Consider the following 112,981-nt stretch of genomic DNA (forward strand, 5'->3'; position numbering starts at 1 on the left):
TTGTCTGGTGATTCAGGGGGCCAGTCTAGTTTTGATGCGTGAAGTGGCTTATGAACAAGGTTACCCTGACCGGGGCCGCTCGCCGCTTCCTGGTGTACACGCCTATTATGACATTTTGGCTGAAGCGGGCTGTGAGGTGGATATCTGGCGCACAACGTATTATCACGTTATGGATTCACATCAGTCGATTATCGACTGGGTAAGTTCAACGGGCCTGCGGCCTTGGTTACAGGACTTGAGCGAAAATGAGCAACATCTTTACCTGGCACGTTATCATGAACTGCTTCAGGAACAATACCCTCTGCAGGAAAACGGTAAAATTTTGCTGGCCTTTCCGCGGTTATTTATCGTAGCCAGACGCAATGATTAAGCGTTTATTATAAGTGCATCACAGGAGATAACTATCTGCCATGCGCGCCCTCGCCTTTTTATCATGAGGAACTAGTGGCAAAGCCCGTCATCTGCTAGTGTCTGGCAACGTGTTTCTGACGGGAGTTGTCATGTCTAAAGTCTACATTGGTGGCTGTCTGTGTGGTTCGATTCGTTTCGTGGCCAGCAGTCCAAATAATTCCCATACCTGCTCCTGCGATATATGTCGGAAACATACGGGTGCACCGACCGTCGTCTGGATTGAGTTTAATGCGGAAAATGTAACGTGGACGGGTCAAGGCGGAAAACCGACAACCTGGCGCTCTTCTGAGGCGTCAAGTCGGGCATTTTGCCCTCAGTGTGGCAGTTCCGTAGGCGCCATTGATGACGCCCCGGTTATTGCGCTGTTAGCTGGCGCTTTTGACGATCCTGACGATGAAGACCTGGCGCCGGAATTTCATTCTTTTTCAGATATGCAGCCTACATGGTGGCAAAAGAATGTAACTAAGTGAGTTGGTAATGCTTATCTGGAATGTGTTTTGCTGGCACGTTTGTTTCATCGTTCATCTGCAGCAAGTCGATTTCAATCGCATTGCAAATCGCATCCAGCGGCAGATCATTGTTTTCTGTGCCAAACGGGTCTTCCAGCTCTTCTGCCAGCGTATCGAGCGAAATAAAAGTATAGGAAATCAGCACTGAGATAAACGGCGTCATATAGTGCAGATCTACTACCAACGCGAAGGGTAACATAATGCAAAACAAGTATACCGTTCGATGAAGTATCAGAGTGTAAGCAAATGGCACTGGGGTATTCGCGATCCGCTCGCACCCTGCAAGTACCGCCGACATATCATTTAACCTATTGTTTAAACTATGGAATAATATATCTGACAGTTGACCATTGCGCCGACGTACAGCCAACCATTCCCCCATCAGCAACAGAATGCGGTTTGCAGGCGACTGTGAGGCGAACACGGTCTGTAAATCTGCCTCACTCAGATATTTCGCTAACGGCTCAGCCTGGGGCTGACGGCGTAACGTCATGCGTAAACAGTGGGCAAAGGCGATTTGCAGACGAACAAACTGACCCAGTTCGACGTCGTCCGGCAAGGTGGTTTTTACTTCACGTAGCAGCGATCGGGAAGCAATCATCAACTGCCCCCACAAGTGTCGAGCCTCAACATAACGTGAATAACAGGCGTTATTGCGAAAGCCTAAAAAGATTGCAATCGCCACGCCGAGAATGCTGAACGGCGCCAGGGTAAATTTGATGCCCAGCATCGTATACCACGGCAGCATGATAATAACGGCGATGGAGAGCAGGAAGTTCAGCAGCAGGCGTGAAAAAATTTTAGATAATACCGACCCATGCCAGACGAATATCAGGCGTAGCCAGTGTTGTTGGGGGCGAACGATCATGGTTATCTTCGGAAAAATGTGAAACTCGTCACATTAAACGCGAACGTGATCAATGTTGCAAGCTCATCGTAACACTATTTAAACATCTTTCCCTCCTGCTGAACGGACGATGCGTTGAAGCGACAGACTGTTACCCTAAAAGTAAAAATTCATAGTATGTTGTAACTAAACCATGCCTGTAAAAAACCCGGCCTGAGCCGGGTCAGCGTATTAGCACAGAGGTTTAACAGCTTCTCGCATGCCGTTTAGCAGAATGCTATCCAGATCGGCAGTCACCTGTTCCACCAATCCAGAAACTTCCGTCAGATCCTGTTCCCAGTGTTCTGTAACGGCCAGCACAGCTTTAACCAAATCTTCAGTGCTTATCTGACTGTCATGATGCTGGGACCAAAGCTGTTGAAAACGCGTCATCCAGTGCGCATCATCCTGAACCGGGTAAGACTCACCGTTACGCTCTCCACGGTAGAACGCAATCAACGCGGCAAGTGCAAATGTCAGGCGCGCAGGCAGTTTACCGCTGGCCTGTTGCCCCGCCAGCAGTTGCGGCAAGATGCGAGTGCGGAATTTCGTCATGCCGTTGAGGGCAATCGACAACAGCTGATGCTTGATGTACGGGTTGCAGAATCGACCTGTCACCGCGCTGGCAAAAGACGCCAGCTCATCGCGTGGTAAATCCAGCACTGGAATAATTTCTTCATAGATCGCTTTTTCCACGAAGGCGCGAATCTCCGCGTCATTCATGGCCTCCCCCACGGTATCCAACCCAGCCTGCCAGGCAACGGGAACCAATGCGGTATGTGCGCCGTTGAGAATCGCCACTTTCCGTTCTTTATACGGTTTGATGTCATCAACAATCAGAACATTCAGCGGATATTTATCCAGACGCAGCTCAGAGGCTAATGACTTCGGACCCTGAATAACAAACAGATAGAAGTGTTCAGCGGTGTCCAGAAACGCATCGTGATAACCCAATTCCGCTTCAAGCTTCGCGACTTCGTCACGTGGATAGCCGGTAACAATACGATCCACCAGCGTGGAGCAAAAGGTATTGGCCTGATCCAGCCATTGGATAAATGCTTCCGGTAACGCCCACTCCTGAGCATAGCGCAGGACCAGTTCACGCAGCGCATCACCGTTATAATCAATCAGTTCGCAAGGAATGATTATCCAGCCTTTATCCGATGCGCCATTAAAATGGCTGAAGCGCTCAAACAGCAGTCGGGTAAGTTTGGCCGGATAACTCACCGCAGGCGTATCCTCAAACCTATCTCCAGCGTGGTAGCTGATGCCGGCTTCGGTGGTATTGGAGAAAACAAAACGCATATCAGGGTTATGCGCCAGCTTCAGGAACTCATCGTACTCACTATAGACGCTGATCTCGCGATTAACCGAACGAATTAAACGGGCATCGATCACGGCTTCGCCCTTCTCATTCAAACCACGAATGATGGTGGTATAAAGGCCGTCCTGTGTACTCAATGATGGAGGAAAAGTACTTTCGATAGGCCGGACAATGACCACACCAGAGTTAAGATCGGTATGCTCATTCAGCAGATCAACTTGCCAGTCAACGAAGGCGCGCAGGAAGTTTCCTTCACCAAACTGAATAATGCGTTCAGGATACTGAGCACCGGGGAAATCGCGACGATTTAAAGTTTGCACAATGGGTTCCCTTTTTGATTAGTCATACAACCTGATTGAATTGGTCCAATAGGTTAGCAAACTTTAATACATTGAAACCCTGTTTTGATCAATCCCCAGCCACAAATTAGAGAGTTTTATAAAAAAGTGTGGTCCCGGTCAGCGTCCCGTCTGGCATTTTGGCATAGTCAGGTATCACTCCTGCTTTTTGCCACCCGCACTTGTGGTAGAACAACTCAGCACCACTGCCCGTCGCCGTATCAAGCACAAGCAACGTTTTGCCCTGTTGACGCGCACAACTTTCCAGCTCGTTCATCAGTTCCCGGGCAATCCCGCTCCGCCGTGCAGAGGTATGAACCAGCAGCTTAGCGACATCGGCGCGATGAGGTTGGTTTTCAGGTTGATCGATAATGAGCTGGACGGTACCGACGAGCGTTCCCTGGGCATTCTGGGCGCCAAGAACGAGTCTTTCCCCAAGGGCAACGCTTTGCGCGACGTCCATCCAGAAAGACCGTGATTTCTCACGATTAAAAGGCAGCACAAAGCTGACGGAGGCGCCGTCATTGACGCACTGTTCAAGGACATCGCTGAGCTCGTCGATTCTCGACAGAATCTGTGCCGCACTCAGCATGAAGCAGGGTTTGCAGGAAGCCATTTTTTCTCCTTAGATTGACCCCCTTAGCATGATTTTAGCAATTACATAACACAAGGAGTTGTATCATAGGATAATGTTATCTATGGCTTGTTCATTTGAATCACTAACCAGTGATATATAACCGTGACAACGTAACGTTGCTGTTGTTCGTTAAGCGCCACACCCTGAGGAATATCGTGCCATTTTGCCAGACACCCCCGACAACAGGTCGCCGTCGCGTGTTGTGCGATGAATACCGGGTGACCACGCATCGGCGTCTGCTTCCCATCATTAGCGGGAAAAGCGGGAGCCAGCCGTTTGGCAATAAAATCGCCTGCATGTTGTTCAATAACCGGCGCGCCTTTATCCAGACAATACTGCCTTTCTTTCTGGCCGAGGCGAAACCGCGAGCGAAACGTCGATTTCGCCAGCCGGGCAAAAAGAGGGTCGAGCGTATTCATCAGTAAACCGAGCGCCCCATTTGTTGCGTTAGTTGCTCCAGCGCGGCGATACCCGCCAGCGAATTTCCCGCTGGATCCAGTTCCGGGCTCCAGACAGCAATCGCCATCTCGTGTGGAACGATGGCCACGATACCGCCACCCACCCCAGATTTTGCCGGCAGCCCAACCCGCCAGGCAAATTCACCCGCGTTCTGATACATACCACTGGTCGCCATCAGCGCATTGATTTGTCGGGCCTGCATCGGCGTAACCACGGGCTCCTCAAGATGGAAGGCATGGCCCTGATTCGCCAGAAATACGAAGGTTCGCGCCAGTTCCACACAGCTCATTTTCAATGCGCAGTAGTGAAAATAGTTTTGCAAAACAGTGGTCACGTCATGGTTAAAATTGCCGAACGATTTCATCAACCAGGCGATAGCGGCGTTACGTGCGGAATGTTCAAACTCAGATCGCGCCACCCTCGCATCGTAGGCGATATCCGGGACGCCGCTTAATGCCCGGACCACTTCCAGCATCCGTTGACGTGGGGCGCTCAGACGCCCTTGCAGCATGTCGCAAACCACCAGTGCCCCGGCGTTAATAAAGGGATTACGCGGGATACCCTGCTCCATTTCCAACTGCACCAGGGAATTAAAAGGATGACCGGATGGATCTTTGCCGACGCGTTGCCAAATCTCCTCTTCCTGATAGTGACGCATCGCCACGACCAGGCTTAAAACCTTCGAAATCGACTGAATAGAAAAGCGTTCTTGCGCATCCCCCGCCTGATAGTGCTGTCCATCGACGGTACAGATGGCGATACCCAGTTTGGAACCGTCGACAGAGGCTAATGCAGGTATATAGTCAGCGACTTTACCCTGACCGATCAGCGGACGAACCTGCTGCACAATGGTCTCTAAAATTGAATTGTCCATGGCCCTGGCCACAACATGCTCCTTGCTCGCAGGTATGAAAGGCCTGCGAGTATAACAGAGCTGAATACGCTGCGTCAGACCATTAGGTGTCAGCGGACAAAGAGTCAATGACAGAAAATATGCCGAAACATGACAGGTGCCCCGACGGAGGCACCCTCACCTTCAGAGGCGGTTTTTCCAGACGGTCTGCACATTACAAAACTCATGCAGACCAAAATGCGAAAGCTCGCGACCAAAACCACTTTTCTTCACGCCGCCAAATGCTACACGGGCATCGCTGGCGCTGTAACCATTGATGAATACGCCCCCACACTCCAGACGAGAGGCCATCTTCTGGGCCAGCGCGTCATCCGCAGTGAACACCGTGGCGGATAAACCAAAATCACTGTCATTCGCCAGTGCCAGAGCATGTTCCGCATTCCTGGCAACGGTGATCGCCGCAACCGGACCAAACAGCTCCTGACGGAAAGCCGTCATTTCTGGCGTTACGCCGCCCAGTACCGTCACGGCATAGTAATTGCCCTGACCTGCTATTTTTTCACCGCCGAGGAGTAACTTCGCCCCTTCGGCCAGGGACGCTTCAACCTGCTGATGAAGTTCATCACGCAGATCAAATCGCGCCATCGGTCCGAGGTCGTTTTCTTCGTTTAACGGATCGCCCATTTTGAGCGCGCTCGCGGCCGCCACAAAACGCGCAGTAAATTCTTCTGCAATTCCTTCTTCGATAATAAAGCGCTTCGCTGCCGCACAAACCTGCCCGGTATTCTGATAACGTCCGGTGACTGCCGCTTTAACTGCCAGATCGAGATCGGCATCATTGAGGACAATAAACGGATCGGAACCACCCAGTTCAAGTACGCATTTTTTCAGCGCCGCACCCGCCTGTGCACCAATCGCCGCACCGGCACGTACGCTACCCGTTACCGTTACCGCTGCGATACGCGGGTCGTTGATCATCTGACTGACTCCGGCGTTATCGGCATTTACCCAACCATAAACACCGGCAGGAACGCCTGCATCAGCAAAAACCTGCGCGATAATCGCAGCACAGCCGGTTACGTTAGGAGCATGCTTTAACAAATAGCCATTACCAGCCAGCAAAATCGGAATGGCGCCACGCAGTACCTGCCACAGCGGGAAATTCCACGGCATGATCGCCAGAATAGTTCCAACAGGACGATACTCAATCACCGCCTGGTTATTTTCTACCAGCGTCGGTTCCGGGTTAAGCATCGCAGGTCCATGTTCAGCGTACCAGTCACACAACGCGGCTGACTTGGCGACTTCACCACGAGCCTGTTTAATGGGTTTGCCCATTTCACGTGAAATACACTGCGCCATCTCTTCCGCGCGATTACGCAGGGCCTGGCCGATATGACGCAGCGTATGCGCACGGTGCGCGACGGTAGTCTGTTTCCATTCACTGTAGGCACTCGCGGCAAGACTCAGTGCCTGCGCAATCTCTTCGGTGCTGGCCCACGGCATCGCCGTCAGTCTTTCACCGCTGGTAGGATCAACCGAAATAGCATGTGTTGCTGCTGTGATAGTCATGGGTGCCTCTCTTTTATCGCAGGGTATGGTCATATCATGAGCATATTTACTCTTTCTGAAAAATGAATAATATTAACCACACCATTCACGATTAGAGAATATTATGGATCTGACGCAACTGGAAATGTTCAATGCCGTCGCGGAGACCGGCAGCATTACACAGGCCGCAGCGAAGGTGCATCGCGTGCCGTCCAATCTCACTACCCGTATTCGCCAACTTGAGGCCGATCTTGGCGTCGATCTGTTTATTCGTGAAAACCAGCGTCTGCGGCTTTCGCCCTCCGGGCACAACTTTTTGCGCTACAGCCAACGGATCCTGGCGCTGGTAGAGGAAGCGAGAATGGTCGTCGCCGGGGATGAACCACAGGGCTTGTTTTCGCTCGGATCGCTGGAAAGCACCGCCGCGGTACGGATCCCTGCTACGTTGGCTGAATATAACCAACGTTATCCAAAAATTCAGTTTGCCCTGGCGACCGGCCCCTCAGGCACCATGCTGGACGGCGTGCTGGACGGCACGTTGAACGCCGCTTTTGTCGATGGTCCCGTTGCCCACCCCGGACTTGAGGGTATTCCGGTCTATCGTGAAGAGATGATGATTGTCACCCCGCACGGTCACCCTCCCATCCAGCGGGCCAGCGACGTCAACGGCTGCAGTATTTACGCGTTTCGCGCTAACTGTTCCTACCGCCGACATTTTGAAAGCTGGTTTCATGCCGATCGCGCAATGCCGGGTACCATTCATGAAATGGAGTCATACCACGGGATGCTGGCCTGCGTTATTGCAGGTGCGGGTATCGCGCTGATTCCACGTTCGATGCTGGAAAGTATGCCCGGACACCATCAGGTCAACGCCTGGCCGTTGAGCGAAAACTGGCGCTGGCTGAATACGTGGCTGGTCTGGCGAAGAGGTGCGATGACGAGGCAACTGGAAGCATTTATTGAGGTATTGAACCCGCAGCTGTAAAAATGAGATCCGCATCACGAAATGATTGTATTTTCACCAACAAACGTTTTAAGATCGCACTCTTACCTTTTCGCAGCTAATCCACTTATTCACTATGACAACAGACACTGTTTCCCGCAAGGTGGCGTGGCTACGTGTAGTTACGCTTGCCATTGCCGGTTTTATTTTCAATACCACAGAGTTTGTCCCTGTCGGTTTGCTGTCCGACATCGCGCAAAGTTTTAATATGCAGACCGCGCAGGTCGGGATCATGCTGACAATCTACGCCTGGGTTGTTGCCTTAATGTCGCTTCCCTTCATGCTGCTTACCAGCCAGATGGAACGACGCAAGCTCCTGATCTGTCTGTTTGTGGTGTTTATTGCCAGCCATGTGCTCTCTTTCCTGGCATGGAATTTCACCGTGCTGGTGATTAGCCGTATTGGTATCGCCTTTGCACACGCTATTTTCTGGTCCATTACCGCATCGCTGGCAATTCGCCTGGCCCCGGCAGGAAAACGTGCGCAGGCGCTTAGCCTGATTGCTACCGGCACCGCACTGGCAATGGTGCTGGGTCTGCCTATCGGGCGTATCGTCGGTCAGTATTTTGGCTGGCGCACCACATTCTTTGCTATCGGCATGGGGGCGTTAGTCACCCTGCTTTGCCTGATTAAGTTACTGCCTAAATTGCCCAGCGAACACTCCGGTTCACTTAAAAGTTTGCCGGTGTTATTCCACCGTCCGGCGTTGATGAGCCTGTATGTGCTGACGGTGATTGTGGTCACCGCCCACTACACGGCTTATAGCTACATTGAACCGTTTGTACAGACCGTCGCCGGACTGAGCGCCAACTTTGCTACCGTGCTGCTACTGATTCTGGGCGGCGCGGGTATTATTGGTAGTGTGATATTTGGCAAACTGGGTAATCTACATGCTTCCATACTCATCAGTAGCGCCATTGCCCTGCTGACGGTATGCCTGGTGCTCCTATTGCCAGCCGCTGACAGCGAAATGCACCTCGCTATCCTCAGTATTTTCTGGGGCATTGCTATTATGTTGATCGGTCTTGGCATGCAGGTAAAAGTGCTGGCGCTGGCCCCGGATGCCACCGATGTCGCAATGGCACTGTTCTCCGGTATCTTTAATATCGGCATTGGCGCTGGCGCGCTGGTGGGTAATCAGGTGAGTTTACACTGGTCGATGTCAACGATTGGTTATACAGGCGCAGTACCTGCCGTTGTTGCGTTGGTATGGTCGGTGATAATCTTTCGCAAATGGCCGATATCGCTCGAAGAGCAGCCACAGCATTCATAAAAAACGGGCCTGGTATAAGACAATACCGGGCCCGTTTTTTTAAGCGTAAGTTTTAATAATTTCCAGCACACCGTTAATAATAAACTGCACGCCCATACACACCAGCAGGAAGCCCATCAGGCGCGAAATAGCTTCTATACCGCCTTTGCCTACCAAACGCATAATCCCACCGGAACTGCGTAAACAACCCCACAGGATAACGCCGACAACCGCAAAAATTATCGGCGGCGCAACCATAATTACCCAATCAGGAAATTCGGAACCATGACGTACGGTTGATGCCGAGCTGATAATCATGGCTATCGTACCCGGACCGGCGGTGCTTGGCATTGCCAGCGGTACAAATGCAATATTGGCAGTCGGTTCGTCTTCCAGCTCCTCTGATTTGCTTTTCGCCTCTGGAGACTCATGCGCCTTCTGCTGTGGAAACAACATCCGAAAACCGATAAACGCAACGATTAACCCACCTGCAATACGTAATCCGGGGATCGAAATCCCGAAGGTATTCATCACCAGCTGCCCGGCATAGTACGCCACCATCATGATGGCAAACACATACACAGACGCCATCAGGGACTGACGGTTACGCTCTGCGCTGTTCATATTACCGGCAAGGCCAAGAAACAACGCCACGGTGGTTAACGGGTTTGCCAACGGTAACAGGACTACCAGCCCCAGCCCTATTGCTTTAAACAAGTCCATCATAATGTCATCTTTCCTGTGCGTTAATCGTCAACGGCAAGTATAAGGTGAAAGCCGAGTGATAAGCCATTTTCACGGTGTAAGGATTCATTTTTCGCCCGCGCCTATAACCCATAATTATCAGACCGTTAAAATTATATACGTCAGTTGATGAGCCTGCTGATTTAGCAAAACGTGGCATTTGCCGACCCATTCATTTGACTTATATTTGCCTAAGCAATAATATCAGCCGTGACTAACTACTTGCCAGGGCAACCATTGTGAAAAGCACCAGTGATCTGTTTAACGAAATCATCCCACTGGGTCGTTTGATCTATATGGTTAATCAGAAAAAAGATCGTTTGCTAAACGACTACCTGTCACCGCTGGATATCACAGCATCACAGTTCAAAGTGCTCTGCTCCATCCGTTGTGCGGTGTGCATTACCCCTGTCGAATTGAAAAAAGTGCTGTCTGTCGATCTTGGCGCCCTGACGCGGATGCTGGACAGACTGGCCTGTAAAGGCTGGATAGAAAGGCTTCCGAATCCACATGATAAGCGTGGCGTGCTGGTGAAACTCACCGAGCATGGCGCAGCAATTTGCGAGCAGTGTCACCAATTAGTCGGGCAAGACCTGCACCAGGAACTAACAAAAAACTTAACGGCGGATGAAGTAGCCACGCTTGAGCATTTGCTTAAGAGAATCCTGCCGTAAACAGAAAAGAGGTATGACGATGTCCAGACGCAATACTGACACAATCACTATTCATAGCATTTTGGACTGGATCGAAAATAACCTTGAATCACCGCTCTCGCTGGAAAAAGTGTCTGAGCGTTCAGGTTACTCCAAATGGCACCTGCAACGGATGTTTAAAAAAGAAACCGGTCATTCACTGGGTCAATACATCCGCAGCCGTAAAATGACTGAAATAGCGCAAAAATTAAAAGAAAGTAACGAACCGATTCTTTATCTGGCGGAGCGTTACGGCTTTGAATCTCAGCAAACGCTGACCAGAACGTTCAAAAACTATTTTGATGTTCCGCCGCATAAATACCGTATGACCAATATGCACGGCGAATCACGCTATTTGCTTCCGCTCAATCAGTGTAATTGCTAATCGCCAGTTAACGACGTAACCGAGGAAATGATGAAAATTCTGTCTTATGCGATGCTGGCCCTGCTGTTGGTTGTTTCGGGCCAGAGCATGGCGGAACAGACTGCGCAACCCGCCACCCAGAACAGTCGTGACGCAATGATTATGCCCCCTGCGCACGATCAGTCCCCGTTCGATTTTAATCATATGGGTGCCGGCAGCGATAAGTCCGACGAATTGGGGGTGCCTTATTACAATACGCGCAACCTGTAATTCGTTTTTGCCCCGCCACGGCGGGGCTTTTTATTACCCTCTCACCTGCGCTATCTTGCGCAAACGAAAGCCAAATACATTAATATACAGCCCAGCCATAATCAGCAGCGCACCCAGCAGTTGCAAACCCGTGAGCGTTTCATCCAGCAACACAGCTGCACTTGCCAGACCGACAACGGGCACTAACAGCGACAGCGGCGCTACCCGCCAGGTTTCATAACGCCCAAGTAATGAACCCCAGATTCCGTAACCCACAATGGTCGCCACAAACGCCAGATAAACCAGTGACAAAATGGTGATCATATCTATCGCCACCAGGCTCTGCACAATTTGTGTCGGACCATCAAGCAGTGCGGATGCCAAAAAGAACGGGATAATGGGAATTAAAGCGCTCCACACGACCAGGGACATCACAGCCGGACGCGACGTGTGCTGCATTATTTTTTTGTTAAAGATATTGCCGCAGGCCCAGCTTAGCGCCGCCGCCAGCGTCAGCATAAAACCGAGCATGCCGACATGCTGCCCGTTCAGACTAGCTTCAATCAATACCAGTACGCCAAAGACGGCCAGCGCAATCCCTACCAGCTGTTTCCCCTGCAAACGCTCGCCAAAAGCGAATGCCCCCAGAATGATGGTGAAAAACGCCTGAGCTTGTAATACCAGCGAAGCTAACCCGGCAGGCATACCGAATTTGATGGCGCTAAAGAGAAACGCGAACTGCCCAAAACTGATGGTCAGGCCATAACCGAGTAACAGCGAAAGCGGGATTTTCGGGCGGGCAATAAAGAATATCGCCGGAAATGCCACCAGTAAAAATCGCAATCCTGCCAGCATCAATGGCGGCATATTGTGCAGGCCAACTTTAATGACGACAAAGTTCAGGCCCCAAACGACAACGACCAGCAACGCTAACAACCCGTCTTTACGTGACATACCACCGCCCTTGCAAATATTAAATTTTTGTAAACAAGTTAAGGTAACGGAAATCATTGTACCGGAACAGATCATTAATTCAGGTAGGCTATTGAGGGCATTTTCCGACAACTTATTGAGTGTACATCACACTTTTACCATGCTATTTGTTTCTGATATCTAAAAAAAACATAACAACATGCATTGTCGGGCAGGAAAATGAATATCTCTCTGAGACGGTCCACTCTCGCGTTACTTGCATCATCCTTGTTATTAACCATTGGGCGCGGCGCTACGCTGCCATTCATGACGATTTACCTCAGTCGGCAGTATAACCTGAGCGTCGATCTGATCGGTTATGCGATGACGGTCGCCCTGACTATTGGCGTCGTTTTCAGCCTTGGCTTTGGTATTCTGGCCGACAAGTTCGATAAAAAACGCTACATGCTGCTGGCTATCTGCGGCTTTGCCTCTGGTTTTATTGCGATCCCACTGGTGCATAACGTCGTGGTGGTGGTGCTGCTCTTCGCCCTGATCAACTGCGCCTACTCCGTCTTCGCAACGGTGCTGAAGGCCTGGTTTGCCGATAATCTCTCTGCCACCAACAAAACGAAAATTTTCTCGCTTAATTATACCGTGCTGAACATCGGCTGGACCGTTGGCCCACCGCTGGGCACCCTGCTGGTGATGCAAAGTATTAACTTACCGTTCTGGCTGGCGGCCGCCTGCTCGGCTTTACCACTGGTGTTTATCCAGACGTGGGTAAAACGTTCAACGGTAGTATCAGAAGGTTCAAACGCCGCGGTTTGGTCACCCTCGGTGCTCCTGCGCGACAGAGCACTATGTTGGTTTACGTTGTCGGCATTTCTGGCGTCATTTGTTGGAGGCGCATTTGCCTCCTGTATTTCACAATACGTGATGGTGGTGGCCAACGGTGATTTTGCCGAAAAAGTTGTAGCGGTCGTTCTGCCCGTCAATGCCGCAATTGTGGTATCGCTGCAATATGCCCTTGGACGCAGGATCACTGCCGCTAACATTCGACCGCTGATGACAGTAGGCACAATCTTCTTTGTGCTCGGCCTGGTTGGTTTCATGTTTTCCGGCAATAGCTTATGGTTCTGGGGTATTTCTGCGGCCCTTTTCACGATCGGCGAAGTCATTTACGCACCGGGCGAATACATGCTGATCGATAACATCGCCCCGGCCGGCATGAAAGCCAGCTATTTTTCCGCCCAGTCGCTGGGCTGGCTTGGTGCCGCGGTAAACCCATTGGTCAGCGGCGTCATTTTGACCACATTACCGCCATGGTCGCTGTTTGTGGCGCTGATCGTGGCGATTGTCCTTGCCTGGGCGTTAATGATAAAGGGTATGCGCGCCAAACCCTGGGATCAGACGGCGGTCTGCTGATTGTTATCGCGACAGATCCATAGTGGTTCTGTCGCTTATCTCAAATGGCCACCAGCCCTCGTACTCCCTCGGATTCCATATTCTCGCCGGAACCGCTTTGAATAATACTTCCGCGCGACATAAGCAGGTATTTGTCAGCCAGCTGCTGCGCAAAATCATAGAACTGTTCCACCAGCAAAATGGCCATATCACCCCGATGCGCCAGGTGAGAAATAACCTGACCAATCTCTTTAATTACTGACGGCTGGATCCCCTCGGTGGGCTCATCAAGGATCAACAACTGCGGCCGACTGGCCAGCGCCCGTCCAATAGCCAGTTGTTGTTGTTGTCCACCGGACAAATCTCCGCCCCGTCGATACTTCATCTCCTGTAGCACTGGAAATAGCGCGTAAATATCATCTGGCACGCGCCGGGCGTCCTGTGCTGAAAAGCGGGAAAGGCCCAGCAGCAAGTTCTCTTCCACTGTCAGACGCGGAAAAATATCGCGTCCCTGCGGCACGTACGCTACACCGGCTCTGACCCGTTGATGTGGTTTCCAGTACGTGACATTTTTCTCCTGCCAGAGCACGCTTCCACTGCGGGCAGGAATAAGTCCCATCAGGCATTTTAAGAGCGTTGTTTTTCCCACGCCGTTACGCCCCAGCAAACACGTCACCTCGCCGATACGCGCCTCAAAGCTCACGCCGCGCAGAATATGGCTACCGCCATAGTATTGATTCAGTTCATTTACCTGCAGCATCAGCCCTCCTTACCGTCCAAGATAAACTTCAATAACTTGCTCATTGGCCTGCACATCGCGCAGGCTGCCTTCAGCCAGCACTCGCCCTTGATGCAATACCGTAACGTGGTCAGCAATTGTCTCGACAAACCCCATATCATGCTCAACCACCATCAGCGAGTGCTTCCCGGCAAGCTGGCGAAACAGTTCCGCGGTGTATTCCGTCTCCGCATCCGTCATCCCCGCCGCCGGCTCATCCAGCAGCAGCAAATGCGGCTCCTGGACCAGCAACATGCCGATCTCAAGAAACTGCTTTTGCCCGTGCGAAAGCAGCCCGGCACGGAGTTCTCGATCGTTTCCCAGGCGCAACAGCACCAGCATTTCATCGATGCGGTCCCGCTGTTCACCCGAAAGGCGCGCCCGTAAAGACCCCCAAACGGATTTATCGTTTTTCAGTGCCAGCTCCAGATTCTCCACCACTGTTAATGCTTCAAATACCGTGGGCTTCTGAAATTTTCGTCCAATCCCCTGACGCGCAATGGCGATAGAATCAAACGCCATTAAATCAATCGACTGATCGTAAATCGCGCGGCCGCTTTGCGGTCTGGTTTTGCCGGTAATGACATCCATCAACGTCGTTTTTCCGGCACCATTAGGACCAATAATGCAGCGCAGTTCCCCTACGCCAATATCAAGTGTGAGATCCGTTAGCGCCTGAAACCCATCGAAGTTCACGTTGATTTTTTCCAGCTGCAATACCGGGTCGGTTTGATTGCGAAATCTGTCCCCTGGCAACTGGCGGGTAAAAAGACCTTCATCTGGCTGCATTATTTGTCTCCTTTGCGAAACAGACCAATCACGCCACGGGGTAAAAACAGCGTAACGCCAATAAAAATCAGGCCAAGAAACAGTTGCCAGTATTCAGGCATGATTACCGTAAACAGACTTTTAGCGCCGTTCACCAACACAGCGCCAAAAACCGGGCCAATCAGGGTTCCGCGACCACCGAGGGCGACCCAAATCGCCGCTTCAATCGAGTTGGTCGGTGACATTTCGCTGGGGTTAATGATGCCCACCTGCGGAACATACAGCGCACCAGCCAGCCCGCACAGCACAGCGGAAAGCGTCCATACCAGCAGCTTGAAGCCTTTCGGATCATAGCCACAGAACATCAGCCGATTCTCGGCATCGCGCACGGCAGTCAGGATACGACCAAACTTACTGCGCGCCAGCGCCAGTCCCAGCCATAACGCCAGCACCAGTAGCATCACCGTCGCCAGAAACAGCGCGATACGGGTTGAGGTCGCGGTCACGGGGAATCCCAGAATAGTGGTAAATCCGGTGAAACCGTTATTTCCACCAAACCCGGTTTCGTTACGGAAAAACAGCAACATGCCAGCGAAAGTCAGGGCCTGAGTCATGATGGAGAAATAGACGCCCTTGATTTTTGAGCGAAAGGCAAACCAGCCAAACACCAGCGCCAGCAGGCCGGGTACCAGCACAACCAGCAGCATTGCCCAGATAAAGTGTTGCGTTCCCCACCAAAACCAGGGCAGTTCGGTCCACGACAGAAACGACATAAAAGCCGGTAGTCCTTCGCCGGAGGCCTGACGCATCAGGTACATCCCCATCGCATATCCCCCCAGCGCAAAGAAAATGCCATGGCCCAGTGAGAGCATTCCGGCATAGCCCCACACCAGATCCAGTGCGACCGCCACAATGGCATAGCACAGGATTTTCCCAGCCAGCGTTAGTGTCCAGACGGAGATTGCCAGCGGATGATCCACCGGTAGCAGCGCCAGAAATGGCAGAATAATGAGCGCCAGCAGCAAAAACAGCCCCAGGATGCGCGTCACGCGCGGCGCTTTTCGTGCCAGTGTTAATGTCATTGGCATAGTCATTAGTCAATAACCCTCCCTTTCAATGCGAAAAGTCCCTGAGGTCGTTTCTGGATAAACAGAATGATCAGCACCAGGATCATAATTTTGCCGAGCACAGCCCCCACCTGAGGCTCAAGAATTTTATTGAAGATCCCGAGACCAAACGCCGCCACCACACTCCCGGCGAGTTGTCCAACGCCGCCAAGCACCACCACCAGAAACGAATCAATAATGTAACTTTGCCCCAGTTCTGGCCCCACGTTACCCAACTGCGACAGCGCCACGCCACCCAGCCCGGCAATCCCTGAACCCAGCCCAAAGGCCAGCATATCGACTCGCCCGGTGGGCACGCCGCAGCAGGCCGCCATATTGCGGTTTTGCGTCACCGCGCGCACGCACAGCCCAAGACGGGTCTTATTCAGCAATAACCAGGTGAAGAACAGCACCAACATGGCAAAGCCAAGCACCACAATTCGGTTCCACGGCAAAATCAGATTGGCATAGACCTGAATCCCCCCGGAAAGCCATGTCGGATTGGCGACCTCGAGATTTTGTGCACCAAAGGTCATTCGCACCAACTGGATCAGCATCAGGCTGATCCCCCATGTAGCCAGTAGTGTTTCAAGCGGACGGCCATATAAATGGCGGATCACACCGCGCTCCAGCAGCATTCCTACTGCCGCGGTAAGTAAAAAGGCGACCGGAAGCGCAATGACCGGGTACCAGGCTAACCATTGCGGAAGAAACTGCCCCATCAGCTGTTGCACCATCCAGGTACAGTAAGCGCCGAGCATCAACATCTCGCCATGCGCCATATTGATGACACCCAGCAGCCCGTAAGTAATCGCCAGCCCTAACGCCGCCAACAGCAAAATAGAGCCCAGAGACAACCCCATAAAGGCTTGACCAAGAAGATCGCCAATCTTCATGCGATGCGCGATAGAATTCAAACTTTCGTTGGCGGCAGCGCGAACGCGGGCATCAGGCTCATGTTCTGCGCGGGTGAAGGGTTGTAATTTCGCCTGGGTTTCAGGGTCGTTTGACGCCCCCAACTGTTCAATTGCCTGCCGCCTGACCTCGGGCGAGGTGCTGGTCAGCCGCAGGTTAGCCAGAGCAATAACCAGGGCGGATCTCACATTAGCATCCGGTTCCTGCGCCAGTCGTTGCTGCAAAAATGACAGCATGCCAGGCTGAGCCTCACGCTGTAATATGCTGGCTGCGGCGCTCCTTTCAGTGACACTGTCACTTAAAAGTTGATGAACGGCCAACGTTCCGGCAACCAGATTGCGCAGCCGGTTAGTCAGCCGGACTTTTTTTAGCTCACCGTCAGGACCTGTTGCCCTCCCCAACGGTTGTGCTTGCGCCCCATCCATGACAAACGCATTTTTCGCGCTATCGGTCAGCAGATTTTCATCTCGCAGCGCCTTAAGCACGGGTAAACGCTTAAGGTCAGGATTTGTCGCCCACTGTTCAAGTAAGACAGCCTGCTGCGTCCGGTTGGCAGCGGTAAAAGTATCGGCATCTGATGCCTGCGCTATCCACGGCAAAAACCACGTCAGCAACATCACACCACGAATAAAGCGCATGGCTTTCATGAGCATTCTCCCAAGCGTTGCCCTCCCGCAGGAGGGCATAAGATCAGTTGCTGGCGGTTTTCACGGGTTGTTCAGATTTTTTATCATTGCCGGCGATATACGGGCTCCACGGCTGGGCACGGACCGGCTCATCGGTTTGCCACACCACATTAAACTGACCGTTGCCTTCAATCTCGCCAATCATGACGGGTTTATGCAGGTGATGGTTGGTGGCATCCATCGTGAGGGTAAAGCCAGATGGCGCGGCGAATGATTGCCCAGCCATTGCAGCACGGACTTTATCCACATCGGTAGTTCCGGCTTTTTCTACTGCCTGTGCCCACATATGTAGACCAACCCAGGTGGCTTCCATTGGGTCGTTTGTCACAACCGAATCCGCATTCGGTAATTTGTGCGCTTTGGCATACGCCCGGTAATCCGCGACAAACTTCTTGTTAGCCGCATTATCGACAGACTCAAAGTAGTTCCAGGCGGCAAGGTTGCCTACCAACGGTTTCGTATCAATACCGCGTAATTCTTCCTCACCTACGGAGAAGGCCACTACCGGAACATCGGTGGCTTTCAGACCCTGGTTCGCTAACTCTTTATAGAATGGAACGTTAGAATCACCGTTGATGGTTGAGACCACCGCCGTTCTTCCCCCTGCGGCGAATTTTTTGATACTGGCGACAACGGTCTGATAATCACTGTGTCCGAACGGGGTGTACACCTCTTCGATGTCTTTATCGGCAACGCCTTTCGAATGCAAAAAGGCACGGAGAATTTTGTTAGTCGTGCGCGGATAAACATAATCAGTCCCCAGCAGGAAGAAGCGTTTCGCACCACCGCCATCCTCACTCATCAGATACTCAACCGCCGGGATCGCCTGCTGATTAGGCGCCGCGCCGGTATAGAAGACGTTAGGCGACATTTCCTCGCCTTCATACTGCACCGGATAAAACAGCAAACCATTTAACTCCTCGAATACCGGTAACACCGATTTACGCGAAACCGATGTCCAGCACCCGAACACCGCCGCCACTTTGTCCTGACTCAGCAACTGTCGGGCTTTTTCAGCAAATAACGGCCAGTTCGAGGCCGGATCAACCACAACCGGCTCCAGCTTTTTGCCCAACACGCCGCCCTGCGCATTGATTTCGTCAATAGTCATCAACGCCACATCTTTCAACGGCGTTTCGGAAATCGCCATCGTTCCGGATAACGAATGCATGATGCCCACTTTAATAGTGTCAGCCGCCTGGACGCTAAAACTCATGCCCATTGCCATAACGGAGGCCGATAACGCAAAAGCTTTTAAAAATGTACGACGCTGCATAGTTTCACTCCTGAAATTAGATTCGCTTAATGCTCCGGTGCAGCCGGGCAGACAAAACGGTGCAAATTAAGGGGATTCAGAAGCAATAAGGCAAAAACGATGCCAGATATTAAAATATCATATAAAATCAAGGCATTAGAATCGTATAACTCAGTAACTGGATGAAAACATTTCATCAAGAAGGGGGATCGCCAGGAAAATTGAACCACCATGAGACAGCGTTGCATTATAAACGTGCAACAATTTGCGTCGGGTTCGCATAGCAATGACTGTGGAACTCAGCATAAAATCGTGGTTAATTTGCGCAAGGATAAGCGCGCCTTGTCACTATTATTTATTTCCCCCGACGAAATCGCGTCATTTTTTTACATTTCAGACGAAATAATCACACAGTTCAGCCTTTGTTTAAGTTGCAATTGCTACTATAGTCATAAGCGAGGTGAACTTAAGGTAAGAGAGGAAACTCACAGATAAAGGAGCATTTACTATGCTGGGTAATATGAATATTTTTATGGCTGTTCTGGGAATTATTTTATTTTCCGGTTTCCTGGCCGCGTATTTTAGCCACAGATGGGATGATTGATGAACGGCGATAGTCCTGAACCGAACCGGCCCCTTGTCGCGTCACTGCACAAGGGGCCATTTTTTTACCTGCATCGCCTTTCCGGCACCTTTTCCCTGGCCACAGATAAAAAAAACCGCCGGATAAACCAGCGGTAAATGCTTGCATGGATAGATTTGTGTTTTGCTTTATACGCTATCTGGCAATTCCCTGCGAAGATAACGGATAGTCTGCTAACCTAGCATCGGCAACCCCAATGAAAGCTAAACGAAACGCAACTAACACAAAACGGCTTAGGTAAATCTCACGCGCTAAGGTGGAACGAAGGCCCATCACTGGCGTTAACCAGCGTGATCTGCTCGCGTTCATCCATAAACATACAGCGATTCCTGCCGCTCTGTTTTCCCTGGTACATCGCTCTGTCTGCCCGTCCAAGAGCGGTATCTAATTTTTCATCCCGCTGAGCTCTGGTGATACCGGCCGTTACGGTGATGGCGATCTCTCCATCTGCGTAGGGGATTTTTTGCTGGCCTACAAGCTGACACAATCGCAACCCTGCCTGGCGGGCCTGCTCGTCAGTTTTGGTTCGGATGATGATAATAAATTCTTCGCCACCGTAGCGGTACGCAACTTCATCATATCGCGTCCATGCCAGAAAATTTGCAGCCAGAGCGCGTAATACCACGTCCCCCACAAGATGACCATACGTATCATTAACGTGTTTAAAACGGTCGATATCCAGTAGCAATATATAAAGATTAAGCGGCCCGGCATCGATTAATTGTTGGTCAAAAGACTCATCGAGCATTCTTCTGCCTGGTAAGCCTGTTAATATGTCGATATTACTGCGGATACTCAGCAAATATATTTTATAGTCCATCACAGCAGACGTAAATGCCAGTAACGCATCCTCAAATTTGGTGAAATGCCATGGATAACTACGTGTCTCCAGTATTGCCGATAGCAAATCCTTCCCTGATAAGTGCATTTTTTCGTGAACATTATTTATCTTATTCACATAGCTACAATCATCTTCATTGCGCAGCGATTGATTATTAAGCCACTGTCCAAATTGACAAACGAAATGCGCGTTGTCACCCATGATATCCGGTTGCGTAGCATTCGAGGTTACTGCGCAACGGAACATATTCACCAGCCATTTATAGTGGGCATCAATGGACTTGTTTAACTCGATCAAAATTGCATCTATTTCCGTAGTATTTCTCATCATCACGATCTTCCTCCCTGTTCGAACGTTTCTGATGCAATCATCTTAACGACAAAAAAGAAAACTTATGTAAATTTTTTATTTTGAGAATAAACCTTATCAGTTTCAGTAATGAACATAAGATAAGACCGGGCATCACGCCCGGCTCTGCGCAAGATCTAAAAATGCTTACGCGCTCAAACCACGATGTGCCAGCATCGGCTCCATGCGGGGATCGCGCCCGCTCCACTGGCGATAAAGCTCAGCTAAATCAGTGCTATTCCCGCGGGACAAAATCGCTTCGCGGAATTTCTGTCCGTTTTCGCGGGTTAATCCGCCCTGCTCTACAAACCACTGATAACCGTCATCGGCCAGCATTTGCGTCCATAAATAGGCGTAATAACCCGCGGCATAGCCACCGCCAAAAATATGGGCAAAATAACTGCTGCGATAACGAGGCGGCACGGCCTGAAGATCCAGATCTTCTGCCGCCAGCGCCTGCTGCTCGAATTGATCAACCGAAGAAGATGACGCGCTCATCTCCAAACTGTGCCAACGCATGTCCAACAATGCGGCACTGAGCAGTTCGCTCATATCGTAGCCTTTATTGAACAGGCTGGCCCGCTGCATTTTATCCCGCAACGCCTGCGGCATTGGCTCTCCGGTTTCGACATGACGGGCAAATCGGGCAAAAACCTGCGGATGGCTCGCCCAGTGTTCGTTAATCTGCGAAGGAAACTCGACAAAATCACGCGGTGTGTTAGTCCCTGAAAGCGTGGCATAACGCTGAGTGGCAAACAGACCGTGTAACGTGTGGCCAAATTCATGGAACAACGTAATGACATCATCCCACAGCAGTAACGCGGGCTTACCCGTTGCGGGTTTTTGATAATTACAGACGTTGTAAATAACCGGTCGGGTTTCGTTCAGCTCCGATTGCTCAACAAAATTGCCCATCCATGCCCCGCCGCTTTTTGATTCGCGGGCGAAGAAATCACCGTAAAACAACGCCAGTCCTGCGCCATCGTGGTCGAAAATTTCCCATACCCGCACGTCCGGGTGATAAACCGGAATGTCGAATCGCTCAACGAATTTGATACCAAAGAGCTGATTGGCCGTCCAGAAAACGCCCTCGTTCAACACCGTATCCAGAGCAAAGTAAGGTTTAAGCTGTGCCTCATCAAGGGCGTATTTCTCACGGCGGACCTGCTCAGCATAAAATGCCCAGTCCCAGGCCCTGACACTAAACCCTCCCTGCTCTTGATCGATGACTTTCTGGATTTCTGCCTGTTCATCCAACGCACGCTGTCGCGCGGCCGGAACGATCGCCCGCATAAACGAAAGTGCCGCTTCAGGCGTTTTAGCCATCTGGTCGGCGGTTTTCCAGGCCGCATAATTGGCAAAACCGAGTAATTTCGCCTGTTGCATGCGGATGTCGACCAGACGCTGAATAATAGCCCGAGTATCGTTATCGTCATCGTGTTCAGCCCGCGTCCACGCCTGGGTAAACAGTTCTTCACGGATCTGGCGATCGCGTAACACGGCAAGCGCCGGTTGTTGAGTGGTATTCACTAACGGAATAACCCAACGTGATTCGAGCCCCTTTTCTTTTGCAGCCTCAGCGGCAACGGCAAGTTCTTCTGCGCTAAGCCCGTCAAGCCGCCGAACATCATCCACCACCAAAGCACCGGACTTGTTCGCCGCCAGCAGACGCTGATTAAACTGACTGGTCAGCGTGGCTGACTCGGTATTAAGTGCTTTGAGGCGTGCTTTGTCGGCCTCATTCAGACGGGCGCCTGCCAGTACAAAACGCTGGTAAATGACCTCCACCAGGCGCAATGATTCGCTATCCAAACCTAATGTATGACGTCGTTGCCAGACAGCCTCGACGCGGGCGAAAAGTGCACCATCAAGGTAGATATCATTGGCAAGCCCCGCCAGTTCTGCTGAGAACGCTTCGTCAAGGCGCTGTAGTTCATCGTTGGTGTGCGCCGACGTCATCGCGAAGAAAACGCTGGTTACGCGCGTGAGCAATGCGCCACTTTGTTCAAGCGCCAGGAGAGTATTGGCGAAATCAGGATCCTGAGGATTGTGTACAATCGCCTCGATCTCTGCGCGTTTTTGCCGTACGCCCTCATCAAACGCCGGACGATAATGCTGCACGTCAATCTGATCAAACTGCGGCGCCTGATACGGCAATGTGCTGTGGTGTAAAAAAGGATTCGTTAACGACATCTTTCACTCCTGAAAACGATTTGTTTACCAGAGTAGACTTCCCGGGAATCGACCGCAATCCTGTTAACCAGGAATAGCTCTGAACAGAAATGACGTGCTATGGTAGTACTACATAAAAAGCGTTGAGGAACAGTGAGATGATCGTTTTAGTAACCGGAGCAACCGCAGGTTTTGGTGAGTGCATTACGCGTCGTTTTATTGAGAATGGCCATAAAGTTATTGCTACCGGACGCCGCCAGGAGCGCCTGCAGGAACTCAAAGATGAACTGGGTGACCGCCTCTTTATCGCGCAACTGGACGTACGTAATCGCGCATCGATTGAAGAGATGCTGGCGTCCTTACCTGCTGAATGGTGCGATATTGATGTTCTGGTCAACAACGCGGGTCTGGCGCTGGGCCTCGAGCCTGCCCACAAGGCCAGCATTGAAGACTGGGAAAACATGATCGATACCAACAACAAAGGTCTGGTTTATATGACCCGTGCCGTGTTGCCTGGTATGGTTGAGCGCAATCGCGGACATATTATCAATATCGGTTCTACCGCCGGTAGCTGGCCATACGCCGGCGGTAACGTTTATGGCGCGACCAAAGCGTTTGTCCGTCAGTTTAGTCTCAACTTGCGTACTGACTTACACGGGACAGCGATTCGTGTTACCGACATTGAACCAGGTCTGGTTGGCGGTACGGAATTCTCTAACGTGCGTTTCAAAGGCGATGATGCCAAGGCTGAAAAAGCTTACGAAAATACCACTGCGTTGACCCCGCAAGATGTTACAGAAGCGGTATGGTGGGTGGCTTCGTTACCTGCTCATGTCAACATTAACACCCTTGAAATGATGCCGGTCACGCAGTCTTTTGCCGGGTTGAGTGTCCATCGGAGCTAATTTCCCTGCCCGGCCTTGCGCCGGGTATAGATAGCCTGAAATAAGTGATAAAATATCCGGGTTAACTCTCTAAAAAGTAAGAATGAATGACCGTAGAAACGCAGCTCAACCCTACACAGCCTGTAAATCAGCAGATTTACCGTATTCTTCGTCGTGATATCGTGCATTGTCTGATTGCGCCTGGTACGCCGCTGTCGGAGAAAGAGGTTTCCGTACGCTTCAATGTTTCACGCCAGCCGGTACGAGAGGCATTCATCAAACTGGCAGAGAACGGTCTGATTCAGATCCGTCCGCAGCGTGGCAGCTACGTGAACAAAATTTCGTTGTCGCAGGTGCAAAACGGTTGTTTTGTTCGCCAGGCAATTGAATGTGCCGTGGTCCGCCGCGCCGCCGCCCTGATCACCGATAAACAGTGCTATCAGCTCGAACAGAATCTGCATCAGCAGCGCATCGCGATTGACCGAAAACAAATTGATGATTTCTTCCAGCTTGACGATGAGTTTCATCAGAAACTGGCTTCAATCGCCGAGTGCCAGCTCGCCTGGGACACCGTCGAGAATATTAAAGCCACCATTGACCGCGTTCGCTATATGAGCCTGGATCATATTTCCCCTCCTGAAATGCTGCTTCGCCAGCATCACGATATCTTTGCCGCACTTGAAAAACATGATGGTGACGGCGTCGAGTGCGCAATGATGCTGCACCTTCAGGAGATCGGTGAGTCTGTGCAGCTTATTCGCCAGGAAAATAGCGACTGGTTCAGCGAAGATTAATATTACGCTCACCTCTCTGCGGGGTGAGTTGTTCTGCATTTACCCTCTCCTGCACATCTCTCTAAAAAAAGCTGTGATTTTGATCGAAAACAAAAAAAATCCTTAGCGAGAAGCGTATTTATATTGCGCCCGTTACGTGGGACCAGAGGCCCACGGGCTTTGACGGTGAGTTGGAAAGGAGAAAACACCATGAAAACATACGATCGTAACCGCAACGCAATCACCACTGGCAGCCGCGTCATGATTAGTGGCACCGGACTCACAGGCCGCATTACAGCGATAGACACCGATGGCCTGACCGCTGAGCAAATTCGCCGTGGCAAAACAGTGGCAATCGAAGGGTGTGAAGGTAAATATACCCCTATCGAGTTGATTCGTTTGGGCATGAACTAATTGGTGTGAATGCCAGAAAACTCTGCACCATCTGGCTCGCTGAAAGCCAGATGGTGTCATAAATGATGCCCTTCGTTACTTCAGTTTTGCTGCATACTTCGCAACCGTTGCCTTCGCCCCTTCAGCCAGTAAAGCAAGATAGGCTTCTGTGACCTGGTTTTTGAATAGTTCTACCTGCGGTAATTCGCGACCAAAAATGGCATCAATCGCCAGTAACGCCTGAACGCGTGCTTCCCCCTCGTGACTACTGCGAACCGCAGTCTGGATCACCGGCAACAGCGGATCGCTGATTTCAATCGCCTGACCGTGTTCATCCACACCGCCGACATAGCGCATCCAGGCGGCTACGCCCAGTGCCAGCAGCGCAAAATGGCTGCCATGCGCAATGTGCCAACGAATTGAATCGAGCATACGCTGCGGTAGTTTTTGGCTACCATCCATCGCAATCTGCCAGGTACGGTGACGCAGTGCCGGGTTGCTGTAGCGCTCAATGAGCAGATCGGCATAGTGCTGCAGATCCACACCTTTCACTTTCAGCGTCGGCGCCTGTTCCTGCAACATCAACGCTCGCGCGGCAAGACGATAATTTTCATCCTCCATGCAGTCGTTGATATGCTGATAACCCGCCAGATAACCAAGATAGGCAAGGAAAGAGTGACTGCCGTTGAGCATACGCAGTTTCATCTCTTCAAACGGAATCACATCCGATACCAGCTCCGCCCCGGCCTTTTCCCATGCCGGACGACCGGCGACAAAGTTATCTTCAATTACCCACTGACGGAACGGTTCACAGGCTACGCCTGCCGGGTCGCGTACCCCGGTGATGTGTTCAATTTTGTCCAGCGTCTCCGGGGTAACCGCAGGAACAATGCGGTCAACCATTGTAGACGGGAACGTCACATGCTGTTCGATCCACGTGGCCAGTTCAGCATCTACCGCCCGGGCATACGCAGTGACGACATTGCGCATCACGTGGCCGTTTTCAGGCATGTTGTCGCAGGACATCACGGTAAATGCGGCTAACCCCGCAGCTTTGCGGCGCGCCAGAGCTTCAACTACCACGCCTGGCGCAGTTTTTGGTTGTTTTGGATTTTGCAAATCGGCGGCAATCATTGGGTTGTCTAACATCAGTTGCCCCGTCGCCGGAGAGTGGCAATATCCTTTTTCGGTGATGGTGAGAGAAACGATCGCCACCTGCGGTTCGCACATCGCAGCCAGTACGCTTTCCAGACCATCTACCTGCGCATGCAGCGCGTTTTTCACCACACCAACGACTCTGGCAGTCCACGCATCCGCAGACATTTCCGCAACGGTATACAGATAATCTTGCTGTTTCAGATCGGCAATCTGCTGCTCACCGCCAATCAGATTTACTTCGCAATAACCCCAGTCACTGCCGTGTTCTGCAGCCAGGATGTCAGCATAAACACCCTGATGTGCGCGATGAAACGCGCCAAATCCCAGATGAACAATACGTGGGACCAGTGTGGTACGATCGTAGTCAGGAAGCGCAGCCTTTGCCGCTAAGAGCTTGTTTTGCATGGTATTGCCTACTTATCTATGAAATCAGGACTGTCTCAGAGTAACGCCTGTAGGGTTATATGTTTTGATTTGCATTAAGCTTTTCATAATTGGTATGACATCATTTATTGAGTTATATACCAAGTGCGGTGAATGTGGCGGCATACTGCCGCCAAAAGATATTAATGTTTCTGCCACTGCTGGTATTCACGGTTAAGTCTTTGCGGAGCCGTTTCCGGCATCATCAACAAACCAATTATTGAGATAACTCCAAGTACAATCACATAAGTGGCAAGTCCATAGTAATGCCCACCTGTTACTTGCAGAATTTTTACTGCTACTAAACCAAGAATCCCACTACCTATTAGCGACCCAAGTTGCCAAATTAATGCTATCCCGCTACAGCGAATATGAGTTGGGAAAAGCTCCGGGAAATAAGAAGCCTGAGGTGCATAACACATACTATGCCCAATACTCAGCACCAGGATCATTACTATTTGTGTAAGCCAAAAACTATCCTGATTAATCGCAAGGAAGAAAGGAATAATCATAACGACCTGCAGCAATGCGCCGATAATATAGACTGGTTTACGTCCAATCTTATCGCATAGCGATCCCATCAAAGGTATTGCAATGATTTCTATTATCACCGCAACGATCATTGTCTCCATCAAAATATTTGCATCAAGATTGTTCGCCTTACCGTAAGCCAAAACAATCACAGTGAACATTGCAAATGTGCAAGCTTCAATCAGTTTTGCACACACCCCCTTGACAACAATACCAGGAAAATCACGGATAACTTCAACTAATGGACGTGATTCTTCTGCTTTTGTCTCCCTTATCTGAGCAAAGACCGGTGACTCATCAATTTTTAAGCGGATAAACAGCCCAACAATAACCAGTAACAGACTCAATAGGAATGGAATACGCCACCCATAATCCATCATGGCCTCTGGAGAAAGTGTGGCATTTAACAATGCAAACAGTGCTAACGGCAGAAGGAAACCAACCGGGGCACCGATTTGAACCCAACTGGAAAAAAATCCACGATGTTTGGGTTCAGAATATTCAGCAGTCATCAGTACTGCACCGGCTTGTTCTCCTCCAACTCCAAAGCCCTGCAACACACGAATAAAAATAAGTAAAGCTGGAGCCCATACCCCTATTTTTTCATATGTAGGTAATAACCCGATACAGAAAGTCCCTAAACCAACGATTAATATGGTAATAACCAGTGCTTTTTTACGTCCCACCTTATCACCAATATGACCAAATACAATTCCTCCTAATGGTCTTGCCAGGAAACCAACAGCATAGGTTGCAAAAGCAGCGAGAGTACTTATTAACGGATCATCACTAGGGAAAAATAGATGACCAAAAAAGAGTACAGCTGCTGTCCCGTATGCAAAAAAATCATAATACTCAGCAGCAGTACCAATTGCGGATGCTGAAGCCACTCGGCGAATAATGGGCTTATTATCTACGTTGTTTTTAATATCGACTGAACTAACCATAAGTTTAACCTTCTGTAGGGTATTGGGTTAATCAACATCTTTCGTACGTAAAATTTATATTTACCAGTTCCACAGCGTGCCATCTTCCAGGCGAGCGACAGGCAGATATGCCGGGTCATACGGATATTTCGCAGCCAGTTTTTCATCAAACTCAATACCAAGGCCTGGCTTATCGCCCGGGTGCATGTAGCCGTTATCAAAAGTCCAGTTATGCGGGAACACTTCCAGCATTTGCTCGGAATACCCCATATATTCCTGAACGCCGAAGTTCGGCACCCACAGATCAAAATGCAGTGCTGCGGCCATGCATACGGGTGACAGATCGGAAGGTCCATGCGACCCCGTGCGTACCTGATACAGCGAGGCGAAATCGGCAATACGGCGCATACCGGTAATGCCGCCCGCATGGGTAATGGTGGTGCGGATATAGTCGATCAGCTGTTCTTCGATCAGCTGTTTGCAATCCCAGATGCTATTGAAAACTTCCCCTACTGCAATCGGCGTGACCGTATGCTGGCGGATCAGGCGGAAACACTCCTGGTTTTCGGCTGGTGTGGGATCTTCCATCCAGAACAGACGATATTGTTCAATGCTTTTGCCAAACCGGGCAGCTTCAATCGGCGTCAGGCGATGGTGCATGTCATGTAGCAGATGTTCGTTAAAACCAAATTTATCGCGAACGGCGGCAAACAGTTTCGGCGTGAAATCGAGGTATTTCTCTGTAGACCACAGCTGTTCTTCCGGCCACTGCCCTTTAGTCGCGGGTTCGTAGGCCAAACCTTTGCCTTTAGACATACCGTAAGTAGTTTTCATACCCGGTACGCCGCACTGTACGCGAATCGCTTTAAAGCCCATCTCTTTATGTCGCGCGTAATCCTCCAGCACATCATCTACGGTATGGCCTGTGGTGTGGCAGTAAACCATTACCCCTTCACGCGATGCGCCGCCGAGCAACTGATACAACGGCATGTTCGCCGCTTTCGCTTTGATATCCCACAATGCCATATCCACTGCGGAAATCGCCGACATGGTGACCGGACCGCGACGCCAGTACGCGCCTTTGTAGAAAAACTGCCAGATGTCTTCGATTCGATGCGCGTCGCGACCAATAAGTTGCGGACAGACATGATCTTTCAGATAGGACGCCACCGATAACTCGCGGCCATTTAAGGTGGCATCGCCCAGCCCGGTGATCCCATCATCTGTCGTTATTTTTAACGTGACAAAATTACGCCCCGGGCAGGTGACAAAAACTTCAGCCCCGACAATCTTCATTTTTTCTTCCTTACATCTGTTCTTGAGATGCAGGAAATTTACTCAACTGAACTACTACCATACAAGTATAAAGATCGAAAAAGCGCTCGTTGATCACAAAAAAGGCGCTATGCGCGCCCCCATCCAGCCACGATAATCAGCATCCCGCACAAAGCCACCAGCGCGCCAGACCAGTCATACAGGCTGAGTTTTACGCCATCGACAAAGCGCAGCCATAGCAGCGCAGTGACAACATAAACGCCGCCATAGGCCGCGTAAACTCGCCCACTCGCGGCGGGATGCAGCGTCAGTAACCAGACAAATAAGGCCAACGATACACCGGCGGGTACCAACAACCACGCCGTAGCGCCTCGTTTAAGCCACAGCCAGGGTAAAAAGCAGCCGATGATTTCGCATAAGGCGGTGACGAAAAAAAGAAAGGTGGTCTTAAGCATTGACGTTATTCAGTTACCTTCGGTTTAACCATGATACGACAGAATATCGCCAACGTATCCATATCCGCTCAGTGGGTATGCCCTGAAGCAGGAATAGTGTAGAATTTAGCCCTGTTTTATCGTTTTTCCCTTTCTCATAAAAGGAATTCGCCATGAATATTACACTGACCAAACGTCTGTGTCTGACGGCTATGCTGACGCTTGCGGCGGCTGTGTACACCTCTTCTGCATTTGCTGAAACCAGTAAACTGGTCATTGAATCCGGGGACAGTGCGCAAAGCCGTCAACAGGCCGCAATGGAAAAGGAACAATGGAACGATACCCGCCAGTTACGTCAGAAAGTGAACAAGCGTACTGAGAAAGAGTGGGACAAAGCCGACGCGGCCTTTGATAGCCGTGATAAGTGCGAGCAGAGCGCCAATATTAACGCCTACTGGGAACCTAACACCCTGCGCTGCCTCGACCGTCGTACTGGCCGTACCGTTGCACCATAATGACTGTGCCCCTAAAGGATATTGCAAGGATACAATATGACTAGCGCCCTCAGTGTTAAGCTGCGCCCGCTGGAGCGTGAAGATTTACGTTTTGTCCACCAGCTTGATAACAACGCCAGCGTTATGCGTTACTGGTTCGAAGAACCTTACGAAGCGTTTGTTGAGCTGTCTGATCTGTACGATAAGCATATTCACGACCAAAGCGAACGTCGCTTTGTGGTGGAATGCGAAGGTGAAAAAGCCGGGCTGGTGGAGCTGGTAGAAATTAACCACGTCCACCGCCGGGCTGAATTCCAGATTATTATTTCGCCCGAATATCAGGGTAAAGGTCTGGCTTCGCGGGCGGCAAAGCTGGCGATGGATTATGGTTTTACCGTCCTCAACTTATATAAGCTGTATCTGATCGTCGATAAAGAGAACGAAAAAGCCATCCATATCTACCGTAAACTCGGCTTTATGGTGGAAGGTGAACTGATTCATGAATTCTTTATCAACGGTCAGTACCGCAACACCATCCGTATGTGTATTTTCCAGCAGCAGTATCTGGCAGAACACAAAACGTCTGGTCCTAACCTGCTACAACCTACCGCTCAGTAAAGGCGATTAGTAGTAATCGATGGTGTTTTCAATCGAATAATGATGTTCAACTGCTGGCTTCACGCTTTCGTCAACGATAACCAGCTGGCAGTTGACCGGGTTGGCGTAGTTATCGTACTTACAGGTTTGCCTGACATTACCTAATGGATGATTGTTCAGCATACTCACCGCCGTGTAATCCAGCTTCTTCAGCGGATCAACCGACGGTTTGGCATCAACCTGTAAGGTATTGTCTTTACTGACGGAAGTTTTACCCAGCGGGTAGCCTTCCGCGTCATAGCGGTACTGGACTTTCATCTCTTTTCCCGTGGCGGAAACGACAAAGCCGTTATCGTCGGTATCCCACACCACACCGGCAGCAGGCAGTTCCGCTAGCTGGCATTTACCTTGTAAGCGGATCTTTTTTTCCAGCGTTTCGGCATCGCGATAATAGTTGGCATCCAGAACCAGCGCCATTCCGGTATTATTTTCGATATCGTGCAGTTCAAGCGTATCGAAACATCCTTCCTGCGAGAGCGTACCGACAACGCGCTTGGAAACTTCACCTTTATCATTAAGAAGCGTCTGACTGAAATCTTTCACTGGCCCACGCAGCGGATCGAAATCAAATTCATTGGAAAAACTGGCCATTTCCGGCGTAAAAGAAACCAGCCCTTTGGCGTTATCACACCCGACCAGTACGGCGCACAGGAAAACTAACAGGGTCTGTTTCTTCACATTTTTCACCCGGATAAGAAGATAATTCTCAATCATATTAGCAAATACAATTATTTACACCAGAAATGCTACTCTTAGTTCATGTCGTTCACAAAAGGAGCTGATGATGAAATATATAACAGGAATTGCCGCAATCTTACTGGTAGCTGCCTCCCCACAAGTTCTGGCGGCACCAGCGTCCTGCGAACGCGTTAAGAGCGATATCGAACAGCGCATCATAAATAATGGCGTAGCGGAATCCAGCTTTACGCTGAATATCGTCCCCAACGATCAGGCCGATCAACCTGATTCCCTGGTAGTGGGACATTGTGCAAACGATACGCATAAAATTCTCTATACCCGGACCAACAGTGGCAACGCCCCCGCCAATAGCACGCCAGCTCAGGACGGCCATGCTGCCGAACCGCAATAAGTAGTGCCCTCCGCTCGCGGAGGGTCGCTTCCCTTTGACATGCATTAATAAGATTTACCTACAAATAGGTAGACTCACTTCATGGTTAGCAAGCTATTGATTTCGTTGTAAAACAAAGTACATAGCGATAATGACAATGGAGTGGGTTATGTCTGGAGTTAAACAAGATGGGGGTATTAGTCGCAGGACGTTAGTCAAATCCTCGGCTATCGGTTCGCTGGCGCTTGCCGCAGGCGGGCTATCGTTACCTTTTGGCATACGAGCAGCAGCGGTACAGGACTCAATACAATCAGTTGAAGATAAGGCGGTGTGGAGTTCTTGTACCGTAAACTGTGGCAGCCGCTGTCTTTTGCGTTTGCACGTAAGAGATGATGCCGTCTACTGGGTCGAGTCTGATACGACTGGTGATGATACCTATGGTAACCACCAGGTCCGCGCCTGCTTGCGCGGTCGTTCGATTCGTCGCCGCATGAATCATCCTGACCGCCTTAAATATCCTATGAAACGCGTTGGCAAACGCGGCGAAGGGAAATTTGAGCGGATCAGTTGGGATGAGGCACTGGATACGATTAGCGGTAATTTAAAACGAATTCTGCATGATTACGGTAACGAAGCGGTTCATGTGCTGTACGGTACAGGCGTTGATGGTGGGAATATCACTAACTCAAACGTCCCCTACCGTTTGATGAACTCCTGCGGCGGCTATCTGAGCCGTTACGGTAGTTACAGTACCGCGCAAATCAGCGCCGCGATGGGCTACATGTTTGGGGCTAACGATGGTAACAGCCCGGACGACATCGCTAATACAAAACTGGTCGTCATGTTTGGCAATAACCCTGCCGAAACCCGCATGAGCGGTGGCGGCGTAACATGGTATGTTGAGCAAGCCCGTGAACGTTCTAACGCTCGGATGATCGTTATCGATCCGCGCTATAACGATACTGCCGCTGGCCGTGAAGATGAATGGCTTCCTATCCGCCCGGGTACTGACGCCGCATTAGCGGCGGCAATTGCCTGGGTGTTGATCACAGAAGATTTGATTGATAAACCGTTTCTGGATAAATACTGCGTCGGCTACGACGAAACCACCCTTCCCGCCAGCGCCCCACGGAATGCGCACTATAAGGCCTATATTTTAGGCGAAGGCCCGGACCGGATTGCCAAAACGCCTGAATGGGCCTCACACATTACCAGCATTCCAGCTGAAAAGATTATCCAGTTGGCACGTGAGATTGGATCGGCGAAACCCGCGTATATCTGCCAGGGTTGGGGGCCGCAACGTCACTCTAACGGTGAACAAACCGCCCGCGCGATTACCATGCTCTCAGTTTTAACGGGCAACGTGGGGATTAACGGCGGCAACTCAGGCATGCGCGAGGGAACCTGGGATCTGGGCGTGGAATGGTTCTCCATGTTAGAGAATCCGGTTAAGACGCAGATCTCTGTCTTTACCTGGACAGATGCTATCGACCATGGCGCGGAAATGACGGCGACCAAAGACGGCGTTCGCGGTAAAGATAAGCTGGATGTGCCGATCAAGTTTATCTGGTGTTATGCCAGTAATACTCTTATCAACCAGCATGGCAATATCGCGCATACCCACGAAGTCTTACAGGATGACAGCAAGTGCGAGATGATCGTCGGTATTGAACACTTTATGACAGCCTCCGCAAAATACTGCGACATCCTACTGCCTGATCTGATGCCTACCGAGCAGGAAGATCTCATCTCGCATGAGTCCGCCGGGAATATGGGTTATGTCATCCTTGGACAGCCTGCTACTTCGCCGAAATTTGAACGTAAGCCCATTTACTGGACGCTAAGCGAAGTTGCCAAACGTCTTGGCCCCGATGTGTATCAAACGTTCACCGAAGGTCGTACACAGCATGAATGGGTGAAATACCTGCATGCGAAAACCAAAGAGCGTAACCCGGAAATGCCGGATTACGATGAGATGAAAACGACAGGTATTTTCAAGAAAAAATGCCCTGAAGAACACTATGTCGCTTTCCGTTCTTTCCGCGAAGATCCCGTCGCAAACCCTTTGAAAACACCATCAGGTAAAATTGAGATTTACTCCGAACGCCTGGCCACCATCGCGGAAACCTGGGACCTTAAAGACGACGAAATTGTTCATCCGCTTCCTGCTTATGCGCCTGGCTTTGACAGTTGGGACGATCCTAAACGCAAAACGTATCCACTGCAGCTCACCGGATTCCACTATAAAGCGAGAACCCACTCCAGCTACGGAAATATTGACGTATTACAACAGGCATGCCCGCAGGAAATCTGGATAAACCCCATCGATGCCAATACTCGCGGCATCCGTAATGGCGACACGGTTAGGGTGTTTAACAATAATGGTCAGATGCTGATCGCGGCGAAAGTGACACCACGCATTTTGCCAGGCGTCACAGCCATCGGACAAGGGGCATGGCTCAATGCCGATATGTTCGGCGATCAGATCGATCGCGGCGGTTCAATTAACATTCTCACGTCGCATCGACCATCTCCGCTCGCGAAGGGGAACCCGTCCCACAGTAATCTCGTTCAGGTTGAAAAGGCTTAAGGTGTAACCCATGACAACTCAGTATGGATTTTTTATTGATTCCAGTCGTTGCACCGGCTGCAAAACCTGCGAACTGGCCTGCAAAGACTACAAAGATCTCACTCCCGACGTGAGCTTTCGACGGATATATGAATACGCAGGCGGTGACTGGCAGGAGGATAACGGCGTCTGGCATCAGAACGTTTTTGCCTACTATCTCTCCATCTCCTGTAACCACTGCGAGGATCCAGCCTGCACCAAGGTTTGCCCAAGTGGTGCAATGCATAAGCGCGAAGATGGTTTTGTCGTGGTGGATGAAGACGTATGCATCGGCTGTCGCTACTGCCACATGGCCTGCCCATACGGCGCGCCGCAGTACAATGCAGCTAAAGGTCATATGACCAAGTGCGACGGCTGTCATGATCGCGTCGCCGACGGCAAAAAGCCTGTCTGCGTTGAGTCATGTCCGCTACGCGCGCTGGACTTTGGTCCTATTGATGAGTTGCGCAAAAAACATGGTGAACTGGCGGCGGTTGCCCCGTTACCGGGCGCACACTTCACCAAACCGAGTATTGTGATCAAACCCAATGCCAATTGCCGCCCGACCGGGGATACCACGGGTTTTCTGGCTAATCCGAAGGAGGTGTAAAATGGGAAATGGATGGCATGAATGGCCGCTGGTCCTGTTTACGGTGCTGGGCCAATGTGTGGCCGGGGCGCTGATCGTGAGTGGGTATGGCTGGTTAACCACCAAAGACGATGTGGCAAAACAACGTATCGTGCGCAGTATGTTTTTCCTGTGGCTGGTGATGGGCATCGCCTTTCTCGCCTCAGTAATGCATTTAGGTTCACCGCTACGCGCGTTTAACTCGCTGAACAGAATCGGCGCATCGGCGCTCAGTAACGAAATCGCCAGCGGTTCGCTGTTTTTCGCTGTTGGTGGCCTGTGGTGGCTGGTGGCGTTTCTCGGTAAAATGCCGGCGACGTCAGGTAAAATCTGGCTGCTGCTCAGCATGTTGCTTGGTCTGGTTTTTGTTCTGGCGATGACTAACGTCTACCAGATAGATACCGTTCCGACCTGGTATAATGGCTATACTACGCTGGCGTTTTTCATGACGATGTTGCTGAGTGGCCCGATATTTGCCGCCCTGCTGCTACGCGCTGCGAGCGTGTCGTTTAACGCCGCCAGATTCGCCGGAATCAGCATACTTGCCCTGCTGGTGACCGTGGCCGTTATCGTTTTGCAGGGCGTATCGCTCAGCGAAATTCACAGTTCGGTACAACATGCCAGCGCTCTGGTTCCCGACTACGCAAGCTTACAGGTCTGGCGCATCGTGATGCTGGTTGCGGGGCTGGGTTGCTGGATATGCCCGCTAATTCGTCGCAAAGAACCGGCTGTCGGCGGATTGGCGCTGGGTTTAATTTTCGTGCTTGCCGGTGAAGTTATTGGCCGCGGTTTGTTTTATGGCTTACATATGACAGTCGGAATGGCTGTTGCAGGTTAACACTCGGGTGCGGGGCAACCCGCATGACCCATTTTTCACAACGTGACAACTTCTCTACCGCGGCGCGCGTATTGGGTGCGCTGCTCTACTATGCGCCAGACAGTGCGGAAGCTTCTGCGCTGGTCAGTGCGCTTAAAACCGATGGCTGGCAGGCGCAGTGGCCGCTTGCACCCACGTCCCTTTCTGCGCTGGCTGAACAACTGCAAGCCGAGGCTACTGAGCCGCTCCCGCAAGCCTGGCAGCGACTGTTTGTCGGCCCTTACGCGCTACCTTCTCCGCCCTGGGGTTCTGTCTGGCTGGATCGTGAAAATGTCTTGTTTGGCGATTCCACACTGGCATTACGTCAGTGGATGCGGGACAACGGGATCCAGTTTGCCATGCAGCAAAATGAACCGGAAGATCACTTTGGCGCGCTGCTGTTACTGACGGCCTGGCTTGCTGAAAACGGACGCCACACCGAATGCGAACAGTTATTAGCCTGGCATCTGCTACCGTGGTCAACTCGCTTCCTTGACGTGTTTATCGAACATGCGAACCACCCGTTCTACCAGGCTTTGGGTGAACTGGCGCGACTGACGCTGGCACAGTGGCGATCGCAATTACTGATCCCAGTAGCCGATAAACCTATATTTCGTTAATTTCGCCGCAGGCAAGACGTTTCTTGCCTGCGTTCCATCCCGTTGCGCACGCTGAGCTTTTGCTTCTGCTGCCAAATAGCCGCAAAATAAAGCGTCTGAATTTCCCTGTCTGGCCACTCATGCATCATTTACATGCTTACCCTGACCTGCGTGCGATGTTTCGCCGCCTGCTGATCGCCGCGCTGATTGGTATCCTTGCCGCGTTAGCCGTCGCGGGTTTTCGCCATGCCATGTTCCTTCTTGAATGGTTGTTCCTGGGCAACGACACGGGCAGTCTGGTCAATGCGGCGACAAACCTTTCTCCTATAAGACGCATGCTGACGCCCGCGCTGGGCGGCCTGACAGCTGGCTTACTGCTCTGGGGTTGGCAAAAATTCAACCGTTTACGACCACAGGCTCCTACAGATTACATGGAAGCCCTGCAAACGGATGGACAATTCGACGTCAGCGCCAGCCTGGTAAAGTCACTGGCATCGTTACTGGTTGTCGCCAGCGGCAGTGCTATCGGGCGTGAAGGCGCCATGATTTTGCTGGCGGCGCTGGCCGCGTCCAGCTTTGCCCAACGCTTTACACCCCGCACTGAATGGAAATTATGGATTGCTTGTGGCGCGGCTGCAGGTATGGCCGGCGCGTATCATGCCCCACTGGCGGGCAGTTTATTTATTGCTGAAGTCCTGTTTGGCACGATGATCCTCGCCTCGCTGGGGCCAGTGGTGGTATCCGCCGTCGTCGCTTTGCTCACCACTAATGTGCTGAGCGACAGCAATGCGTTGCTCTATGCCGTGCACTTCACACGGGAACTGCATGTGCTGGAATACGTCATGATCGTCAGTACTGGTCTGGTTGCCGGCGTCTGCGGTCCGCTGTTCATGTGGTTGATGACCGCCAGCCATAATGGCTTTTTACGCTTAAAACTCTCGCCACCGTGGCAACTGGCGCTTGGCGGGCTGATCGTTGGCCTGTTGTCGCTGCTCACTCCTGCCGTTTGGGGAAATGGCTACAGCGTGGTGCAGTCATACCTACTCTCGCCACCGTTATTGACCGTGGTGAGTGGGATCTTTATCTGCAAGTTACTGGCTGTGCTTGCCAGCAGTGGCTCCGGTGCGCCGGGTGGGGTGTTTACGCCAACGCTGTTTGTCGGTATGTCTGTCGGCATGCTGCTGGGACGGGCGTGGGGATTATGGCTTCCGGGTCCGGATGAAATTGCCATTCTGCTGGGATTAACGGGGATGGCCACGCTACTGGCAGCAACCACGCATGCGCCAATTATGTCTACATTGATGGTTTGTGAAATGACCGGGGAGTATCGCTTGCTCCCCGGATTACTGATCGCCTGCGTGGTGGCGTCAGTGCTGTCGAGAACGTTACGCCACGACTCTATCTACCGACAGCACGCTGCCAAGCATTGACAGACGGATATACTGTGACAGCTCGCGCTGCTCTGCGCGAGGCAGATACGGCAGTTCGCCGATTAGCGGCGCAGGTAATTTTTTGCTCAGCACGTCAATGATTTCTGCATAATGCGCCAGCCCTGGGTTGATTCGGTTTGCGACCCAGCCAAGCAGCGGCAATCCGTCGCTGGCAATCGCCTGTGCGGTAAGGATGGCATGATTAATACAACCTTCCTGAATACCGACCACCATCAGCACTGGCATTTGTTCCTGTACCACCCATTCAGATAGCGGACGCAGATCATTCATCAGACTCCGCCAGCCGCCGGTGCCTTCCACGACAACGTGATCAACTTTTTCACTCAGGCTTGCGAGACCGTTGGAAAGCAAGGTGTAATTGACCGGACCACTATGCGCTACGCTACTTTCGTCCTCGCTCAGCGCAATCGGGTTGACCGCCTCATAAGGCAGTTCGATGGATGACACACTTTGCAGCACCAGCGCATCTTTGTTGCGCAAGCCTTCGGGTGTCTCTTTGCTTCCTTTGGCTACCGGTTTGTAGCCCGCGACACTTTTACCCCCTGACGCCAACGCTTGTAGTAATGCGCGGGAAACCACGGTCTTCCCAACAGAAGTGTCTGTACCTGTAATAAAGAAACGCTTCAGCATCACTAACTCCACCGTTATGCTTTGAAAATATAAGTCAGGAAAATAAAACAGTGGAGAAAGTCTAAGGTATGACGACCGGAATCAGCTTGAGATAGCGCAATTTTTCGTACAACAGTTAAAAAATGTTAACCCTGTAATAGACGTATCAACAAAGAACCGTTATACATCGCGTCCTTAACGAGCGCGGCCCCTGCCATCGTCCCCTGATTAGTAAACTGCGTACTTTCGACGACAATATGCCGACTGTAGGCCGGGAGCGCCTGCTGACGAATGCTGTCAGCAATGGTGGGAAACAAAATATCCGCCGCTTTACTGAGCGGAGAACCAATCAATATCTTTTGCGGGTTGAACAAATTCACCATAATAGCAAGGATGCGTCCGACGTGGGTCCCGACACCGCTAATGATATCCTTCGCCAATAAATCACCCTGCATGGCTGCCAAACACAGCGCATCCACTGTTAACGGTTGTCCATGCAGTGAAGAGCTCATTGACTGCTTCAGCCGCACCTGCGCCAGTTCCAGTACGCTGTCGACGCTGGCGATGGTTTCCAGACAGCCATGATTACCGCAATAGCAACGTTTACCGTAGGGATCGACCTGCGTATGACCAATTTCCACCAGGCTACTGCTACCGGCGTGCAGTAAATGACCGTCGGTTATCACCCCTGCACCAACGTTATGATCAATGACGACCTGAATGACATCGCGTGCGCCACGCGACGCGCCAAAAAGCGCCTCCGCCATGGTCCAGGCGCTGATATCATGCTGAATATAGACCGGCACACCGGTATGGTTTTCGAGCGCTTCGCCCAGCGGCATCTCTTTGACGTCATCGTAAAACGGCATGCTATGAACGATGCCGTTTTCGGTATCGATTATGCCAGGTAGCGTGATGGCGATGGAGGTCAGGCGTTCCAGCTTTTGCTGGTGGCGGATGAAAAACTGATCGACCTGGGTAATGACACGTTGCAGCAGAGGTGTTTCACTGACCAGCGCCATTTCCAGGCAATCCTCAACCACCAACTTGCTGCTCAGATCGCGCAGCGCCAGAAAAATCTCGCCGCGACTGATGCGAATGGATAGATAATGCCAGGCTTCGGTTTCGACAACCAGCCCCACGGCCGGACGCCCACGACTCCCTGCTTCCTTGATTTCCAGCTCTTGTACCAGGTGGGCTTCAAGCATTTCGCGGACAATTTTGGTAATACTGGCAGGCGCCAATTGTGCCAGGCGAGAGAGATCAATACGCGATACCGGTCCCAGCTGATCAATCAGGCGATAGACCGCGCCCGCATTGGTCTGCTTAATTTGATCGATATGCCCAGGCTGACTATCAGCAACCACCACTTACTCCCTTTATTTTCGCGCTCCGAAATAATCTGCGGGCTATGGTGAAGCACTTCAATGGCTTCCGTCAACTTTTTACTTAGCCTTGTGATTTACTGCACATTTTCACCCATATTTAAACTAAATTAATTGCCTGGACCGCCGCCAGCAGTTGTTCACGAAAACGTTGCGCGGCATGACTTTGCTCATGATGCTTAGGCCAGACTAACCACATTTCGGAGACGGCATCTTCTTCCGCTATCGGGATCCAGCACATTTCATACAGTTGCACCCGTTTAAAGGAAGCGGGCAGGATCGAAACGCCCAATCCCGCGGCCACTAATCCAATGATGGTCATCGCCTCGCCAACCTCCTGAGTTATCGTCGGTTTGAGGTTATAGCGACGCATCAGGCCCAAAATGTCGTCATACAACCCTGTTCCCACATGAGGGTCAAAAAAGACAAATGGCTCATTAGCCAGCTCAGCCAGCGTCACTACGGGCTTTTGCGCCAACGGATGCGCTCGTGGGATCATCGCCATCAGCGGTTCATGCAGAATAACCTCTCGCGCCAGCGTTTCCGGGAGTTGCGTGTTACGCATAAGCCCCAGATCAAGAGTGCCTTCGTTAAGTGGAGCAATTTGCTCGCGCGTATTCATCTCGCGGGTTTGCATATGCACCACAGGATAGCGCTGGCGAAACAGGGAGAGCGTGTCTGATACCGCTTTGATAAACGGCGCTGATGACGTAAAGCCGAGACGCAACTCCCCCGCTTCTCCGAGATGCAAACGCTCTGCCCGGGCGGCGGCTTCATTAACCAGGCCAAGGATCTGCCGACTGTCCGCCAGAAACTGTTTTCCGGCGGCTGTGAGGGCAACGCTGCGGTTAGTTCGCGCCAATAACCGGGCGCCAATCTGCTGTTCCAGGATTTGGATCTGCTGGCTTAACGGTGGTTGCGAAATATTCAGCCGCGCTGCCGCCCGACCAAAATGCAACTCTTCCGCAACCGCCACGAAGTAGCGTAAATGACGAAGTTCGATATTCATATTTTTAAAATATTATTTGAGATTATTAATATATTAGACAGAATATTGGGATTTTCATACTCTTAAGGCTGGTCCTGTAGTAGCAAAATATTAAGCAAGGATTCCAAGTGAGTCGTACAACAACGGTCGATACCGCGCCGGCAAGCGATATTGACGAGAGCGTTACCCTGCCGGATGGTTTTATCAAACGCGGTACATCCCCTTTTATGCGCGTTACGCTGGCGCTGTTTTCTGCCGGGCTGGCGACATTTGCCCTGCTCTATTGCGTGCAGCCCATACTGCCGGTGCTCTCGCACGAGTTTGGGGTTTCCCCTGCCAGCAGCAGTATTTCGCTTTCCATCTCTACGGCAATGCTGGCCATCGGTTTACTGTTTACTGGCCCACTTTCCGATGCGATAGGTCGTAAGCCGGTAATGGTTACGGCACTGCTACTCGCCTCCTGCTGTACACTGCTCTCAACAATGATGACCAGCTGGCACGGGATTTTAATCATGCGCGCGCTGATCGGTCTGTCGCTGAGCGGCGTGGCGGCGGTGGGGATGACCTATCTGAGTGAGGAAATTCATCCCAGCTTTGTGGCTTTCTCAATGGGTTTGTATATCAGTGGCAACTCAATTGGCGGTATGAGTGGTCGCTTGATCAGCGGCGTATTCACCGACTTTTTCAACTGGCGTATCGCGCTGGCGGCGATCGGCTGTTTTGCCCTCGCCTCCGCGCTGATGTTCTGGAAAATTTTGCCAGAGTCCCGTCATTTCAGGCCCACGTCGCTGCGACCTAAATCATTGTTCATCAATTTCCGTTTGCACTGGCGCGACAGAGGGTTACCGCTACTGTTTGCGGAAGGTTTTTTGCTGATGGGGTCGTTTGTCACACTGTTTAATTACATCGGCTATCGCCTGATGCTCTCTCCGTGGGAACTCAGTCAGGCTGTTGTCGGCCTGTTATCCGTGGCATATCTGACCGGGACCTGGAGTTCACCGAAAGCAGGCTCCATGACTACCCGCTATGGTCGCGGCCCGGTGATGATCGTTTCAACCGGCGTGATGCTTTTTGGGCTATTGATGACCCTGTTTACCTCACTATGGCTGATCTTCGCCGGGATGCTGCTCTTTTCTGCGGGGTTCTTTGCCGCACACTCAGTGGCAAGCAGTTGGATTGGACCACGAGCAAAACGCGCTAAAGGCCAGGCCTCCTCCCTGTATCTGTTCAGCTATTATCTGGGATCCAGTATTGCCGGTACGCTGGGCGGCGTATTCTGGCATAGCTACGGCTGGAACGGCGTGGGTGGATTTATCGCCCTGATGCTGGTGCTGGCGTTGCTGGTAGGCGCGCGTTTGCACCATCGTCTGCACGTTTAATCAACGATGCCCGGGCTTCGGGCATCATCACTTATGAAGAAGACGCCATTTGCAGGACAATAACCGTCCCGTTCATCACGATATGCAGCGAAATCGGCATCAACAGGCCGTTGCTTTTCACTCTGGCAAGGATCAATACCTGCGATACAAGAAACAGCATCAGCAGCGTGCGCAGATCCACATACTGGGTGTGCATTAAGGCAAAAATAATTGATACCACGACTGACGACAGCCAGGTTTTATTATTGAACCAATACTGGAATGCGTTGAATAAACAGCCCCTAAAAACAATTTCTTCATAAACTGGCGCAATAAATATCAGGGTCAAAGTGGATACCCACAGCGCGTAGCTGTTTAAGGATATCTGGCTGGTTACCCACGCTTCGGTTTGTCTGAGACCTACTAACCACGGCAAGATAAGTTGAATAAAAAGCAGGGCCGCAAATAAAATGCCAAACCACCGGGCATTGAAGATCCCTTTGCCCAGCCCTTCTCTTTTTCTGAAGAAGAAATAATACAGCGGAACCAATACGACAAATTCCAACACAAACAATAGCGGGAAGAGAAATCCTTTGGCGAGCAGGTCCTGGCTCGCGGGAAAAAACAACGGGGTAAACGTGAGACCAAACATCAGCAAAAACATAGAAAAACAGCCAGTAACGGCTTTGGTCCGGGCGATATATTGGTTGTCGACATCCTGTGACATACAATCTCCTTGCGCTTGTCGAGTATAAGATGATGAATTATCGATATATGATAAAAATTCTCATTATCACTGACAACCTACCAACATTTACCCTATGGAGAATCCGTCAGCGGCAACCAAAAACGGAAGCACGCGCCTGCCGTTGAATTAACCAGATTGATATCGCCTCCATGCAGTTCAAGCATTCTTCGCACAATCAACAATCCCAGACCGCCACGCTGCTCACGGGGAGTTAACGCGGTTGGGCGCTGAAATAACACTTCGCGTACCCCCATTTCCACGCCTGGGCCGCTGTCCTGCACTTCTGCTACCAGTCGGTCTTCATCACGCCAGATTTTTAGCCATACATCCCCCCCGTCAGGCGTATGGCGGATAGCATTATCCAGTAAATTTGTCACCACCCTTTCCATCATCGATAAATCGGCATTTACCAGCGGTAACGGCCCCATCACGTCAAGGTGTAACTGCAAATGGCGTGTGGCAACAGGGAGATCAAACTTCTGCGCCACATCCTGGATCAACTCGCCAATAGCAAAACGTTCGCGCTGAGGTTTTATGCCGCCGTGCTCCAACCTCGCCAGCTCAAACAGTTGTTGTGACAGATGGCGAACCTTATGCCCCTGGCGCAACGCGATACTAAGATAATGCCTGTTTTCCTCTGGCGTTATCGTGTCGGCTTTCAGCGACAACATTTCCAGATAGCCCAGCAGCGAGGTGAGCGGCGTGCGTAAATCGTGAGATATATTGGCAATAAACTCTCTGCGCTGGCGATCGCTGTCAGCTAACAAATCCCACTGCTGCGCAATTTGCTGTGCCAGTTCAATAAACGCATTGTTCAACAACGCAATTTCATTCCCCGGTGACGGTTCGGGCTTTTTCTGCGCCAACTGCTTAATGACGCTAATACTGTCCTGCTCCATTTTGACCACCTGCGCGGTCAACCTTTTTACCGGATGCGTCACCCATCGCCACACCAACAAGCCCGCAATTCCGCCGGCTAATAAAACCAGAATTAATGTTCCTGTCACGGTGTTCAAGAGCGTTTTCTGCCAGGCGGTATTTGCCAGCATATGCAGATTTTCGCCCTGGAGAATGATGTACAGATAACCATGTAGTTGGCCGTTAAGCATCACTGGCGCCGCACTAAAGACCTTCTGCTGATTGCTGCGCGGATCATCGCCATACACTGGCAAAGCATCCGAATTTAGAAAACCCTGGATCGGCTGCACGGTAATTTTCTGGCGCTGAATATGCCCGGGCGGTGCGGCATCGGCGAGTATGTCACCTGCAGGTGAAACCAGATACAGTTCAACGCTTGGATTGAGCGTCATCAGGTGATTAAACAGTCCTTTTAACGTCTGTCGATTGATCTGCCCGCGGGTATCAATCAGAGCCTCACTTTTGACAATCTTGCTCGCAAGTTCCAGCGATAGCCTTTGCACCATGGCATCGCCATATTTTTGACTATTACGCAGCTGGACAACGCTGACGGCTACCGCGCAAATCAACATAATCGCGGTAAATACCAGGGTCAGACGCTGGCTTAAAGACAGTCGATAAATCATGACTGATGCTCCGCGTTATTCGCTGTAAGCTTATAGCCTCGTCCCCAAACGGTAAGAATAATTTCCGGCTCAGCAGCATCTTTTTCAATCTTGGTCCGCAGACGATTAATATGACTGTTCACCGTATGCTCATACCCTTCGTGCTGGTAGCCCCACACATGGTCTAACAGCGCCTGACGCGAAAAAACCTCGCCAGGATGACGAGCGAAAAAATAGAGCAGATCGAACTCACGGGGCGTCAAATCGATAGATTTGCCATGCTGGCGGACTTCACGGGCTAAGGGATCAATCTCCAAACCATGGATGTTAATGAGCCCCGCTTCCACACGCAGATTCTGGCTCATCGCCTCCTGACGGCGAAACAACGCCTTCACGCGGGCCATCAGTTCCAGTATGGAGAAAGGTTTGGCTAAATAATCATCGGCTCCCATCTCCAGCCCCAGAACGCGGTGAGTTTCACTGGTACGGGCGCTAATAATGATGACGGGTAAATAGAAACTCATTTGACGAATGCGACGACATATTTCCAGACCATCGACACCCGGCAGCATTAAATCGAGAATAACCGCATCCCAGACATGTTTTTCCAGTTGTTCAAGCGCGCGCGTTCCATCCGTCTCATGGATAATTTCGTATCCCTCATCCTTCAGGCTAAGCTGCAAAAGTGAGGCAATATCGCTGTCATCTTCCACCAAAAATATCTTTTTTGCGCCGGCCATCAGTGTCCTCTCCCTCTCATCGTTGTGAAAGCTTACCTCAGGCAAGGGGCGGAAGTTATCACAAAATTTTTAACTTTTCGTGAGGATCCTGGGATACGCCTGGATACAGGATGTCGTTATAGAAAGTCAGGCATCAACAGGGAAACGTCGCTTTGTTTTCCTTAACATGAAAATAAAAAGGAACAGTTATGCAGAAAAAACGTCCACTTCGGGAAGCTGATGTTACCGCCGAATCAGTTTTTTTTATGCAAAGACGACAGGTCCTCAAAGCGCTTGGAATAGGCGCTGCAGTCGCTTCTCTCTCCTCCCCGACACAGGCGAATCTACTGAATTGGTTTAAGGGCAACGATCGAGCGCCTGCACCGGCGGGGAAACCGCTCGAGTTCATAAAACCGGATGCCTGGCAAAGCTCACTACCCCTGACGCCGGAAGACAAGGTAACGGGCTATAACAATTTCTATGAATTTGGTCTGGATAAGGCCGATCCTGCCGCCAATGCCGGTAGCCTGAAAACCGATCCCTGGACATTAACCATCAGCGGTGAGGTGAACAAACCCTTAACGTTGGATCATGATGCGCTGACCACACGTTTTCCGTTAGAAGAACGTATTTACCGGATGCGTTGCGTTGAAGCGTGGTCGATGGTTGTGCCGTGGATTGGCTTTCCCTTACATAAATTATTGGCGCAGGTTGAACCCACCAGCGACGCCAGGTATGTCGCGTTTGAAACACGTTACGCCCCCGATGAAATGCCCGGTCAGAAAGATCGCTTCATTGGCGGCGGCTTGAAATACCCCTATGTTGAAGGTTTGCGTTTGGATGAGGCCATGCACCCTCTTACCCTTCTGACCGTGGGCGTGTATGGCAAAGCGTTGCCGCCGCAAAACGGGGCGCCGATACGCCTGACGGTCCCCTGGAAATATGGCTTCAAGGGTATTAAATCGATTGTCAGTATCAAGCTGACACGTGAGCGCCCGCCGACGACCTGGAATATGTCAGCGCCGAACGAATACGGTTTTTATGCCAATGTTAATCCGCATGTCGATCATCCTCGGTGGTCTCAGGCGACAGAACGTTTTATCGGTTCCGGTGGGATTCTCGATGTACAACGCCAGCCGACGTTGCTTTTTAACGGTTACGCCAGGGAGGTGGCTTCTTTATATCGGGGTATGGATCTACGGGAGAACTTTTAAGTGAGATTAACGGTAAAGCAGATAACCGGCCTGAAAGTGCTACTGCATCTCGCCGGTTTTTTACCCCTGCTATGGCTCTTCTGGGCAGTGCAACAGGGTGCGTTGGGCGCCGATCCCGGGAAAGACATTCAGCATTTTACCGGCATTACTGCGCTAAAATTCTTGCTTGCTACCCTGCTGGTATCGCCGCTCGCACGCTATGCAAAGCAGCCTTTGCTGTTTCGTACCCGACGGTTGTTAGGATTATGGTGTTTTGCCTGGGCCACACTGCATCTGACCAGCTATGCGCTATTGGAGCTGGGTATACAAAATTTGGGATTGTTGGGGCGAGAGCTGGTTTCACGACCATGGCTCACGCTGGGCATGACGGGTTGGGTTATCTTACTCCTGCTGACGCTGACCTCCACGCAGGCCGCACAGCGTAAAATGGGCAAACGCTGGCAAACGTTGCACAACTACGTCTACCTGACTGCCATTTTACTCCCGGTTCATTACCTATGGTCGGTCAAAGTGTTGTCACCGTCCCCTATTATCTACGCCTCCTGTTTTATTGTGCTGCTGGTATTTCGCTATAAAAAGTTGTTACGGACACTTTCAGAATTCGTCATGTTTTGAGTATGGTACTCTGCGTCTGACCAGATGAACCCAGAGAAGGATTTCATGATGAAAAGGCTCAGTTTTGGCCGCATTCTTAAGTGGTGCGGTATCGTATTTTTATTGTTCTTCGTTTTTTTGACGCAAATGTTCTACAGCAACGGCTTATATAAAAGCGCTATCTGGTTGGATGGACTTTATCGCAAGCATACACAAAGCGCCCCCGCATCTGTCACCTCCTTGATGACGCCGAATATCATCGAAAAGAACAAAGCGCTTATTAAGCAAAGCATCGCGAACGACGCCATTTTTATTGAGGGTGGCGAATTTACTATGGGGCCGGATAATTGTGATAACTATGCGCCAACGCTTTCACAGTGCGCTAATGTTCCTGTCTATCGGGTCAAACTAAGTAATTATTCTCTGTTAAAGTTTAAAATAACCAACCGTGACTTTGATACTTTTCAGGCCGATAACGGTCAATTAACCAATCCGTATCATGACCGTTTTGATCACCAAAGCTGGGAGAAAATCCATCAGCATGGCAATCTTCCTGCCATACTGAACTGGACAATGGCTAATGATTACTGTCAGTGGTTAGGAAAGTTAACGGATTTACCGATTGCGTTGCCCACAGAAGCACAATGGGAATATGCCGCAAGGAATCGTAGTCAGTACGTTGGGTTTATGACCAACAATAACAAAATTGAACCCGGTGTTAACGTTTCCTCATTCGAAATGAGGATGGCAATCAAAGATGTTTATTTCACTCCTGTTGGGCAATTTCCTCCTTCGCCACTGGGATTATACGATCTTTCTGGCAATGGCCTTGAATGGGTTAACGACTGGTATTCAAGAGATAAACCAGTTGGCGAAGGTCCTTTTATTAACCCCAAAGGGCCGGCAAAAGGGTATTTAGGCGATGAAGGCCCTGCAAAAGTCTTGCGTCCCTATCAACCCCATGCTGATTCATCAGGATTTGGCGTGACTGTTCACGATCGTTATTATGCTGCCGTTTCTGCTTCTGTTAACTCCGCCAGTTCTTACACGGCCCGCTGCGCCATAAACCGTTCGCAAAGGATAGCGACTCATGAGTAAAAAATATTTATGGATTTCATTTCTTACCGCAGCGTTATTGCCATGGCTGCTGTTTTCTGATGCTTTGCACGATAACATCAGTCGTTTGTTCGTACGTGTTGGCACAATATTCTCCGCCAACGATACCCATGACCTGGTCAGGCAAACTCAGGTCGATATGGTCGAAATTAAGGGCGGCTCATTCTACTTTGGTAGGTTTGACACGGAGTATGGCGAACAACGTTATGCCGAACAGCAGTTCAATTATCCCTTAGAATCGAGGGAAGTTTCCATTGATGATTATGCAATGACAAAATATCAGGTTACTTACGCGGATTATGCTATTTACACGAGGGCCAACAGCAAAGATCCTGTAGAGGTTACCGATCCAAAACAAAAAGAACTGAAAGAGGATCGCGTCCCGGTCCTACTGACCTGGCAAGAAGCGCGGGATTATTGTCAGTGGTTGGGGAAAGCAAGCGGGAAGACAATGGATCTACCTACCGAAAAACAGTGGGAATATGCTGCCCGTAACCGGGGCCAGTTCATTCTCTACCCGACGGACACTGGCATCGTAGAACCCGGGAAAAATGTCCCGCTGGAAACCGACAAAGAGCGCGCAGACTATTCGGTGCTAGAAGATAAACTGATGTCCGTCGGAAAGTTTCCCCCAAACCCATTGGGACTCTATGATCTAGCGAGCAACGGTACCGAGTGGACACGTGATATTTATCAGGAGACAGGTTACTGGGCTGATAACGATAAATATAAGGACGACAGAGTGGTCCGCTCACAGTCCATGAGCGCACGCGGAGGCGCACCAACTGTTTCACGAAATTATGAAGACAAGAAACACAGGAGCACGGCTCGGTGTGTCATGGAACCGTAAACGCAACGTGCCTTAAGACGAAGAGAGCAACAAGCGCCACCGGGAAACGTATCGACAAGGTGGCGCCGATGAGGAAAGCGCTCAGAAAGTGGATGAGTTTTTGTCGTGCGAAATAAACCTAAGCCAGATAATAAGAAAATAAGATGGGTGCATAAATCGTCGATGAATCACGGTAAACTTCTTACCCACACCTAAACAGAACGAGAACAAAAAATGAGTAACAATGATAATTACCATCAACTCACCCGCACGTTCCAGCGCCTCTCTCGCTTCTCTCACCTTTCGGCTATCGCCAGTTGGGACATGTTCACCATGATGCCGCCGAGCGGCAGTAAAGCTCGCGGCGAAGCGTTGGCTGAACTAAGCGTGCTTGAACATCAGCTGTTAACCGACCCGAAGGTAGCCACGTGGATCGCCGCAGCAAAACAGGAAGATCTTAACGATGTTGAGCAAGCGAATTTGCGCGAAATGTCGCGACTGCATCACCAGGCATCCCTGCTGCCTGAATCACTGGTAGAAGTAAAGTCGCTGGCGGGCAGTCGCTGTGAGCATGCCTGGCGCAGCCAGAGACCCGCGAACGATTGGGAAGGATTCTCCGAGAACCTGAAAGAAGTCGTGAAGTACAGCCGCGAAGAAGCCCGACTGCGTGCAGACGCTAAAGGCTGTTCACCTTATGACGCGCTACTGGACATCTTTGAACCAGGAATGACCAGCGCCCAACTGGATGTCCTGTTTGCGGACGTGAAAAACTGGCTGCCCGATCTACTCACCAGGGCAGTGGCAAAACAGTCTCAGCAAACGCTTATCGCCCCGGTTGGCCCCTTCCCGAAGGCTGTCCAGCGAGAGTTGGGTCTGGAAACGATGGCGCAGTTAGGATTCGACTTTACGGCTGGCCGACTGGATATCAGCGCACACCCCTTCTGTGGCGGCGTACCGGAAGATGTGCGCATTACTACCCGCTATGACGAAAATGAACTCCTCAGCGCGCTGTTTGGCGTGATTCATGAAACCGGTCATGCCCGCTATGAGCAAAACCTGCCGCGTAACTGGTCAGGACAACCTATCGCTCTGGCACGCTCAACAGCCATTCATGAGTCGCAAAGTCTGTTCTTTGAGATGCAATTGGGGCGCAGTAAAGCATTCCTGACGCGACTCATTCCGGCGGTGACGCGTCATTTTGGCGATCAGGCTGCGTTTGAAGAGAGCAATTTTATCGCCTGGAACCAGCAGGTAAAACCCGGTTTTATCCGCGTTGACGCCGACGAGGTGAGCTATCCGGCTCACGTGATCCTGCGTTATGAAATCGAGCGAGCATTAATTAACGGCGACATTGAAGTGGATGACATTCCGGCATTGTGGAATGAGAAGATGCAGGCCTGGCTTGGACTGTCAACGGTGGGGGATTATCGCAATGGCTGTATGCAGGATATTCACTGGACCGACGGCGGCTTTGGCTACTTCCCGTCTTACACTTTAGGCGCTATGTATGCGGCGCAATTGTTCAGCGCAGCTCACCGCGCATTGCCCGATCTGAACCAGCACATTGCGCAAGGAGAGTTTAGCGCCCTCTTTGACTGGCTACGCCAGAATATCTGGCAGCATGGCAGTCGTTTTACCACGGAACAACTCATTACCCAGGCCACCGGAGAGCCGCTCAGCAGCCGCTATTTCCGCGCTCACCTGGAAGCCCGTTATTTGTAATCTCCTACCGTGAGTCATTGTACATATCGTTACACGCCGATACCAATGACTCACGGAAGCCCAGTAATTACAGCGATATAGTTATTTCAACGGCCCCGCAGTGGGGTTGAATGAAAAACCAAATCGAGGGTATGAGAATGAAAAAAGTATTAGCTCTGGTTGTTGCCGCTGCTATGGGTCTGTCTTCTGCTGCATTTGCTGCTGAAACAACTGCTACCACCGCGCCAACTGCTGCAACGACGAAAGCGGCCCCGGCGAAAACCACGCATCATAAAAAACAGCACAAAACTGCGACGCAGAAAGCGCCAGAACAGAAAGCTCAGGCTGCTAAAAAACACACCAAAAAAGCAGCAACTAAACCGGCTGTAGAACAAAAAGCGCCAGAACAGAAAGCTCAGGCGGCGAAAAAGCACACCAAAAAAGCAGCAACCAAACCTGCTGCAGAACAAAAAGCTCAGGCCGCTAAAAAACACACCAAAAAAACCGTAAAACACGACTCCGCGAAACCAGCCGCTCAGCCTGCTGCATAACACACCTGTAGACACTATGGCGCCCCCCACGCCGTAGCATACGGCGCTAAATCATCCAGATTTGGCGCCGCCTTTCGGAGGGTAAAATGGTGTCACATTACCGCTTTGAGTTCATTCTTACGGCCCTGATTATTTGTGCCCTCATCGCCATGCATTTTTATCTTTCCTGAGTGTAGTTATCTGATTTTACTCCCACTTTCCCGCCGTCCCGTCTATAGTATTAACTGAGGGTTTGCTGTTAAAAATCATAATTCCCCACCAGAGTGTGATATGCATAAAACCATTGCTATGTTACTGGGTTCAATTTTTTTAACTCCTGTCGTTGCGCATGCGGAACAGCCAGCAACGTCCAGCGCTGAAGCAGAAAACATAAAAACGCTGTTTTTTGGACATGACGATCGCATTAAGGTGACTGACCCAACGCAATCACCATGGGACGCTATCGGACAACTGGAAACCGCCAGCGGTAATCTGTGTACCGCTACGCTCATTTCCCCCCATCTGGCTCTGACTGCCGGACACTGCTTACTTACGCCGCCAAAAGGAAAACCTGATAAGGCCGTAGCGTTACGCTTCGTGTCGAAAAAGGGTATCTGGCGTTATGAAATCCACGGAATTGAAGGCCGGGTTGATCCTTCGCTCGGCAAACGTTTAAAAGCCGATGGTGATGGCTGGATTGTGCCCCCCTCCGCCGCCCCATGGGATTTTGGTCTGGTGGTGTTGCGTTATCCACCTTCCGGTATCACGCCACTGCCATTATTTGAAGGTGATAAAGCGGCGTTAACCGCGGCGCTGAAAACCGCGGATCGTAAAGTCACGCAGTCAGGCTATCCGGAAGATCATCTTGACGATTTGTACACGCATCAGGATTGCGTGGTAACCGGCTGGGCGCAAAATACCGTTTTGTCACATCAGTGCGATACGCTCCCGGGCGACAGTGGGTCGCCATTGATGCTGAAGACGGATTCCGGCTGGCAATTGATTGGCGTACAAAGCTCCGCTCCGGCGGCGAAAGATCGCTGGCGGGCAGATAACCGCGCGATTTCCGTGACCGGATTTCGCGACAAACTGGAAGCGCTCGCCAAGGGATAACACATGCTGCCCGCATTAACGGGCAGCAATTTTATCAGGCTAGTTTTATCATGATCATTCCGGCCAACAGCAATGCCACGCCGATCCAGCCTTTATTGTTCAGACGCTGACCAAACAGCACCCAGCCTGCGGCTAACGTCGCGGCAATCCCGAATCCGCCCCATAAGGCATAGGCGACGGAGAGATCAATGCCTTTTACCGCCTGCGACAGCGCACTAAAAGCCGCTAAAACTGCAGCCAGCGAGAGCACGCCATAAGCCTTGCGGCGAAAACCATCAGAAAACTTCAAAAAGACGTTAGCCACGATTTCCAGAACGATGGCCATGCCAAGCCACGCGCCGTGTACCCATTCAAACTGCTGCATGGGTCACCTCTCTGCCCGCTTTTGCAGGTTTTCGTGTACCGGATTTAATCAGCACAATACCTACCACCAGCGAGACCAGACCAGCCACCTTCATCGTGGACAAGGTTTCGTCAAATAGCAGCACGCTAAACAGCGTAATAAATAAAATACCGATACCTTCCCATAAGGCATAAGCTACGCCGAGGGCAATTTTTTTAACGGCAAAACTGAGAAAAATATACGATAAGGCGATCATTACCAGCATTAAAATAAAGCCCACATTACCATGTCCCACGCTCGCCCATTTCATTGACAGCGTACCGGTAATTTCAGCCGCGATGGCCAGACCTAATAATATCCAGTAAAACATGATGCTTCTCCTGCTTGAGAATATAGTCCTTTGGGCCTACTGCATGCAGTAAACCAAAAAATAAAATCAGTTAGCTCAGCGCACAGCGCCAGCTCAGGCAGAAGAAAGGACTAAAGCGCGTTGCGCCAGTGTTGCTCACCCGCAAGCAGGAAAGTGGAAGAGGTACGAAGAAGTGTAGGTAAAAGCAAAAACATCCTGAACATATTGTCCATAATATTACAATTATCCGCAGTGTTGCTTCTCATCATCGCGGATGATAATTGTCCTCGGTAGTTAAACACAGATGATTTGTATCATAGGTTCATTACGAACTCAAAGCCTTTTCACTTCTTTACCAGCCCCGTTTGATTTTTGTTATAACGGCTCGACGCAAATCACATTATTATTCAGATTCAAAAATTAAAAACGCAGGAATACACATGGCGAAACCGATCATCACGCTTAACGGGTTAAAAATAGTCATTATGCTGGGCATGCTGGTTATCATACTGAGCGGCATCCGCTTTGCCGCAGATATCATCGTGCCCTTTATTCTGGCATTATTTATCGCCGTTGTGCTGAACCCAGTGGTGCAACGGATGGTGAAACTGCGTATACCGCGCGTATTCGCAGTGTCATTGCTGATCGTCATTATTGTGATGCTAATGGTGCTACTATTAGCCTACTTAGGTACATCCTTAAATGAGCTTGCGCGGACGCTACCGCAATACCGTTCTTCACTGGTTATCCCGCTGAAAAATCTCGAGCCGTGGCTACAGCGCGCAGGGATCGGCGTTTCGGTAGATGAGCTCGTCAAATACATTGATCCGAACGCGGCTATGACGCTGGTCACTAATTTACTGACGCAGCTGTCTAATGCCATGTCATCGATATTTTTACTGCTGCTGACGGTGGTTTTTATGCTGTTGGAAGTCCCGCAACTGCCCAATAAACTAAAACAAATGATGAGTCGGCCCATTGAGGGAATGGCGGCAATTCAACGCGCCATCGACAGCGTATCCCACTATCTGGTACTAAAAACGGCAATCAGCATTGTGACCGGTCTGGTCGCCTGGGGCATGCTCGCCGCCCTCGACGTGCGCTTTGCCTTTGTCTGGGGATTGCTGGCCTTTGCCCTTAACTATATTCCTAATATCGGTTCCGTACTGGCAGCCATCCCCCCTATTGCTCAGGTGCTGGCATTTAGCGGTCTTTACGACGCCCTGGTGGTGCTGGCAGGTTATCTGGTCATTAACCTGGTGTTCGGGAATATCCTCGAACCGCGGATTATGGGACGTGGGCTTGGGCTGTCCACGCTGGTGGTGTTTCTGTCGTTGATCTTCTGGGGCTGGTTGCTGGGTCCTGTGGGGATGCTGCTTTCTGTCCCGCTGACCATCATCGTCAAAATTGCGCTTGAGCAAACCAACGGCGGGCAAAGCATTGCCGTTCTGCTTAGCGATCTCAACAAAGCGTAAATTGTCGCCCCGCCTGCGCGGGGCTTTCGTTTATCGTTTAGCACGTAGCGCCAGGGTGGCACTCAACAACGTAAATAACGCAATTATCCACGCCATGGTCCATGGCGTGCCGTCACTGAAAGCGGCCAGCAGTAATGATGAGATGATCCCGCTACCGTACTGTAATGCGCCAATCAGCGCGGAGGCTGAACCAGCGATGTTCGGTACCGCATCCAGCGCTGCGGCCGTTGAGGTGGCCGCAATAATGCCGTTCATTGAGAACAACAGGAATATGGTAATGATAATGGCCACAATTCCCCCGGACTCCAGCTTAACCAACAGGGCAAGCGCAACCGCAGCCAGCGCCGCCAGCATCGTCGCATATTTCAACAGTTGCTCCAGGGGATGCCGTTGCACCAGCCTACGGTTTAACACGCTCATCGCCATGACGCCGACAATATTTAGCGCAAACAGCCAGCCATAATGCTGAGGATCAACATGGTAATAGCTAATATAAACAAATGGCGATCCGGTAATAAACGCATACGCGCCGACGTAATAAAACGTCAGGCTCAGGGTGTAGCGCATAAAACGCCCATTAGATAACAGGGAACGGTAATTACGAAATGCGCCCGTCAGAGAAGCTTTCACCCGTTTTGCTTCAGGTAGTGTTTCTGGTAGCCAACATAAAGAGACACACATTAGCGCGCCAATCAGCACCAGCAGCCAAAAAACTGCGTGCCAGGTGCTCAGGCGAATAATTTGCCCGCCAATCAATGGCCCAGCTATCGGCGCAATCGCCATTATCAGCACCAGCGTCGAGAGCATTTGCGCCGCACGGGTACGCGCAAAGAGATCGCGGATCATTGCCCGGGCCAACATAGGCCCAGTACAGGCGCCAAGGGCCTGAAATACCCGCCAGAAAACAATCTGCGTGATGCTTGTAGACAACGCACATCCTGCAGACCCGATGATAAAAAGCACCATGCCAATAAACAGCGGTTTACGCCTGCCCAGATGATCGCTGATCGGTCCCCAAATCAGCTGTGCGATAGTAAAACCTACCAAAAATCCGGTGATCGTAAGTTCTACATTGCCATGTAAATCCGTGGCCATTGTCGGCATTGCCGGAAGATAAATATCAGTAGAAAGTGAGGTAAAGGCCATCAGGCCACTGAGGATCAGAATAAAACTAAGGCCGGTGTGGCTTGCTGTAGCCACCGGCGATGCCTGTTCATTTTTACGCATAGCGCTCTGTCATGTTGAAGAAACAGACCGCAGTATATATGCGACGTATTGCGGTGATTAGAGGGCTAAAACGGCATAAGTTTATGAACCATAATCATGAATAATGGCAACGTTAGCGGCAGATATTGTGATTCAACGCCAGTATTTGCTATCCAGAAATGAATTTAACTCATAGGTCCATGCTGGATTCACAGACTAATAGTACCAACAGAAAATTGCTAATCTGCGGTCAATACAAAGATGAATGCTCAGGAGAATCCCATGAATACAAAAGTACTAAATAACGGTGTTGAGATGCCCTTGCTTGGTTTTGGCGTTTATCAAATGACCGATGCCGCCGAATGCGAGCAAGCCGTACGGGATGCCATTGATTCAGGTTATCGCCTGATTGATACCGCTGCCTCATATCTGAATGAAGCTCAAGTAGGGAACGCACTCAAGCAAAGCAGTGTGCCACGTAATGAGCTTTTCGTGACCACCAAGTTGTGGTTACAAGATGCAAGCTATTCCGGCGCAAAGGCGCAATTTACTCGGTCCCTGCACCGCCTTCAGCTTGATTATATTGATCTTTATTTAATCCATCAGCCCTATGGAGATGTACATGGTGCCTGGCGCGCTATGGAGGAATTATATGAGGAAGGAAAAATCCGTGCGATTGGCGTGAGTAATTTTCATCCGGATCGACTGGCTGATTTAATGGCCTTCAATCGCGTGATTCCTGCCGTAAACCAGATTGAGGTAAACCCATTCCATCAACAGCCACATGCGGTTGCCTGGATGCAGAGCAGAAACATTCAACCACAAGCCTGGGCACCGTTCGCCGAGGGGCGTAATGACCTGTTTCAGAACCCGGTTTTAGCGGCTATTGGGGAAAAATACGGCAAAAGCATTGGTCAGATCGTGCTGCGCTGGATTTATCAGCGCGGAATTATTTCACTGGCGAAAACCGTGCGTAAAACGCGTATGACCGAAAATATTCAGGTGCTGGATTTTAGCTTAACCCCGGAAGAAATGACGCAAATTGCCGCCATGGACAGCGGAAGCAGCGCGTTTTTCTCGCATCGAGATCCGGCTCGAGTGGAATGGATCACCCAGCGGAAGCTGGACGTTTAAAAAAACGGCCTCCGCAGAGGCCGTCTTACTTTTAACTAGCGATTACAGCGCCTTCAGAATCGCATCCACGCTGGCCTTGGCATCGCCAAACAGCATATGGGTGTTTTCTTTAAAGAACAGCGGGTTTTGTACGCCAGCATAGCCGGTGTTCATTGAACGTTTAAACACGATAACGTTCTGCGCTTTCCACACTTCCAGCACTGGCATACCGGCGATCGGGCTGCGTGGGTCATCCTGCGCCGCCGGGTTTACCGTATCGTTGGCGCCAATAACCAGTACGGTGTCGGTGTCGGCGAAATCATCATTGATTTCATCCATTTCCAGCACGATGTCATATGGCACTTTGGCTTCCGCCAGCAGCACGTTCATATGACCCGGCAAACGCCCTGCTACCGGGTGGATCCCGAAACGCACTTTGATGCCGCGGGCACGCAGCTTCTCAGTGATTTCCGCCACCGGATATTGCGCCTGAGCCACCGCCATACCGTAGCCCGGAGTGATGATCACGGAGTGCGAGTTCTTCAGCATTTCTGCTGTGTCTTCTGCATTAATCTCCCGGTGTTCACCCACTTCTTCATCAGAACCCGTAGATGAGCCATCAGAACCGAAGCCGCCCGCAATAACGCTGATGAACGAACGGTTCATTGCCTTACACATAATGTAAGACAGGATCGCACCGCTCGAACCTACCAGCGCACCGGTAACGATCAGCAGATCGTTGCTGAGCATAAAGCCTGCCGCTGCCGCCGCCCAACCTGAATAGGAGTTGAGCATTGAAACGACTACCGGCATGTCTGCCCCACCGATGGACGCCACCAGATGCCAGCCAAAGGCCAGCGCGATGATGGTCATCACCAGCAGCGCCAGAACCTGCAGGCCAACGCTTTCAGTACGAACAAACACCACCAACAGCAAGAAGGAAACGACCAGCGCCGCGAGATTCATCTTGTGACGATTTGGCAGCATTAGCGGTTTAGAGGAGATCTTGCCGCGCAGTTTGCCAAAGGCCACCACGGAACCGGTAAAGGTCACCGCACCGATGAAGATACCGAGGAACACTTCCGTCAGGTGAATGTTCACCAGAATCGGTTCCAGGCCCGTATCGTGATACAGGTAGCTGTTAAAGCCCACCAGTACCGCCGCCAGACCAACGAAGCTGTGTAGAATCGCCACCAACTCCGGCATCTCGGTCATCTCGACTTTTTTCGCCAGGCGGATACCAATCGCGCCGCCGATGATCATCGCCACCAGGATCCAGGCAACATTGCCGGTATCCGGGCCAAAAATCGTCGCAATCAGCGCAATCGCCATCCCGGCGATACCGTAGTTGTTACCCTGCTGCGAGGTTTCGTGTTTGGAAAGTCCCGCCAGGCTGAAAATAAACAGGATCGCGGCAACAATGTATGCAGCTGTAACTAATCCTCCAGACATATGTTACCCCTTAGTTTTTCCGGAACATTTTCAGCATGCGCTGAGTCACGGTGAAGCCACCGAAAATATTAATGCTGGCAATAAGCACCGCGATAAAGCTCAGGAAACTCACCCAGCCACCCTGGCCAATTTGTAACAACGCACCGACAACAATGATCCCGGAGATGGCGTTGGTCACGGACATCAGCGGAGTATGCAACGCGTGCGACACATTCCAGACCACGTAGTAACCCACCACGCAGGAAAGCGCGAACACCGTAAAGTGACCGAGGAACTCTTTCGGGGCGACGTCGGCAAGCCAGCCAAACAAAATGACTACCAGCGCCATCAGCGCATATTTACGCCATGGTGAAACAGGTTTTTTCTCTTCTTTCGGCGCAGGAGCCACTTTTGGCGCAGCCTGCGGCTGAGCTGAAACCTGAATCGGTGGCGCAGGCCAGGTGATTTCACCCTCGCGAACCACTGTCACGCCACGCACCACCACGTCGTCAAAATCAACGGTAATGTTGCCGTCTTTCTCTTTGCACAACAGTTTGAGCAGGTTGACGAGGTTGGTACCGTACAACTGGGAAGACTGCGTCGGCAGACGACCAGGCAAATCGGTATAACCGATAACCTTCACACCGTTCGCAGTGGTAGTCACCTGGTTTGGCACGGTATATTCGCAGTTACCGCCATTTTGCGCGGCGAGATCGACAATTACACTCCCCGCTTTCATCGAATCAACCATTTCGCGGGTGATCAGTTTCGGCGCTGGTTTGCCCGGAATCAATGCCGTTGTAACGATAATGTCGACATCTTTCGCCTGAGCGGCGAAAAGCGCCATCTCGGCTTTGATGAATGCTTCGGACATCACCTTAGCGTAGCCGTCGCCGCTGCCCGCCTCTTCTTTAAAGTCCAGTTCGAGAAATTCAGCGCCCATACTCTGAACTTGTTCTTTCACTTCCGGACGGGTATCAAACGCGCGGACGATAGCGCCCAGGCTGTTTGCCGCCCCGATCGCTGCCAGCCCCGCCACACCAGCACCAATCACCATGACCTTGGCAGGTGGAACCTTGCCCGCGGCGGTGATCTGTCCGGTAAAGAAACGGCCAAATTCATGTGCGGCTTCAACAATGGCGCGATAGCCGGCAATATTCGCCATCGAGCTTAAGGCATCAAGTGACTGCGCACGCGAAATACGCGGCACGGAGTCCATCGCCATCACCGTAACATTGCGCTCTGCAAGCTTTTGCAGCAGCTCCGGGTTTTGCGCGGGCCAAAGAAAACTCACCAGCGTCGTGCCCGGATTCAGCAACGGAATTTCCGCCTCTTCCGGCGCATTGACCTTCAGAATAATCTCTGACTGCCAGACAGCATTCCCGTCCACAATTTCTGCGCCTGCCTGCACAAACGCGTTATCGTCAAAACTCGCCAGTTGACCTGCGCCGCTTTCAACCGCGACGCTAAAACCCAGCTTCAGCAGCTGCTCAACCGTTTTCGGCGTAGCTGCGACACGGGTTTCATTGGTTAACCGTTCTTTTGGTATGCCAATTCGCATAATGTTCCCTTCCATCTGTATTTATGATGATGGTTTATCAATGTTCGCACGAGGCATGCGCGCACTCTCGAAAGAGGTCAGTGTTACCTCAATAAAATAAAACAGTAACAAACTCTATAACCTACTGAAAATGGAGCCTGTGATCTAGCGCCAAAAAACAGTATTTATTATGAAATTCGCAAAACAGGGATGAATTCGCCCGCAGACAGGGATAATGCCCTTTAAATAGCCCGCAATGGCTGATAATTCGCTCAAGCGAAGCGGCAAAACATGATTAAGCGCCACCAGAGAACATTTGATTAACATTAAATTAACTTATGAAATTCAACTGTTTTATCAGTTTTAGCCTCCAAACGCCGAATTTTTGGACATATCACAAAATGTTATCGACACTGTTACACCCTGTGGCACGATGAGTGAAAAATGACGCAGACACTGACACAATTTAAATGCAATAATCAGCGACGTTTCTAGTCAATAACAATACCAGTACCTGGTTTGCGCAAGGCGAAGGATTATTTTTATGAAGCTTAAGAACACTCTCCTGGCGTCCGCACTTATTTCTGCGACTGCTTTTTCTGTAAATGCAGCGACAGAATTGACGCCGGAGCAAGCTGCTGCCCTGAAACCCTATGACCGCATTGTGGTTACCGGTCGTTTTAATGCGATCGGCGACGCGGTGAATGCCGTATCACGTCGTGCAGATAAAGACGGTGCAGCCTCTTTTTATGTTGTTGATACCTCAGATTTTGGCAGTGGCGGTAACTGGCGCGTTGTAGCCGACATCTATAAAGCCGACGCTGAAAAAGCGGAAGCATCCAAAAACCGTATCATTAACGGTGTGATGGAGTTACCTAAAGATCAGGCCGTTCTGATAGAACCTTACGATACCGTTACGGTACAGGGCTTCTACCGCAGCCAGCCTGAAGTGAATGATGCCATTACCAAAGCGGCAAAAGAGAAAGGGGCTTACTCCTTCTATATCGTTCGCCAGGTCGATGCCAACCAGGGTGGTAACCAGCGTATTACCGCATTCATCTATAAAGCGGATGCGAAAAAACGCGTAGTACAAAGCCCTGATGCAATTCCGGCTGATTCTGATGCCGGTCGCGCCGCGTTAGCTGCAGGCGGTGAAGCTGCGAAGAAAGTTGAGATCCCGGGCGTTGCGACTACCGCATCTCCGAGTGCTGAAGTTGGTCGCTTCTTCGAAACGCAATCCACCAAAGGTGGACGTTACACCGTCACGCTTCCGGATGGAACGAAAGTTGAAGAGCTGAACAAAGCGACTGCTGCAATGATGGTTCCGTTCGACAGCATCAAGTTCACCGGTAACTACGGTAATATGACCGAAGTCTCTTATCAGGTTGCCAAGCGCGCAGCGAAGAAAGGCGCGAAGTATTATCACATTACTCGCCAGTGGTCAGAACGTGGTAACAACATGACCATTAGCGCTGACCTGTATAAGTAATGTCCTATGCTCTATCAGGTCTACAGCTCTTGTAGACCTGATAATTTTTCCTCGTTAAATCCTCAGTCCGAACAAAAACACGAATATTAAGACAACTTTTCACACTATTAGTCACAAATCTCTCTATCCCCATTGCATGCGTTCTCTTCTCTCCGTAAAATCCCGCGCCTTAGTGGCTTTCACCATTTTTATGCGGTTTGCCAAAATAATTATTCTCTCACTCTCGTTTTAGTAACTGGATACAAATGGAAAAAAAATTGGGTCTGAGCGCACTGACCGCGCTGGTTCTAAGCTCAATGCTCGGCGCTGGTGTTTTCAGCCTGCCACAAAATATGGCGGCGGTTGCCAGCCCGGCTGCATTACTGATTGGTTGGGCGATTACCGGTGCGGGTATTCTGCTGCTCGCCTTTGCCATGCTGATCCTGACGCGTATCCGACCTGATCTGGACGGTGGAATTTTTACCTACGCGCGCGAAGGTTTCGGGGAACTGATTGGCTTCTGCTCTGCATGGGGATACTGGCTGTGCGCCGTTATCGCTAACGTTTCGTATCTGGTTATCGTCTTCTCTGCGCTCAGCTTCTTTACCGACACGCCGGAATTACGCCTTTTTGGCGATGGTAATACCTGGCAGGCTATTGTTGGCGCATCAACGCTGCTGTGGATCGTCCATTTTCTGGTGCTGCGTGGGGTGCAAACCGCAGCCAGCATTAACCTGGTTGCGACCCTGGCCAAATTGCTGCCGCTTGGCCTGTTTATCGTGCTGGCGTTCATGCTGTTTAAACTCGATACTTTCAGTCTGGATTTTACCGGCGTCGCGTTAGGCGTCCCCGTCTGGGAGCAGGTCAAAAACACTATGCTCATTACCCTGTGGGTATTCATCGGTGTGGAAGGCGCAGTGGTGGTTTCCGCCCGCGCACGAAACAAACGCGATGTCGGACGCGCCACGCTGCTGGCGGTGCTTGCCGCGCTGGGCGTTTATCTGTTGGTCACCCTGCTGTCACTGGGTGTTGTTGCGCGTCCCGAACTGGCAGAAATCCGCAACCCATCAATGGCTGGTCTGATGGTTAAAATGATGGGACCATGGGGCGAAATTATTATCGCCGCGGGCCTGATTGTCTCCGTTTGCGGAGCCTATTTAAGCTGGACGATTATGGCGGCGGAAGTACCGTTCCTCGCCTCTACCCACAAAGCGTTCCCACGGATTTTCGCGCGTCAGAATGCGCAGGGTGCGCCATCTGCGTCGCTGTGGCTGACCAATATCTGCGTCCAAATCTGTCTGGTGCTGATCTGGCTCACAGGTTCCGACTACAATACGTTACTGACTATTGCCTCAGAGATGATTCTGGTGCCCTATTTGCTGGTCGGCGCATTTTTGCTGAAAATAGCGACCCGTCCGTTGCATAAAGCAGTTGGTGTCGGTGCGAGCATTTATGGCATATGGTTATTGTATGCGTCAGGTCCGATGCACCTGCTGCTGTCTGTGGTGCTGTATGCGCCAGGACTACTGGTTTTCCTTTATGCCCGTAAAACACACGCGCATGAAAATGTATTAAAACGTCAGGAGATGGCGCTGATCGGCCTGCTGCTTATTGCTGCAGTTCCGGCAACCTGGATGTTGGTGGGGTAACGCTATCCCCATCGTTTGCGAAACCTGGAGATTACGATGGGTAAAAAGCCCCCTTTGCCGATTCTTATCACTGGAGGAGGCCGTCGCATCGGCCTCGCCGTCGCATGGCATTTTCTCAATCAAAAACAGCCAGTTATTGTCAGTTACCGGACTCATTACCCGGCCATTGATGGCTTGTGCGAAGCTGGCGCGTTGTGTATCCAGGCTGACTTTTCTACCGATAAAGGCGTGTTAGCTTTTGCCGATGAGGTTAAAAGACAGACGAACGGTTTGCGCGCCATTGTACATAATGCCAGTGCCTGGGTGGCAGAAAAGCCGGGCACGCCGCTAACCGAAGTGCTGTCGGCCATGATGCAAATTCATGTCAATACGCCCTACTTACTCAACCACGCCCTGGAAGAGTTGTTACGCGGTCACGGACATGCAGCCAGCGATATTATCCATTTTACGGATTATGTTGTAGAGCGTGGCAGCGACAAGCACATTGCTTATGCTGCCAGTAAAGCGGCGCTGGACAATATGACTCGCTCATTCGCCCGCAAACTGGCACCAGAAGTCAAAGTGAATGCAATTGCCCCCTCGCTGATCCTGTTCAACGAGAGTGACGATGCTGAATATCGCCAGCAGGCTCTGAATAAATCATTGATGAAAACGGCGCCCGGTGAAAAAGAAGTCATTGATTTAATCGACTATCTCTTGACCAGTTGCTTTGTCACAGGACGTAGTTTTGCCCTTGATGGCGGGCGTCATCTGCGTTAATGCAGTTTTATCCAACAAAAAATCAGCAACCACGCGCTCAGGCTCCAGCACACCACTGACCCGCCGAGCGCGACGGGTAAGCGCATAAATCCAGTGAAATACCACAGCGAAACGAGGTAGACAAAATAGGGAATAATTGACCACATGCTGAATACAATGGTGGTACGCAACGCCTCGATCCCACGTTCACTGGCCACGATATAATGGGCAATCAACGCGAATGTCGGGAACAGCGGGATTAATCCAGCAATATAGTAATTCTTTGTTTTAGCGAGCAAACCAATCAATACGACCACCAGCGCACCCAGCGCCGCTTTGATAACGAGTCCCATCACCCTGCCTTAACACATCAATAACATCAGCCCCTAGCATAACGGAAGCGTTCTTGTTTAGAAAAGATTAATGGAAGGAAAAACGAGGGCGGTGTATGTTGGCGTTTTATATTCAAAATGAATGATATGAACACCATCGTATTTGTTGAAGATGATCCCGAAGTTGGCTCGCTGATTGCCGCCTATCTGGCCCGGCATGACATTGAGGTTATCCTTGAACCTCGTGGTGATTTGGCTGAGGAGAAAATCCTGCAAGTTCGACCCGATCTGGTGTTACTAGATATCATGCTGCCGGGCAAAGACGGGATGACAATCTGCCGCGATTTACGTGGACGCTGGCAGGGTCCGATTGTCCTGCTGACCTCTCTGGACAGCGACATGAACCATATCCTGGCGCTGGAAATGGGTGCCTGCGACTACATCCTTAAAACAACACCTCCGGCCGTGCTGCTTGCACGGCTACGCCTGCATTTGCGTCAGAGCGAACATTCAGCCCAGTCTAAAGGTATTCAGGCAACGACCATCACACCGCATACCACGCTACGCTTTGGTACACTCACTATCGACCCAACCAACCGCTCCGTGCTACTCGGCGGTAAGCAAGTCTCTCTTTCCACCGCCGATTTTGAATTATTGTGGGAGCTGGCAACCCATGCCGGGCAGATTATGGACCGCGATGCGTTGCTGAAGAACCTGCGCGGTGTAAGCTATGACGGTATGGATCGCAGCGTCGATGTGGCGATTTCCCGGTTACGTAAAAAACTGCTCGATAACGCCATAGAGCCCTATCGAATCAAAACGGTACGTAACAAAGGTTACCTGTTCGCACCGCACGCCTGGGACGATGAATCTGACAAGTAAACCCATCGGGCCGTATCCCGCTTATACGGCCCCACAAACGTGACAATGTCACAGAAAACTATTAATCGGCTTTCGCTTGTATCTCAACTGAACGTCAGTCCGTCGTATTTTTTCCAACGATAATTCACTGCGGAAATAATCCAGCAGCCGATGAAGACGCCAATAATCACGAAGCCGACATTCCCCATGTGGTCGCTCAAATTACTGACTGTGTCCCACAATCCCCCCTGGAGTGAAAAGGCATCAGACAGCAGTCCCAGCGCCTCCAGTCCACCGATGAATAGCGCAACAATCACCGAGGTTCCGGTGATTGTCATATTGTAATAAAGCTTGCGCTGCGGCTTATTAAACGCCCATCCGTAGGCCTCAACCATCAGGATGCTGTCGAGGCAATCAATCAGCGCCATACCGCAGGTAAACAGCGCCGGGAAAACTAATATTGACCAGACCGACATGCCACTGGACGCGCTTGAAGCGGAAATACCCAGAAGAGAAATTTCAGTGGCAGTATCAAAACCCAGGCCAAACAAAAAACCGACAAAATACATATGCCAGTCTTTACCTACCAGGCGGAAAGCTGAGCGAAAAATCCAGTTCAATGGACCTGTAACAGCAATCTCTTCCGTGTTGCCAGCGTAAGTACCGGTGCGTTTAAGATGGCGAAAAGCCTTCCAGACATGGCAGAAAATAATGAGATTAATGGCAGCCAGAATCAGCAGAAATGCGGCAGAGACCATGGTACCGATAAGACCGCCGACATTCTGAAACCATGCCATATGCTGCTTAAATACGCTGGTGGTCAACGCAATGCCAATGCTTGCCAGCACCACAATGGTAGAGTGACCAAGTGAAAACCAGGCTCCCGTCGTCAGGGCGCGTTTTTTCTGTTGCATGAGTTTACGCGTCGCACTGTCTATCGCGGCGATATGGTCGGCATCCACGGCATGGCGCAAACCATAGCACCACGCGATTAGACTCAGCGCCAGTAACGACGTGTTGTTGCTAAACGCGGTGAAAGCCCACAGCCACGCCACAATGTTTGCCCCGATGAGTAAAACCATCAACGAAATAATATTTGGGCGTTTTTTTAATATTGAAAACAATGCGTTCATTGTTTCCAGCCAGTCAAATTTGCGCTAAACAACACACCACACCGCCGTTCACTGATTAATTAACAAAACGTTTATCAGGCTAATGATAACTCTTAAGAATTACCAACCCAGTGTCTTAGATCAAAGTTGATTACCACCTGATGCGAGTTCCTCCATCGCTAACTCCGCGATGCGCGGGGGTATAGCCGCGCAGTCCCCCTCTTGCAGAAACCGACTTTAATTTCGAAATCAAGAATCAGCATTGATGCAATCAGGGGAAGATTATAGACCAGAGCACTAACGGGCACATTCTTATGTCTCTGTGTGCCATGCTGATTGTGGTTGTTAAATGAGGAAGACGCGATGATCGTTTTATGCAAAGCCTGCGGGACATCCTATGAGAAAACGAATTCTCATCCACAACATTGCGCTATTTGTAATGATGAACGCCAGTATGTCCCCGCGACAGGGCAGAAATGGATCGATTTTGCCGCCCTTTGCGCTTCACACACAAATAAGTGGCAACAACACAACAGCGATCTTCTCAGCATCCACACCGTTCCTGATTTTGCGATTAATCAGCGCGCGTTTATCCTGCTCACTCCCGAGGGCAATATTTTGTGGGACTGTATTGCCACACTCGATGACGCCACGAAAATGCTAATAACGTCTCTGGGCGGGCTTAAGGCTATTGCGATATCACACCCTCACTACTACACCACTATGCAGGACTGGGCTGCAGAATTTAATGCCCCAATTTATCTCCATGCCAGTGATAGCGAGTGGGTAATGCGCGACAGCCCGTGGATTAAATTTTGGCAAGGCGACACCCTTGAACTGGCCCGAAACGTCAGTGTTATACGACTTGGGGGACATTTTTCCGGCGGCTGTGTTCTGCACTGGGCACGAAATGAAGGCCTGGTGCTTTCCGGCGACATCGTTCAGGTCACACCAGGGGCGCACGCCGTCTCCTTTATGTGGAGTTACCCCAATATGCTGCCGCTGCCAGCCGCTACGGTCAGCGACATCACCCAGCGCCTGAGTATGGTGAAATTTAAACAACTCTACGGTGCATTTGAGGGAAAAGATATTACGGACAATGCCGATGAAATCGTACGCCGTTCAGGCGAAAAGTATATCTCCTGCCTTAGATAATCGGGCCGTTTACTCTCCCCCTCATTCAGGAAGATGAAAATGGATAGAACTGATAAACCGCCCCCATCAGCGAGAGACTGACTATCAAACTGATAATAAAATAGGTTTTGAATGGTTGCTTTTGTGTTTTATGGCGGAAAATTTGTTGACCCGCTATCGCACCAACCCACCCGCCAACAACACCAAACATCAGCAATGTAGACTCAGGCACCCTGCGCCAGGCCTGACGCGCGGCCATTTTGTCCACGCCGTATAGCGCCATCGTTAGTATATTGGCAAGTATGAGCCACATAACCCAGGGATGTGCGGTGAAAATACAGCCTGTTGCTGCGAAAATGAGTAGCAAATAACAACAACGATTGAAATTCATATTTTTATATCACAACAATTTTGAGAGTATCAGTACGCATTATATTGCGTATTCGGTGATTTTATATGAAGAAGCTGTTTGTACAGTTTTATCTCCTGCTGTTTGTCTGCTTTCTGGTGATGACCCTGTTGGTCGGCCTGGTATATAAATTCACCGCAGAACGCGCGGGCAGGCAGTCGCTCGACGATTTAATGAAAAGCTCGTTGTACCTGATGCGCAGTGAGCTGCGCGAGATCCCACCACGTGACTGGGGTAAGACGCTAAAGGAGATGGATTTGAACCTCTCTTTTGATCTGCGCGTTGAACCGCTGAATAAATACACGCTGGACGCCCCAACCATGCAGCGCCTGCGCGAAGGCGATATTGTCGCACTTGACGATCAGTACACTTTTATTCAACGAATCCCGCGCAGCCATTACGTGCTGGCCGTTGGCCCGGTTCCCTATCTCTATTTTCTGCATCAAATGCGCTTGCTGGACGTCGCGCTGATGGCGTTCATTGCCATTTCACTGGCCTTCCCGGTACTTATCTGGATGCGCCCCCACTGGCAGGAAATGCTCCGACTGGAAGCCGCAGCACAACGTTTTGGTGAAGGGCATCTGGGTGAACGCCTCCATTTTGATAACGGTTCCAGTTTTGAGCGTCTTGGTGTGGCGTTTAACCAGATGGCGGACAATATCAATGCGCTGATCGCCAGTAAAAAACAGCTTATCGATGGTATTGCCCATGAGCTTCGGACTCCACTGGTACGCTTACGTTACCGACTGGAGATGAGTGAGAATCTCACCGAGCAAGAATCTCAGGCACTGAATCGTGACATCGGCCAGTTAGAAGCGTTGATCGAAGAATTACTGACCTACGCCCGGCTGGATCGCCCCCAAAATGAATTGAAGCTCAGCGTACCCGACCTGCCCCTTTGGCTGACAACCCATCTTGAGGATGTGCAAAGCGTCAATCCTGACCATGCTGTGCGCCTTCGCCATCTTCAGATTGGCAACTACGGTGCGCTGGACATGCGCCTGATGGAGCGCGTGCTGGATAATCTACTGAATAACGCCCTGCGCTATTGCCAGTCGACAGTACAAGCCAGTCTGCGGCTGGACGGTAATCAGGCAACGCTGATCGTGGAAGACGACGGCCCTGGTATCGCACCTGCGGCGCGCGAACAAGTTTTTGAGCCATTTGTACGCCTCGATCCTAGTCGTGACCGGGCGACCGGTGGTTGCGGGCTTGGGTTAGCCATCGTCCACTCGATCGCATTGGCTATGGGCGGTACGGTCGTTTGCGATGAAAGTGAACTGGGCGGGGCCCGTTTTTCTTTCAGTTGGCCCGTCTGGCATAACATTCCTGAATTTCCCACTGCCTGACCCATACCGCTCGGTGGTCAGGCGGCAGATGTTGTGCTATAAAAAAGTATGTTGTAACTAAAATGGTAAAACACATGGCCCGTTACGATCTCGTTGACCGTCTGAACAGCACCTTCCGCCAGATGGAACAGGAACTGGCGCTTCTGAGCGAAAATTTGTTGCAGCAGACGCTGCTGATTGCGCGCGTGTTCTCGTTACCAGAAGTCGCCAAGGAGGCAGAACATGCCCCTTTGCAGAGCATCGATGTAAAACAACATTTAGGCAAAGAAGCTGAATCACTGGCACTGCGTCACTATCGCCATCTGTTTATTCAGCAGCAATCTGAGAACCGCAGCAGCAAAGCGGCCGTCCGTCTTCCTGGCGTGTTGTGCTATCAGGTGGATAACGCGGCACAGTGTGCTCTGGAAGAACAAATACAGCGTATTAACCAGTTGAAAACGACGTTTGAGCGCATTGTCACTGTGGAATCTGGACTGGCGCCGGCGGCACGTTTCGAATGGGTGCATCGCCACCTGCCAGGACTGATTACGTTGAATGCCTATCGTACGCTCACGCTGGTGAAAGAACCCGCCACTCTGCGCTTTGGCTGGGCTAACAAGCACATCATTAAAAACCTGATGCGCGATGAAGTCCTACAGCAACTGGAAAAGAGTCTGACGTCGCCGCGCAGCGTACATCCCTGGACGCGTGAAGAGTGGCAGGCAAAGCTGGAGCGGGAATATCAGGACATTGCAGCTCTGCCACAGCAGGCAAAACTGAAGATTAAAAGACCGGTAAAAGTGCAGCCCATCGCTCGCGTGTGGTACAAAGGAGAACAAAAACAGGTGCAATACGCCTGCCCGACGCCATTGATTGCGCTAATCAACAACGACAACGGCATGACAGTACCCGATATCGGCGAGTTACTGAATTACGATGCCGACAATGTTCAGCATCGTTTTAAACCTCAGGCGCAGCCGTTGAGATTGATTATTCCCCGACTGCACCTGTACGTTGCTGATTAACTGCCTGGTCGCATGCTGCCAACCATCAGTTCTGGTCGTACCCAACTGTCGAACTCCGCTTCGGTTAAATATCCCAGCGCAAGGGCAGATGCTTTTAACGTCAGCCCTTCCTTATGCGCTTTTTTGGCTATCTCAGCGGCTTTGTCGTAACCGATATGGGTATTGAGTGCGGTAACCAGCATCAGCGACTCGTTGAGTAACTGGTCGATTCGCTCACGATTGGGTGCAATACCCGTCGCGCAATGCTCGTTAAAGCTTTCCATCCCGTCCGCCAGCAAACGCACTGATTGCAGGAAGTTGTGGATGACCATCGGTCGATAAACGTTAAGCTCAAAGTTACCTGACGCCCCGCCCATATTAATGGCAACATCATTGCCCATCACCTGGCAACAAAGCATGGTCAGCGCCTCACACTGAGTCGGATTGACTTTACCCGGCATAATGGAGCTACCCGGTTCGTTTTCAGGAATTGAAATTTCACCAATACCACAACGCGGACCGGATGCCAGCCAACGCACATCGTTGGCGATTTTCATCAGTGACGCAGCCAGCCCCTTGAGCGCTCCGTGGGCGTGAACCAACGCATCGCAGGTCGCCAGTGCTTCAAATTTATTCGGTGCAGTAACAAACGGCGCGCAGGTAATGACCTTCAACTCATCCGCGACCCGACGCGCATATTCAGGATGGGTGTTCAGTCCGGTTCCCACCGCCGTTCCCCCCAACGCCAGTTCCGCCACATGGGGTAAACTGTTTTCAATGTGTCTGAGGTTATGTTCGAGCATTGCCACCCAGCCGGAAATTTCCTGCCCAAGCGTAAGCGGGGTCGCATCTTGCAGATGCGTCCGGCCAATTTTGACGATATCGGCAAACGCGTGGGATTTATCACTGAGCGTTTTGGTCAACACCGTTAATTGCGGGATCAGTGACTTGCGCAGCGCCAGCAGCGCGGCAACATGCATCGCTGTCGGAAAGACATCATTCGAGCTTTGGCTTTTATTAACATCATCGTTGGGGTGAACTTTTCGCTCCATTCCCCGTACGCCGCCCAGCAATTCGCTGGCACGGTTTGCCAGCACCTCATTCATATTCATATTGCTTTGCGTGCCGGAGCCCGTTTGCCAAATGGCCAACGGAAACTCATCCCGATGTTTGTCCGCCAATACCTCATCTGCGGCCTGCATAATCGCGGTGGCTTTATCTTCCGCCAGCAGCCCGAGATCTAAATTAACCTTGGCAGCCGCCCGTTTCGTCAGCGCCAGCGCATGGATCAGCAAGACCGGCATTTTCTCCGTAGAGATACGAAAATGCTCCAGCGAACGTTGGGTTTGCGCCCCCCAAAGCTTATCGGCAGGAACATCAATTGCGCCCATTGAATCATTCTCGCGGCGTACCGTTACCATTACCTGCTCCTTACATTAAGAATTGATTAGGTTATGTTTCGACATTGCCCACTTGCATTGGTCTTATCAGTATTAACGAGGATTAAACTGTCGTTTGGTGGTTCGTGCGGAAAAAAAACCGCCCCGAAGGGCGGCTGACGTTACTTAACGCAGCGTGCGCACTGCGACGTCTGAATTTGCTTGAAGAAATCATTACCTTTGTCATCCACCAGGATAAACGCCGGGAAATCTTCCACTTCAATTTTCCAGATGGCTTCCATCCCCAGTTCAGGATATTCCACGCATTCCAGACTCTTGATACTGCCCTGGGCAAGCACCGCTGCGGGGCCGCCAATACTGCCTAAATAGAAGCCGCCGTGCTTATGACAGGCGTCGGTCACCTGCTGGCTACGGTTGCCTTTCGCCAGCATGATCATACTCCCACCCGCGGCCTGAAGCTGGTCAACATACGAGTCCATACGCCCGGCAGTGGTTGGGCCTAGCGAGCCTGAGGCATAACCTTCGGGCGTTTTTGCCGGGCCGGCGTAATAGATCGGGTGATCTTTAACATACTGCGGCAAACTTTCGCCGTTATCCAGACGTTCTTTCAGTTTCGCATGCGCAATATCACGACCAACAATAATGGTTCCGTTGAGCGACAGACGCGTGGACACCGGATATTGCGACAACTGAGCCAGGATCTCTTTCATTGGCCGATTGAGGTCAACGCGCACCGCTTCGCCTTCGCCTACCTGACGCAGCTCTTCTGGTATGTATTTACCCGGATTATGCTCAAGTTTTTCGATCCAGATGCCTTCACGGTTGATCTTAGCTTTGATATTTCGATCGGCTGAGCAAGAAACCCCCATACCAACCGGACACGACGCGCCGTGACGCGGCAGACGGATCACGCGGATATCATGAGCGAAGTACTTCCCGCCGAACTGGGCACCCAGCCCCAAATTCTGCGCTTCTATCAACAGCTCTTTTTCCAGCTCCGCATCGCGGAACGCCTGACCATGCTCGTTACCTTCGGTCGGCAGCTCGTCGTAGTATTTCGCCGAAGCCAACTTGACAGTTTTCAGCGTGGCTTCCGCAGACGTTCCACCAATCACAAACGCGATGTGATACGGCGGGCAAGCCGCTGTTCCCAGCGTACGCATCTTCTCGACCAGGTAATTTTTTAATTTGCCCGGCGTGAGCAGCGCTTTGGTTTCCTGGTACAGATAGGTTTTGTTTGCCGAACCACCGCCTTTGGCAATACATAAGAATTTGTATTCATCGCCATCAACGGTATACAAATCGATCTGCGCTGGCAGGTTGGTGCCGGTGTTCACTTCTTTATACATATCCAGCGCGGCGTTTTGCGAATAGCGCAGGTTGTCTTCGATGTAGGTGTTATAGACCCCTCGCGCCAGTGCCGCTTCATCACCGCCGCCGGTCCAGACACGCTGACCTTTTTTACCCACGATTATCGCTGTGCCGGTATCCTGACAGGTCGGCAAAATACCTTTCGCCGCGATGTCGGAGTTGCGCAGGAATTGCAGGGCCACATATTTGTCGTTTTCACTGGCCTCAGGGTCACGCAGGATATCGGCAACCTGTTGCTGATGCGCTGGACGCAGCATAAACGACGCATCATGAAAAGCCTGACGAGCCAGCAGGGTTAGCGCTTGCGGCGCGACTTTAATAACCTCCTGCCCTTCGAATTCGGCAACGGAGACATAGTCGCTGGTCAGCAGATAGTATTCGGTATCATCCTTTTTAAGCGGGAAAGGATGCTGATAATGAAAGGGTTTGTTTGACATTGTGCTCTCACTTACTGCTAGGTCTGGTTATTCTCTGGGCAGATGTTCCATTGCCCTGCTTCCCTGCCGTAAGTCGGGTTGGAGAAGGCAAGGCTTTCTGCAACCGGAAATACTCAGGGTATTAAAAGCGAGTCACCATATCCTACACAATTTTTTAACAAAAACTGAGACAAGTACGACTTTTTACATGTGCAGGTTACTTCCCTCAGGGTTTCTTGGTTTAATAGCCAGAGAAAATTCCACATTCAAACAGGGCTTGAGAATGCAAAAACTCATCAACTCAGTGCAGAACTACGCCTGGGGAAGTAAAACTGCGTTAACGGAACTTTATGGGATTGCCAACCCAACTCAGCAACCGATGGCTGAACTTTGGATGGGAGCGCACCCAAAAAGCAGTTCGCAGGTTCAGAGCGCTGATGGTCAGACGGTTGCTTTACGCGACGTTATTGAAAGCGATAAATCCGCGCTATTAGGCGATGCCGTTGCCGAACGCTTTGGTGAACTGCCCTTCCTGTTTAAAGTGCTCTGTGCTGCGCAACCCCTTTCGATTCAGGTTCATCCTAACAAGCACAATTCTGAAATCGGGTTTGCCAAAGAAAACGCCGCCGGGATCCCGATGGATGCCGCCGAGCGCAACTACAAAGATCCTAACCACAAACCAGAACTGGTTTTTGCTTTAACGCCTTTCCTGGCGATGAACGCATTTCGTGAGTTCTCCGATATTGTTGCGTTATTACAACCCGTTTCCGCTGCGCATCCGGCTATTGCGCATTTCCTGCAGGAACCGAGCGCAGAGCGTCTGAGCTATCTATTTGCCAGCTTGCTGAATATGCAGGATGAGGAGAAATCCCACGCGCTGGCGATCCTGAAATCGGCGCTGAACAGTCAGCAGGGTGAACCCTGGCAAACCATCCGCCTGATCGCCGACTTCTACCCTAACGACAGCGGACTCTTTTCCCCACTGCTGCTCAACGTGGTTAAACTCAATCCCGGCGAGGCCATGTTCTTGTTTGCCGAGACCCCGCACGCCTACCTGCAAGGTGTGGCGCTGGAGGTGATGGCGAATTCGGACAACGTGCTACGCGCCGGGCTAACGCCAAAATACATTGATATCCCGGAGCTGGTCGCCAACGTTAAGTTTGTCGCTAAGCCTGCAAACCAATTGCTGACCACACCGGTTAAAACAGATGATGAACTGGACTTCCCTATTCCGGTCGACGATTTCGCCTTCTCCCTACATGAGTTAACGGCCACTGGTGCAGAGATCGGCCAGCAAAGCGCCGCAATTCTGTTCTGTATTGAGGGTGAAGCCGTGTTGAGCAAAGGTGAGCAGCGTCTGCTCCTGCAGCCGGGTGAGTCGGCCTTTATTAGTGCGAATGAATCGCCGGTAAACGTCAGCGGCAAGGGCCGTTTAGCTCGGGTTTATAACAAGCTGTAGCAAGATACTGATATTTTTAACAACTCTTGCTAAGCTGTAGTGAGTTAAAGACAAGTCACTCCTCCAGGCGTCTTCAAACGCCTGGTTTTATTTTATGGATATCAAAATGAAAAAATCGCTGGTAGCTGCGGGTGTAGTGGTTGCACTGGGTATCGTCTGGACGGGCGGTGCCTGGTACACAGGTAAAAAACTCGAAACGCATCTCGCCGAGATGGTGACACAGGCAAACAATCAGTTGAAACGCTACTCCCCTGAGGCGGGCATTGAACTGAGTTATCAAAACTATCAGCGCGGCGTGTTCAATAGCCAACTGCAACTGGTGGTTAAACCCATCACCGGACAACAAGATTCCTGGCTGAAGCCAGGGCAAAGCATTGTCCTTAATGAAACGGTTGATCACGGTCCTTTCCCGCTCGCACAGCTGAAATCGCTGAATCTGGTTCCCGCTATGGCCTCGGTGAAAACAACGTTGGTGAATAACGACGTCACCAAACCACTGTTCGATATTGCCAAAGGCGAAACGCCATTCGTCATTAACTCCCGTATCGGTTACAGCGGCGATACCCGTTCCGATCTCTCCCTCAAACCGCTGAACTACGAGAATGGCGATGAAAAAGTGGCCTTCAGCGGCGGGGAATTCCAGTTTACGGCTGACAAAGACGGTAATGCAGTTTCGCTAACTGGCGATGCGCAAAGTGGTCTGGTTAATGCGGTCAATGAGTACAACCAGAAAGTACAAATTACCTTCAATAACCTGAAAACTGAGGGTTCCAGCAGTATCGCCAGCTTTGGTGAGCGTATTGGCGACCAGAAGTTGTCACTCGAAAAACTGTCGATTGCAGTCGAGGGTAAAGAGTTGGCGGTTCTGGAAGGCATGGGTATCGATGGTAAATCCGATCTGATCAACGAGGGTAAAACCGTCAACAGCCAACTGGATTACACCCTGAACAGCCTTAAACTGCAGGGCCAGGATATGGGTAGCGGCAAACTGACGCTGAAAGTGGGCCAGATTGATGGTGAAGCCCTGCACCAGTTCAGTCAGCAGTATAGCGCCCAAACCAAGGCGTTGATGTCACAAATCGATGTGGTGCAAAACCCTGAGCTATATCAGCAGAAAGTCACCGAAGCCTTCTTTAATGCCCTGCCGATTCTGATGAAAGGCGAACCGGTTATCACTATTGCGCCGTTGAGCTGGAAAAATGCGAAAGGTGAAACCGCCTTTAATTTGTCGCTACTACTGAAAGATCCGACCGCAAACACCGTAGAGCCGCAAACGCTGGCCCAGGAAGTAGATCGCTCCGTCAAATCACTGGATGCTAAGCTGACGATCCCTGTCGATATGGCGACTGAATTCATGACACAGATTGCCAAACTGGAAGGATATCAGCAGGAAGAAGCGGCGGGTCTGGCGAAGCAGCAGGTTAATGGCCTCGCGGCGATGGGTCAGATGTTCCGTATTACGACGTTGCAGGACAACGTTATCGGTTCCAGCCTGCAATATGCGAACGGTCAGGTAACACTTAACGGACAGAAAATGTCGCTGGATGAGTTTGTTGGCATGTTCGGTATGCCTGCCTTTACTGAGCCGGACGCTCCTGCTGCCCCGCAACAGTAAATATCCGTTACGACAGGCCCGATAACCTTGCTTATCGGGCTTTTTTTATTTCGCGACGACCAGTCGGGCGGCAAGCGTCAGATTGCGCGAATGGCTTTCATCGTGGCCAATGCGTTGTAGCATGCGTTCCGCAAGGGTGTATCCCATTTCACGGGCAGGCGTGCAAGCCCAAATGATGGGAATGTCATCCAGCGCGCTTTCCGCCACATCAGCAAATCCGGCCAATGATATTTGCTGTTCAAAGTAGCGATCCACGCCTGTTTCACCGCTCTGTCGCCCTGCTCTCATCAGGCCAAACCAGGCGCCTACGGCAATGGTTTCGTTGTAGCACACCACCGCACTGATTGTGGGATTCCGGCGTAACAGCGCCGTCACCTCTTCCGCGGCCTGCTTTTGGCTGGATGAACACTCCAGCACCCAGTCGCTATGAAACGGCAAACCATACTTTAACAATGTCGCGCAATAGCCGCCGACGCGCTCTGCCCGGGTTAATGAAGAGCTTTGCCCGCCCAGCCAGGCAATGCGCTGGTGCCCATGGCGTATCAGTTGTTCAACCAGGAGTTGCGCGGCCTGCATGTTATCAGGTCTGACGGTGTCAACGTCATCCATATAGCTGGCGCGTGACGCAAACACCACCGGGATCCCTTTCTCAGCGGCGAGTTGTTGTAGCGCGTCACTGCTGCCTGCGGCCCCGGCGATCACCACGCCATCAACCCCTTGATTAAGTAACAGTGTGAAGCGCTGCGTCAGCTGTTCGCCGTCTTTGCCGCCATGCAGTAAGAAGACCATGCGCCCCTGGGCTTCTAATGCTTCCGTCAGCCCCGCCGTCAGCTCGGCGTAAAACGGCGTAGAAAGATCGCGCACAATCAAACCCACGACTCCGCTCTGCCCACCACGCAGGGCTGATGCTTGCCGATTACGCACAAACCCCAGTTGCTCAATGGCAGCATTTACCCGCTCACCGGTTGCTGATGAAATACGTCCTTTGCCACTGAGTACCAATGAGACGGTACTGACCGAAACACCCGCAGCCAGCGCAACATCATGGATCGTTATTTTTTTGGCTATAGCCATAAAAACAGAAAACTCCCTGATAACGTGACCGATAAAACGTTTTATCAATCACTTATATTTATACCCTCTATTATCGTTCGATAATGTGATTTATACCGCACTAAAATTAGGTAAAACGTTTTATCTTCTCGCCATCATTAGCCAGCCTGATTTTACAAGGAGTCGTTTAATGACGACGAGAACCACACCAAAAATAACGTTATGGGAATTTTTCCAGCAGTTGGGCAAAACCTTTATGTTGCCCGTGGCTCTGCTCTCATTTTGCGGGATCATGTTAGGGATCGGCAGTTCGTTAAGCAGCCACGATGTCTTAACGTTAATCCCGGTGTTAGGAAATCCGGTGCTACAGGCCATCTTTACCTGGATGAGCAAAGTTGGCTCATTTGCGTTTAGCTTCCTACCGGTGATGTTTTGTATTGCCATTCCTCTTGGCCTGGCGCGCGAGAATAAAGGCGTGGCGGCGTTTGCCGGTTTTGTTGGTTACGCGGTAATGAACCTTGCCGTCAACTTCTGGTTAACCGCCAAAGGCATCTTACCCACCACTGATGCGGCGATCCTGAAAGCCAACAACGTGCAAAATATTCTGGGGATCCAGTCGATCGACACCGGGATCCTCGGCGCCGTCATCGCCGGGATCATCGTCTGGATGCTGCATGAACGCTTCCATAACATTCGTCTGCCGGATGCCCTGGCCTTCTTCGGCGGCACTCGCTTCGTTCCCATCATCTCCTCGGTGGTGATGGGCCTGGTCGGTCTGGTTATTCCCCTGATTTGGCCGGTTTTCGCCATGGGCATTACCGGACTCGGTCACATCATCAACAGTGCAGGTGAATTTGGTCCTATGCTGTTTGGTACCGGCGAACGTCTGTTGTTGCCTTTTGGTCTGCATCATATTCTGGTGGCATTGATCCGCTTTACCGAAGCGGGCGGCACGCAGGAAGTCTGTGGTCATAGCGTGAGCGGTGCATTGACTATTTTCCAGGCTCAATTGAGCTGTCCGACAACGCAAGGTTTCTCTGAAAGCGCAACCCGCTTCCTGTCACAGGGTAAAATGCCGGCGTTCCTCGGCGGGTTACCGGGTGCAGCGTTAGCAATGTACCACTGCGCACGTCCAGAGAATCGTCATAAAATTAAAGGGTTATTAATTTCCGGTCTGATTGCCTGTGTAATTGGTGGTACGACCGAACCTCTCGAGTTCTTGTTCCTGTTCGTGGCCCCGGTTCTGTATGTGATCCATGCTTTGCTTACCGGTCTCGGCTTCACCGTGATGGCGGTGCTTGGCGTTACCATCGGTAACACTGACGGTAACCTGATCGACTTCGTGGTATTCGGCATCCTGCATGGATTATCTACCAAGTGGTATCTGGTCCCTGTCGTCGCAGCTATCTGGTTTGCGGTGTATTACGTTATCTTCCGCTTCGCCATCACGCGCTTCAATCTGAAGACACCGGGTCGCGAAGTCGAAATGGCCAGCACTATCGAAAAGGTGATGGCTGGATCGCCAGGTAAATCGGGTTATAACGTGCCAGCTATTCTGGCGGCGTTGGGCGGCGCGGAAAACATTGTTAGCCTGGATAACTGCATTACTCGTCTGCGCTTGTCAGTGAAAGATATGTCGCTTGTTAACGTACAAGCTCTGAAGGACAATCGTGCCATTGGCGTAGTACAACTCAATCAGCATAACCTTCAGGTTGTTATTGGTCCGCAGGTCCAGTCAGTGAAAGACGAAATCGCGGTTCTGATGAACACCGTACAGGCTTAAGGACAACAATATGTTTGATTTTTCTAAGGTTGTGGACCGACACGGCACCTGGTGTACCCAGTGGGATTATGTTGCCGACCGTTTTGGCTCAGCGGATCTTCTGCCGTTCACCATCTCTGACATGGATTTTGCAACTGCCCCCTGCATTCTTGAGGCACTTACCCAGCGCCTGTCCCATGGCGTGTTGGGTTACAGCCGTTGGAAAAATGATGAATTTTTGGCGGCTATTCAGCACTGGTTTCTTACGCGTCACAATACAAAAATCGATCCTCAGTCGCTGGTATATGGTCCCTCGGTCATCTATATGGTGTCAGAGATGATTCGCCAGTGGTCTTCCGCGGGTGATGCGGTGGTTATTCACACCCCGGCTTACGACGCGTTTTACAAAGCTATTGAGGGTAATCAGCGCGTGGTGCGCGCTGTCGAACTTGAAAAACGTACTGACGGTTGGTACTGCGACATGACCGCACTGGAGAATGCCCTGTCTCGCCCAGAGAGCAAAATTCTTCTGCTCTGTAGCCCACAAAATCCGACGGGCAAAGTGTGGACGCGTGATGAGCTGGAAACCATGGCGGAACTGTGTCAGCGCCATGGTGTAAAAGTCATTTCCGATGAGATCCATATGGATATGGTATGGGGTGATCACCCGCATATCCCCTGGAGTAACGTCGCGCGTGACAGCTGGGCGCTGCTCACTTCCGGCTCAAAAAGTTTTAATATTCCGGCACTGACCGGGGCTTACGCGATTATTGAAGACACTCAAAGCCGTAACGATTATCTCAGCGCATTAAAAGGTCGCGATGGTCTTTCCTCACCTGCGGTGCTGGCGCTGACAGCTCATATTGCCGCCTATCAACAGGGCGCAAGCTGGCTTGATGCGCTGCGGGATTATCTTGCCAGCAATCTGCATTACGTCGCCCGCGAGCTTAATGCCGCATTCCCCGAACTGAGCTGGCAGGTTCCACAGTCTACCTATCTGGCGTGGATTGACCTGCGTCCGCTTAACATTGATGATCACACATTACAGGAAGCGCTTATCCACCAGCAGAAAGTTGCCATCATGCCAGGATACACCTACGGCGAAGAAGGACGCGGTTTTGTGCGCCTGAATGCCGGATGTCCGCGCTCAAAACTTGAAAAAGGCGTTCAGGGGTTAATTAACGCCATCCGTACAATACGTTAAACAGGTTTGCGCAATGAAAACCTCATTGCGCGCCTTCTCTACCTGACGCTTTACCACCCTGTTCATCCAGCATCGTCGAAAAGCCCGCGTTATCCCTTGCACCGGGGAATGAAGTTGAGCGTAGACAAAAATGAATATCATGACATTTAATAATGCTATTTTATGTCTGAGCGGAACGCTTCGGTTTTATAATTTATTTATAATTTAAGAAAATTTACAAGAATAACCCTGATTGAGCACTCATATTTTTATTCCCTCTAACTCTCAGACGGTTACGATTATTTATTAATCAAACATCATTCATAATAAGCGAAGCGGTATTTTCCGCAATCCATTGAAAATTATCAATACGGACTGATTCGCCTATCAGCATTAAATTTGACTTAATACAAATAGCCGCTAACTTTAAGCCTTGAACAACGACGGATACGAAATTATTTTTTTGTATCTGACTGACATAACCGATATATGAGGTGATATATGGCAGAGCATCGTGGTGGTTCCGGTAACTTCGCAGAAGACCGAGAAAAAGCATCAGAAGCGGGCCGTAAAGGCGGTCAACATAGCGGTGGTAACTTCAAAAACGATCCACAACGCGCATCTGAAGCAGGTAAAAAAGGTGGGCAAAGCAGCCACGGCGGTGGCCGTAAGTCTGACAACTCCTGATAGTTAGCGTTATTTTCATCTTTTAATTAAAAGAGTGTCCTGCGGGTCTGTATGGGGCTCGCAGTTATTTTTAACCTCTAAAGGATATTAATATGCATATGAAAAGCATTGAAGACGTATTTATTCACCTACTTTCAGATACCTATAGCGCTGAAAAACAGTTAACGCGCGGACTGGCTAAACTCGCCAGAGCCGCCTCAAGCGAAAAACTCAGCAAAGCGTTTAATGCCCACCTGGAAGAAACCCAGGGGCAAATTGAACGTATTGACCAAATCGTTGAGCAAGAACCGGGAATTAAGATTAAACGCATGAAATGTGTGGCGATGGAAGGCTTAATTGAAGAGGCTAATGAGGTTATAGAAAGCACCGAGAAAAATGAAGTACGCGATGCAGCATTAATCGCAGCCGCACAGAAAGTGGAACATTATGAAATTGCCAGCTACGGCACACTGGCAACCCTGGCAGAACAACTGGGGTATAAAAAAGCCGTAAAACTCCTCGCAGAAACGCTTGAAGAAGAGAAACAAACCGATCTGAAATTAACCGATCTGGCGGTTGGTAACATTAATAAAGACGCTGAAAAACGATAACCATACTGACTCGAGGAAATTACGATGAATCACTTAGAACATTACCATGACTGGCTACGCGATGCGCACGCGATGGAAAAGCAAGCGGAGTCAATGCTGGAATCGATGGCGAGTCGTATCGATAATTATCCTGATTTGCGTGCCAGAATTGAGCAACATATTAATGAAACAAAAAGGCAAATTACCCTGCTGGAAGAGATCCTCGATCGAAACGATATTTCGCATTCTGTATTAAAAGACTCCATGAGTAAAATGGCCGCTTTTGGCCAGTCGATTGGCGGCATGTTTCCTTCTGACGAAATTGTAAAAGGCGCAATCAGCGGCTATGTATTCGAGCAATTTGAAATAGCCTGCTACACATCGCTTTTGGCCGCTGCCAAAAAGGTCGGTGATACCGCCTCTATCCCCGCTATCGAAACGATTCTCGCAGAAGAACGTGAGATGGCCGACTGGCTGATTAAACATATTCCGCAAACGACAGAACAATTTCTCTTACGCTCTGACGCTGACGGTGTTGTAGCCAAAAAATAATCTCATTACGCTCTGCTTCAGGCAGAGCTTCCTCGGATGGGGTCTGTACCGTGCCTGAATTTGACGCTTTTTATTTAGCCCGTTTTCAGTTCGCCTTCACTGTCTCTTTCCATATTCTTTTTCCCGCGATTACGATTGGACTGGCCAGCTATCTGGTGGTGCTGGAGGGGATGTGGCTGCGCACGCGAAACAATCTCTGGCGCTCGCTCTATAATTTCTGGCTGCAAATCTTCGCCGTCAATTTTGGGATGGGTGTCGTATCCGGCCTGGTGATGGCTTATCAGTTTGGTACCAACTGGAGCGGCTTTTCGCAATTTGCCGGCAGTATTACCGGACCACTGCTGCTTTATGAAGTCCTGACCGCCTTTTTCCTCGAAGCGGGCTTCCTTGGCGTAATGCTTTTCGGCTGGAACAAAGTATCTCCAGCGCTGCATTTCTTCACCACCTGTATGGTGGCGCTGGGCACGTTGCTATCTACCTTCTGGATCCTGGCTTCCAATAGTTGGATGCAAACACCTCAAGGTTTTAGCCTCGAAAATGGGCATGTCATTCCCCAGGATTGGCTGGCTATCGTATTTAATCCTTCCTTTCCGTATCGCTTATTGCATATGTCGATTGCTGCTTTTCTGAGTAGCGCGATGTTCGTTGGCGCATCTGCCGCCTGGCATTTACTGCGGGGTAACGATACTCCTGCCATTCGTAAAATGTTTTCGATGGCGCTGTGGATGGCTCTGATTGTCGCCCCTATTCAGGCGGTTGTTGGAGATATGCATGGCCTCAATACCCTTGAGCATCAGCCTGCAAAAATAGCGGCCATTGAGGGGCACTGGGAGAACCCCCCCGGAGAGGCAACGCCATTGACGCTGTTTGGCATGCCTGACATGGAGGAAGAGCGCACCAAATACGCTCTGGCGATCCCTGCGCTGGGCAGTCTGATTCTGACCCATAGTCTGGACAAGCAGGTTCCTGCACTGAAGGATTTTCCCAAGGAAGATCGCCCCAACTCCGCGATTGTATTTTGGTCGTTTCGCATCATGGTTGGCATGGGCGTGTTGATGATCGCCCTGGGTATCTGCAGTGTCTGGTTACGTTGGCGCAAGCGCCTGTACCATTCCCGTCCATTCCAATGGTTTGCACTTTTGATGGGGCCGGCCGGACTATTGGCCTTATTGGCCGGTTGGGTGACCACGGAGGTTGGCCGCCAGCCCTGGGTCGTATACGGCTTTTTGCGCACCCGTGATGCCGTTTCGTTGCACAGTACAACGCAAATGGTCATCAGTTTGCTGGTATTTATCGTCGTTTACAGCACCGTCTTTGGCGTGGGTTACCACTACATATTCAGACTGATTAAAAAAGGTCCTCAGCCGGTCAGTGAACTGACCTCACAAACCGATGGCACCCCTGCGCGTCCGCTTTCCGCCGCAGAACCGGTAACGGATGAAGAGGAGAAAATCTGATGGACATCGATATCACCGTAATCTGGTTTATTATCATTGTCTTTGCCACGCTGATGTACATCGTAATGGATGGTTTCGATTTGGGCATTGGTATGTTGTTTAGCATTGTACATGCCCCCGGCGAACGAGATGTGATGGTGAACAGTGTGGCCCCCGTCTGGGACGGGAATGAAACCTGGCTGGTGCTCGGTGGGGCCGGTGTCTTTGGCGCCTTCCCTCTGGCTTATGCTGTGATTGCTGACGCACTGGCAATTCCACTCACGATGATGCTAATTGGGTTGATTTTTCGCGGTGTGGCGTTTGAGTTTCGCTTTAAAGCCACGCCGTCGCATCGGCTATTTTGGGATTACGCATTTGCCGGTGGATCGTTGCTGGCGACCGTGAGTCAGGGGATCGTTGTTGGCGCCGTGATTAACGGTTTCGATATAGCAGACCGTCGCTTTGCCGGGTCGGCATTGGATTGGTTGACCCCATTTAATGTATTTTGCGGCCTCGGACTGGTTGCCGCTTATCTGTTACTCGGCAGCACCTGGCTGATAATGAAAAGCGATGGCGCGCTTCAGGAACGGATGCGTAAATTAACGCGCCATGTTCTGCTCGCTCTGCTGGCGGTTATTGCCGTGGTCAGCATCTGGACACCCCTTAACTGGCAATACATTGCAGAACGCTGGTTCACGCTACCTAATTTCTACTGGTTTGTGCCGGTCCCCATTCTGGTGACGATACTCAGCCTGTGGATTTGGCGTCTGTGCAGCGACAACACCAGCCATGCACGACCTTTTATCCTGACGCTGGGATTGATCTTTCTGGGATTTAGCGGCTTAGGTATCAGCCTGTGGCCCTATATTATTCCGCCGCATGTTACCTTGTGGGATGCAGCGGCTCCCCCTGCAAGCCAGATGTTTATGCTGGTTGGCACGCTTATTATTATTCCGGTCATTCTGATGTATACAGCATGGAGCTACTATGTCTTTCGCGGCAAAGTATCTGACGGAGAAGGCTACCATTGACCAGGATAGCGCGCCGATCGCCTGACTCATTGAAAACCTGAAATATATGTCCACAATGTTCCACTTTTACAAAGTGTTGGCGCACTTTATTCAAAGTTTTTAGAGAATTATGATTCTGTTGTATAATGCCCTGCACTTTACCTAAAAATACGAGTGCGACCATGATTGATACTTCTCTCCCCTTAACCGACGTCCATCGCCACCTTGATGGTAACATCCGTGCCCAAACGATCCTCGATCTGGGTCGCCAGTTTAATTTAACCCTCCCGGCACAGACGCTGGAAACGTTGATTCCTCATGTGCAAGTGACGTCAACCGAGCCTGATTTGGTCAGCTTTTTATCCAAACTGGACTGGGGCGTAAAGGTTCTGGCCTCGCTGGACGCCTGCCGCCGCGTCGCGTTTGAAAATATTGAAGATGCCGCACGCAACGGCCTGCACTATGTTGAACTACGTTTTTCCCCAGGCTATATGGCAATGGCCCACCAACTCCCTGTAGCAGGCGTGGTTGAAGCCGTAATTGCAGGCGTGCGCGAAGGCTGCAAAGCCTTTGGCGTTGAAGCGCGTTTAATTGGCATTATGAGTCGTACCTTCGGCGAAGCCGCCTGCCTGCAGGAACTTGATGCGCTGTTAGCACACCGTGATCATATTACTGCGCTGGATTTGGCCGGTGACGAACTGGGCTTCCCGGGTAGTTTGTTCCTGTCACACTTCAACCAGGCACGCGATGCAGGCTGGCATATCACCGTCCATGCCGGCGAAGCCGCGGGACCAGAAAGTATCTGGCAGGCCATTAAAGAATTGGGCGCTGAACGCATTGGTCATGGTGTTAAAGCGGTCGAAGATCGTGCGTTGATGGATTACCTCGCCGAGCATCGTATCGGCATTGAATCTTGCCTGACATCGAACATTCAGACCAGCACCGTCGCTGCGCTGGCGACCCATCCGCTGAAAACATTCCTTGAACATGGCGTTGTGGCCAGTCTGAATACGGACGACCCGGCAGTTCAGGGTGTCGATATTATTCACGAGTACACTATTGCCGCGCCTGCCGCAGGTTTAACTCGCGAACAGATCCGCCAGGCACAAATCAATGGTCTGGAAATGGCATTCCTGAGTAACGAAGAGAAACGTACGCTGCGCGAGAAAGTCGCCGCAGCGTAACGCTTATCCGGCCTACGTGGCGTTGCATTGTGGGCCGGATAAGATGCCAGGGCATCGCCATCCGGCATGTGTCTTATCAGGCAAGGCATAGCGTAGAGCGGTGTTTCGCGGACTCAATACCAAGCTCAATCAGCTCCATAATCTGGATAGCTTGTCTCGCCGGGACCGGGTTTTCACCGTTACCGTTCAGCGCATCACGGATGCCTGCATAGTACGCCGGGTAATTGCCCGGCACGGTCAGCCAGGTCTCTTCAACCCGCTCATCGCCTTCAACTCGCGTCAATACACCATCGCGCATGTCGTAACCCCAGTCTTCCTGAGGCAGACGCTCACCATTTTTCAGACGTTCTTCCTGTGGATCAAGACCATACTTGACGTAGCTCCCACGTGAGCCGTGCACGATATAGCGGGCCGATTCTGCGGCCGCCAGCATGGTTCCATGTAAAATCACACGACGCTGCGGATACGTCAGAATGGCATGGAAGTAATCTGTCGATTGCGCCCCCGGACGCAGTTGCGCCAGATCCACAGTCATACTGACCGGCAAACCAAACAGATTAATCGCCTGATCCAAAAGATGTGGCGCTAAATCATACCAAATACCGCTTCCCGGACCGCCTTGTTCACGCCAACGGTCACGAACCTGTGGGCGGAAACGATCGAAGTGGGATTCAAAATAGGCAACTTCGCCCAAAACACCATCCGCCAATAACGCTTTCAAGGTCAGAAAATCACTGTCCCAGCGCCGGTTATGGAAAACAGAGAGTACGCGTCCCAGACTACGCGCAAGTGCATCCAGCTCACGAGCTTGTGACAGTGTCACGGTGAAAGGTTTATCAACAACCACATGTTTACCCGCTTCCAGTGCAGCCTTCGCTAACGGGAAGTGCGTGTCATTTGGCGTAGGGATCACAATCAGGTCAATATTAGGATCGTTAAAAAGGTGCTTCGGTTCAGCAACAACCGTCACTGTAGGCCAGTCGGCCTTCACTTTTGCTTCATCACTACTGGACACCACAGCCAGTTCCAGGCCCGGTGTGCCCACAATCAGGGGGGCATGGAAGGTTTTACTGGCGTAACCATAGCCGATTAGCCCAACGCGGATGTTGTCACTCATGTTATTGCCTCTCAATTCAGACTGACCTATTTCACACCATACATTGCAACGTCTCAATAGTTTAATAACCTTTGCGCTACAAAGGTTGTTTATTAACTTAAGTCAAACATATGCTTTTTAAGCTGAATTTGCCGCGAAAAAGTGGCTGAAATCGTTCCCAATCTTCTTGCTGTATTATGGAGAGATTAGTAACATTTGCAGCCTGTGTTTATGGATAAATCAAAGCAAATGTCATCAGTAATGAATCGTCTTATTGAGTTAGCAGGTTGGATTGTTCTTGCGGTCTCCGTGATCCTGCTGGGTATTGCCAATCATATTGACAATTACCAGCCACCGGAACCAATTGCAGCAGTGCAGAAAAAATAAGCGTCATCGGCCTTTTTCGCCCAGCAATTCACCTTCACGCATTGCTGGGTCCGGCTGTAAAAGATCCAATTCTGTCAAAAAAAGCGAATTATGCCGCATCCCGCTCCCGCGCGTATTGCCTGCGATCGCGAAGCGCGCTAACCTTGCCGCAGGCGTACATAGCGCCTGCTTTTTCACAGGTATGCATACTCTTCTTACATTTGCGCGCAAACCCGCTTTTACCTGTGCACATTGTTTATTTCTTAATATTTACTACTCCGTTGGTATTATTTTATATATGGATCGCTCTTTATGACTGTTCAGGATTACTTATTAAAATTCCGTAAAATTAGTTCACTCGAAAGTCTGGAAAAACTATTCGATCATCTTAACTACACGCTCACCGATGATAACGACATTATCAATATGTACCGTGCAGCAGACCACCGTCGTGCGGAGCTCATCTCCGGCGGTCGTCTGTTTGACGTCGGTCAGGTACCTAAATCAGTCTGGCATTACGTGCAATAAAGAAGAAAGTAGCGCTCAACGTTAAAAGCTTTATAATAATTGCCCCAAAATGAATGGCATGTTTGATCGCGCGCGTAAACCTGGAGAAGAGATGACTACCACACCGGCACAACGTATCGGAGGCTGGCTACTTGGGCCATTGGCCTGGCTGTTAGTTGCGTTGTTGAGTGCTTCGCTGGCGTTGTTACTTTACGTCACTGCGCTAGCCACACCGCAAACCTTCCAAACGCTTGGTGAGCAAAGTACGACCAATTTGTTGTTATGGGGCGTCTCTTTTATTACGGCTATCGCCATGTGGTATTACACGTTATGGCTGACGATTGCGTTTTTCAAACGCAGATCCTGCGTGCCGAAGCACTATATTTTATGGCTGCTGATCTCCGTGTTGCTGGCGATTAAAGCGTTTGCTTTTTCACCCGTCCCGGACGCCTTTGCCGTGCGCCAACTGCTGTTCCCTTTGTTAGCAGCAGCACTGCTGGTGCCCTATTTCAAGCGCTCACAGCGCGTTAAGTCGACGTTTGTGAAACCGTAATAACCCTACAGTTAACCTGTTGTCGCCTGTTGTAGATTGTCAGATAATAGGCGGCTTTTTTATTTCAGGCCGAAAAATGACTGATTACCTGCTGCTGTTTGTCGGAACTGTACTGGTCAACAACTTTGTACTGGTTAAGTTTCTGGGGCTCTGCCCGTTTATGGGCGTTTCCAAAAAACTGGAAACCGCAATGGGTATGGGCCTTGCCACGACGTTTGTCATGACGCTGGCCTCCATTTGCGCATGGTTGATTGATACCTGGATCCTCATTCCGCTCAATCTCATCTATCTGCGCACGCTAGCTTTTATTCTGGTCATCGCCGTCGTCGTGCAATTTACCGAGATGGTGGTCCGTAAAACCAGCCCTGCGCTATACCGCCTGTTGGGGATCTTCTTACCGCTGATCACCACAAACTGTGCGGTGTTGGGGGTAGCGTTGCTGAATATTAACCTCGGCCATAACTTCTTACAGTCGGCGCTATACGGCTTTTCCGCCGCCGTCGGCTTCTCACTGGTAATGGTACTGTTTGCCGCTATTCGCGAACGTCTCGCTGTGGCAGACGTCCCTGCTCCGTTTCGCGGTAATGCGATTGCGCTGATTACCGCCGGTTTAATGTCATTGGCCTTTATGGGCTTTAGTGGTTTGGTGAAGTTGTAATGAATGCTATCTGGATTGCCGTTGCCGCAGTGAGTCTGCTGGGTCTGGCGTTCGGCGCTATTTTGGGTTACGCCTCGCGACGTTTTGCCGTTGAGGATGATCCGGTCGTGGAGAAAATTGATGAAATTCTCCCGCAAAGCCAGTGTGGGCAGTGCGGCTATCCGGGCTGTCATCCCTATGCTGAAGCGATCGGCTCGCAGGGTGAAAAAATCAATCGTTGCGCGCCCGGTGGTGAAGCGGTGATGTTAAAAATCGCTGCCCTGTTGAACGTCGACCCGCAGCCGATTGATGGTGATGAACAAGATGTTACGCCCGTGCGAATGCTGGCAGTCATTGATGAAAATAATTGTATTGGTTGCACAAAATGCATTCAGGCCTGTCCGGTCGATGCCATTGTGGGTGCGACCCGCGCCATGCACACAGTGATGAGCGATCTCTGCACCGGCTGCAACCTGTGCGTTGACCCATGTCCAACGCAATGTATCGAATTACGCCCGGTGGCTGAGACGCCCGATAGCTGGAAATGGGATTTAAACACTATCCCTGTGCGCATCATTCCTGTGGAACAACATGTTTAAGTTATTCTCTGCATTCAGAAAAAACAAAATCTGGGATTTTGATGGCGGCATTCATCCACCAGAAATGAAGACCCAGTCAAACGGTACGCCGCTGCGGCAGGTTCCGCTGGCGCCGCGCTTCGTTATTCCCCTGAAACAACATATTGGCGCGGAAGGTGAACTGTGTGTCAACGTGGGCGACACCGTCCTGCGTGGCCAGGCGTTAACCATCGGGCGTGGCAAAATGCTGCCGGTACATGCGCCAACGTCAGGCACTATTGTTGCTATTGCGCCGCACTCCACCGCACACCCTTCGGCATTAGCCGAGCTAAGCGTCATCATTGATGCCGATGGCGAAGACCGCTGGATTGAGCGTGATGGCTGGGCCGATTACCGTTCCCGTAGTCGGGAAGAGCTTATTGCACGTATTCATCAGTACGGCGTCGCCGGTCTGGGCGGCGCAGGTTTCCCAACCGGGGTTAAGCTACAGGGCGGCGGCGATAAAATTGAAACGCTGATCATCAACGCCGCAGAATGCGAGCCGTACATTACGGCGGATGACCGTCTGATGCAGGACTGCGCGGCTCAGGTCGTCGAAGGTATCCGCATCCTCGCGCACATTCTTCAGCCGCGTGAGATCCTGCTGGGAATAGAAGATAACAAACCGCAGGCAATTTCCATGCTGCGTGCGGTGCTGGCCGATTCGCACGATATCAGCTTACGCGTGATCCCGACAAAGTACCCGTCAGGCGGCGCCAAACAGTTAACACAAATTCTGACCGGCAAACAGGTCCCCCATGGCGGACGCTCCTCAGATATTGGCGTGCTGATGCAAAACGTCGGGACCGCCTACGCAATCAAACGCGCGGTCATTGACGGCGAACCCATTACCGAGCGTGTTGTGACGCTTACAGGCGAAGCCGTCAGCCGTCCGGGCAACGTCTGGGCGCGATTAGGGACGCCGGTTCGTCATCTGCTCAGCGACGCGGGTTTCTGCCCTTCCGCCGACCAGATGGTGATTATGGGCGGGCCGCTGATGGGGTTTACGCTGCCGTGGCTGGATGTACCGGTGGTGAAGATAACCAACTGCCTTCTGGCCCCCTCTGCCAGTGAAATGGGTGAAACGCCGGAGGAGAAAGGTTGCATTCGCTGTAGCGCCTGCGCCGATGCCTGCCCGGCCGATCTTCTGCCGCAGCAACTCTACTGGTTCAGTAAAGGGCAGCAGCACGATAAAGCCACAACTCACAATATTGCAGACTGTATCGAATGCGGCGCTTGCGCATGGGTATGCCCGAGCAACATTCCGCTGGTGCAGTATTTCCGCCAGGAAAAGGCCGAGATTTATGCTATTAGCCAGGAAGAAAAACGCGCCGCAGAAGCCAAAGCACGTTTTGAAGCCCGACAGGCGCGACTTGAGCGTGAAAAAGCCGCACGTCTTGAACGCCACAAAAGCGCTGCCGTACAGCCTGCGGCTAAAGATCATGATGCCATCGCCGCCGCGCTGGCTCGCGTAAAAGAGAAACAGGCTCAGGCAATGCAACCGGTTGTTATTCAGGCTGGCGAAAAACCTGACAATAGCGCAGTGATTGCCGCTCGCGAGGCGCGTAAAGCACAGGCTCGTGCGGCCCGAGCGGAAAATTCAAACAAAATTGAAGACAGCAGCGCGGGTACCGACCCGCGTAAAGCCGCCGTTGAAGCGGCTATCGCCCGCGCCAAGGCCCGTAAACTTGAGCAACAGCCGGTTACTGAAACCGCTGAACCGGTTGACCCACGTAAAGCGGCAGTCGAAGCGGCTATCGCCCGCGCCAAAGCCCGTAAGCTTGAGCAGCAGTCGGTAACGGAAACAGCAGAACCGGTGGATCCGCGCAAAGCGGCCGTCGAAGCGGCAATCGCCCGCGCCAAAGCCCGTAAGCTTGAGCAGCAGGCGGTGACTGAAACCGCTGAACCGGTGGATCCGCGCAAAGCCGCCGTCGAAGCGGCAATCGCCCGCGCCAAAGCCCGTAAGCTTGAGCAGCAACCGGTGACTGAAAGCGCTGAACCGGTGGATCCGCGTAAAGCCGCCGTCGCGGCCGCTATCGCACGCGCCCAGGCTAAAAAAGCCGCACAGCAGCAGGTTGTAAACGAGGAATAAATGGTATTCAGAATAGCAAGCTCCCCTTATACCCATAACCAACGTCAGACATCACGCATCATGATGTTGGTGTTACTTGCTGCATTGCCGGGAATCGTCGCGCAGCTGTGGTTCTTTGGCTGGGGGACGTTGTTACAGATCGTTCTGGCCGCCATTAGCGCTATCGGCGCCGAAGCGGTCGTACTTAAACTGCGGAAACAACCCATTGCGCCGATTTTAAAAGATAACTCCGCGCTCCTTACGGGGTTGCTGCTGGCCGTGAGTATTCCTCCGCTGGCCCCCTGGTGGATGGTGGTATTAGGCACGGTATTTGCCGTTATCATTGCAAAACAGCTGTATGGCGGCCTCGGACAAAACCCTTTCAATCCCGCCATGATTGGCTACGTCGTACTGCTTATCTCATTCCCGGTGCAGATGACAAGCTGGCTGCCGCCGCAGGAAATTGCAGCCACGGTACCCGGATTCTTTGACGCTCTGAACGTAATCTTTACCGGACATACCGCTGGCGGCAACGATATGAACGCGCTCCGTATGGGAATCGACGGCATCAGCCAGGCTACCCCCCTTGATACCTTCAAGACTTCTCTGCATGCGGGACGAACGGTTGAACAGGTAATGCAGTACCCGATTTACAGCGGCATGCTCGCGGGCGCCGGATGGCAGTGGGTTAACCTTGCCTGGTTGGCTGGCGGCATTGTGCTGTTATGGCAAAAAGCGATTCGCTGGCATATCCCGGTTAGTTTCCTGCTGTCGCTCGCTATTTGCGCTACTTTAGGCTGGATTTTCTCGCCAGAGTCGCTGGCATCGCCTCAGTTACATCTACTTTCTGGCGCGACGATGCTCGGCGCTTTCTTTATTCTTACCGATCCCGTTACGGCATCGACCACCAACCGTGGTCGCCTGATTTTTGGCGCACTTGCCGGTTTGTTAGTGTGGTTAATCCGCAGTTTTGGTGGCTATCCCGATGGCGTGGCCTTTGCCGTGTTGCTGGCAAATATTACGGTTCCCCTGATTGATTATTACACCCGCCCTCGCGTGTACGGACATCGCTAAGGACAACATATGCTGAAAACGATTCGTAAACACGGTATTACTCTGGCGCTGTTTGCCGCCGGATCTACGGGGTTAACCGCGGCAATCAATCAATTAACCAAATCCACTATCGATGAACAAGCGGCGTTGCAGCAAAAAGTATTGTTTGATCAGGTTCTGCCTGGCGATCGCTACAATAACGCGTTGTCTGAGAGTTGCTATCTGGTGAATGCGCAGGCGTTAGGTAAAGGGACTCACCGTGTATATATCGCGCGCCAGGACGATCGACCTGTCGCGGCAATTCTCGAAGCCACTGCCCCAGATGGTTATTCCGGCGCTATTCAGCTATTGGTTGGTGTGGATTTCACAGGTACCGTATTGGGCACACGCGTGACTGAACATCATGAAACACCGGGGCTGGGCGATAAAATCGAACTGCGTCTGTCTGACTGGATCACCCACTTTAGCGGCAAAACGATCGGCGCGGGTAACGATGCCCACTGGGCAGTGAAGAAAGATGGCGGCGACTTCGACCAGTTTACTGGCGCAACCATTACGCCCCGTGCGGTTGTTAATGCGGTGAAACGTGCGGGGCTGTATGCCCAGTCACTGCCTGCACAACTCCCTCAACTTAGCGCCTGTGGAGAATAAACCATGAGCGAAATCAAAGATGTCATTGTCCAGGGGTTATGGAAAAATAACTCCGCGCTTGTGCAGTTACTTGGCATGTGCCCGCTGCTGGCGGTAACTTCTACCGCCACCAATGCGTTAGGCCTGGGACTGGCGACTACGCTCGTCCTGACGCTGACCAACCTGACCATTTCAGCCCTGCGTCGCTGGACGCCCTCTGAAATTCGTATTCCGATTTATGTCATGATCATCGCTTCCGTTGTGAGTGCGGTACAGATGCTGATTAATGCTTACGCTTTTGGTCTGTATCAGTCTCTTGGCATCTTTATCCCACTGATTGTGACTAACTGTATTGTTGTTGGTCGTGCTGAAGCCTTCGCGGCTAAAAAAGGCCCGGCATTATCCGCCCTTGATGGTTTCTCTATCGGTATGGGCGCAACTGGCGCCATGTTTGTTCTGGGTTCGCTACGTGAAATAATTGGTAACGGTACGCTATTTGATGGCGCAGACGGTTTACTTGGCAGTTGGGCTAAGGTACTACGTGTAGAGATCTTCCATACCGACACGCCGTTTCTGCTGGCTATGCTGCCACCGGGCGCGTTCATTGGCCTGGGCCTGATGCTGGCGGTGAAATATCTGATTGATGAGAAAATGAAGAAACGTCGTGCCGAAGCGGCTGTCGCAGACAGTCCGGTTGGTGAAACAGGGAATGTGTAATGAACAAAGCAAAACGGCTGGAAATACTGACACGCCTGCGTGATAACAATCCGCATCCGACAACTGAACTGAATTTTACATCGCCGTTCGAACTGCTGATTTCGGTCTTGCTCTCCGCGCAGGCCACCGATGTCAGCGTCAATAAAGCCACGGCTAAGCTGTACCCTGTCGCCAATACCCCTGCCGCTATGCTGGAGCTCGGCGTAGACGGGGTTAAGTCCTACATCAAGACAATCGGGTTGTTCAACAGTAAAGCGGAGAACGTGATCAAAACCTGCCGCATTCTGCTGGAAAAACATAATGGTGAAGTGCCAGAAGACCGGGCCGCATTAGAAGCCCTGCCCGGTGTTGGGCGAAAAACAGCCAATGTGGTGTTAAATACCGCCTTTGGCTGGCCTACCATTGCGGTAGATACCCATATTTTTCGCGTCTGTAATCGCACGCAATTTGCGCCAGGCAAAAACGTCGAGCAGGTAGAGGAAAAATTACTGAAAGTCGTACCGAGTGAATTTAAAGTCGATTGCCATCACTGGTTAATCCTTCATGGCCGCTACACCTGTATTGCGAGAAAACCGCGCTGCGGTTCTTGCATCATCGAAGATCTCTGCGAATTCAAAGAGAAAGTTGATATCTGATACTGATGGGGCGTTCTCTTTGCCCCTTTGACACATAACGATTAGTTATGCACTCCCTAAACAATTTTTTCCCGTCGATGATGCCATTCAACTGCGCATATCTAACGCATTATTCTTGCGTATAAACACCTGAGCAGGTTAATCGTTTTTTTAGTAATAGAAATTTCTATCTATACGTGATGCAGATCACTCAGACAACACAATGTTAAATAATTTTTATTTTTTAGTTAAAGTGACAATCAGATGACCTTACTGAACAGTTTATAAACAAAACATTACACTGGCTATTTTTCAGATAATGGCCTATATCACTGGATTCAACCGTAAATAGCAGAACATATCGCCGCATTGCGGTTTTTGGGTTGCTTAAACAGTGTAAAAATCTGCGATTTTTCAAATGAAGAAATTTAACGCTAGATAACATTTCTCTGTACCGATGATTTCACCACCCAGGATATATGTAACAGATTATTACAAACCACTTGTCTGAATGGTCAAGATAGTGAACATTACTTGCCGTTTCCCCTCCCACTATAACAATCGGACGGATGAACTTGATTCATCACGTACCTGAACACCCCCGTTGATATGGGATGTAAAAAAAGAGGTAAAAGTGTCTACTGCAAACAATAAACCAACAGAAAGCGTTAGTTTAAACGCCTTCAAACAACCGAAAGCGTTCTATCTCATTTTCTCGATAGAGCTGTGGGAACGTTTTGGTTATTACGGCCTGCAAGGGATTATGGCCGTCTACCTGGTTAAGCAACTGGGTATGTCAGAAGCGGATTCCATCACCCTTTTCTCGTCCTTTAGCGCACTGGTGTATGGTCTGGTTGCCATCGGCGGCTGGTTAGGCGATAAAGTTCTGGGAACAAAACGTGTCATTATGCTGGGCGCCATTGTTCTGGCCATCGGTTATGCGCTGGTTGCATGGTCCGGTCACGATGCTGGTATTGTTTATATGGGCATGGCGGCCATCGCGGTCGGTAACGGCCTGTTTAAAGCCAACCCATCCTCCCTGCTCTCTACCTGCTATGCAAAAGATGACCCGCGTCTTGATGGTGCATTTACCATGTACTACATGTCCGTCAACATCGGTTCATTCTTCTCTATGCTGGCAACGCCATGGTTAGCTGCGCGTTACGGCTGGAGCACCGCGTTCGCACTGAGCGTCGTAGGTATGCTGATCACCGTGGTTAACTTCGCATTCTGTCAGCGCTGGGTTAAACAGTACGGTTCTAAACCTGACTTTGAGCCGATCAACTTCCGTAACCTGTTGCTGACCATCGCTGGCGTTGTGGTTCTGATTGCGATTGCGACCTGGCTGCTGCACAACCAGGAAATCGCCCGTATGGTTCTGGGTGTGATTGCCATTGGTATCGTATTTATCTTCGGTAAAGAAGCCTTCACCATGCATGGTGCTGCGCGTCGTAAAATGATCGTCGCCTTCATTCTGATGCTGGAAGCGATTATCTTCTTCGTGCTGTACAGCCAGATGCCGACCTCACTGAACTTCTTCGCGATTCGTAACGTTGAACACTCTATTCTGGGTATTGCTTTTGAACCTGAGCAGTACCAGGCGCTGAACCCGTTCTGGATCATCATTGGTAGCCCAATCCTCGCCGCTATCTATAACAAGATGGGTGATACGCTGCCGATGCCGACCAAGTTCGCGATTGGTATGGTGCTGTGCTCCGGTGCGTTCCTGATCCTGCCGCTGGGTGCGAAATTCGCCACCGATGCGGGCATCGTTTCCGTTAACTGGCTGATCATTTGCTACGGTCTGCAAAGTATCGGTGAGCTGATGATTTCCGGTCTGGGTCTGGCCATGGTGGCGCAGCTGGTTCCGCAACGTCTGATGGGCTTCATCATGGGTAGCTGGTTCCTGACCACTGCCGGTGCAAACATCATCGGCGGTTACGTCGCCAACATGATGGCAGTTCCAGAAAACGTGACTGACCCGCTGATGTCTCTGGAAGTCTACGGTCGTGTGTTCCTGCAGATTGGTGTTGCAACGGCGGTTATCGCTGTTCTGATGCTGCTGACGGCGCCGAAACTGAATCGTATGACTCAGGACGATGACGCTAATGAGAAAGCCTCTAAGGCCGCGACAGCGTAATTCTCAGGGAAACTCATTTTCAGGCCGCTAACTGTTGTTAGCGGCTTTTTTTTTGCCAGAGGTAGCACTACCATACGATAAACCTCAGCCAAAAGGAGTTACCGATGAAACTGTTCTACAAACCGGGCGCTTGTTCTCTCGCTTCCCACATCACACTTCGTGAGAGCGGTAAAGATTTCACGCTGGATGGTGTCGATTTGATGAAGAAACGTCTGGAAAACGGCGATGATTTTTTCGCGGTAAACCCAAAAGGACAAGTTCCCGCGCTGCTGCTGGACGATGGTACATTACTAACCGAAGGCGTCGCTATCATGCAATACCTGGCGGACACAGTGCCAGACCGCCACCTCCTCGCCCCTACCAGCAGCCTATCCCGTTACAAAACCATCGAATGGCTTAATTACATTGCGACAGAACTGCATAAAGGTTTTACCCCGCTGTTCCGTCCTGATACACCGGAAGACTTCAAGCCAACCGTTCGCGCGCAGCTGGAGAAAAAAATGCAGTACGTGAATGAATCGCTGAAAGATGAGCAATGGATCTGCGGCCCACGCTTTAGCATTGCAGACGCTTATCTGTTCACCGTGCTGCGTTGGGCTTATGCGGTTAAGCTGAATATGGCAGGATTAAGCCATATCGAGGCGTATATGGCGCGTATGGCTGAACGCCCGGCGGTTGCCGCAGCGTTGAAGGCTGAAGGGTTGAATTAATTGGTGTTGCCGGGTAGCGCTTGCGTTTACCCGGCCTGTATACCCGATAAGCGTGAGCGCCATCGGGCATTGATTACAACTGCGTCGCGCTAAAGTAGTGTTCAGGCTTCGCGATACGATCCTGAGCGGCCACCACCTGCAACTCATACTCATGCATTTCTTTGGTGGCGATCATCACTTCATATACTGCCGCAGTCACATGCTCAAGCGCCTGCTGTAAAGACGCGCCCTGGAGCAGTTTCACCAGCAGCAAGCCGCTGGTAACGTCACCCACGCCAACCGGCTGACGCGCGCCAAAATCGACTAATGGGCGGCTGATATGCCACGCCTGTTGCGCAGTGACCAACAGCATCTCGAAACGATCGGTGCTAATACCTGCGCGGGCCAGATGCTTCACCAGCACAATTTCTGGCCCCTGGGCGATCAGCTCACGGGCAGCCATCACCGCTTCAGTCACATTGTGAACCGCATGTTCGCACAGAATTTCGAGCTCAACCAGGTTCGGGGCAATAATGTCGCTGGCCGGAAGCGCATGACGCACATGAAATTCCGCCACGCCCGGCGCGACGATACACCCTTTCTCCGGATGCCCCATCACGGGGTCACAAAAGTATTTTGCCCGCGGATTGGCCGCTTTCACTTGGCGCACAATACCCAGAATATGCTCACCCTGCTCGGCCGAGCCAAGATAGCCGCTCAGTACTGCATCACAGGTCTGGAGTTTATCGATATCGGCAATACCCTGCACGATTTCAGTCAGATGAGTCGGCGGCATAACGCAACCGGTCCATTTGCCGTACTGCGTGTGGTTAGAAAACTGCACGGTATTCAGCGGCCAGACATTTGCGCCAAGACGACGCATCGGAAATTCTGCCGCGCTGTTGCCCGCATGACCAAAAACAACGTGGGACTGGATGGCGAGGATATTTTTCATTTTACTTATCACAACCCTGAAAAAATAAAGGGGCGTAGTTTCCCACGCCCCTGCTAACTAAATCTTACTTCCAGCAAATCAGACAATAGTTCTTCTTGCCACGACGCAGTAACGTGTAGCGCCCGAAGAGGATATCGCTCTCCTGGAAGAAATATTCTGGATCGGATTGCTTCTCACCGTTGATGGTCACCGCGTTAGACGCAATGGTCTTACGCGCCTGGCCGCGAGACGGTTGCAGTTCGGAATCCACCAGCGCCTGCATCAGATCCGCACCTTTCTCCATCTCAATCATCGGCACGCCATCCTGCGCCAGTTGTTCGAAATCCGCTTCGCTCAAATCGCTCAGGTTGCCGTTGAACAAGCTTTCGGTAATGCGTTTTGCCGCAACCAGACCTTCTTCACCGTGAACCAGACGCGTGACCTGCTCAGCCAGTACATACTGGGCGCGCGGGGCTTTACCACTGTTCTTATCTTCTTCTTCCAGCGCATTGATCTCTTCAATGTCCATGAACGTGAAGAATTTCAGGAAGCGATAAACGTCCGCATCAGCGGTGTTGATCCAGAACTGGTAGAATTTGTACGGACTGGTTTTCTTCGGATCCAGCCACACTGCGCCGCCTTCGGTCTTACCGAATTTAGTGCCATCCGCTTTGGTGATCAGCGGAACGGTCAAACCAAATACCTGATTCTGGTGCAGACGACGGGTCAAATCGATACCGGAGGTAATGTTACCCCACTGGTCAGAACCACCAATCTGCAGCGTCACGCCGTGCAGTTTATTCAGGCAGGCAAAGTCATAGCCCTGCAGCAGATTGTAAGAAAACTCGGTAAAGGAGATCCCCTGATCGTCACGGTTCAGACGTTGCTTTACCGCTTCTTTGTTGATCATCTGGTTAACAGAGAAGTGTTTGCCGATATCACGCAGGAAAGTCAGCACATTCATACCGCCAAACCAGTCGTAGTTGTTCGCAGCAATCGCCGAGTTGTCGCCACAGTCGAAATCGAGGAACGGTGCAACCTGCTTGCGGATTTTATCCACCCACTCCTGCACGGTGTCTTCGGTATTCAGTTTACGCTCGGCAGCTTTAAAGCTCGGGTCACCAATCAGACCGGTCGCGCCACCTACCAGTGCAACGGGCTTATGGCCTGCCTGCTGGAAGCGTTTCAGGCATAACAATGGAACCAGATGCCCCAAATGCAAGCTGTCAGCGGTAGGATCGAAGCCGCAATAGAGCGCGATCGGGCCTTGCGCCAGTCGCTCTGCTAACGCTTCCTCGTCCGTCACCTGGGCCACCAGCCCCCGCTCTTGCAATTGTTTAATCAAGTTACTGCTTGCCATCAAAATCTCCATGTATAAAACGACTGCACCTTTGCCGGTACACGACTTTTCGCCTGATGCGAAAGAAACATAGAATAAAGCGCCGGATTGATCAGCACCAGCGCTTAAAACAAGAATTTTGCATCTTTAGGGGGCCAGACGATCAATTTTCCACGCGTTATCTTCACGTTGGTATAAAAAACGATCGTGCAGACGATTTTCGCCGCCCTGCCAAAACTCCATTTGTTCAATACTCACGCGAAAGCCGCCCCAGAAACTGGGTAACGGAACTTCCCCTTGCTGAAACTTCTGCTTCAGCTCAAGGAATTTGCTTTCAAGAATGCCGCGAGCGGAGATCCGGCTGGACTGTTTAGATACCCAAGCGCCAATCTGGCTGTCGCGTGGGCGACTGTGGAAGTATTTCACGACTTCGAGCGTGGATAAACGCTCAGCCTTGCCGATCACCATCACCTGCCGTTCCAGGGTATGCCATGGGAACAACAGGCTGATACGGGGATTTTTCTCGATTTGGTGCGCCTTGCGGCTACCGAGGTTGGTATAGAAAACCAGCCCTTTGTCATCATAATGTTTGAGCAACACGATGCGCTGATACGGCTGACCATTTTCATCGACGGTCGCAACAACCATAGCAGTAGGGTCTGCCAGTTTGGCATCGCAAGCTTGCCCCAGCCAACGCTCAAACAGCGCAAGGGGTTCGGCGGGAAGATCATGGCGGCGAAGACCGCCTTTCGTGTATTCACGGCGCAGATGCGCGATTTGCTGCAATTCGTCGTTGTCAGACATGATGTTAGGCTACGGATTGTCAGTGGGTGACGCTATTGTGCGCCGCCCAGGTGAAAATCTCAACGCTTCGGGTTCTGTAACTGACAGTTATTTAGCACAATTCTGTCTCGTTTATAGACCGTTGCCTCGTCGCCTTTAGACCAGAAGACGTAGATACCATCCGTATAGCGCGCCCCCGATGCCGAGATGCCCTGTTTGAGGTTCAATAGCTGATTATCATAAACAAAGTTCACTTCCTGGCGCGTATTGTTCAGCTTCACGGTAAGCGGTTTTTCGTCACAACGGTATTCGAGCGTGTCGGTTTGCATACGTTCAACAAATTGGTTGTACACGCTGCACCCGCTAAGCAGTACCGGCAGACATACTAACAACAGTTTTTTCATAGCCCTATCCTGAAGACTTTCCTGGTCCTGGAGGGTAATGGCACCCTCCCTAATATCCCTAGTTTACCGGCATACCGCGCTGAATAATTTCAGTTAACTCTGAGTTCGTGGATTGGCAGGATAAATCGCCCCTAACACGCTCGGCTCTGACGCGCCGGTCACAGAAGGTAAATTTCCCGGTAATCCGGCCAGCGTTCGCCACGCCAGCCAGGCAAAGGCTAACGCTTCCATATCGTCGCCGCTAATCCCGGCGTCATCGGTAGAGGTGACTTCGGTACCTGGTAATAATGCTGCCAGACGCATCATCAGCAGCGGATTACGACTTCCACCGCCACATACCATGAGTCGATCACAGCCGCCGCTTAACAAGACCTGCTCTGAAATGGTGACTGCCGTCAGTTCGGCAAGCGTCGCCTGTACATCTCGTGGGCTAATTCCCGGGAACTGCGCCAGATGACGCTCTATCCAGCCGTAATTGAAATACTCACGGCCTGTGCTTTTGGGCGCTGGCGCGGAAAAATAAGGGTCGTTAAGCATGTTTTGCAGTAACGGCAGGACCACCGTTCCTGAAATGGCCCACTGTGCATCTTTGTCGTAGGGTTGGCCGCATTGTCGCCAGATCCAAGCATCCATCAGCATATTGCCCGGCCCGGTGTCGTATCCGCGAACGGGTTGTTGCGGAATAAGCAGAGATAAATTGGCAATTCCGCCGATGTTCAGCACCATCCGCCGTTCCGTAGGATGGGCCAACAGTGCCTGATGAAACGCAGGAACTAACGGCGCGCCCTGCCCACCGAGCGCGATATCACGCCGACGAAAATCGCCGACGACGGTTATCCCGGTACGCGCGACAATCTGATTGTTATCCCCAATTTGTAGCGTGTGCGGCGCAGCGCCGTTCGGTTCATGCCACACGGTTTGTCCGTGGCAACCAATCGCTACGATATCCTGCGGTTTCAATTTTTCCTTCGCCAGCAGCGCATTTACCGCCTCGGCAAAAAGATAACCCAGTTGCGCGTCCAGTTGTCCAAACTGAGAAAGCGTAAGCTGCTGCCCCTGGCAGATATCAAGAATCGCCTGTTTTACATGAATGGGGATAGGCCAGGTCAGACTCGCCTGCTGTGCAACCATCGTTTCATCTATTGTCGCCAGCACAACATCGACGCCATCAAGGCTGGTTCCAGACATAACACCGATAAAACGGCCCGATTTCATACGTCATCCTTTTAAGCAAATTAGCCTTGACACTCAACCATAAAGTGCAGACTAATGCCATGCTTCCTGAATGATTTTTGAGAGGAAATCATGTCAATGGTCGCTTAATTACATCAATTATATGAATGATTCGTTTATACTCGGTTGATCCGATTTCGGTTAAGATTTTCATATTGTGCCAGTGGCACATGTGACCTCAGGCTCACAAATGCCATATAATTTAACCATGATGGGGCTTTATTAGCGTTTCGTGGTGACAAAGGAGATTTGTAAATGATTAAACGTGTGCTGATTGTTTCATTAATGGGCGTATCTTTAGCGGGCTGCGTGAACAATGATAGCCTTTCCGGCGACGTATATACCGCATCCGAAGCGAAACAAGTTCAGAACGTTACCTACGGTACGATTGTTCATGTTCGTCCGGTGCAAATCCAGGGTGGCGATGACGCTAACGTAATTGGCGCTATCGGTGGTGCGGTGCTCGGCGGGTTCCTGGGTAACACCGTCGGCGGCGGTACGGGTCGTTCATTAGCGACGGCTGCTGGCGCAGTTGCCGGTGGCGTCGCGGGTCAGGGCGTACAAGGCGCGATGAATAAAACCCAGGGTGTCGAACTGGAAATCCGTAAGGATGATGGTAATACCATTATGGTGGTTCAGAAGCAGGGCGCGACCAAATTCTCTGCTGGTCAGCGCGTTGTTATGGCGAACAACGGCAGCCAGGTTACCGTGTCTCCACGTTAATCGAATTTACGTGTGGTCAGGCACTGGCCACACGTCATCTCTCGTCTCAGCCCTGCGACTGCAGTTCAATAATATTGTGTTCCAGTCTGGCGACCAGTTTAATCAGCAGATCAATTTCCTCAGCTGAAATCCCTTCCAGAATCTCTCCACGTGTCTTGTTGATAACCGCTTCCATATCTGCGATCAGTGGTTCGGCTTTCTCAGTCAGTTTAATTCTCTTTGCCCGACGATCGCTGGCGCAAGTCTGTCGTGAAATGAGTCCCTTTTCTTCCAACTGGTCGAGCGTACGTACCAGCGAAGGCTGTTCGATGCCAATCGCTTTAGCCAGCTGGATCTGCGATTGATCCGGCGGCAACTGATGAATGTTGTGCAGCGTAACCCAATGCGTCTGCGTCAACTCCAGAGGTTTCAGGCGATGGTCAATCAGAGCACGCCAAATGCGCACCAACCGTGCCAGATCAGAACCTAATGGCGATTCCAATTTCATCTCCTTATAATTAGCTTGCTAAGTTATTGTGCTGATTTTAGAATAGTGTGCAGCATTTGTATTCTCAAAACAAATGTATTGCCAAATTTGCTTACCGGTTGACATTTTTTCAGACATTATGTGTTACAGAGACTCATCGTCTCTTTTTTGCTAAACCTATAGCAATGCTCTCTTCCGTCAAGGATTTTGCCCGTGAAGTTTATGTTTAATGCAACAGGATTGCCCCTACAAGATTTAATGATCGGTGCATCTGTCTACTTCCCTCCCATTTTCAAGGCGTTTGTCGCAGGGTTTATTCTCTGGTTGGTTGTTCATCGCCTGCTGCGCGACTGGATTTATTCCGGTGAGATCTGGCATCCCCTGTTGATGGATCTGTCTCTCTTTACGCTTAGCGTAGGTCTGGCCTTTGTTATGCTGATTGTGTGGTGATTATGTCGCTCAAAACCATTAAATACTTCTCAACCATTATAGTCGCTGCAATCGCAGTTTTTGCCGGATGGTGGATGTGGAATTACTATATGCAGTCGCCCTGGACACGTGATGGCAAAGTGCGTGCAGAGCAGGTCAGCATCACACCGCAGGTTTCGGGCAGCATTAATGAACTCAATATAAAAGATAACCAATTCGTGAATAAAGGGGATGTCCTGTTTACTATCGACAAGACGCCGTTTCACATTGCTGAACTGAATGCGCAAGCACAGCTGGCGAAAGCGCAATCCGATCTGGCAAAAGCGAATAATGAAGCCAATCGTCGTCGTCATTTATCGCAAAATTATATCTCAGCCGAAGATCTGGATACCGCCAACCTCAACGTAAAAGCGATGCAGGCAAGCGTTGAAGCAGCCGAGGCCAGTTTGCGCCAGGCGCAATGGCAATTGTCGCAAACGGTCGTCAAAGCGCCCGTAGCGGGCTGGGTCACTAACCTTTCAACCCGCACCGGCGACTACGCCTCAACCGGTAAGCCGCTGTTTGCTCTTGTCGACAGCCACTCTTTTTATGTGATGGGGTATTTTGAAGAAACTAAGTTGCGTCACATACGCGAAGGCGCACCGGCGTTAATTACGCTCTACAGCGGCAACGTTAAGTTACAGGGTCACGTCTCCAGCATTGGTCGCGCGATTTATGACCAGAGTGTAGAAAGCGATTCCGGTCTGATTCCCGACATCAAGCCAAACGTGCCGTGGGTACGTCTGGCGCAGCGTGTCCCTGTGCGCATTGAATTTGACGCTTTGCCGCAGGATGTCACACTGGTCTCTGGTACCACCTGTAGCGTCTCTATCGGCCAGCGTAAATGAAAATGCCCCACCTGACGCCAGGCAATTGGCCATGGTTTAAAGCCACGCCGGCACAGTGGCGTTATGCGCTGCGTAACACCATTGCGATGTGTCTGGCGTTAACCTTCGCCTATTATCTGAATCTGGACGAACCCTATTGGGCGATGACCTCGGCGGCAGTGGTGAGTTTCCCTACCGTCGGCGGGGTCATCAGCAAAAGCCTGGGTCGTGTTGCCGGTAGTTTACTTGGCGCGACAGCCGCGCTGATTATTGCCGGCCATACCCTCAATGAACCGTGGCTTTTTCTGCTGAGCATGTCAGTCTGGATCGGCTTTTGTACCTGGGCCTGCGCGCATTTTACTAATAACGTCGCCTACGCCTTTCAACTGGCGGGTTACACGGCGGCGATCATTGCGTTTCCGATGGTCAATACCGTCGAGATCACGCAGTTATGGGATATCGCGCAGGCCCGCGTATGCGAGGTCATTGTGGGTATCTTGTGCGGGGGTATGATGATGATGATCCTACCCAGCACCTCCGATGGCACCACGTTGCTTACAGCACTGAAAAACATGCATACGCGTTTGCTCGAGCATGCCAGTTTGCTCTGGCAACCGGAGACGACGGATGCCATCCGCACGGCACATGAAGGTGTTATCGGCCAGATTCTGACCATGAACCTGTTGCGTATACAGGCGTTCTGGAGTCACTACCGCTTTCGCCGCCAAAATGCCTTACTCAATTCGCTGTTGCATCAGCAGCTACGTATGACCAGCGTGATTTCCAGCCTGCGCAGAATGCTGCTGAACTGGCCTAATCCTCCCGCTAATACCCGCGATATTATTGAGCAATTACTTGGCGCGCTGGTCAAATCCAATACCGACAGCTATACCGTCGCGCGTATTATCGCCCCACTGCGTCCCGTCGATGCCCGCGATTATCGACACGTCGCCTTCTGGCAACGACTGCGCTATTTTTGCCGCCTCTACTTACGTAGCAGCCATTACCTGCATTTGCTGGAAAATGGCGTTACCGCCGAACGTATCAATGTTGCTCGTACGCCAGGGCTTGCCCGCCATACCGATAATGCGGAAGCTATCTGGAGCGGGTTACGCACGTTCTGCACTTTGATGCTTATCGGCGCATGGAGCATTGGCGCACAATGGGAATCAGGATCTGGCGCACTCACGCTCGCGGCCATCAGCAGCGTGTTGTATTCCGCCGTTGCCACGCCCTTCAAATCACTTTCCTTGTTAATGCGCACGTTGGTTCTGCTGTCGCTGTTTAGCTTTGTGGTCAAGTTTGGTTTGATGGTACAAATTACCGATCTCTGGCAGTTCATCCTGTTTCTCTTCCCGCTCCTCGCCACCATGCAGCTGTTAAAGCTACAAATGCCTGCGCTGGCGGGGCTTTGGGGACAGCTTATCGTGTTTATGGGATCGTTCATCGCGGTAACGAATCCTCCGGTATACGACTTTGCTGATTTTCTGAATGACAATTTGGCGAAAATCACCGGCGTGGCATTGTCATGGCTGGCATTCGCTATTCTACGCCCCGGATCGGATGCGCGGAAAAGCCGCCGTCATATACGCGCCCTGCGTCGGGATTTTGTCGATCAGCTCAGCCGACATCCTGCACTCAGTGAGAATGAATTTGAGTCGTTGACCTATCATCACGTCAGCCAGCTGAGTAACAGTCAGGATGCGCTGGCGAGGCGTTGGTTATTACGTTGGGGGGTTGTCTTGCTGAACTGCTCGCATGTGGTGTGGCAACTGCGTACCTGGGAGGCGCGCTCAGATCCGCTGGCTCGCGTCAGGGATGTGTGTATCTCGTTGCTACGCGACGTGATGAGTGAGCGCGGCGTCCAACAACGACCGTTGAATGCCACGCTAAGCGAGCTACAGCGTATCTGTGATACGCTCGCCCACCATCATCAACCTGCAGCGCAAGAGCTGTCGGCCCTCGTCTGGCGGCTGCACTGCTCGCTGTCACAGCTTGAACAGGCGCCACCACCGGGTACGCTAAGCAGCTGACTATTTGATAACGCCGCAGGCGTAGCGCGCTCCGCCACCGCCAAGCGGTTTCGGTTGATCGGACATATTATCGCCGCCCACGTGAATCATCAGCGCCTTACCTTTTATCTCATCCAGGGATTTAAGCCGCGGCGCAACGACCGGTGTTGTGGCGTTACCGTCGTTATTCACCACCAGCAGCGGCAGGTCACCCATGTGACCTGCACCTTCCGGGCCTTCGTGTTTACCCGTTTGGTGAGGATCGTAATGCCCTCCCGCTGATTCCGCCGCTGAAGCCTTCCCGTCTTTAATCGCCGGTTGGCAACTGCCGTTGGCATGCACATGGAAACCATGTTCACCCGGCGGCAACGCTTTCAAATCGGGGGTAAATTCCAGCCCTTTCCCGGTTTCAGTAATTGAGACAGTACCAATCGCCTGGCCGACTCCTTGCGACGTCACCAGATTCATCGTTACTTTTTCTTCTTCACTGGCAGCCTGCGCACCTGCACAGGCCAGTAAGGTAATAATGGCTAAACTCAAACGCTTCATAAGACCTCCGTCTAAAAGGTGTCTGATTGATAAGTGTAAACCAGTGACACAAATTTGAACGGTGAAGCGCCAAAAACGCGATTAAGGTACGTCGTAACCCAGCGCGGCTTTACGGATGCGGAACCATTGTTGGCGAGACATGCTCAGCGCTTCGGACTCAATGGCGGCACGAACACGCTCGATTTTACCCGAACCAATAATCGGCAGCGGTTGCGAAGGCAGACGTAAGATCCAGGCGTACACCACCTGCTCGATGGACTGCGCGTTCAATTCTTCTGCGATCGCGGCCAGTTCATTGCGCAGCGGCTGGAAGGCATCGTCATTAAACAGACGACCGCCCCCCAGACAGGACCAGGCCATCGGACGGATACGCAGCTGTTGCAGTTGATCTAATGTGCCATCCAGCAGGAGTGGCTGATGTACCGGTGAAATTTCAACCTGGTTGGTCGCCAGAGTGAACGGCAGACGCGATTGCAACAGCGAAAACTGCGCGGGGGTGAAGTTAGAGACGCCAAAGTGACGCACTTTGCCGCTATGGTGCAATTTTTTAAATGCGTCGGCCACATCGTCTGCATCCATCAGAGGATCGGGACGATGGATCAGCAGCAAATCAATATGATCGGTCGCCAACAGCTTTAGCGATTGTTCCGCGCTGGCAATAATATGGGCGCTGTCGGTAATGTAGTGCCCGAGCGCATTTTCCGTGCGCGCCGTCGTGGCGATCCCGCATTTGGTGACAATCTGCATTTTCTCACGCAAATGCGGAGCCAGTTTCATCGCCTCGCCAAACGCTGCTTCACACTGGTATCCGCCGTAAATATCGGCGTGATCGACGGTGGTAACGCCAAGGTCAAGATGCTCTTCAATAAAGCTGACTAACTGACGCGTGGACATATTCCAGTCCATCAGGCGCCAGTAACCCATCACAAAGCGAGAAAATTCCGGGCCTTGCGGCGCAATAGTAATACGCTGAACCATAGCAGCTTCCTTATAAATGAATGTGCATCGAGTATACGCAATTACGCTTTTAAAAGAGTGAAGGTTGTTGCGGTTCTTCTGGTGGGTTGGGTTTATTTGCACGTAATTTACGCATCAGGCGCTGGCGACAAAGGCGCAGCACGTCCTGCTTTTCGGCATCGCTCATTTTTTGCCAGTTAAAACGCTCATCCCGGCTACGAAAACAGCCACGGCAAAAGCCGCGCTCGTCAGACTGACAGATACCACGGCATGGGCTCTGGACGGGGAAAAATTCCAGCTGTTCTGCCACATCCCCTCCTTTAGTAAGATTGATATATCTATTGAAGACGTTAACTGAATTTCTCGCAAGCGCTATTGCATTAGACCGACTGGTCTATTATGCTTCTTTCATGAACAAAGTCACTGAACACGATACACGCGAACATCTTCTGGCGACTGGCGAGCTGCTGTGCATGCAGCGCGGCTTCACCGGTATGGGCTTGAGTGAGCTACTAAAAACCGCTGAAGTGCCTAAGGGTTCGTTTTATCACTATTTTCGCTCAAAAGAAGCGTTCGGCGTCGCGATGCTGGAACGCCACTATGCGGCTTATCATCAGCGATTGGCTACGCATTTTGATACGGGGGCGGGAAACTACCGCGACAGGATTCTGGCCTATTATCAGGAAACCCTGAATCAGTTTAGCCAGCACGGCATTATTAGCGGCTGTTTAACCGTTAAACTGTCTGCCGAAGTGTGCGATCTGTCAGAAGATATGCGTACAGCGATGGATAAAGGCGCACGGCACATCATTGCGCTGTTAGCGCAGGCACTGGAGAAAGGTCGGGCAAATCATTGCCTGTCTTTCGTTGGTGAGCCATTACAGCAGGCACAGGTTCTGTATGCTCTGTGGCTGGGCGCCAATCTGCAGGCCAAGATTTCTCGTAGCGCCACACCGCTGGAAAATGCGCTGGCGCACGTTAAAACCATCATTACGACGCCTGCCGTTTAACAGGCGTTTTTATTTCTTTTATTACTAGACGACCGGTCTATTCAGGAGTACCACATGTCATCTGAAAAACTGTTTTCCCCACTGAAAGTGGGTGCCATTACGGCGGCAAACCGCGTTTTTATGGCGCCATTGACGCGTCTGCGCAGCATTGAGCCTGGCGACATCCCTACTCCGCTGATGGCCGAGTATTATCGTCAACGCGCCAGCGCGGGACTCATCATCAGTGAAGCGACGCAGATTTCCGCCCAGGCGAAAGGTTATGCCGGAGCGCCGGGGCTACACAGCGAAGCACAGATTGCCGCATGGAAGAAAATCACTGCAGCCGTACATGCTGAGCAAGGTCATATTGCTGTCCAGCTGTGGCACACCGGGCGCATCTCCCACGCCAGTCTGCAGCCAAACGGCCAGGCCCCTGTAGCACCTTCCGCGATTAGCGCCGGTACCCGCACATCACTGCGCGATGAAAACGGTCTGGCGACGCGTGCCGATACTTCTATGCCGCGTGCACTCGAAACGGAAGAAATTCCGGGTATTGTTAATGATTTCCGTCAGGCAATTGCTAACGCGCGTGAAGCGGGTTTCGACATGGTAGAACTGCACTCCGCCCATGGCTACCTGCTGCACCAATTCCTGTCGCCAACCTCTAACCAGCGTACCGATCAATACGGCGGTAGCGTCGAGAATCGTGCGCGTCTGGTACTGGAAGTTGTCGATGCCGGTATTAAAGAATGGGGTGCCGATCGCATTGGTATTCGCGTCTCTCCGATTGGCTCTTTCCAGAACGTCGACAACGGTCCGAATGAAGAAGCCGACGCGCTGTATCTGATCGAGCAATTGGGCAAGCGTGGCATCGCTTATCTGCATATGTCTGAGCCAGACTGGGCCGGTGGTGAGCCGTATTCCGACGCGTTCCGCGAGAAAGTGCGTGCACGTTTCCACGGTCCGATCATTGGCGCGGGCGCTTACACGCCTGAAAAAGCCGAAACGCTGATCGAGAAAGGTCTGATCGATGCAGTTGCTTTTGGTCGCGCTTATATCGCTAACCCGGATCTGGTGGCGCGTCTGCAACATAAAGCGGAACTGAACCCACAGCGCGCCGAAAGTTTCTACGGCGGCGGTGCGGAAGGTTACACCGATTACCCGACCCTCTAACGTCACAATCTCCGTTCTGCCATTGATAGCGGCGTAACAACGCCGCTATACTAAAACAACATTTTGAATGTATTAGCCATTTTCGAAGGGGAAAAAGATGCGTTTACTTCATACCATGCTGCGCGTGGGTGACCTGCAGCGTTCCATCGAGTTTTATACCAACGTGCTGGGCATGAAACTGCTGCGTACCAGCGAAAACCCTGAATACAAGTACTCTCTGGCCTTTGTTGGCTACGGTCCTGAAACCAGTGAAGCGGTGATCGAGCTGACCTATAACTGGGGCGTTGAAAAATATGAGCTGGGCACCGCCTACGGTCATATTGCCCTGAGCGTTGACAACGCGGCTGAAGCCTGTGAACGTATTCGTCAGAACGGTGGTAACGTGACGCGTGAAGCTGGCCCGGTAAAAGGTGGCACTACGGTGATTGCGTTTGTTGAAGATCCTGACGGCTACAAAATTGAACTGATTGAAGAGAAAGACGCCGGGCGCGGCCTGGGCGACTAACCTCCCCTCGGGCGCAGATCGTCTGTGCCCGTAGTTTTATACTCATCATTTTGCCATAATACGCGCTGCAATTTTCCCGTATTAAGAGACCCAGATGTCCGATAACGCTCAACTTTCCGGTCTGTGTGACCGTTTTCGTGGTTTTTACCCTGTCGTCATTGATGTCGAAACCGCAGGGTTTAATGCCAAAACCGATGCGCTGCTTGAGATCGCAGCCATCACATTGAAAATGGATGAACAAGGCTGGCTGATGCCGGACACGACGTTACATTTCCACGTAGAGCCGTTTGAAGGGGCAAATTTGCAGCCTGAAGCGCTCGCCTTTAACGGTATTGACCCTAACAATCCTTTACGTGGCGCGGTCAGTGAATACGACGCTCTGCATGCCATCTTTAAAATGGTACGTAAAGGCATTAAAGACAGCGGCTGCAATCGGGCAATCATGGTGGCGCATAACGCCACATTCGACCACAGTTTTATGATGGCCGCTGCAGAACGCGCCTCACTGAAGCGTAACCCATTTCACCCGTTCGTTACCTTTGATACAGCGGCATTAAGCGGTCTGTCACTGGGGCAAACTGTATTATCAAAAGCATGCCTGGCAGCAGGAATGGAATTTGATGGCACTCAGGCGCACTCGGCGCTGTATGATACCGAACGTACTGCCGTGCTGTTTTGTGAAATCGTTAATCGCTGGAAACGTCTCGGCGGCTGGCCTCTCCCCGTGCCGGAAGAGGCATAACGGACCGATAAAAAAAGCGACCATCACAGGTCGCTTTTTTATTTCAGCTGATATTACTCAGCGTCCGGCTCTTCGGTTTTGTACTTCGCCGCTGTTTCTTTAATCAGCTGCTGCAACTCACCGCGCTGGTACATTTCAATGAGAATGTCACAGCCGCCAACCAGCTCGCCATCAACCCACAGTTGTGGGAAGGTCGGCCAGTTTGCGTATTTCGGCAGCTCGGCGCGAATATCCGGGTTCTGCAGAATATCAACATAAGCAAAGCGTTCACCGCAGGCGGACAGCGCCTGTACGGCCTGAGCGGAGAAACCGCAGCTTGGCAGTTTAGGAGAACCCTTCATGTACAGGAGAATTGGGTTTTCAGCGATCTGGCGCTGGATTTTTTCGATAGTGGTGCTCATTATCTTGCTTCCTTAAACTTCTTTTACGGCAGTAGTCTGACATTGTAGCGGGTCAGGCAGGCAACGGAAAATAACATTTTCATTACGCGTTATTATTTTATCGTTTGCCGTTAAAAGTTGCATTCATAATCTTACTTACCCACTCAAAGTGTACGACCTTGATTATTTGTTCACCAATCACACGTTGAGTTGCTGTTTTTTTTTGCGGTCGGTAACGAAACGCAGGGTTAAACAAAAAAAGCTATTAACTTTCCCCGTTTCGATAGATTAGAATCATCAAGTTTTGAAAATCACACGCAGGTATGATAGACCTGCCTTACCAGAGGACTGCTCAGTGGCGCGGATAAACCGAATCTCGATCACGCTCTGTGCTTTACTTTTTACCACACTGCCTTTTACGCCTATGGCTCATGCTTCCAAGCAGGCCAGGACGACACCTACCAGTTCCCACACCGTCAAGACGGTAGATAAAAAGAAAAGCGCAACAACCAGCCCAAAAACAGCAAAGACCAACAAGAAATCGGCAACAAAGACCACCAGCAAAACCAGTAAAACAGCCTCCTCTTCTAAAAAACGCACAGCCACTCCGGCAAAATCGACAAAAACTGCAAACCGTCGCAGTAAAACTGCCGCAGCACAAACCGCTGCCGTTACCTGGACTGAAAAATGTACGCCGCGCAAAGGTCATAAGCCACGCTGCGTGAAGGTGAAAACTGCCGCACCGACGACGCTTGCTGAGGCACATAAAGTTAAAGTGCAGAAAGCGACTAAAACCGCGATGTCCACCCTGATGAACCAAATCGGCAAACCTTACCGTTGGGGCGGGTCTTCGCCAAGAACCGGCTTTGATTGCAGCGGTCTGGTCTATTACGCCTATAAAGATCTGGTTAAATTCCGCATTCCGCGTA

The 112,981-nt window shown here is 51.2% G+C and carries 117 protein-coding genes and 3 pseudogenes (1 of these 120 cut by a window edge); 70 read left to right on the forward strand and 50 right to left on the reverse strand.

Features of this window, described 5'->3' with window-relative positions:
* Positions 1–370 (forward strand): annotated as a pseudogene (locus tag FDX14_RS15250) (trans-aconitate 2-methyltransferase); the annotation flags it as partial.
* A gap of 130 nt (positions 371–500) precedes the next feature.
* Positions 501–881 carry a GFA family protein gene (locus FDX14_RS15255; RefSeq protein WP_061381341.1) on the forward strand — a complete coding sequence of 127 codons (381 nt, stop codon included), beginning with the start codon at positions 501–503 and terminating at the stop codon, positions 879–881.
* On the opposite strand, the gene FDX14_RS15260 is transcribed toward FDX14_RS15255, so the two are convergent.
* The 6 genes from FDX14_RS15260 to sad form a co-directional block, all read right to left on the reverse strand.
* Positions 874–1,788, reverse strand: coding sequence for a bestrophin family protein (locus FDX14_RS15260; RefSeq protein WP_079224232.1), 915 nt, complete (start codon positions 1,786–1,788; stop codon positions 874–876). The genes FDX14_RS15255 and FDX14_RS15260 overlap by 8 nt on opposite strands.
* A gap of 210 nt (positions 1,789–1,998) precedes the next feature.
* Complete coding sequence (locus FDX14_RS15265) at positions 1,999–3,450, reverse strand: tagaturonate reductase (protein ID WP_137349781.1); 1,452 nt, start codon at positions 3,448–3,450, stop codon at positions 1,999–2,001.
* Positions 3,451–3,556: 106 nt separating this feature from the next.
* The gene (locus tag FDX14_RS15270; RefSeq protein ID WP_137349782.1) at positions 3,557–4,084 is read right to left on the reverse strand and encodes a GNAT family N-acetyltransferase; all 528 of its coding nucleotides are present in this window, start codon (positions 4,082–4,084) and stop codon (positions 3,557–3,559) included.
* An 80-nt stretch (positions 4,085–4,164) separates the two neighbouring features.
* Entirely contained in the window at positions 4,165–4,524 is a 360-nt protein-coding gene (locus tag FDX14_RS15275; RefSeq protein ID WP_079224238.1) for a DUF4186 domain-containing protein, read from the reverse strand.
* Positions 4,524–5,450 carry a glutaminase B gene (gene glsB / locus FDX14_RS15280; protein ID WP_042308422.1) on the reverse strand — a complete coding sequence of 309 codons (927 nt, stop codon included), beginning with the start codon at positions 5,448–5,450 and terminating at the stop codon, positions 4,524–4,526. The genes FDX14_RS15275 and glsB overlap by 1 nt, the downstream gene beginning before the upstream one ends.
* Before the next feature lie 150 nt (positions 5,451–5,600).
* Positions 5,601–6,989, reverse strand: a complete 1,389-nt coding sequence (gene sad, locus FDX14_RS15285; protein WP_137349783.1) for a succinate-semialdehyde dehydrogenase — start codon at positions 6,987–6,989, stop codon at positions 5,601–5,603.
* Positions 6,990–7,092: 103 nt separating this feature from the next.
* On the opposite strand from sad, the gene ptrR reads away from it, so the two are divergent.
* Complete coding sequence (gene ptrR / locus FDX14_RS15290; protein ID WP_137349784.1) at positions 7,093–7,953, forward strand: putrescine utilization regulator PtrR; 861 nt, start codon at positions 7,093–7,095, stop codon at positions 7,951–7,953.
* Between the two features lie 94 nt (positions 7,954–8,047).
* The gene (locus FDX14_RS15295) at positions 8,048–9,244 is read left to right on the forward strand and encodes a sugar transporter (protein ID WP_042308442.1); all 1,197 of its coding nucleotides are present in this window, start codon (positions 8,048–8,050) and stop codon (positions 9,242–9,244) included.
* Positions 9,245–9,283: 39 nt separating this feature from the next.
* Here FDX14_RS15295 and FDX14_RS15300 read toward each other — a convergent pair whose 3' ends face one another.
* A complete protein-coding gene (locus FDX14_RS15300; RefSeq protein WP_061381352.1) occupies positions 9,284–9,949 on the reverse strand; it encodes a MarC family NAAT transporter in 666 nt (221 codons plus the stop codon).
* A 257-nt stretch (positions 9,950–10,206) separates the two neighbouring features.
* On the opposite strand from FDX14_RS15300, the gene marR reads away from it, so the two are divergent.
* From marR to marB, 3 genes are read left to right on the forward strand one after another with little or no spacing between them, the layout of a single operon-like run.
* Positions 10,207–10,641, forward strand: a complete 435-nt coding sequence (marR, locus tag FDX14_RS15305; RefSeq protein ID WP_042308445.1) for a multiple antibiotic resistance transcriptional regulator MarR — start codon at positions 10,207–10,209, stop codon at positions 10,639–10,641.
* A gap of 19 nt (positions 10,642–10,660) precedes the next feature.
* Complete coding sequence (gene marA, locus FDX14_RS15310; RefSeq protein ID WP_003032424.1) at positions 10,661–11,044, forward strand: MDR efflux pump AcrAB transcriptional activator MarA; 384 nt, start codon at positions 10,661–10,663, stop codon at positions 11,042–11,044.
* A 30-nt stretch (positions 11,045–11,074) separates the two neighbouring features.
* Positions 11,075–11,293, forward strand: coding sequence for a multiple antibiotic resistance protein MarB (gene marB, locus FDX14_RS15315; protein WP_042308447.1), 219 nt, complete (start codon positions 11,075–11,077; stop codon positions 11,291–11,293).
* A 33-nt stretch (positions 11,294–11,326) separates the two neighbouring features.
* Here the strand turns inward: marB and eamA are convergent, their stop codons facing one another.
* Positions 11,327–12,226, reverse strand: a complete 900-nt coding sequence (eamA, locus tag FDX14_RS15320) for an O-acetylserine/cysteine exporter (protein ID WP_042308449.1) — start codon at positions 12,224–12,226, stop codon at positions 11,327–11,329.
* Between the two features lie 198 nt (positions 12,227–12,424).
* On the opposite strand from eamA, the gene ydeE reads away from it, so the two are divergent.
* Entirely contained in the window at positions 12,425–13,612 is a 1,188-nt protein-coding gene (gene ydeE, locus FDX14_RS15325; RefSeq protein WP_042308451.1) for an efflux MFS transporter YdeE, read from the forward strand.
* A gap of 40 nt (positions 13,613–13,652) precedes the next feature.
* Here ydeE and urtE read toward each other — a convergent pair whose 3' ends face one another.
* The 5 genes from urtE to urtA are packed head-to-tail and all read right to left on the reverse strand — an operon-like array spanning position 13,653 to position 19,120.
* On the reverse strand, positions 13,653–14,351 hold the full coding sequence (urtE, locus tag FDX14_RS15330; RefSeq protein ID WP_042308454.1) for an urea ABC transporter ATP-binding subunit UrtE: 699 nt from the start codon (positions 14,349–14,351) through the stop codon (positions 13,653–13,655).
* Positions 14,352–14,360: 9 nt separating this feature from the next.
* Positions 14,361–15,158: an urea ABC transporter ATP-binding protein UrtD gene (gene urtD / locus FDX14_RS15335; RefSeq protein WP_137349785.1), complete on the reverse strand. Its 798-nt coding sequence runs from the start codon at positions 15,156–15,158 to the stop codon at positions 14,361–14,363.
* Positions 15,158–16,231 carry an urea ABC transporter permease subunit UrtC gene (urtC, locus tag FDX14_RS15340; protein ID WP_061381356.1) on the reverse strand — a complete coding sequence of 358 codons (1,074 nt, stop codon included), beginning with the start codon at positions 16,229–16,231 and terminating at the stop codon, positions 15,158–15,160. Before urtC ends, urtD begins: the two co-directional genes overlap by 1 nt.
* Positions 16,231–17,805 carry an urea ABC transporter permease subunit UrtB gene (urtB, locus tag FDX14_RS15345; RefSeq protein ID WP_137349786.1) on the reverse strand — a complete coding sequence of 525 codons (1,575 nt, stop codon included), beginning with the start codon at positions 17,803–17,805 and terminating at the stop codon, positions 16,231–16,233. Before urtB ends, urtC begins: the two co-directional genes overlap by 1 nt.
* Before the next feature lie 43 nt (positions 17,806–17,848).
* Complete coding sequence (gene urtA, locus FDX14_RS15350) at positions 17,849–19,120, reverse strand: urea ABC transporter substrate-binding protein (RefSeq protein WP_042308463.1); 1,272 nt, start codon at positions 19,118–19,120, stop codon at positions 17,849–17,851.
* Positions 19,121–19,607: 487 nt separating this feature from the next.
* On the opposite strand from urtA, the gene mgtS reads away from it, so the two are divergent.
* Both mgtS and FDX14_RS25735 read left to right on the forward strand, forming a co-directional pair.
* On the forward strand, positions 19,608–19,703 hold the full coding sequence (gene mgtS / locus FDX14_RS15355) for a protein MgtS (protein WP_003032406.1): 96 nt from the start codon (positions 19,608–19,610) through the stop codon (positions 19,701–19,703).
* A complete protein-coding gene (locus tag FDX14_RS25735) occupies positions 19,703–19,840 on the forward strand; it encodes a hypothetical protein (RefSeq protein WP_418657829.1) in 138 nt (45 codons plus the stop codon). Before mgtS ends, FDX14_RS25735 begins: the two co-directional genes overlap by 1 nt.
* Positions 19,841–19,986: 146 nt before the next feature.
* On the opposite strand, the gene FDX14_RS15365 is transcribed toward FDX14_RS25735, so the two are convergent.
* Positions 19,987–20,913 carry a diguanylate cyclase gene (locus tag FDX14_RS15365; protein ID WP_042308465.1) on the reverse strand — a complete coding sequence of 309 codons (927 nt, stop codon included), beginning with the start codon at positions 20,911–20,913 and terminating at the stop codon, positions 19,987–19,989.
* 165 nt (positions 20,914–21,078) lie between these two features.
* A complete protein-coding gene (gene dcp, locus FDX14_RS15370) occupies positions 21,079–23,124 on the reverse strand; it encodes a peptidyl-dipeptidase Dcp (RefSeq protein ID WP_137349787.1) in 2,046 nt (681 codons plus the stop codon).
* A gap of 137 nt (positions 23,125–23,261) precedes the next feature.
* Between dcp and ydfG the strand changes: the two genes are divergently transcribed.
* From ydfG to ydfZ, 3 genes are all read left to right on the forward strand, one after another.
* A complete protein-coding gene (gene ydfG / locus FDX14_RS15375; RefSeq protein ID WP_061381361.1) occupies positions 23,262–24,008 on the forward strand; it encodes a bifunctional NADP-dependent 3-hydroxy acid dehydrogenase/3-hydroxypropionate dehydrogenase YdfG in 747 nt (248 codons plus the stop codon).
* 86 nt (positions 24,009–24,094) lie between these two features.
* Complete coding sequence (locus FDX14_RS15380) at positions 24,095–24,781, forward strand: GntR family transcriptional regulator (RefSeq protein ID WP_137349788.1); 687 nt, start codon at positions 24,095–24,097, stop codon at positions 24,779–24,781.
* Between the two features lie 189 nt (positions 24,782–24,970).
* On the forward strand, positions 24,971–25,174 hold the full coding sequence (gene ydfZ / locus FDX14_RS15385) for a putative selenium delivery protein YdfZ (protein ID WP_042308473.1): 204 nt from the start codon (positions 24,971–24,973) through the stop codon (positions 25,172–25,174).
* Between the two features lie 75 nt (positions 25,175–25,249).
* Here the strand turns inward: ydfZ and FDX14_RS15390 are convergent, their stop codons facing one another.
* The 4 genes from FDX14_RS15390 to FDX14_RS15405 form a co-directional block, all read right to left on the reverse strand.
* Complete coding sequence (locus FDX14_RS15390) at positions 25,250–26,716, reverse strand: mannitol dehydrogenase family protein (RefSeq protein ID WP_042308476.1); 1,467 nt, start codon at positions 26,714–26,716, stop codon at positions 25,250–25,252.
* A gap of 161 nt (positions 26,717–26,877) precedes the next feature.
* Positions 26,878–28,212, reverse strand: coding sequence for an MFS transporter (locus FDX14_RS15395; protein ID WP_042308478.1), 1,335 nt, complete (start codon positions 28,210–28,212; stop codon positions 26,878–26,880).
* A gap of 60 nt (positions 28,213–28,272) precedes the next feature.
* Positions 28,273–29,487: a starvation-sensing protein RspA gene (gene rspA / locus FDX14_RS15400; RefSeq protein ID WP_042308480.1), complete on the reverse strand. Its 1,215-nt coding sequence runs from the start codon at positions 29,485–29,487 to the stop codon at positions 28,273–28,275.
* Positions 29,488–29,594: 107 nt separating this feature from the next.
* Entirely contained in the window at positions 29,595–29,921 is a 327-nt protein-coding gene (locus tag FDX14_RS15405) for a YnfA family protein (RefSeq protein ID WP_038640517.1), read from the reverse strand.
* Positions 29,922–30,073: 152 nt separating this feature from the next.
* Here FDX14_RS15405 and FDX14_RS15410 point away from each other — a divergent pair, with 152 nt between their 5' ends.
* The gene (locus tag FDX14_RS15410) at positions 30,074–30,415 is read left to right on the forward strand and encodes a DUF1283 family protein (protein WP_038640515.1); all 342 of its coding nucleotides are present in this window, start codon (positions 30,074–30,076) and stop codon (positions 30,413–30,415) included.
* A gap of 36 nt (positions 30,416–30,451) precedes the next feature.
* A complete protein-coding gene (gene speG, locus FDX14_RS15415; protein WP_038640513.1) occupies positions 30,452–31,012 on the forward strand; it encodes a spermidine N1-acetyltransferase in 561 nt (186 codons plus the stop codon).
* A gap of 6 nt (positions 31,013–31,018) precedes the next feature.
* Here the strand turns inward: speG and FDX14_RS15420 are convergent, their stop codons facing one another.
* Complete coding sequence (locus FDX14_RS15420; protein WP_077949316.1) at positions 31,019–31,729, reverse strand: YnfC family lipoprotein; 711 nt, start codon at positions 31,727–31,729, stop codon at positions 31,019–31,021.
* Positions 31,730–31,832: 103 nt separating this feature from the next.
* Between FDX14_RS15420 and FDX14_RS15425 the strand changes: the two genes are divergently transcribed.
* From FDX14_RS15425 to clcB, 6 genes are all read left to right on the forward strand, one after another.
* Complete coding sequence (locus tag FDX14_RS15425) at positions 31,833–32,141, forward strand: DUF1161 domain-containing protein (protein WP_137349789.1); 309 nt, start codon at positions 31,833–31,835, stop codon at positions 32,139–32,141.
* A 136-nt stretch (positions 32,142–32,277) separates the two neighbouring features.
* The gene (gene ynfF / locus FDX14_RS15430) at positions 32,278–34,710 is read left to right on the forward strand and encodes a selenate/tellurate reductase subunit YnfF (RefSeq protein ID WP_137349888.1); all 2,433 of its coding nucleotides are present in this window, start codon (positions 32,278–32,280) and stop codon (positions 34,708–34,710) included.
* Positions 34,711–34,720: 10 nt separating this feature from the next.
* Positions 34,721–35,338 (forward strand): DMSO/selenate family reductase complex B subunit, encoded by a 618-nt coding sequence (locus FDX14_RS15435; RefSeq protein WP_061381367.1) that lies wholly within the window; start codon positions 34,721–34,723, stop codon positions 35,336–35,338.
* A gap of 1 nt (position 35,339) precedes the next feature.
* Positions 35,340–36,194 (forward strand): dimethyl sulfoxide reductase anchor subunit family protein, encoded by an 855-nt coding sequence (locus FDX14_RS15440; protein ID WP_137349790.1) that lies wholly within the window; start codon positions 35,340–35,342, stop codon positions 36,192–36,194.
* Positions 36,195–36,217: 23 nt separating this feature from the next.
* Positions 36,218–36,832 (forward strand): Tat proofreading chaperone DmsD, encoded by a 615-nt coding sequence (dmsD, locus tag FDX14_RS15445; RefSeq protein WP_079224281.1) that lies wholly within the window; start codon positions 36,218–36,220, stop codon positions 36,830–36,832.
* Between the two features lie 119 nt (positions 36,833–36,951).
* A complete protein-coding gene (gene clcB, locus FDX14_RS15450) occupies positions 36,952–38,241 on the forward strand; it encodes a voltage-gated ClC-type chloride channel ClcB (protein ID WP_137349791.1) in 1,290 nt (429 codons plus the stop codon).
* Here the strand turns inward: clcB and bioD are convergent.
* The 3 genes from bioD to ynfL all read right to left on the reverse strand — a co-directional run bounded on the left by bioD (position 38,197) and on the right by ynfL (position 41,265).
* Positions 38,197–38,892: a dethiobiotin synthase gene (gene bioD / locus FDX14_RS15455; RefSeq protein WP_042308499.1), complete on the reverse strand. Its 696-nt coding sequence runs from the start codon at positions 38,890–38,892 to the stop codon at positions 38,197–38,199. The genes clcB and bioD overlap by 45 nt on opposite strands.
* Before the next feature lie 125 nt (positions 38,893–39,017).
* Complete coding sequence (gene mlc / locus FDX14_RS15460; RefSeq protein ID WP_042308501.1) at positions 39,018–40,238, reverse strand: sugar metabolism global transcriptional regulator Mlc; 1,221 nt, start codon at positions 40,236–40,238, stop codon at positions 39,018–39,020.
* A 118-nt stretch (positions 40,239–40,356) separates the two neighbouring features.
* Positions 40,357–41,265: a multidrug efflux transcriptional activator YnfL/SxtR(Kp) gene (gene ynfL / locus FDX14_RS15465; RefSeq protein ID WP_042308503.1), complete on the reverse strand. Its 909-nt coding sequence runs from the start codon at positions 41,263–41,265 to the stop codon at positions 40,357–40,359.
* Positions 41,266–41,372: 107 nt separating this feature from the next.
* Between ynfL and ynfM the strand changes: the two genes are divergently transcribed.
* A complete protein-coding gene (gene ynfM / locus FDX14_RS15470; protein ID WP_038640493.1) occupies positions 41,373–42,623 on the forward strand; it encodes a multidrug efflux MFS transporter YnfM/SxtP(Kp) in 1,251 nt (416 codons plus the stop codon).
* A 31-nt stretch (positions 42,624–42,654) separates the two neighbouring features.
* Here ynfM and FDX14_RS15475 read toward each other — a convergent pair whose 3' ends face one another.
* The 3 genes from FDX14_RS15475 to FDX14_RS15485 all read right to left on the reverse strand — a co-directional run bounded on the left by FDX14_RS15475 (position 42,655) and on the right by FDX14_RS15485 (position 45,613).
* Entirely contained in the window at positions 42,655–43,329 is a 675-nt protein-coding gene (locus FDX14_RS15475) for a CPBP family intramembrane glutamic endopeptidase (RefSeq protein ID WP_137349792.1), read from the reverse strand.
* A 92-nt stretch (positions 43,330–43,421) separates the two neighbouring features.
* Positions 43,422–44,894, reverse strand: a complete 1,473-nt coding sequence (locus FDX14_RS15480; protein WP_137349793.1) for a sensor histidine kinase — start codon at positions 44,892–44,894, stop codon at positions 43,422–43,424.
* On the reverse strand, positions 44,891–45,613 hold the full coding sequence (locus FDX14_RS15485) for a winged helix-turn-helix domain-containing protein (protein ID WP_137349794.1): 723 nt from the start codon (positions 45,611–45,613) through the stop codon (positions 44,891–44,893). Before FDX14_RS15485 ends, FDX14_RS15480 begins: the two co-directional genes overlap by 4 nt.
* Positions 45,614–45,801: 188 nt before the next feature.
* On the opposite strand from FDX14_RS15485, the gene msrP reads away from it, so the two are divergent.
* From msrP to FDX14_RS15505, 4 genes are read left to right on the forward strand one after another with little or no spacing between them, the layout of a single operon-like run.
* Positions 45,802–46,806 (forward strand): protein-methionine-sulfoxide reductase catalytic subunit MsrP, encoded by a 1,005-nt coding sequence (msrP, locus tag FDX14_RS15490; protein WP_137349795.1) that lies wholly within the window; start codon positions 45,802–45,804, stop codon positions 46,804–46,806.
* Complete coding sequence (gene msrQ / locus FDX14_RS15495) at positions 46,807–47,421, forward strand: protein-methionine-sulfoxide reductase heme-binding subunit MsrQ (RefSeq protein WP_137349796.1); 615 nt, start codon at positions 46,807–46,809, stop codon at positions 47,419–47,421. It abuts the gene before it with no gap.
* A gap of 45 nt (positions 47,422–47,466) precedes the next feature.
* The gene (locus tag FDX14_RS15500; protein WP_170973596.1) at positions 47,467–48,498 is read left to right on the forward strand and encodes a formylglycine-generating enzyme family protein; all 1,032 of its coding nucleotides are present in this window, start codon (positions 47,467–47,469) and stop codon (positions 48,496–48,498) included.
* Positions 48,491–49,366, forward strand: coding sequence for a formylglycine-generating enzyme family protein (locus tag FDX14_RS15505; RefSeq protein WP_137349798.1), 876 nt, complete (start codon positions 48,491–48,493; stop codon positions 49,364–49,366). The genes FDX14_RS15500 and FDX14_RS15505 overlap by 8 nt, the downstream gene beginning before the upstream one ends.
* On the opposite strand, the pseudogene FDX14_RS15510 reads toward FDX14_RS15505, so the two are convergent.
* Positions 49,353–49,504, reverse strand: a pseudogene (locus tag FDX14_RS15510) (GhoT/OrtT family toxin); the annotation flags it as partial. The gene FDX14_RS15505 and the pseudogene FDX14_RS15510 overlap by 14 nt on opposite strands.
* 75 nt (positions 49,505–49,579) lie before the next feature.
* Between FDX14_RS15510 and FDX14_RS15515 the strand changes: the two are divergent.
* From FDX14_RS15515 to FDX14_RS15525, 4 genes are all read left to right on the forward strand, one after another.
* Positions 49,580–51,067, forward strand: a complete 1,488-nt coding sequence (locus FDX14_RS15515; protein WP_137349799.1) for a carboxypeptidase M32 — start codon at positions 49,580–49,582, stop codon at positions 51,065–51,067.
* 137 nt (positions 51,068–51,204) lie between these two features.
* Positions 51,205–51,597, forward strand: a complete 393-nt coding sequence (asr, locus tag FDX14_RS15520; RefSeq protein WP_061381381.1) for an acid resistance repetitive basic protein Asr — start codon at positions 51,205–51,207, stop codon at positions 51,595–51,597.
* A gap of 86 nt (positions 51,598–51,683) precedes the next feature.
* Positions 51,684–51,767 carry a small membrane protein YdgU gene (gene ydgU, locus FDX14_RS25740; protein ID WP_455423394.1) on the forward strand — a complete coding sequence of 28 codons (84 nt, stop codon included), beginning with the start codon at positions 51,684–51,686 and terminating at the stop codon, positions 51,765–51,767.
* A 100-nt stretch (positions 51,768–51,867) separates the two neighbouring features.
* Positions 51,868–52,689: a trypsin-like serine peptidase gene (locus tag FDX14_RS15525; RefSeq protein WP_137349800.1), complete on the forward strand. Its 822-nt coding sequence runs from the start codon at positions 51,868–51,870 to the stop codon at positions 52,687–52,689.
* Between the two features lie 34 nt (positions 52,690–52,723).
* Here the strand turns inward: FDX14_RS15525 and mdtI are convergent, their stop codons facing one another.
* From mdtI to FDX14_RS25745, 3 genes are all read right to left on the reverse strand, one after another.
* Complete coding sequence (gene mdtI / locus FDX14_RS15530) at positions 52,724–53,053, reverse strand: multidrug/spermidine efflux SMR transporter subunit MdtI (protein WP_038640477.1); 330 nt, start codon at positions 53,051–53,053, stop codon at positions 52,724–52,726.
* Positions 53,040–53,405 (reverse strand): multidrug/spermidine efflux SMR transporter subunit MdtJ, encoded by a 366-nt coding sequence (mdtJ, locus tag FDX14_RS15535; protein WP_162267376.1) that lies wholly within the window; start codon positions 53,403–53,405, stop codon positions 53,040–53,042. Before mdtJ ends, mdtI begins: the two co-directional genes overlap by 14 nt.
* Before the next feature lie 107 nt (positions 53,406–53,512).
* A complete protein-coding gene (locus FDX14_RS25745; protein WP_006684635.1) occupies positions 53,513–53,683 on the reverse strand; it encodes a protein YdgV in 171 nt (56 codons plus the stop codon).
* Between the two features lie 138 nt (positions 53,684–53,821).
* Between FDX14_RS25745 and FDX14_RS15545 the strand changes: the two genes are divergently transcribed.
* Positions 53,822–54,856 carry an AI-2E family transporter gene (locus tag FDX14_RS15545; protein WP_042308562.1) on the forward strand — a complete coding sequence of 345 codons (1,035 nt, stop codon included), beginning with the start codon at positions 53,822–53,824 and terminating at the stop codon, positions 54,854–54,856.
* Positions 54,857–54,886: 30 nt separating this feature from the next.
* Here FDX14_RS15545 and FDX14_RS15550 read toward each other — a convergent pair whose 3' ends face one another.
* Positions 54,887–56,083 carry a multidrug effflux MFS transporter gene (locus FDX14_RS15550; RefSeq protein ID WP_042308565.1) on the reverse strand — a complete coding sequence of 399 codons (1,197 nt, stop codon included), beginning with the start codon at positions 56,081–56,083 and terminating at the stop codon, positions 54,887–54,889.
* A 261-nt stretch (positions 56,084–56,344) separates the two neighbouring features.
* Here FDX14_RS15550 and FDX14_RS15555 point away from each other — a divergent pair, with 261 nt between their 5' ends.
* Entirely contained in the window at positions 56,345–57,196 is an 852-nt protein-coding gene (locus FDX14_RS15555) for an aldo/keto reductase (RefSeq protein ID WP_061381383.1), read from the forward strand.
* A 42-nt stretch (positions 57,197–57,238) separates the two neighbouring features.
* Here the strand turns inward: FDX14_RS15555 and pntB are convergent, their stop codons facing one another.
* Both pntB and pntA read right to left on the reverse strand, forming a co-directional pair.
* A complete protein-coding gene (pntB, locus tag FDX14_RS15560; RefSeq protein WP_038640472.1) occupies positions 57,239–58,627 on the reverse strand; it encodes a Re/Si-specific NAD(P)(+) transhydrogenase subunit beta in 1,389 nt (462 codons plus the stop codon).
* A gap of 10 nt (positions 58,628–58,637) precedes the next feature.
* Positions 58,638–60,167: a Re/Si-specific NAD(P)(+) transhydrogenase subunit alpha gene (gene pntA, locus FDX14_RS15565; RefSeq protein WP_061381384.1), complete on the reverse strand. Its 1,530-nt coding sequence runs from the start codon at positions 60,165–60,167 to the stop codon at positions 58,638–58,640.
* Between the two features lie 523 nt (positions 60,168–60,690).
* Here pntA and ydgH point away from each other — a divergent pair.
* From ydgH to folM, 3 genes are all read left to right on the forward strand, one after another.
* A complete protein-coding gene (gene ydgH / locus FDX14_RS15570; protein ID WP_042308569.1) occupies positions 60,691–61,635 on the forward strand; it encodes a DUF1471 family protein YdgH in 945 nt (314 codons plus the stop codon).
* A gap of 245 nt (positions 61,636–61,880) precedes the next feature.
* Positions 61,881–63,263, forward strand: coding sequence for an amino acid permease (locus tag FDX14_RS15575; protein WP_042308571.1), 1,383 nt, complete (start codon positions 61,881–61,883; stop codon positions 63,261–63,263).
* 36 nt (positions 63,264–63,299) lie between these two features.
* Positions 63,300–64,022 (forward strand): dihydromonapterin reductase, encoded by a 723-nt coding sequence (gene folM, locus FDX14_RS15580; RefSeq protein WP_061381385.1) that lies wholly within the window; start codon positions 63,300–63,302, stop codon positions 64,020–64,022.
* On the opposite strand, the gene FDX14_RS15585 is transcribed toward folM, so the two are convergent.
* A complete protein-coding gene (locus FDX14_RS15585; protein WP_032939759.1) occupies positions 64,019–64,354 on the reverse strand; it encodes a GlpM family protein in 336 nt (111 codons plus the stop codon). The two genes, folM and FDX14_RS15585, sit on opposite strands and share 4 nt — an antisense overlap.
* A gap of 126 nt (positions 64,355–64,480) precedes the next feature.
* Here FDX14_RS15585 and rstA point away from each other — a divergent pair, with 126 nt between their 5' ends.
* On the forward strand, positions 64,481–65,215 hold the full coding sequence (gene rstA, locus FDX14_RS15590; protein ID WP_162267373.1) for a two-component system response regulator RstA: 735 nt from the start codon (positions 64,481–64,483) through the stop codon (positions 65,213–65,215).
* An 83-nt stretch (positions 65,216–65,298) separates the two neighbouring features.
* Here rstA and FDX14_RS15595 read toward each other — a convergent pair whose 3' ends face one another.
* Positions 65,299–66,327 (reverse strand): HoxN/HupN/NixA family nickel/cobalt transporter, encoded by a 1,029-nt coding sequence (locus tag FDX14_RS15595; protein ID WP_061381386.1) that lies wholly within the window; start codon positions 66,325–66,327, stop codon positions 65,299–65,301.
* A gap of 342 nt (positions 66,328–66,669) precedes the next feature.
* Here FDX14_RS15595 and FDX14_RS15605 point away from each other — a divergent pair, with 342 nt between their 5' ends.
* Entirely contained in the window at positions 66,670–67,461 is a 792-nt protein-coding gene (locus FDX14_RS15605; protein WP_137349801.1) for an MBL fold metallo-hydrolase, read from the forward strand.
* A 25-nt stretch (positions 67,462–67,486) separates the two neighbouring features.
* Here the strand turns inward: FDX14_RS15605 and FDX14_RS15610 are convergent, their stop codons facing one another.
* Positions 67,487–67,831: a DUF1294 domain-containing protein gene (locus FDX14_RS15610; protein WP_137349802.1), complete on the reverse strand. Its 345-nt coding sequence runs from the start codon at positions 67,829–67,831 to the stop codon at positions 67,487–67,489.
* A 65-nt stretch (positions 67,832–67,896) separates the two neighbouring features.
* On the opposite strand from FDX14_RS15610, the gene rstB reads away from it, so the two are divergent.
* The gene (rstB, locus tag FDX14_RS15615) at positions 67,897–69,198 is read left to right on the forward strand and encodes a two-component system sensor histidine kinase RstB (protein ID WP_137349803.1); all 1,302 of its coding nucleotides are present in this window, start codon (positions 67,897–67,899) and stop codon (positions 69,196–69,198) included.
* Positions 69,199–69,272: 74 nt separating this feature from the next.
* Positions 69,273–70,202: a DNA replication terminus site-binding protein gene (gene tus / locus FDX14_RS15620; protein WP_061381390.1), complete on the forward strand. Its 930-nt coding sequence runs from the start codon at positions 69,273–69,275 to the stop codon at positions 70,200–70,202.
* Here the strand turns inward: tus and fumC are convergent.
* Positions 70,199–71,602 carry a class II fumarate hydratase gene (gene fumC / locus FDX14_RS15625; protein ID WP_042308585.1) on the reverse strand — a complete coding sequence of 468 codons (1,404 nt, stop codon included), beginning with the start codon at positions 71,600–71,602 and terminating at the stop codon, positions 70,199–70,201. The two genes, tus and fumC, sit on opposite strands and share 4 nt — an antisense overlap.
* Positions 71,603–71,742: 140 nt before the next feature.
* Positions 71,743–73,389: a class I fumarate hydratase gene (gene fumB, locus FDX14_RS15630; protein WP_042308586.1), complete on the reverse strand. Its 1,647-nt coding sequence runs from the start codon at positions 73,387–73,389 to the stop codon at positions 71,743–71,745.
* 262 nt (positions 73,390–73,651) lie between these two features.
* On the opposite strand from fumB, the gene manA reads away from it, so the two are divergent.
* On the forward strand, positions 73,652–74,827 hold the full coding sequence (gene manA / locus FDX14_RS15635) for a mannose-6-phosphate isomerase (protein ID WP_137349804.1): 1,176 nt from the start codon (positions 73,652–73,654) through the stop codon (positions 74,825–74,827).
* A 106-nt stretch (positions 74,828–74,933) separates the two neighbouring features.
* Entirely contained in the window at positions 74,934–76,442 is a 1,509-nt protein-coding gene (locus tag FDX14_RS15640) for a YdgA family protein (RefSeq protein WP_137349805.1), read from the forward strand.
* Between the two features lie 45 nt (positions 76,443–76,487).
* Here FDX14_RS15640 and FDX14_RS15645 read toward each other — a convergent pair whose 3' ends face one another.
* Positions 76,488–77,516 (reverse strand): Mal regulon transcriptional regulator MalI, encoded by a 1,029-nt coding sequence (locus FDX14_RS15645; protein WP_038640443.1) that lies wholly within the window; start codon positions 77,514–77,516, stop codon positions 76,488–76,490.
* Between the two features lie 169 nt (positions 77,517–77,685).
* On the opposite strand from FDX14_RS15645, the gene malX reads away from it, so the two are divergent.
* The 8 genes from malX (at position 77,686) to add (ending at position 85,878) form a co-directional block, all read left to right on the forward strand.
* Entirely contained in the window at positions 77,686–79,278 is a 1,593-nt protein-coding gene (gene malX / locus FDX14_RS15650) for a maltose/glucose-specific PTS transporter subunit IIBC (protein WP_042308591.1), read from the forward strand.
* A gap of 10 nt (positions 79,279–79,288) precedes the next feature.
* Positions 79,289–80,461, forward strand: coding sequence for a MalY/PatB family protein (locus tag FDX14_RS15655; protein ID WP_137349806.1), 1,173 nt, complete (start codon positions 79,289–79,291; stop codon positions 80,459–80,461).
* 480 nt (positions 80,462–80,941) lie between these two features.
* Entirely contained in the window at positions 80,942–81,127 is a 186-nt protein-coding gene (locus FDX14_RS15660) for a con-10 family general stress protein (RefSeq protein WP_006684659.1), read from the forward strand.
* Between the two features lie 92 nt (positions 81,128–81,219).
* Entirely contained in the window at positions 81,220–81,717 is a 498-nt protein-coding gene (locus FDX14_RS15665) for a YciE/YciF ferroxidase family protein (RefSeq protein WP_038640435.1), read from the forward strand.
* 24 nt (positions 81,718–81,741) lie between these two features.
* Positions 81,742–82,248: a ferritin-like domain-containing protein gene (locus FDX14_RS15670; protein WP_137349807.1), complete on the forward strand. Its 507-nt coding sequence runs from the start codon at positions 81,742–81,744 to the stop codon at positions 82,246–82,248.
* A gap of 50 nt (positions 82,249–82,298) precedes the next feature.
* Positions 82,299–83,705, forward strand: a complete 1,407-nt coding sequence (locus tag FDX14_RS15675) for a cytochrome ubiquinol oxidase subunit I (protein WP_137349808.1) — start codon at positions 82,299–82,301, stop codon at positions 83,703–83,705.
* A complete protein-coding gene (cydB, locus tag FDX14_RS15680) occupies positions 83,705–84,715 on the forward strand; it encodes a cytochrome d ubiquinol oxidase subunit II (protein ID WP_137349809.1) in 1,011 nt (336 codons plus the stop codon). Before FDX14_RS15675 ends, cydB begins: the two co-directional genes overlap by 1 nt.
* A 161-nt stretch (positions 84,716–84,876) precedes the next feature.
* On the forward strand, positions 84,877–85,878 hold the full coding sequence (gene add, locus FDX14_RS15685; RefSeq protein WP_042308602.1) for an adenosine deaminase: 1,002 nt from the start codon (positions 84,877–84,879) through the stop codon (positions 85,876–85,878).
* Positions 85,879–85,954: 76 nt separating this feature from the next.
* On the opposite strand, the gene FDX14_RS15690 is transcribed toward add, so the two are convergent.
* Positions 85,955–86,995, reverse strand: coding sequence for an oxidoreductase (locus FDX14_RS15690; protein ID WP_042308603.1), 1,041 nt, complete (start codon positions 86,993–86,995; stop codon positions 85,955–85,957).
* A 240-nt stretch (positions 86,996–87,235) separates the two neighbouring features.
* Between FDX14_RS15690 and blr the strand changes: the two genes are divergently transcribed.
* From blr to gstA, 12 genes are all read left to right on the forward strand, one after another.
* Positions 87,236–87,361 (forward strand): division septum protein Blr, encoded by a 126-nt coding sequence (gene blr / locus FDX14_RS15695; protein ID WP_038643149.1) that lies wholly within the window; start codon positions 87,236–87,238, stop codon positions 87,359–87,361.
* A gap of 291 nt (positions 87,362–87,652) precedes the next feature.
* Positions 87,653–87,868: a transcription modulator YdgT gene (gene ydgT / locus FDX14_RS15700; RefSeq protein WP_008784684.1), complete on the forward strand. Its 216-nt coding sequence runs from the start codon at positions 87,653–87,655 to the stop codon at positions 87,866–87,868.
* A 91-nt stretch (positions 87,869–87,959) separates the two neighbouring features.
* The gene (locus FDX14_RS15705) at positions 87,960–88,400 is read left to right on the forward strand and encodes a DUF2569 domain-containing protein (RefSeq protein ID WP_061381397.1); all 441 of its coding nucleotides are present in this window, start codon (positions 87,960–87,962) and stop codon (positions 88,398–88,400) included.
* Positions 88,401–88,476: 76 nt separating this feature from the next.
* Positions 88,477–89,058, forward strand: coding sequence for an electron transport complex subunit RsxA (gene rsxA, locus FDX14_RS15710; RefSeq protein WP_003029144.1), 582 nt, complete (start codon positions 88,477–88,479; stop codon positions 89,056–89,058).
* On the forward strand, positions 89,058–89,636 hold the full coding sequence (gene rsxB, locus FDX14_RS15715) for an electron transport complex subunit RsxB (protein WP_032943340.1): 579 nt from the start codon (positions 89,058–89,060) through the stop codon (positions 89,634–89,636). Before rsxA ends, rsxB begins: the two co-directional genes overlap by 1 nt.
* Positions 89,629–91,746, forward strand: coding sequence for an electron transport complex subunit RsxC (gene rsxC / locus FDX14_RS15720; protein ID WP_137349810.1), 2,118 nt, complete (start codon positions 89,629–89,631; stop codon positions 91,744–91,746). Before rsxB ends, rsxC begins: the two co-directional genes overlap by 8 nt.
* The gene (rsxD, locus tag FDX14_RS15725; RefSeq protein ID WP_137349811.1) at positions 91,747–92,799 is read left to right on the forward strand and encodes an electron transport complex subunit RsxD; all 1,053 of its coding nucleotides are present in this window, start codon (positions 91,747–91,749) and stop codon (positions 92,797–92,799) included.
* Between the two features lie 9 nt (positions 92,800–92,808).
* Positions 92,809–93,429 carry an electron transport complex subunit RsxG gene (gene rsxG, locus FDX14_RS15730; protein WP_061381400.1) on the forward strand — a complete coding sequence of 207 codons (621 nt, stop codon included), beginning with the start codon at positions 92,809–92,811 and terminating at the stop codon, positions 93,427–93,429.
* 3 nt (positions 93,430–93,432) lie between these two features.
* A complete protein-coding gene (locus FDX14_RS15735) occupies positions 93,433–94,125 on the forward strand; it encodes an electron transport complex subunit E (protein ID WP_038640410.1) in 693 nt (230 codons plus the stop codon).
* Entirely contained in the window at positions 94,125–94,760 is a 636-nt protein-coding gene (nth, locus tag FDX14_RS15740) for an endonuclease III (protein WP_038640407.1), read from the forward strand. The genes FDX14_RS15735 and nth overlap by 1 nt, the downstream gene beginning before the upstream one ends.
* Before the next feature lie 613 nt (positions 94,761–95,373).
* Positions 95,374–96,879, forward strand: coding sequence for a dipeptide/tripeptide permease DtpA (gene dtpA / locus FDX14_RS15745; RefSeq protein ID WP_042308624.1), 1,506 nt, complete (start codon positions 95,374–95,376; stop codon positions 96,877–96,879).
* Positions 96,880–96,983: 104 nt separating this feature from the next.
* On the forward strand, positions 96,984–97,589 hold the full coding sequence (gene gstA, locus FDX14_RS15750) for a glutathione transferase GstA (RefSeq protein ID WP_042308627.1): 606 nt from the start codon (positions 96,984–96,986) through the stop codon (positions 97,587–97,589).
* 73 nt (positions 97,590–97,662) lie between these two features.
* Here gstA and pdxY read toward each other — a convergent pair whose 3' ends face one another.
* The 5 genes from pdxY to anmK form a co-directional block, all read right to left on the reverse strand.
* Complete coding sequence (gene pdxY, locus FDX14_RS15755; RefSeq protein ID WP_061381401.1) at positions 97,663–98,523, reverse strand: pyridoxal kinase PdxY; 861 nt, start codon at positions 98,521–98,523, stop codon at positions 97,663–97,665.
* Between the two features lie 64 nt (positions 98,524–98,587).
* Positions 98,588–99,862, reverse strand: coding sequence for a tyrosine--tRNA ligase (gene tyrS / locus FDX14_RS15760; RefSeq protein ID WP_038640399.1), 1,275 nt, complete (start codon positions 99,860–99,862; stop codon positions 98,588–98,590).
* A gap of 126 nt (positions 99,863–99,988) precedes the next feature.
* Positions 99,989–100,645 (reverse strand): pyridoxamine 5'-phosphate oxidase, encoded by a 657-nt coding sequence (gene pdxH / locus FDX14_RS15765; protein WP_038640396.1) that lies wholly within the window; start codon positions 100,643–100,645, stop codon positions 99,989–99,991.
* A gap of 59 nt (positions 100,646–100,704) precedes the next feature.
* A complete protein-coding gene (gene mliC / locus FDX14_RS15770) occupies positions 100,705–101,028 on the reverse strand; it encodes a C-type lysozyme inhibitor (RefSeq protein WP_042308632.1) in 324 nt (107 codons plus the stop codon).
* 93 nt (positions 101,029–101,121) lie between these two features.
* Positions 101,122–102,243, reverse strand: a complete 1,122-nt coding sequence (gene anmK, locus FDX14_RS15775; protein ID WP_079224337.1) for an anhydro-N-acetylmuramic acid kinase — start codon at positions 102,241–102,243, stop codon at positions 101,122–101,124.
* Between the two features lie 273 nt (positions 102,244–102,516).
* On the opposite strand from anmK, the gene slyB reads away from it, so the two are divergent.
* On the forward strand, positions 102,517–102,984 hold the full coding sequence (slyB, locus tag FDX14_RS15780; protein ID WP_003029175.1) for an outer membrane lipoprotein SlyB: 468 nt from the start codon (positions 102,517–102,519) through the stop codon (positions 102,982–102,984).
* 46 nt (positions 102,985–103,030) lie between these two features.
* On the opposite strand, the gene slyA is transcribed toward slyB, so the two are convergent.
* Positions 103,031–103,471 carry a transcriptional regulator SlyA gene (gene slyA / locus FDX14_RS15785; protein WP_019076732.1) on the reverse strand — a complete coding sequence of 147 codons (441 nt, stop codon included), beginning with the start codon at positions 103,469–103,471 and terminating at the stop codon, positions 103,031–103,033.
* 192 nt (positions 103,472–103,663) lie between these two features.
* On the opposite strand from slyA, the gene FDX14_RS15790 reads away from it, so the two are divergent.
* The 3 genes and pseudogenes from FDX14_RS15790 (at position 103,664) to FDX14_RS15800 (ending at position 106,803) form a co-directional block, all read left to right on the forward strand.
* Positions 103,664–103,900 (forward strand): DUF1656 domain-containing protein, encoded by a 237-nt coding sequence (locus FDX14_RS15790; RefSeq protein ID WP_038640388.1) that lies wholly within the window; start codon positions 103,664–103,666, stop codon positions 103,898–103,900.
* 2 nt (positions 103,901–103,902) lie between these two features.
* Complete coding sequence (locus tag FDX14_RS15795) at positions 103,903–104,766, forward strand: efflux RND transporter periplasmic adaptor subunit (RefSeq protein ID WP_038640386.1); 864 nt, start codon at positions 103,903–103,905, stop codon at positions 104,764–104,766.
* Positions 104,763–106,803, forward strand: a pseudogene (locus tag FDX14_RS15800) (FUSC family protein). The gene FDX14_RS15795 and the pseudogene FDX14_RS15800 overlap by 4 nt, the downstream one beginning before the upstream one ends.
* On the opposite strand, the gene sodC reads toward FDX14_RS15800, so the two are convergent.
* The 3 genes from sodC to FDX14_RS15815 all read right to left on the reverse strand — a co-directional run bounded on the left by sodC (position 106,779) and on the right by FDX14_RS15815 (position 108,573).
* Positions 106,779–107,306 (reverse strand): superoxide dismutase [Cu-Zn] SodC, encoded by a 528-nt coding sequence (gene sodC, locus FDX14_RS15805; protein WP_042308639.1) that lies wholly within the window; start codon positions 107,304–107,306, stop codon positions 106,779–106,781. The pseudogene FDX14_RS15800 and the gene sodC overlap by 25 nt on opposite strands.
* 81 nt (positions 107,307–107,387) lie before the next feature.
* Positions 107,388–108,284, reverse strand: coding sequence for an aldo/keto reductase (locus FDX14_RS15810; RefSeq protein ID WP_042308642.1), 897 nt, complete (start codon positions 108,282–108,284; stop codon positions 107,388–107,390).
* 49 nt (positions 108,285–108,333) lie between these two features.
* Entirely contained in the window at positions 108,334–108,573 is a 240-nt protein-coding gene (locus FDX14_RS15815; protein ID WP_038640381.1) for a DUF1289 domain-containing protein, read from the reverse strand.
* A gap of 100 nt (positions 108,574–108,673) precedes the next feature.
* Between FDX14_RS15815 and FDX14_RS15820 the strand changes: the two genes are divergently transcribed.
* From FDX14_RS15820 to rnt, 4 genes are all read left to right on the forward strand, one after another.
* Complete coding sequence (locus FDX14_RS15820; RefSeq protein ID WP_042308645.1) at positions 108,674–109,273, forward strand: TetR/AcrR family transcriptional regulator; 600 nt, start codon at positions 108,674–108,676, stop codon at positions 109,271–109,273.
* Between the two features lie 54 nt (positions 109,274–109,327).
* Positions 109,328–110,425, forward strand: a complete 1,098-nt coding sequence (locus tag FDX14_RS15825; RefSeq protein WP_042308647.1) for an alkene reductase — start codon at positions 109,328–109,330, stop codon at positions 110,423–110,425.
* Between the two features lie 97 nt (positions 110,426–110,522).
* Positions 110,523–110,930: a lactoylglutathione lyase gene (gene gloA / locus FDX14_RS15830; protein ID WP_042308649.1), complete on the forward strand. Its 408-nt coding sequence runs from the start codon at positions 110,523–110,525 to the stop codon at positions 110,928–110,930.
* 94 nt (positions 110,931–111,024) lie between these two features.
* Complete coding sequence (gene rnt / locus FDX14_RS15835) at positions 111,025–111,672, forward strand: ribonuclease T (RefSeq protein WP_016152990.1); 648 nt, start codon at positions 111,025–111,027, stop codon at positions 111,670–111,672.
* Positions 111,673–111,725: 53 nt separating this feature from the next.
* Here rnt and grxD read toward each other — a convergent pair whose 3' ends face one another.
* Complete coding sequence (gene grxD, locus FDX14_RS15840) at positions 111,726–112,073, reverse strand: monothiol glutaredoxin 4 (RefSeq protein WP_003832760.1); 348 nt, start codon at positions 112,071–112,073, stop codon at positions 111,726–111,728.
* Positions 112,074–112,407: 334 nt separating this feature from the next.
* Here grxD and FDX14_RS15845 point away from each other — a divergent pair, with 334 nt between their 5' ends.
* On the forward strand, positions 112,408–112,981 hold the 5' portion of the coding sequence (locus tag FDX14_RS15845) for a C40 family peptidase (protein WP_061381405.1). Its footprint extends 254 nt past the window's final position; only the first 574 of its 828 coding nucleotides appear in the window; its start codon is at positions 112,408–112,410; its stop codon lies off the right edge, out of view.

The organism is Citrobacter sp. wls710, assembly GCF_005281115.1.
In the GTDB taxonomy this organism is placed as follows: Bacteria; Pseudomonadota; Gammaproteobacteria; order Enterobacterales; family Enterobacteriaceae; genus Citrobacter; species Citrobacter werkmanii.

What these genes read in the sequence shown, in the direction of transcription:
- FDX14_RS15255 (WP_061381341.1), top strand. Translation starts at nt 501, where the DNA reads ATGTCTAAAGTCTACATTGGTGGCTGTCTGTGTGGTTCGATTCGTTTC.
- FDX14_RS15260 (WP_079224232.1), bottom strand. Translation starts at nt 1,788, where the DNA reads ATGATCGTTCGCCCCCAACAACACTGGCTACGCCTGATATTCGTCTGG.
- FDX14_RS15270 (WP_137349782.1), bottom strand. Translation starts at nt 4,084, where the DNA reads ATGGCTTCCTGCAAACCCTGCTTCATGCTGAGTGCGGCACAGATTCTG.
- FDX14_RS15275 (WP_079224238.1), bottom strand. Translation starts at nt 4,524, where the DNA reads ATGAATACGCTCGACCCTCTTTTTGCCCGGCTGGCGAAATCGACGTTT.
- sad (WP_137349783.1), bottom strand. Translation starts at nt 6,989, where the DNA reads ATGACTATCACAGCAGCAACACATGCTATTTCGGTTGATCCTACCAGC.
- ptrR (WP_137349784.1), top strand. Translation starts at nt 7,093, where the DNA reads ATGGATCTGACGCAACTGGAAATGTTCAATGCCGTCGCGGAGACCGGC.
- FDX14_RS15295 (WP_042308442.1), top strand. Translation starts at nt 8,048, where the DNA reads ATGACAACAGACACTGTTTCCCGCAAGGTGGCGTGGCTACGTGTAGTT.
- FDX14_RS15300 (WP_061381352.1), bottom strand. Translation starts at nt 9,949, where the DNA reads ATGATGGACTTGTTTAAAGCAATAGGGCTGGGGCTGGTAGTCCTGTTA.
- marA (WP_003032424.1), top strand. Translation starts at nt 10,661, where the DNA reads ATGTCCAGACGCAATACTGACACAATCACTATTCATAGCATTTTGGAC.
- marB (WP_042308447.1), top strand. Translation starts at nt 11,075, where the DNA reads ATGAAAATTCTGTCTTATGCGATGCTGGCCCTGCTGTTGGTTGTTTCG.
- eamA (WP_042308449.1), bottom strand. Translation starts at nt 12,226, where the DNA reads ATGTCACGTAAAGACGGGTTGTTAGCGTTGCTGGTCGTTGTCGTTTGG.
- ydeE (WP_042308451.1), top strand. Translation starts at nt 12,425, where the DNA reads ATGAATATCTCTCTGAGACGGTCCACTCTCGCGTTACTTGCATCATCC.
- urtE (WP_042308454.1), bottom strand. Translation starts at nt 14,351, where the DNA reads ATGCTGCAGGTAAATGAACTGAATCAATACTATGGCGGTAGCCATATT.
- urtD (WP_137349785.1), bottom strand. Translation starts at nt 15,158, where the DNA reads ATGCAGCCAGATGAAGGTCTTTTTACCCGCCAGTTGCCAGGGGACAGA.
- urtC (WP_061381356.1), bottom strand. Translation starts at nt 16,231, where the DNA reads ATGACTATGCCAATGACATTAACACTGGCACGAAAAGCGCCGCGCGTG.
- urtB (WP_137349786.1), bottom strand. Translation starts at nt 17,805, where the DNA reads ATGAAAGCCATGCGCTTTATTCGTGGTGTGATGTTGCTGACGTGGTTT.
- urtA (WP_042308463.1), bottom strand. Translation starts at nt 19,120, where the DNA reads ATGCAGCGTCGTACATTTTTAAAAGCTTTTGCGTTATCGGCCTCCGTT.
- mgtS (WP_003032406.1), top strand. Translation starts at nt 19,608, where the DNA reads ATGCTGGGTAATATGAATATTTTTATGGCTGTTCTGGGAATTATTTTA.
- FDX14_RS25735 (WP_418657829.1), top strand. Translation starts at nt 19,703, where the DNA reads ATGAACGGCGATAGTCCTGAACCGAACCGGCCCCTTGTCGCGTCACTG.
- FDX14_RS15365 (WP_042308465.1), bottom strand. Translation starts at nt 20,913, where the DNA reads ATGATGAGAAATACTACGGAAATAGATGCAATTTTGATCGAGTTAAAC.
- dcp (WP_137349787.1), bottom strand. Translation starts at nt 23,124, where the DNA reads ATGTCGTTAACGAATCCTTTTTTACACCACAGCACATTGCCGTATCAG.
- ydfG (WP_061381361.1), top strand. Translation starts at nt 23,262, where the DNA reads ATGATCGTTTTAGTAACCGGAGCAACCGCAGGTTTTGGTGAGTGCATT.
- FDX14_RS15380 (WP_137349788.1), top strand. Translation starts at nt 24,095, where the DNA reads ATGACCGTAGAAACGCAGCTCAACCCTACACAGCCTGTAAATCAGCAG.
- ydfZ (WP_042308473.1), top strand. Translation starts at nt 24,971, where the DNA reads ATGAAAACATACGATCGTAACCGCAACGCAATCACCACTGGCAGCCGC.
- FDX14_RS15390 (WP_042308476.1), bottom strand. Translation starts at nt 26,716, where the DNA reads ATGCAAAACAAGCTCTTAGCGGCAAAGGCTGCGCTTCCTGACTACGAT.
- FDX14_RS15395 (WP_042308478.1), bottom strand. Translation starts at nt 28,212, where the DNA reads ATGGTTAGTTCAGTCGATATTAAAAACAACGTAGATAATAAGCCCATT.
- rspA (WP_042308480.1), bottom strand. Translation starts at nt 29,487, where the DNA reads ATGAAGATTGTCGGGGCTGAAGTTTTTGTCACCTGCCCGGGGCGTAAT.
- FDX14_RS15405 (WP_038640517.1), bottom strand. Translation starts at nt 29,921, where the DNA reads ATGCTTAAGACCACCTTTCTTTTTTTCGTCACCGCCTTATGCGAAATC.
- FDX14_RS15410 (WP_038640515.1), top strand. Translation starts at nt 30,074, where the DNA reads ATGAATATTACACTGACCAAACGTCTGTGTCTGACGGCTATGCTGACG.
- speG (WP_038640513.1), top strand. Translation starts at nt 30,452, where the DNA reads ATGACTAGCGCCCTCAGTGTTAAGCTGCGCCCGCTGGAGCGTGAAGAT.
- FDX14_RS15425 (WP_137349789.1), top strand. Translation starts at nt 31,833, where the DNA reads ATGATGAAATATATAACAGGAATTGCCGCAATCTTACTGGTAGCTGCC.
- ynfF (WP_137349888.1), top strand. Translation starts at nt 32,278, where the DNA reads ATGGAGTGGGTTATGTCTGGAGTTAAACAAGATGGGGGTATTAGTCGC.
- FDX14_RS15435 (WP_061381367.1), top strand. Translation starts at nt 34,721, where the DNA reads ATGACAACTCAGTATGGATTTTTTATTGATTCCAGTCGTTGCACCGGC.
- FDX14_RS15440 (WP_137349790.1), top strand. Translation starts at nt 35,340, where the DNA reads ATGGGAAATGGATGGCATGAATGGCCGCTGGTCCTGTTTACGGTGCTG.
- dmsD (WP_079224281.1), top strand. Translation starts at nt 36,218, where the DNA reads ATGACCCATTTTTCACAACGTGACAACTTCTCTACCGCGGCGCGCGTA.
- clcB (WP_137349791.1), top strand. Translation starts at nt 36,952, where the DNA reads ATGCATCATTTACATGCTTACCCTGACCTGCGTGCGATGTTTCGCCGC.
- bioD (WP_042308499.1), bottom strand. Translation starts at nt 38,892, where the DNA reads ATGCTGAAGCGTTTCTTTATTACAGGTACAGACACTTCTGTTGGGAAG.
- ynfL (WP_042308503.1), bottom strand. Translation starts at nt 41,265, where the DNA reads ATGAATATCGAACTTCGTCATTTACGCTACTTCGTGGCGGTTGCGGAA.
- FDX14_RS15475 (WP_137349792.1), bottom strand. Translation starts at nt 43,329, where the DNA reads ATGTCACAGGATGTCGACAACCAATATATCGCCCGGACCAAAGCCGTT.
- FDX14_RS15480 (WP_137349793.1), bottom strand. Translation starts at nt 44,894, where the DNA reads ATGATTTATCGACTGTCTTTAAGCCAGCGTCTGACCCTGGTATTTACC.
- FDX14_RS15485 (WP_137349794.1), bottom strand. Translation starts at nt 45,613, where the DNA reads ATGGCCGGCGCAAAAAAGATATTTTTGGTGGAAGATGACAGCGATATT.
- msrP (WP_137349795.1), top strand. Translation starts at nt 45,802, where the DNA reads ATGCAGAAAAAACGTCCACTTCGGGAAGCTGATGTTACCGCCGAATCA.
- FDX14_RS15500 (WP_170973596.1), top strand. Translation starts at nt 47,467, where the DNA reads ATGATGAAAAGGCTCAGTTTTGGCCGCATTCTTAAGTGGTGCGGTATC.
- FDX14_RS15505 (WP_137349798.1), top strand. Translation starts at nt 48,491, where the DNA reads ATGAGTAAAAAATATTTATGGATTTCATTTCTTACCGCAGCGTTATTG.
- FDX14_RS15515 (WP_137349799.1), top strand. Translation starts at nt 49,580, where the DNA reads ATGAGTAACAATGATAATTACCATCAACTCACCCGCACGTTCCAGCGC.
- asr (WP_061381381.1), top strand. Translation starts at nt 51,205, where the DNA reads ATGAAAAAAGTATTAGCTCTGGTTGTTGCCGCTGCTATGGGTCTGTCT.
- ydgU (WP_455423394.1), top strand. Translation starts at nt 51,684, where the DNA reads ATGGTGTCACATTACCGCTTTGAGTTCATTCTTACGGCCCTGATTATT.
- FDX14_RS15525 (WP_137349800.1), top strand. Translation starts at nt 51,868, where the DNA reads ATGCATAAAACCATTGCTATGTTACTGGGTTCAATTTTTTTAACTCCT.
- mdtI (WP_038640477.1), bottom strand. Translation starts at nt 53,053, where the DNA reads ATGCAGCAGTTTGAATGGGTACACGGCGCGTGGCTTGGCATGGCCATC.
- FDX14_RS15545 (WP_042308562.1), top strand. Translation starts at nt 53,822, where the DNA reads ATGGCGAAACCGATCATCACGCTTAACGGGTTAAAAATAGTCATTATG.
- FDX14_RS15550 (WP_042308565.1), bottom strand. Translation starts at nt 56,083, where the DNA reads ATGCGTAAAAATGAACAGGCATCGCCGGTGGCTACAGCAAGCCACACC.
- FDX14_RS15555 (WP_061381383.1), top strand. Translation starts at nt 56,345, where the DNA reads ATGAATACAAAAGTACTAAATAACGGTGTTGAGATGCCCTTGCTTGGT.
- pntB (WP_038640472.1), bottom strand. Translation starts at nt 58,627, where the DNA reads ATGTCTGGAGGATTAGTTACAGCTGCATACATTGTTGCCGCGATCCTG.
- pntA (WP_061381384.1), bottom strand. Translation starts at nt 60,167, where the DNA reads ATGCGAATTGGCATACCAAAAGAACGGTTAACCAATGAAACCCGTGTC.
- ydgH (WP_042308569.1), top strand. Translation starts at nt 60,691, where the DNA reads ATGAAGCTTAAGAACACTCTCCTGGCGTCCGCACTTATTTCTGCGACT.
- FDX14_RS15575 (WP_042308571.1), top strand. Translation starts at nt 61,881, where the DNA reads ATGGAAAAAAAATTGGGTCTGAGCGCACTGACCGCGCTGGTTCTAAGC.
- folM (WP_061381385.1), top strand. Translation starts at nt 63,300, where the DNA reads ATGGGTAAAAAGCCCCCTTTGCCGATTCTTATCACTGGAGGAGGCCGT.
- FDX14_RS15585 (WP_032939759.1), bottom strand. Translation starts at nt 64,354, where the DNA reads ATGGGACTCGTTATCAAAGCGGCGCTGGGTGCGCTGGTGGTCGTATTG.
- rstA (WP_162267373.1), top strand. Translation starts at nt 64,481, where the DNA reads ATGAACACCATCGTATTTGTTGAAGATGATCCCGAAGTTGGCTCGCTG.
- FDX14_RS15595 (WP_061381386.1), bottom strand. Translation starts at nt 66,327, where the DNA reads ATGAACGCATTGTTTTCAATATTAAAAAAACGCCCAAATATTATTTCG.
- FDX14_RS15605 (WP_137349801.1), top strand. Translation starts at nt 66,670, where the DNA reads ATGATCGTTTTATGCAAAGCCTGCGGGACATCCTATGAGAAAACGAAT.
- FDX14_RS15610 (WP_137349802.1), bottom strand. Translation starts at nt 67,831, where the DNA reads ATGAATTTCAATCGTTGTTGTTATTTGCTACTCATTTTCGCAGCAACA.
- rstB (WP_137349803.1), top strand. Translation starts at nt 67,897, where the DNA reads ATGAAGAAGCTGTTTGTACAGTTTTATCTCCTGCTGTTTGTCTGCTTT.
- tus (WP_061381390.1), top strand. Translation starts at nt 69,273, where the DNA reads ATGGCCCGTTACGATCTCGTTGACCGTCTGAACAGCACCTTCCGCCAG.
- fumC (WP_042308585.1), bottom strand. Translation starts at nt 71,602, where the DNA reads ATGGTAACGGTACGCCGCGAGAATGATTCAATGGGCGCAATTGATGTT.
- fumB (WP_042308586.1), bottom strand. Translation starts at nt 73,389, where the DNA reads ATGTCAAACAAACCCTTTCATTATCAGCATCCTTTCCCGCTTAAAAAG.
- manA (WP_137349804.1), top strand. Translation starts at nt 73,652, where the DNA reads ATGCAAAAACTCATCAACTCAGTGCAGAACTACGCCTGGGGAAGTAAA.
- FDX14_RS15640 (WP_137349805.1), top strand. Translation starts at nt 74,934, where the DNA reads ATGAAAAAATCGCTGGTAGCTGCGGGTGTAGTGGTTGCACTGGGTATC.
- FDX14_RS15645 (WP_038640443.1), bottom strand. Translation starts at nt 77,516, where the DNA reads ATGGCTATAGCCAAAAAAATAACGATCCATGATGTTGCGCTGGCTGCG.
- malX (WP_042308591.1), top strand. Translation starts at nt 77,686, where the DNA reads ATGACGACGAGAACCACACCAAAAATAACGTTATGGGAATTTTTCCAG.
- FDX14_RS15655 (WP_137349806.1), top strand. Translation starts at nt 79,289, where the DNA reads ATGTTTGATTTTTCTAAGGTTGTGGACCGACACGGCACCTGGTGTACC.
- FDX14_RS15660 (WP_006684659.1), top strand. Translation starts at nt 80,942, where the DNA reads ATGGCAGAGCATCGTGGTGGTTCCGGTAACTTCGCAGAAGACCGAGAA.
- FDX14_RS15665 (WP_038640435.1), top strand. Translation starts at nt 81,220, where the DNA reads ATGCATATGAAAAGCATTGAAGACGTATTTATTCACCTACTTTCAGAT.
- FDX14_RS15670 (WP_137349807.1), top strand. Translation starts at nt 81,742, where the DNA reads ATGAATCACTTAGAACATTACCATGACTGGCTACGCGATGCGCACGCG.
- cydB (WP_137349809.1), top strand. Translation starts at nt 83,705, where the DNA reads ATGGACATCGATATCACCGTAATCTGGTTTATTATCATTGTCTTTGCC.
- add (WP_042308602.1), top strand. Translation starts at nt 84,877, where the DNA reads ATGATTGATACTTCTCTCCCCTTAACCGACGTCCATCGCCACCTTGAT.
- FDX14_RS15690 (WP_042308603.1), bottom strand. Translation starts at nt 86,995, where the DNA reads ATGAGTGACAACATCCGCGTTGGGCTAATCGGCTATGGTTACGCCAGT.
- blr (WP_038643149.1), top strand. Translation starts at nt 87,236, where the DNA reads ATGAATCGTCTTATTGAGTTAGCAGGTTGGATTGTTCTTGCGGTCTCC.
- ydgT (WP_008784684.1), top strand. Translation starts at nt 87,653, where the DNA reads ATGACTGTTCAGGATTACTTATTAAAATTCCGTAAAATTAGTTCACTC.
- FDX14_RS15705 (WP_061381397.1), top strand. Translation starts at nt 87,960, where the DNA reads ATGACTACCACACCGGCACAACGTATCGGAGGCTGGCTACTTGGGCCA.
- rsxA (WP_003029144.1), top strand. Translation starts at nt 88,477, where the DNA reads ATGACTGATTACCTGCTGCTGTTTGTCGGAACTGTACTGGTCAACAAC.
- rsxB (WP_032943340.1), top strand. Translation starts at nt 89,058, where the DNA reads ATGAATGCTATCTGGATTGCCGTTGCCGCAGTGAGTCTGCTGGGTCTG.
- rsxC (WP_137349810.1), top strand. Translation starts at nt 89,629, where the DNA reads ATGTTTAAGTTATTCTCTGCATTCAGAAAAAACAAAATCTGGGATTTT.
- rsxD (WP_137349811.1), top strand. Translation starts at nt 91,747, where the DNA reads ATGGTATTCAGAATAGCAAGCTCCCCTTATACCCATAACCAACGTCAG.
- rsxG (WP_061381400.1), top strand. Translation starts at nt 92,809, where the DNA reads ATGCTGAAAACGATTCGTAAACACGGTATTACTCTGGCGCTGTTTGCC.
- FDX14_RS15735 (WP_038640410.1), top strand. Translation starts at nt 93,433, where the DNA reads ATGAGCGAAATCAAAGATGTCATTGTCCAGGGGTTATGGAAAAATAAC.
- nth (WP_038640407.1), top strand. Translation starts at nt 94,125, where the DNA reads ATGAACAAAGCAAAACGGCTGGAAATACTGACACGCCTGCGTGATAAC.
- gstA (WP_042308627.1), top strand. Translation starts at nt 96,984, where the DNA reads ATGAAACTGTTCTACAAACCGGGCGCTTGTTCTCTCGCTTCCCACATC.
- pdxY (WP_061381401.1), bottom strand. Translation starts at nt 98,523, where the DNA reads ATGAAAAATATCCTCGCCATCCAGTCCCACGTTGTTTTTGGTCATGCG.
- tyrS (WP_038640399.1), bottom strand. Translation starts at nt 99,862, where the DNA reads ATGGCAAGCAGTAACTTGATTAAACAATTGCAAGAGCGGGGGCTGGTG.
- pdxH (WP_038640396.1), bottom strand. Translation starts at nt 100,645, where the DNA reads ATGTCTGACAACGACGAATTGCAGCAAATCGCGCATCTGCGCCGTGAA.
- mliC (WP_042308632.1), bottom strand. Translation starts at nt 101,028, where the DNA reads ATGAAAAAACTGTTGTTAGTATGTCTGCCGGTACTGCTTAGCGGGTGC.
- anmK (WP_079224337.1), bottom strand. Translation starts at nt 102,243, where the DNA reads ATGAAATCGGGCCGTTTTATCGGTGTTATGTCTGGAACCAGCCTTGAT.
- slyB (WP_003029175.1), top strand. Translation starts at nt 102,517, where the DNA reads ATGATTAAACGTGTGCTGATTGTTTCATTAATGGGCGTATCTTTAGCG.
- slyA (WP_019076732.1), bottom strand. Translation starts at nt 103,471, where the DNA reads ATGAAATTGGAATCGCCATTAGGTTCTGATCTGGCACGGTTGGTGCGC.
- FDX14_RS15795 (WP_038640386.1), top strand. Translation starts at nt 103,903, where the DNA reads ATGTCGCTCAAAACCATTAAATACTTCTCAACCATTATAGTCGCTGCA.
- sodC (WP_042308639.1), bottom strand. Translation starts at nt 107,306, where the DNA reads ATGAAGCGTTTGAGTTTAGCCATTATTACCTTACTGGCCTGTGCAGGT.
- FDX14_RS15810 (WP_042308642.1), bottom strand. Translation starts at nt 108,284, where the DNA reads ATGGTTCAGCGTATTACTATTGCGCCGCAAGGCCCGGAATTTTCTCGC.
- FDX14_RS15820 (WP_042308645.1), top strand. Translation starts at nt 108,674, where the DNA reads ATGAACAAAGTCACTGAACACGATACACGCGAACATCTTCTGGCGACT.
- FDX14_RS15825 (WP_042308647.1), top strand. Translation starts at nt 109,328, where the DNA reads ATGTCATCTGAAAAACTGTTTTCCCCACTGAAAGTGGGTGCCATTACG.
- gloA (WP_042308649.1), top strand. Translation starts at nt 110,523, where the DNA reads ATGCGTTTACTTCATACCATGCTGCGCGTGGGTGACCTGCAGCGTTCC.
- rnt (WP_016152990.1), top strand. Translation starts at nt 111,025, where the DNA reads ATGTCCGATAACGCTCAACTTTCCGGTCTGTGTGACCGTTTTCGTGGT.
- grxD (WP_003832760.1), bottom strand. Translation starts at nt 112,073, where the DNA reads ATGAGCACCACTATCGAAAAAATCCAGCGCCAGATCGCTGAAAACCCA.